Raw genomic sequence first — 110,595 nt, 5'->3', positions numbered from 1 at the left:
GGAGAACGAATTCTCCGGCTTCGCCAACTATGTGCAGCTCTGGGGCGACGCGCAGTTCTGGAATGCCTGGTGGCACACAATGTGGTTCACCTTCGCGTCCACCGCGCTGGAGACGGTGATCGGGCTCGGCATGGCGCTCATCCTGTGCGAGGCTTTTAAAGGCCGCGGGCTCGTCCGCGCGGCCATGCTGGTTCCCTGGGCGATGCCGACCGTCGTCACCTCGAAGATGTTCGGCTGGCTGTTCGACGGCCAGAACGGCATCATCAATTACATCCTCCTGCACGCCGGACTGATCGACCAGAACATCAACTGGTACGGCTCTCCCGACACCGCGATGACCACCATCATCATCGCCGACGTCTGGAAGACCACGCCCTTCATGGCGCTGCTGCTGTTGACCGGCCTGCAGACGGTGCCCAATTCGCTGATCGAGGCGGCGCGCATGGACGGTGCCAAGGGCTGGATCACCTTCTGGTACATCCGCCTGCCGTTGTTGATGCCGACCTTGCTGATCGCCGGCCTGTTCCGTGCGCTCGACGCGTTCCGCGTCTTCGACCTGGTCTATGTGCTGACCGGCGGTGGCCCGGCCGATTCCACCGAGACGCTGTCGACGCTCTCCTACAAGGTGCTCTTCTCGACGCTGCAATTCGGCTATGGCTCGGCCGTTTCGACGGCAATGTTCGTCACCGAAGGCATCATCGCGCTGGCCTTCTGCCTCTATCTCATCAGGCAGATCCGGAGGGCGCAATGAACGACACGCGCTCACCCCTCCAGACCCTCGCTATCTATCTCGGCGCGCTGCTGATCCTCGTCTGGTCGGGCGGCCCCTTCATCTGGCAGTTCTCGACATCGTTCCAGCTCGACAAGGCGCTGACCTCGGGCTCGCCGTCGCTGATCCCCGACCCCTTCACGCTCGAGCACTATTACAACGCCTTCGTCGAGAAGGAACTGCACCGCTATGTCTGGAACTCGCTGGTGGTCTCGCTGGCGACGACGTTCCTGTGCCTCTTCGTCGGCTCGCTGGCCGCCTTTGCCCTGTCCAGGCTCAACGTCAGGGGACGCTTCGGCATACTGATGGTCATCCTTTCGGTGTCGATGTTCCCGCAGATCGCGCTGGTCGGTCCGCTCTATCTGGTCGCCACCAATCTCGGCCTGCTCGATACCTACACCGCGTTGATCATCACCTATCTGGCGCTCGGCCTGCCCCTCGTCACCTGGGTGCTGTTCGGCTATTTCGAAACGCTGCCGCGCGAGATCGACGAGGCGGCGCGCATGGACGGCGTCAGCGTGCCCGGCCTGCTCTGGCACATCATCCTGCCGATGTCGCTGCCGAGCCTGGTCACCACGGGCCTGCTCGCCTTCATCACCGCCTGGAACGAATTCCTGTTCGCCCTCGCCTTCACCTCCAACATCGATCGCCAGACCATCCCAGTCGGTATCGCCAACTTCACCAACCAATATTACGTGCCTTGGGGCGACATCGCCGCAGCGTCGGCGGTCGTCACTGTGCCTTTGATCGTGCTGGTGCTGTTCTTCCAGCGCCACATCATCGAAGGCCTCACCCAGGGTGGAATCAAGGAATGAAAGGATGATCGTGAAAGACCTGAAAGTCGGCTGCCAGACCTTTACCTGGGAAATGCTCGGGGATCGCTTTGCCGGCGGTCCGGACGACCTCATCAAGGCGATCGCCGACGGCGGCTATGCCGGCATCGAGATCACCGACACGATGATCGGCCGCTATGCCGGCAAGCCGGCGGAATTCGCCGCCGCGCTGAAATCGTCCGGGCTGACGCTGGTCGCCTTCGCCTTCGGCTCGAAGAGCGGCTTCACGCTGAAGGATCAGATCGGCGCCGACCTCGAAACGGCGCAGCGCTGGATCGATTTCGCCGCCGCCTTTCCGGGCGCATTGTTGTCGATGGGCTCGGCCACGGTGGTGTCCGACGGCCCGCGCGACGACAAGTTCGCCATCGCGGCGGAAGTCTACAACAAGGCCGGCGAACTCGGCCGCAAGGCAGGCGTCCAGGTCGCGGTGCATCCGAGTTCTCACCACAACACGCTGCTCTTCGACCGTGCCGACTACGACCGCATTTTCGGCCTGCTCGATCCGTCGCTGGTCGGCTGGGTGCCCGACACCGGCCACATCCTGCGCGGCCATAAGGACATGGCCGACACGCTCACCACCTACCGCGACCGTATCCGCTATGTGCATCTCAAGGACGTCGACGCCGGCGGCACCTGGGCGATGCTCGGCAAGGGCGTCTGTGACACGGCAAAGGTGATCGAGATCGCCGGTGCCGCGCCCAACTTCAACGGCTGGCTGGTGCTGGAAGAGGAATCCGAAACCGCCGCCGCCGATCCGGCCGCCGCGGTCAAGACCAATCGCCAGACCATGCGCGGCTATGGGGCGTAGATCATGATCGGCAAGCAAGACCGTCGCCTTCGTGTCGGTGTGCTCGGCTGCGGGCCGATCGCGCAGTTCGCCCATCTGGAATCTTGCGTGAAGGCCGCCAATGCCGATCTCTACGCGATCTGCGATGCCGCGCCCGATCTGCTCGCCCGCATGGGTGCGACCTACGAGCCGGAGAAGATGTATGCCGACTATGACGAGATGCTCGCCGATCCGCAACTGGAGGCAGTGATCGTCGCCACCTCGGACGCCTATCACGTACCGATGTCGATCAGAGCGCTGGAAGCCGGCAAGCATGTGCTGTGCGAAAAGCCGATCGGCGTCTCGGTTGAGGAGGGCCAAAAACTCGCCGATGCGGTCAGGCGCTCCGGCAAGGTGCTGCAGGTCGGCCACATGAAGCGCTTCGATCCGGCGCTGGAGGCGGCGCGCGATTTCGTCCGCGACGAGATGGGCGAGATCCTGGCGCTGAAGGCCTGGTATTGCGATTCCACGCACCGTTACACCAACACCGACGCGGTCCAGCCGCTGCCGGTCACCAGCAAGCTGGCGAGGAAGCCGGCCGGCAACCCGAAGGCTGATCTCAGGCAATACTTCATGCTCGCGCACGGCTCGCATCTCGTCGACACGGCGCGCTTCCTCTGCGGCGAGATCACCGCTGTACGCGCGCGCCTCAATGAGCGCTTCGGCGCCTATTGCTGGTTCGTCGAAACCGAATTCGCCAATGGCGCGCTTGGCCATCTCGACCTCACCGTGGCCGTGCGCATGGACTGGCACGAGGGTTTTCAGCTCTATGGTGAGAACGGCTCGGTGATCGCCAAGACCTTCAACCCCTGGTATTTTCGCGCGAGCGAGGTCGACATCTTCCACGAGAAGGATGCGACCTCGCGCAAGCCGCTTGGCGCTGACGGCCATTTCTTCAGGCGCCAGATCGAAGGCCTCGCCGAGACCGTCCTGGACGGCAAGCCGATGCGCGGCGCCAACGTCGAAGACGGCCTTGCCTCGATCCGCGCCATGGTGGCGATCGCCCGCTCGGTCGAGAGCGGCGAACGGGTCGAGATCGCCAGCGTGACGGGAGCGGTCTGATGCAAATCGGGGTGTTCGCCAAGACCTTCCCGGGCAGCGAACCGGCCGGCGTGCTGGCGGCGGTGCGCGACGCCGGATTTGCCGTCACCCAGTTCAATCTTGCCTGCGCCGGCCTGCCATCGATGCCGGATGCGGTGCCCGACGACGCCATCCGCTCCATCGCGGCCGCATCCGATGCCACCGGCGTCACCCTGGTGGCGCTCTCTGGCACCTACAACATGGCGCACCCCGACAAAACGGTGCGCGACGACGGACTGCGCCGGCTTGCCGTCATCATCGAAGCCGCAGCGGATCTTTCCGTTCCGCTGGTCACGCTGTGCACGGGAACCCGCAACCGCGACGACCAATGGGCGCACCACCCCGACAATGCCGATCCCTCGGCTTGGACCGATATGGCGGCCGAGATGGGAAAGGCGCTTGAGTTGGCTGAACGTCACGGCGTCGACCTCGGCATCGAACCGGAACAAGCCAATATCGTCACCTCGGCCGGGGACGCGATGCGCCTCATCGCCGAAATGGGCTCGAAGCGGCTGCGCATCGTGCTCGATCCGGCGAACCTGTTCGAACAAGCGAGTGCTGCGGACGCTCGCGCCATCATAGCCGACGCTGTCGAGCGCACGGCCGGCCATGTCGCCATGGCGCACGCCAAGGACCGCTCCGCCGACGGCCGCTTTGCCACCGCTGGCCAGGGTGTCGTCGACTTTCCTGATTTCGTCGCCCGGCTGAAAGCGTCAGGCTTTGACGGGCCGCTGGTGACGCACGGACTTTCGGCCGAAGAGGCGCCCGGGGTTGCCCGCTTCCTGAAGGGGCTGGTGTGATGGCACGCCCGACCACCTTGCTCCGTGATGACGCCAAGCTGCGGGTTTCCGACACCGGCGACGGGCTGGCGGTCGTGTTCCAGCACGGATTGGGCGGCAGCGAGGCGCAGGTTGCCCAGGCTTTTCCTGTCGACGCCGGCATTCGGCGCCTTACACTGGAATGCCGTGGACACGGTGCCTCAGGGCTCGGCGGTCGCCGCCCGTTTTCCCTGGGCATGTTCGCCGACGATGTGCTGGCTGCCGCCGATCAGGCCGGACTTGACCGTTTCATCGCCGGCGGCATTTCGATGGGCGCTGCGATCGCCTTGCGCCTCGCCTGCCGCCACCCGGACCGCGTGGCCGGCCTGCTGCTCGTGCGGCCGGCCTGGACTTTCGCTCGTGCGCCGACGAACATGCAACCGATCGCGGAGGTCGCCAGCCTCATCCTCGGCCACGGCCCCGATAAGGCCAGGACGATCTTCGCGCAATCGGGGACCGCCGCGCGGCTCCTGGACGAGGCGCCCGACAATCTCAGTTCGCTCCTCGGCTATTTCGACCGGCCCGATGCAGCCGCTTTCGCGCAAGTTCTTGCCGACATCGCCGCCGATGGCTCCGACATTCCCGAAAGTGACGCCGCCGGCCTTGGCGTTCCCACGCTGGTGGTCGGCAACGCCGTGGATGCGGTGCATCCCTTGTCGGTCGCCCACAAATTGGCTGCCACTATTCCCGGCGCAACCTTTGCCGAAATCCCTGCCAAGGCGCTCGACAGCGCCAGGCATTTCGCCGCGCTGCAGGCCGAGATCAACGATTTCCTTCACGCCCACGCCAATTTCCGGAGCCTTATTCCCTCATGACGACCAAATCCCTGTCCGGTCCCGCCACCATCGCCGCCCTGCCGCGCAACCGGCTGCTTGGCGAGTTTTCCCTGTGGTCGGCGGACCTTGCCAATATGGAGCGCGACCTGAAACGCATCGACGCTTACGTCGACCTGCATCATATCGACGTCGCCGATGCCCGCTTCACCCCCGGCTTCCTGTTCTTTCCCGATCTGGTGGCGCGGATCGCCAGGCTGACGACAAGGCCGATCCATGTGCATCTGATGGTCGAAGCCGAGATCGTCGAGGAGCAGACGCGCCAATTTATTGAGGCCGGCGCCGACCTGATCAGCGTGCACGCCGAAAACGGCGAGGCCGGCCTGCGTGCCGTCCGGCTGGCGCATGCGCTGGGCGCCGAGGCTGGCGTCGTGCTCAGGCTGGAAACGCCCGTCGCGGCGGTCACCCCTTTCCTGTCGCAGGTGGCGTTCGTGACGCTGCTAGGCACCTCGATCGGCGTCAAGGGCCAGAGCCTGTCCGAGCAGGCGTGCGACCGCCTGATCGAGGCGCGCGCGCTGATGAAAAAGGCGGGCCGCGAAGCCGATATCATTCTCGCTGCCGATGGCGGCATCCGCCACGAGACGGTGCCGCGCCTGCGCGCCGCCGGCGCCGAGACGGTGGTGCTGGGCTCGCTGGCTTTCGGCGACCCCGATCTTGCGCAGCGCATGGCCTGGCTGCACGGGCTGAAGGTCGCCGCCTGATGACAAAACTCGCCCTTGCCTTCGATCTCGGTGGCACGGAACTGCGTGGCGCGCTGGTCGAGCGCGACGGCGCCGTTGCCGCGCGCGTTTCGGCGCCGACGATGGCGGGCGCGGGATCGGAAGCGGTGATCGGCCAGATCATTGCCTTGGCCGGAACCCTGCTGGCGGAGCACCCGCAGGCAAAGGTCGCCGGCATCGGCATGTGCGCGCCGGGACCGCTCGATCCCAAAGCCGGGATCGTCATCGGGCCGCCAACGCTGGCCGGCTGGCACGATGTTCCGTTGATCGACATTCTCAACCGGCAATTTGGCCTGCCGGTGCGGCTGGAGAACGACGCCAACGCGGCGGCACTCGGCGAATGGCGCTTCGGCGCCGGCCGTGGCAGCGGCTCGCTGGTGTTCGTCACCGTATCGACCGGCATTGGCGGCGGCGTGGTTGCCGACGGCCATATCTATCACGGCCGGCGCGGGCTGGCGGCCGAGATCGGCCACATGACCATCACCGGCGAAGGCGACCGCTGTTTCTGCGGCGCCGTCGGCTGCTTCGAGGCCGTCGCCTCCGGCACCGCGCTCGGACGCCGCGCCACGCGGCTGACGGCGCCAGGCGACGGCTCGCTGCTCAGGCGCCTTTCCGGCGGCGGCGACGTCTCGGCCAGGCATGTCGTCGAAGCCGCGCGCGCCGGCGATGTCAGCGCGCTCGAACTGGTCGACGCCGAGGCGAAGTGGCTCGGCATCGGCTTCACCAATTTGCTTCATCTCTATTCGCCGGACCTGATCGTCATGGGCGGCGGCCTCGCCAATGGCTTCGATCTCCTCGCGCCGGGGGTCAGGACCACCGTCGGGCAGCGGGCGATGCCGGCCTATCGGGACGTGCCGATCGTGCCGGCGGAGCTTGGCGACCGGGCCGGACTGATCGGCGCGGCAAGTCTGATCCTGTGGGAGGGCGAACCGGGCGCGCCGCTGGCGATCGCGCAGGACGAAGACAATGGCGCTAGCAAGCGTGCCGGTGCCAGGGAGGCAAGCCATGGCTGAACTCAAGCTGCGCGGCGCGCGCAAATCCTACGGATCGGTCGAGATCATCAAGGGGATCGATCTCGACGTCGAGGATCGCGAATTCGTGGTCTTCGTCGGTCCGTCCGGCTGCGGCAAGTCCACCCTGTTGCGCATGATCGCCGGGCTGGAAAGGATCACCGCCGGCGACCTTCTCATCGATGGTGTGCGCGCCAACGACATCGATCCATCCGAGCGTGGGCTGGCCATGGTGTTCCAGTCCTACGCGCTCTATCCGCATATGAGTGTGGCCGAGAATATGGGCTTTGCGCTGAAGATCGCCGGCGTATCCGCCACTGAGAAGGAGCGCAAGGTGAAGGAGGCCGCCGATGTGCTGCAGCTTTCGCATCTCCTCGACCGGCGGCCGAAGGCGCTGTCCGGCGGCCAGCGCCAGCGCGTCGCCATCGGCCGCGCCATCGTGCGCAATCCCAAAGTATTCCTGTTCGACGAGCCGCTGTCCAATCTCGACGCTGCCTTGCGCGTCAGCATGCGGCTCGAACTGATGCGGCTGCACGAGCAGCTCAATGCAACGATGATCTACGTCACCCACGATCAGATCGAGGCCATGACCATGGCCGACAAGATCGTGGTGCTGAACAATGGCTCGATCGAGCAGGTCGGCTCGCCGCTCGAACTCTATAACAAGCCGGCAAACATCTTCGTTGCCGGCTTCATCGGTTCGCCGAAGATGAACCTCTTGAAGCTGAAAGTGGCTTCGACCGGATCCGGAGGCGTCACTGTCACTTTGCCGGGCGGCCAGCCACTGACCGTGCCGGTCCAAGCGGGCACGGTCAAGACCGGCGACGAGCTGCTGCTCGGCATGCGGCCGGAGCATCTGCGAATCTCAGCCGAGGGCCGCTTCAAGGGACAAACTGTGCTGGCCGAGCGGCTGGGCGGCCTGACCATCCTGCATGTCGAGGTCACGCCCGACATCACGCTGGTGGTGCAGGCCGAAGGCGGCGACACCACGCCGTTGCACAGCCCGATCGCGCTCGACATCGCTCCGTCGGTTTGCCATTTGTTTCGCGTGGATGGGCCGGCGCTGGCGCCTTTGCCTTCCGCGTGAGCCGCCGCCGCTGACATCGATGTGCTGCACCGCAGCACATCAAAAGCCACTGCACACCATTTTAAATCTTGACGCGTGTTAAATTTTTCTAAAACATGCGGAAATGCTGGCCTGCATCGGTCGGCACTCTGGGAGGAGAAATGCCTGATACGAAACGTGGCCTGACCCAGGCCCTGAATCTGCAAGCCGTATGGCGATCGACCTTTGGTCGGCAGCCTGCTGCCGCAAGCGCCGGGCCGGCCGTCGCCGCGCTCCGCACAGGCATTCCGGTCGTCGAGAAACGAGCCAGATACAACGCAACCAACAATTAGGAGGAGGACGAAGCATGCGCATGTTCAATTGCCTGACGCTTGGCGCAGGTCTGTTTGCAACCGCACTTTCAATGCCGGCCCATGCCGAAGACGCGGCGAAGGTCGCGGCCATCGTCAAGGGCCTCGACAATCCGTTCTTCCAGACCATGCAGAAGGGCATCGAGGACCAGGCCAAGGCCGACGGCGTCAACGTCACCGTCCAGGCTGCCGCCAACATGGGTGACGCCACCGGCCAGGCCGACCGGCTGACCGCCATGGCGATGCAGGATTTCGACTGCTACCTGGTCAACCCGATCAGCGTGTCCAACCTGGTGCAGGCGCTCGTTCCCGTCGCCCAGAAGAAGAAGCCGATCGTCAACATCGACAGCACCATCGACGCCGAACAGGCCAAGGCCGCGGGTTTTGCCATCTCGACCTATATCGGCACCGACAACGTCGCCGCCGGCGCGCTGGCTGGCGAGGAGATGCTGAAGCTGGTGCCTGCCGGCTCCAAGGTGGCGCTGGTCGCTGGCATCGTCGGCGACGTCGGCTCCAATGCCCGCATCAAGGGCTTCAAGCAGGCCGTCGAAGGCAAGCTCGAGGTGGTGGTGATGGTGAGCGCCGACTGGGACCGTGAGAAGGCACTGACGGCGGCGACCGACATCCTCGCCGCGCACCCCGATCTCGCCGGTTTCTTCGCCGCCAACGACATCATGGCGCTCGGCATCCAGCGTGCCGTGCAGACCTCGGGCAAGGACGTCAAGGTGATCGGCCTCGACGGCATCGTCGACGCGCTGAAGTCGATCGCCGCCGGCGAACTCACCGCCACCGTCGCCCAATATCCCTATGTCGTCGGCGCCATGGGCGTCGAAGCCTGCAAGGTAGCGGCCATGGGCAAGGAGTTGCCCGCCAACGTGCCGGCGCCGGTGCTCTTGATCAACAAGGACAATGCCGAAGCCTCGCTGAAGAACTTTCCGGCCCCCGGCGGCGACTATCCCGATCCCTTCCGCGAGATGTTGAAGTGAGCACTCCTGAACAAAACGCGCCCGTGCAGACCGCGGGCGCGGCGGAGGAGAGCCGTCCCTCCCTGTCGGCTCTCCTCCTGGATCCTTCCTTCTGGGCCGACTGGGCCTCCGTCGTCGGCCTGGTCGGCCTCGTCATCGTTTTCGGCATCGCCCAACCGGTCTTTCTCAGCATCGCCAATCTGCAGGCCCTGCTGCTCGCGGCGGCGATCCTGGTCGTACTGTCGATCGGCCAGACCTTCGTCGTGGCGACCGCCGGCATCGACCTCTCGCTGGCTGCCGCGGTCATGCTAGGCGCCATCATCCTCGGCCTCGTCAACGCCGCCGGCTATGGCATCTTCCTCGCCTGCGTCTTGGCTGTTATCGCCACCAGCGCGGTGGGCTTCCTCAATGGCGTCCTCATCACCGCCGGGAAAATTCCCGACTTCGTGGTGACGCTCGGCACGCTTTCGGGCATCACCGGGCTCGGCCTGATCCTGTCGGGCGGCGAGCCGACGATGGTCGGTTCCACCTTCCTGCTCAAGCTCGCTTCCGGCTCCTTCGGGCCGTTCGGCTATCCCGTGTGGGTGGCGATTGCGGCCGTCATCGTCGCCCATATCGCGCTCTACCACACCCGCTTCGGCGTGCATCTGCTGGCCACCGGCGGCCAGGTCGAAAGCGCCGGCGCGCTCGGCATCCGCACCAACCGGGTCAAGATCGCCGCCTATACGATTTCGGGCTTCTGCGCCGGTATCGCCTCGCTGCTTCTGGTGGCGCGCATCGGCTCGGCCGAGCCGCTGATCAACACCAGCCTTCTCCTCAATTCCGTGGCGGCGGTGGTGCTCGGCGGCGTCAGCCTGTTCGGCGGCCGCGCCAGCATTCTCGGGCCGGCGATCGGCGCGCTGATGCTCACCGCGCTGGTCAATGGACTGACCCTGCTCAGCGTTTCGGCCTTCTACCAACCGCTCGCCGTAGGCGCCATCGTGGTGTTGGCCGCCCTGATCATGCGGTATCAGAAATGAGCGTCGTCCATCACATCCCCTCGTCCGAGGCGATCCTCGCCTGCGAAGGACTGAGCAAACATTTCGGCGGCATCCGCGCCTTCACCGACGTCGCCTTCCAGGCGCGCCGCGGCGAGGTCACCGCGGTCATTGGCGACAACGGCGCCGGCAAGTCGACGCTGATCCGCTGCCTGGTTGGCGTGCATGTGCCGGATGGCGGCGAGATATTCTTCGACGGCCGGCCGCGCCCCTTCGCCAATCCCGACGAGGCGCGCAAGGCCGGCATCGAGACGGTGCACCAGAACCTAGCGTTGATCGACGAACTGACCGTGGCGCAGAACCTGTTCCTCAACCGCGAGATCGTGCGCCGGTTCGGCCCGATCGCCCTGCTCGACCGCAGGGCGATGCGAGAGCAGGCGCGCGCCATGCTGTCGCGCCTGTCGATCAACATGCCTTCGGTCAACCAGCGCGTACGGCGCCTGTCGGGCGGACAGCGGCAGGCGATCTCGATCTGCCGCGCCGCTGGCTCCGGCGCCAAGCTGGTGGTGATGGACGAGCCGACGGCGGCGCTCGGTGTACAGGAAACCGGCAATGTCGAGGCGCTGATACGACGCTTGCGCGAGCAGGCGGTGAGCGTCATCCTGGTCAGCCACAATTTCGATCAGGTGCGGCGCCTGTCCGACCAGATCTGGGTCATGCGCGCGGGACGGATGGTGGCGACCGTGCGTTCGTCGGAAACCACTGGCAACGAACTGGTCGCGCTTGTCACCGGCGCGGCCTAGAAGCTGCCGATCCGGCCAGCCTGTCACGAATTGATTGGTACAAAAAGGAGTTTGCGAGTGGCGGTAATCCGTGTCGGACTTGTGGGTCTTGGCGAGGTCGCGCAATCGATCCATCTGCCTGTCTTGGCCGACCAGCGCGACCGCTGGGTGATAGCGGGCACCCATGACGTCTCGCCGAGCCTGGTGGCGCTCTGCACCCCCGAATATCCAACCGCCAGGGCCTTCGAAACGGCCGAAGCGCTGATCAATTCGCCCGACATCGACGTGGTCTTCGTGCTGTCGTCCGATGACACCCACAGCCGTTTCGTCCGCGCCGCCGTGGCAGCCAACAAGCACATCCTGCTGGAGAAGCCCGCTTGCCTGACGGTGCGCGAGATTGACGAATTGCTGGCGCTGACGACGAATTACGCCAAGACAATCTTCGTCGGCTATATGCGCCGCTATGCGCCGGCCTATCTGGCGGCCAGGGACGAACTGCCGGATGCTGCCGACATCACCCATGTCCGCATCTTCGACCTGATCTCCGAGGGCCGGCATTTCCTGAAGAAGAGCCAGAACATCCTTTACCCTACCGACATCGACCCGGCGCTGCTGGAGAGCGGCGCCAGGGAGCGTGACGCGCTGATCCGCGAAGTGGTAGGCATCGATGCGCCGGCCGATCTCGTGCGCGCCTATCGTGGCCTGACGGCGCTTTCCTCGCATCATATTTCGGCGATGCGCGGGCTCATCGGCGAACCGGTTCGCGTGCTTGCCGCGCACCGCACCAATGGCGGCGCCAACACCTCGGTTACCTTCGACTACGGTCATTTCGCCTGCCAGTATGACGCGGTCGTCGACGATATCGGCCTGTTCGACGCCATGATCGAAGTGCGCTCGAACACCAAACGGATCCGCATCATCTACGACACGCCCTACATCCGCAGCCTGCCGACGCGGCTCGAAGTGACGGAAGCCGGACCGCTCGGCCCAGTGACCAGGACCTTCGGGCCGCTGTATGGCGACGCCTTCTCGAAAGAACTTGAGATTTTCCACCGGCACATCACCGACGGCACCAAGCCGCTGACGGACCTTGCCGATTCACGCCGCGACCTGGCGCTGATGGCGGAGATCATCGAGCGGATGAAGAAAACAAGCGGCAGCTGAGGCTACCCTACTTCCCGCAATGATGATCGTTGATCTTGTTCAGCGCGTTCGCATCCGGTCCTGTGCGATGATAGGAGCAGGCACCGGCGGCCGTGGTGAACAACTGCCGGTCATAGTAGCGCGGGCCGCCGAACAGGATGTCGATGATGTCGCCTTCGGCGGGAACGTAGCGTTCGGATTGAACCCGGTGGTCGCGGTGCCGGTGGTCGCGGTGCTTGTCGCTCGCGAAGGCCGGGGCGGATAGGCTGCAGCCTATCGCGAGAGCGAGCACGCGGATCGCATAGCGTTTGGTCGTCATCGGCAATGTCCTTCTGGCCGTTCGGCTTTACACCATACATCCAAAATCGTTAGCAGAACAAAAGTTCCGCGGGGCGGCTCATTGGAGCCGTCGGGGAATCCGGGAATTATCGTCGACTCCGCTTGTCACAATAGGTTTATCCTGCGGCGATAGGGAGAACGTTCCCGCGTCCGGTGTCCAGCCGGGCCTGTCGCTTTGCACTAACTCAGTCTCTTTGCACCAAGTGGGGTTTTTCCATGCGCAAGATCGTTCTCGCCGCCATGCTGCTGGCCTCCGCCATCGGAGGCGCTTCAGCTGCCGACGGCAAGCTCGTCCTCTACACCAGCCAGCCTAACACCGACGCCCAGCAGACCGTCGATGCCTTCATGGCGAAGAACCCCGGCATCAAGGTCGAATGGGTGCGCGACGGAACGCCGAAGATCCTGGCCAAGCTGCGTGCCGAGATCGAGGCCGGCCAGCCACAGGCCGACGTGCTGTTGATTGCCGATGTCGTGACCATGGAAGGGCTGAAGAAGGAAGGCCGGTTGCTCAGCTTTCCCGAGGCCGATGTCTCCGGCATCGACGCGGCTCTCTATGACAAGGACAAGACCTATTTCTCGACCAAGCTGATTACCACCGGCATCGTCTACAACACCAAGGCGCCCTTCGTGCCGTCGAGCTGGGAAGATCTTACCAAGCCGGAGGCCAAGGGCCTCATCGCGATGCCGAGCCCGCTGACCTCGGGAGCCGCGATGATCCACACCGTGACGCTGACCGGCAATTTGCCGGAGGGCTGGGATTATTACAACGCTCTGGCCAGGAACGGCGCCCAGGCGAGCGGCGGCAATGGCGACGTGCTGAAGGCCGTCAGCGGCGGCGACAAGCTGTTCGGCATGATCGTCGACTACATGCCCATTCGCGAGAAGGCCAAGGGCGCTCCCGTCGAATTCGTTTTCCCCAAGGAGGGCGTCTCCGCCGTCACCGAGCCGGTCGCCATCCTGTCCACGGCCAAGGACACCGAGGCCGCCAAGGCCTTCGTCGATTTCCTGCTGTCCAGGGACGGCCAGGAAGTCGCCGCCAGGATGGGCTACATTCCGGCGCGCGCCGACGTCGCCTTGCCGGCCGGCTATCCCGACCGCTCATCGATCAAGGTGCTGGGTTATGACGCGGCCGCCGCCCTCGCCAACGACGCCGCCAACAAGGAAAAGTTCGGCGCCGTGATGAGCCAGTAGCCAGCCGGCCAGTCAGCGGTGTCGTCCGCTCAGGACATCCTCCCCGGGCAGCGTGTGTCGGCGCGACGCGGGCACATGTGGCGGGCCACACCCGGGTTTCGCGCATCGGCGCTCGCCGTCCTGCTGGTGATCGCCCTGCTCAGCCTGCTGCCGATGGTGCGGCTCGTCATCGCGGCTGTCGCGCCGGGCGGCGAGCTCGACTTCGGCGCATTCGCAGAGCGTCTTGCCAAGCCCGCCGCCTTGCGGGCGATGTGGCACACGTTGGATACGTCCTTTTTTGGCGCCCTGCTGGCGCTCTGCCTCGGTGGCCCCTTCGCCATCGCCGTCACTATGACGGACCTGCCCGGACGAAAGCCGCTCGGCTTCCTGCTGCTGTTGCCGCTGATGATCGCGCCGCAGGTCACGGCCCTGTCGTGGCTGCATCTGTTCGGCCCGTCCAGCACGCTTCTCGGCATGGCCGGCATGGCGCCGCCGCCAGGCACACCCAATCCGATGCTCGGCCGCAACGGCATCATCCTGCTTTACGCCGTCCAGCACGCGCCGATCGTCTTCATCACGCTGCGGGCCGGGCTTTCCCGCATCCCGCGCGATCTCGTCGAAGCGGCCAGGGCCTCCGGCGCCGGGCCGCTCCCCGTACTGTGGACCATCGTCCTGCCGGTCGTGCGTCCGTATATCGTGGCTGCGACCGCGCTCGCCTTCGTCTCGGGCGTCGGCAATTTCGGCATCCCGGCCCTGCTTGGAATGCCGGTCAACTATCTGACGCTGCCGACGCTGATCTATCAAGACCTGTCGAGCTTCGGTCCCGGCGTGCTGCCACAGATCACGGCGCTGTCGGTGCTGGTCGGCGTGCTGGCGCTCGCCGGTGTCGCTTGCCAGTCGCTGGCCCTGCGCGGCGCCGCTCACCGCTTCACATCAGGCACGCCGGCGCGTTTCGAGCTCGGGCGCTACCGCTTGCCGCTGGCCGGCCTCGGCTGGTTGGTGATCGGCTTCATCCTTGTGCTTCCGGCCTGCGCGCTGCTGGCGACGTCGCTGGTCCCGTCCTTTGGCGTGCCGCTTGGCTGGCGGACGATGACCGCGTCCAATTATGCCGAGGTTCTGGTCCAGCAGGCCTCGACGGTGCGCGCCTTCCGCAATTCCATTCTTTTTGCCGGCGGTGCAGCGCTTATCCTCGCCGTCGGCGTCATTCCAGTCACAGCCGTACTGGAACGGCTCGGCCGGCGCTGGCGGCGTCTCCTCGGCGGCATCGTCGACCTGCCCTATGCGGTTCCGGGCGTCGTCCTCGCCATTGCCTGCATACTCCTGTTCCTGCGCCCGCTGCCGCTGATCGGCAGCCTCTATGCAACGGCGTCGATCATCGTGATCGCCTATATGATGCGGTTCTTCACGCTCGCCTTGAAACCGGTGGCGACCGCGGTCGCACAGATTTCGCGCGATCTCGACGAGGCGGCAGCGATATCGGGAGCCGGCGCCCTTCGCCGGCTCATGACGATAACCGCGCCGCTCGCGGCGCCAGCGGCCGTGGCGGGCGGCCTGCTCGTCTTCATGAGCGCCTTCAACGAGCTGACGGTCTCGGCCTTGCTCTGGTCGAGCGGCAACGAGACGCTGGGCGTGGTGCTGTTCAGCCTCGAGGAAGCCGGCCTCGGAACGCAGGCGGCGGCGATCGCCGTTTCCACGATCGCCGTTGTCGTCGTCCTGCTGCTTGTGCTCGACCGGTTCGGACGGCGGCTTCCACCAGGTGTGTTGCCTTGGCGATAGTCGTTCAGACGTCGGGGACCACCCACGCGTCCGAGGCTGCGATGTGCACCTTCTGGCCGACTGCCAAAGTCTCTGTGCTGTCGATCAGCAGTTCCTGCCGTGATCCCTGTTCCGGTACCGATAAGGCCAGCCTCACCTCATGGACCGGGCCGCGATAGATGCTGTCGAGCACTATCGCCGGAATGCCTTCGGGTGAAATCCGCAGCGCTTCCGGCCGCAGCAGGATCTTGGCCGGCCCTGCGGATGTCCCGGCACTTCGCGCCATGAGGCGATACCCTGCTATGTCCACCGTTGCGGTCTTCCCGGCGGAATCGACCACCATCCCTGCAACGATCGACCCGCGCCCGACAAAGCCGGCGATCGTCGCATTGGCCGGCGCGCGGTAGACCTCCTGCGGCGGCGCCGCCTGCAACACCTTGCCCCGGCTCATGATGGCGACACGGTCGGCCAATGCCAGGGCCTCGGCCTGGTCGTGGGTGACGTAGACGATGGTGGCGCCGGTGCGGCGATGGATATCGCGAAACACATCGACCATCGACGCGCGCAAATGCATGTCGAGATTGGCGAGCGGTTCGTCGAACAGGATGATCCTGGCGTCAGCCACCAGGCAGCGCGCCAGCGCCACGCGCTGACGCTGGCCGCCGGACAGTTCCTCGATGCGGCGGCCTTCAAATCCGCTGAGCCCGACGATATCGAGAACAGCACCGACACGGCCGGCGATTGCGCCGCGCTCGACATGCCGGGCCTTCAGCGGATAGGCGACGTTCGCCGCGACATCCATATGTGGCCAAAGCGCATAGGACTGGAAGACGACCCCGACGCCGCGCGCTTCCGGCGGCACCTGCCGTCGCGGATCGGCCATCAATTCCCCACCGAAGAAGACGCTGCCCTCGCTGGGCGCCTCGAAGCCGGCGATCAGCCTCAGCATCGTGGTCTTGCCGCACCCGGACGGGCCGAGCAGCGCCGTGAAGGAGCCCGCCGCGAAGCCAAGCGAAACGGCGTCAAGCGCGGCGGTTTCGTTGAACCGCTTGCTGAGACGCTCCACCCTGATTTCGCTCATGCTTCACCCGTTGGCGTATCACTGCGCCCTGCGTGAATCTCATCAACGCGACGCGCTTCAAGGTGGGCAATACGTTGGAAATCCGGCCATGACAATGACGGCTGCGGCAAGGGCGCCCTTAATGCAGCGCCGTCCAACCGCCATCCATCGGCAAGGTCGTTCCGGTGATCTGCTTGGCTGACGGTGGGATCGTGCATGGCATCGTTGACGGTGTCCGATCGAGTTCGCGCGGCTACAGGCTGTGAACATTCGAAATCGTGATTTGCGTCTTCGCGGCCTGGGTTTGTTGGATAGGCCCCGAGGCAGGTTCCGGGTTCATTGTCATACGGGCAAGCCATTGAAATCCAGTGGTGTTTTGATGTCAAAGCTTCTAACCGTTAACACCAATGGAATAACGGGAACTTCAGATCCACCACGCCGGAAGTCTGGGGACGAAATACGGGGACGATGGCACTGAACGCTGAAGATATTGCTGGCTATCCGGCGTTGCATCGCTGTGTCCAGGCGCAGTCGCTGGCGCTTATCCAGATTTATGAAGCGAGCCCGCGGCTTGCTTCCATATTCGCCACGCAGCAGCGCTGGCTGATGGGCCATGTCGGTCTTGCCTTGCATTTCAGGCGAGACCCGCGCGACCATCGCACGGAATTGACGACGGCCCGTTTCATCGAAGCCATTCGCCAGCATTCGGTGGCCAGCCGCAACACCGCCGAGGCTTTCATCAAGGAGATGCTGCATTATCACGTCGTCGAGTATCTGCCGACGCATGAGGATGGGCGTGCCCGCCCCTTTCGGGTCACGGCGGCCACTGTGAAGACATTTACCGGCTGGGTCACTGCTCATCTGCAAACGCTGGACAGCCTCGACGGCGGAAGCCGGTTGACCACGTACCTCGCGCGACCCGACATGCTTGCCAGATTGCAGCCGCTGGTGGCGGACGGCCTGCTTTCTTCTCAGCCGGTGCGCGAGCCCAAACAAACCTTTTCCCTGTTCATCTGGCTCAACAATGGCGGCATCGTCATGGACCGGCTGATGTCCGGCATCGATCCCGACCACGCGGGTCTCGACCGGATCCCGACCAGCGTGGTGTCGATCGCGGACTTCGCCAACTGGCTCAAGCTTTCCCGGACCCATCTTTCACGCAAATTGCGCGACGCCGAAGATATCGGCAGCGTCGGCTGGCTCGGCCGGCGCGGGCATTCGCTCATGTGGGTTTCGAAGCAGTTCCATCAGGAATACATGGCTGTCCAGGCCGCCAAGCTTGCCATCGTCAATGCGGCCTTCTCGGCGTGCTTTCCGGCCACTTGAGCCTTCCAGGCATCTGCGGCGACTATCCCGCAATCCGCAGCAAGGACGATATCAGCAGCCCGCGTTCGTGGGTCGAAAGGATATCCGAATCGAAGAGGTTCATGCTGCGAAGCCCCTCGATGGCGAGAAAGCAGACCAGCAACGCCCCAAGATCAGGCGTTTCGCCCTTCAGCCGCTCGAAGAGCTGCCGTTTGAACGATTTTATCGGCGTCAGGAAATCGGGATCCTCGGCGATCGCCGAAAAGATCCACGAGGCCGACGGTTGCGGTTCCTCGCAATCACTGGCCGAAAGCTTGATATAGATGGCAAGCAGGCTTTCGCCGCTGGCTCCGGCCGTACGTGCGGCCTCCAGCGCCCGCTCGAACTCGCGCAGGTAATCCTCCACCAGCGCCTGCATCAGCTTTGCCTTGGTCGGAAAATTGTACAGCAAGCCGCCCTTCGAGACGCCCGCACGGCTGGCGACTGCATCCAGCGACAGGCTTCCGGGCCCGGATTCCCGGGCAACATCGGCGGCCGCTGCGAGAATCTTCTCGCGCGAATTTGCCCTGCGAACTTTCATTACGCCTCCCTACATGAGCCTACGCGGAATTGACAAGACCGTCCAGACGGTACAGTAAGGCCGCCGTTATTTGAAATTGGGACCTGCCGTGGATAGTGTCCCGACATCGACCGCCATGCCGGTCGCCGCTTGAGGGGACACTCTTGTTCAGACGCATAATCCAGATCGTCGTCATCGCCTTGGTTTTGCTCGTGCTGGTCGCCGTGGTCGGCGGCATCGTTGGCTTCAACTTCCTGCGCGACAACGGCATCAAACAGTATTTCGCCACGATGAAACCGCCGGCGGCGACCGTGTCGACGACCATCGTCAAGCCGATCAGCTGGACGCCCGGCGTCGAGGCGATCGGCACGGTGAGCGCGGTGCGCGGCGTCGACCTGACTGTCGAAACCGCCGGCATCGTCAAGGAGATCCTTTTTCACGCCAACCAGAAGATCGAGGCCAACGCGGTTCTGCTCCAGCTCGACGATGCCGTCGAACGCGCCGACCTCGAGGCAACCAAGGCGCAAGCCGTATCCGACAAGGCAGCGCTTCAGCGCGCCATCGAACTGCAGAGACGCGGCGTCGGCACCGACGCCACGCTCGATGCGGCGCGCGCAGCGGCGTCGGCCTCCACCTCGCAGGTCAACAAGCTGCAGGCGGTGCTTGACCAGAAGCAATTGAGAGCGCCTTTCGACGGCACGGTGGGCATCCCCAGGATCGACCTCGGCCAGTATCTGGCGCCCGGCACCGCCGTGGTGACCTTGCAGGACCTGGATACGATGCGGGTGGACTTCTCGATTCCCGAACAGCAGCTTCCGCTGTTGAAGATCGGCCAGACGGTTCGGCTGGGCATCGGCGACGGCGACATGCCTTTCGCCGGCGCCATTCGCGGCATCGACCCCAAGATCGACCCGGCAAGCCGGCTGGTGACGATCAGGGCGGAGGTTGCCAACCCCGAAGGCAAGCTGACGCCTGGCCAGTTCGTGCAGGTGCGCGTCGAGCTGCCGGAGGAGAACAACGTACTGGCGCTGCCGCAGACGGCGCTGACCTCCAGCCTCTATGGCGACTTCATCTTCGTCGTGCGCCCAGCCAACAAGACGGAAGCCGCCCCGGCTCCGGCAGCGAAGCCTGGAGAAATGTCCGCCGCTCCCGAGGCCGACAAGCCTGCCGCGGCCGATACTGCCAAGCCGGCGGACGCAACCAAACCAGCGGACACCGAAAAGCCTGCTTCCCCCGCGCCTGCTGCCAAGCCCGACGAGAAGGCCGCCGACGCGGCCAAGCCCGCGGCGGAAGGGCAGAAGCCTGAACTCGTGCTCTCCCAGGTGTTCGTCAAGCCGGGCCGGCGCAACGCCGGTCTTATCGAGATCCTGGAGGGCATCGCGCCCGGCGACGAAGTCGTCACCGCCGGCCAGAATCGGCTTTTCGGCGGCATGTCCGTTGCAGTCGACAACACCATCGATCCGACCAAGCCGGTGAACCAGCAGGCAAGCCAGCAATGAGTTTCTCTGACATCTTCATCCGCCGCCCGGTCCTGTCGACCGTTCTGGCCTGCATGATCCTGCTCTTGGGCTTTCAGGGCATCTTCAATCTTTCGATCCGGCAATATCCAAAGGTCGACGAAACCGCCATCACGATCACGACTGCCTATCCGGGCGCCAGCGCTGACCTGATCCAGGGCTTTATTTCGGCACCGATCGCCCGTGCCGTCGCCTCGACCGAGAACATCGACTACGTTACGTCGTCGAGCCGGCCGTCCTCCAGCACCGTGACGGTGCAGATGAAACTCGGTTCCAATCCGGATGTCGCGCTGACCGAGGTGCTGTCGAAGGTGCAGGGCGTGCGCGGCACCTTGCCGGAAGCATCCAAGGATCCTGTCATCGTCAAGGGCACCGGCCAGCAGTTCGCGATGATGTACATCTCGATGCAGAATCCGAACATGACGAAGGAGCAGTTGACCGAATATATCGAGCGCGTCATCCGCCCGCGCATGTCGACGGTCGAAGGCGTCGCCGACGTCCAGATCTTCGGCGCGCAGGAATATTCGATGCGCGTCTGGATCGATCCGATCAGGCTTGCCGCGCGCGGCGTGACGGCCTCGGAAGTGCTGACGGCGATCAACAATTCCAACTTCCTGTCGGCGCCGGGCAATACCGAGAACGAATATGTCGTCTCCTCGATAACCGTGCGCTCGACGCTCCAGACACCGGAGGCATTCGCCGAACTGCCGCTGCGCTCGACCGACGGCAATGTGGTGCGGCTGCGCGACGTGGCGCGCGTCGAACTCGGCGCCGAGAACACCGACACCAGGGTCAGCTTCAACGGCAAGCCCGGCACCTTCCTCGCCATTTTCCCGACCCCGGCCGCCAATCCGCTGACCACGGCGGCAGCTCTTACCAGGCTCGTGCCGCAGATCCAGGAGACGCTGCCGAAAGGCATGACGATCGAGGTCGTCTACGACGCGACCGGGCAGATCAGCGCCTCGATCGACGAAGTGTTCAAGACCATCGCCGAGGCGGTAGCCATCGTCATCGTCGTCATCCTCCTCTTCCTCGGCTCGTTCCGCTCGGTGATGATGCCGATCGTCACCATTCCGCTGTCGCTGATCGGCGTCTGCTTCCTTTTGTTTGCGGTGGGCTACTCGATCAATCTCCTGTCGCTGCTGGCCATGGTGCTGGCGATCGGCCTCGTCGTCGACGACGCCATCGTGGTGGTGGAAAACATCCACCGCCACATGGAAGAAGATCACATGTCGCCGATGCAGGCAGCGTTCAGCGGCATGCGCGAGATCGCGTCCGCCATCGTCGCCATGACGATGACGCTGGCGGCCGTGTTCGCGCCGCTGGCTTTCACCGGCGGCCTGACCGGCGCGCTGTTTCGCGAGTTCGCGGTCACGCTCGCCGGCTCGGTGGTGCTGTCGGGCGTCATCGCCGTCACCATCACGCCGATGATGTCGGCACGCCTGCTGAAGTCGGGCACGCCAGGCCGTTTCCAGCGTATTGTCGACGGCACTTTCGCGCGGGTCGAACACGTCTACGAGCGGGCCGTCACCGGTTCGCTGAACTATCGCCCGCTGACGCTGATCATTGTGATTGCGCTTGTCGGCGTCACCGGCTTCATGTTCACCAAGACCTCGAGCGAATTGGCGCCGGAAGAAGACCAAGGCTTCCTTCTCTCGCTGGTGACGGCGCCGCGTTATGCGACATCCGATTACACGGAGACATACGTCAACCAGATTCTCGGCCTGGTCAGGGACATTCCGGAGACGCGGGCCCAGTTCTCGGCCGTCGCCTTCGAGGGTACCACAAACAGCGCCTTCGTCGGATTTGCCTTCAAGGATTGGGCGGAGCGCAAGCGCAATTCCAAGGAGTTGCAGGCTGACATTACCGCTCGTATCGCCAAGGTGGCGGGCGTCGAGGCCTTCGTCTTCGCGCCGCCGACGCTGCCGGGCTCCGGTGGCGGCCTGCCCATCGCCATGGTGGTGCGCTCGACCGGCGACGCTTCCGAAGTGTACGACGTGGCCGAGCAGATCAAGAACAAGGCCCAGGCCTCCGGCCGTTTCATCGTCGTGCAGAATTCCATGGCCTACGATGCACCGCAGGTGACAGTGACCATCGACCGCGATCGCGCCGCGGCTCTCAACCTGCCGATTGCCGATATCGGCCAGACTCTGACTCTGCTCGTCGGCGGCGCCGAAGTGGCGCAGTTCGACCGCGACTCCAACAGCTACGACATCATCCCGCAGGTGCCGCAGGAATTCCGCGACAACCCGGACAAGCTTGGCGAATATTTCGTGCGTAGCGTGGACGGCAAGATGGTGCCGCTGTCGGCGGTGGTGAAGATCTCGACCAACGCGTCGCCCGCCGCCATCGAGCAGTTCAACCAGTTGAATTCCGCGACGATTTCCGCACTCCCGCTGCCCGGCGTCACCACCGGCGACGGATTGAAGGCCCTTGAGGATATCGCCAACGAGAACCTGCCCGACACCTTCTTCATCGATTACTCCGGTCAGTCCAGGCAGGAGAAGGAACAGGGCAACACGATTCTGATCGCCTTCGCCGCCGCGGTCGTCGTCATCTACCTGGTGCTGGCGGCGCAGTTCGAAAGCTTCCGCGACCCGCTGATCATCATGATGGCGGTGCCGCTGTCGATCTTCGGCGCCATCGTGCCGCTCAATCTGGGCCTCGGAACATTGAACATCTATACGCAGGTCGGCCTGATCACCCTGATCGGCCTGATCACCAAGCACGGCATCCTTCTCGTCGAGTTCGCCAACCAGCAGCGCGAGCAGCACGGCATGCGGCGGCGTGATGCAATCATCGCCTCGGCCAAGGTGCGGCTGCGGCCGATCCTGATGACGACGGCGGCGATGGCGCTCGGCGTGGTGCCGCTGATCACTTCCAGCGGCGCGGGCGCCGCGGCACGCTATTCGATGGGCCTGGTGATCTTCACCGGCATCCTGGTCGGCACCATGTTCACCCTTTTCGTGGTGCCGATGTTCTACACTTTCATCGCCAGCAAGGATCTGCCGCATCATGCCGAGAAGCCCGACCCGAAGCTGATGCCGGCGCTACAGGATTAGAACTGACGACCAAATAAAAGAGGCCGGAAAATCCGGCCTCTTTGGCTGCTTGACTTTACCGCCGCCTTCGGCGGGAAGCCGGAGCGGTGAAGCCCGATAGCTCAGGCCTTACAACCGCTCCAACGCAGCCTACTTGACGATGACGATGCTGGTGTTAGCCGGGCCGAAGACCTCGACAAGCTGGTAGAAATCGGCGGCGTTGTCCGGATGAAGCCGCACACAGCCATGCGAGGCCGGCTGTCCCAGGCGCTTGACGGCATTGGTCGCATGCACGGCGTAGCCGCCGCTGAAGAAAACCGAATGCGGCATCGGCGCGTTGTCATACTTCTTCGAATACCACATCTGGTGCATGCGGGTCGGCTTGAACGAGCCGGTCGGCGTGACATACCCCCTGGCGCCGGTCGAGACCTTCCAGGCGAAGGTCGGCCGGCCGTCGACCAGGACTTCCATGGTCTGCTGCGAAAGCGAGACCCGCGCCACGATCTTGTTTGCGGCTTGCGCAGCGCCATTGCCGGCGCCGAAGAGAAAGGCCGCGCCCATCAGGGCGGCAGCGGTGATGTGGATAAGCTTGGCGGAAATGGTGGTGTGCATGATGTCCCCCTGTCTGCCGGACATGGCCGGTTCCAATTCGATGACCGGCTTATCCCCGCAGCGTGTTTCGAACCGATTTCGCAGGATATGCGTTTCTGTTTCGAATCTGTTTCCTATGGTTAACGGGAGCAAGCCGCCGGGGCGGATCTCTCGGAGTGGAAACCGGAGGCGCCAGTGCCGGCTGCCACCGAGCCTGACGAGCGGAAGATGCGGCCAATCCCAAGCGAAAGCTCATTTTTCCCTGATATGAAAGAAATTTGACTACGCTCGAAACCAACTTGCAACAAAGCGCGGCATGGGGCGGCATGATGTGGATACAGGCCAGCCGCAGATTTGACCCAACGGAAACAGCCTGCACCAAACGAAAATTGGCGCGAAATCGAAAGCGGTTCTGTTTCCCGCCACGGTCTGGGTCGCTTCCAGCCCTGCGCGTCAACCGGTTCAAGGCCCTCTGGCGGGTCGGTTTTGGGCTGAAGAAGATGCGCGGCCCCTCCGGCAACTTGCAGCCGAGAGGACCGAAGGCCCGCGCCGCGACGGGGGGCTCCGCAGCGGCGCGGGCACTTCGGGAGGTATCCCGAGGCATGACATATATCTGAATTTGGGGAGTGGACACGATGAACACGAAATTCGCAGCTTCTGTGCTCTCCGCACTGCTCTACGCACAAGGCTTGCTCGGCTTTGCCGGCCTTGTCACCGTGCTCCTGAAGGACCGCGCTCAGGCGACAGAATTTGTTGTTGCCGGCGAAATGGCGGCTCGCCAAACCGGGCCTGGCGAAATGCAGTCAGGTCCGTCGCTTCTCGTGGTGCGTTGAGCATTAAGACCTCCTGTGGACAGCAGGTGGCCACCCTGCCCTCAATCGGTGAACTGCATCGGCGGGTCGAACCGATAGCCCGCGCCCCTTATGGTGGTGATGGTTTCGGTGTCGAGTTTGCGGCGCAGCCGCACGATGCGCGAATCGATCGAGCGATCGAAGGCATCGGCATTTTCGGCGGGCGCTCCGGCAATGATGTCGTCTCGCGTCAGCACCTTGCGCGGACTGGCCAGAAACAACTTGAGCAGCGCCACCTGGCCTGGCGACAATTGTTCCTCCGTGCCGGAGCGGTGCATGACCATGGCCGACCTGAGGTCGACCGTCGCGTTCTCCAATACGATCAACTCCCCGGCACTCCTGCCGCGCCGCGTCAGCAATCCACCGATGCGGGCAGCGAGTTCCCTGACATTGAGCGGGCTCTCGACGACATCGGCCGCACCCAGTTCGAGCGCCAGCACCTTGTCGACCAGATCGGCTGGCCGGCAGATCAGGATGAAATCGGGCCCGCCCTCGCCGCCATGGCGCCGGAGCAGGTCGCGCCCTTCCGCCTGGCTGAGGCTGTCGCCGATGACGGCGACATCGATGCCTTTTCCGGCAAGCAGGGATTCAGCCTCCCAGGGTTGGCGCACAGCGCGCACATCATGGCCGCGCCGTTCGAGATGGTCGGCGAGATCGGTCGCGACCGAATCAGCGACGGAAACAAGCGCAATGACGGATCGTGCGGCCATTTTTCCTACCATTCCCTCAGCAACCGAATATGAGCGCTGGACATGATGTTTATACCCAATCTACTTTCCACTGAAAGCGGGAGCGAGAGCATAGTGCGGGCACGAATAATCATCGTCGAGGACGAGCCCGATCTGCGGGACGCGGTTGCCGAGTATCTCGGCGCCAGCGGCTATGATGTAGCGACGGCTGAAAGTGCCGCGGCCGCGCGCAGCTTGCTGGAAACGCAGTCGTTCCATCTGGCCATCCTCGACATCGCCATGCCCGGCGAGGACGGCCTGTCGCTCGGCCGCTGGCTGCGCTCGAAAATGCCGATCGGCGTCATCTATGCCACCGCCGCCGGCACCGCGCTCGACCGCATCGTCGGGCTGGAACTCGGCGCCGACGACTACATCGTCAAGCCCTACGAATTGCGCGAGGTGCTGGCGAGGGTCCGCAGCGTTCTGCGCCGTGTCCCTCAGCCGAGCGAGCCGCAGGGAGTCAGGACCGAAGCAACTGCCGACCGCCGTGCCATGAGCTTCGGCCCCTTCCATGCCGATCTCGACGGCAGGTTCGTCACCGGCGCCAATGGCACGGTCATCGATATGGCCAAGAGCGAGTTCGACGTGCTGGAGGTTTTCCTGACGCGAGCCAACCGGCTGTTGACGCGGGCCGCGATCTCCGAGGCGATCGGTTTCGTCGAGGATCCGGAATCGTCACGCGCCGTCGACATCCGCATCATGCGGCTGAGAAAGAAGATCGAGGCAGATCCGGCCAATCCGAAATTCCTGCGCACCGTGCGCGGCGAAGGCTATATCTTCTCGTTGCCGACCGGTGAAGGCAACTGAACGGGCCACGGGTATTCACTCTGGCCTGGCGCGGCCCTGAAAATGACGGCTGACAATGACTGCTGAAGCAGGACACACCGATGTGCACGGCGCCAGGCAAAGCGCGGCGATGGCGGCTGTCAATGTCGTTCGCCGGCTGCGCGAAGCCGGTGACTGGCAGCGCGAGATGGAAAACATCCTTGCCACGCTCTGCATGGCGCTCGATTGCCAGCGCGGCATCCTGTTTCGTCTGCGCGAACTGCCCGGCCAGGGTTTTGCCCAGTCGGTCGCGGCCTACTGGATCGACCCCCGGTTTGGCGGCGAATTGGCATCGCCGACGGTCATCATGCAGTCGGTCGTCAATTCGGATCCGCTGCTTGAGCGGTTGGGCGAGGATGAACGGCAAGGCAAGGTCTTCGCCGGACACACGCGCGACCTCCAAGGTTTCCTGAGAACCGATTTCGAAAAGCAGCACATCAAGTCGTTCCTGTCGGTGTCGGTCTTTGCGCACGGCCATCTGTGGGGCACGCTGGCAATCAACGATTGTGTGAACGAGCGTCAATGGACCGACGAGGAAGAGGCGGCGCTGCACATCATCGCGCTGGCCATCAGCGACGCCATCGAACGATCGCTTTCCGATGCCCATGCCAGCGAGGTCATCCGCCGGACCATGCTGCAGGCCTCGCTCGATGCCATCATCGTCATCGACGAAACCGGCTCGATCATCGAATTCAACCCGGCCGCCGAAAAAATGTTCGGCTACCAGCGCAGCGACATCCTCGGCAAGGACTTGCTCGACACCGTCGTTCCGGAATATTACCGCAAGGGCTACGTGTCGGGCGCCGATTACATGTCGGGCCGCGGCGCGCCGATGGTCGGCCAGCGGCTCGAGACCGTCACCCAGAACGCGGCTGGCGAAGTCTTTCCGATCGAATTGACGGCAACCGAGATGCGGGTCGCCGACCGCCGACTGATCTTCGGCTCGATCCGCGACCTGCGCGACAAATTGCGCGCCGAAGAGGAGATCGGCCGCCAGCGCGAAAAGCTGCACCAGAACGAGAAAATGGCGGCGATGGGCTCGCTGCTTGCCGGCGTGTCGCATGAGCTCAACAACCCGTTGGCCGTGGTCGTAGCCCAATCGACGCTGCTCCACGAATTCGCCTCCGATCCGCAGACGAAGGTGCGCGCCGAAAAGGTCCGCGCCGCCGCCGAGCGCTGCGGCCGCATCGTCAAGAGTTTTCTGTCGATGGTGCGTCTGCATCCGGCGGCCCAGGCTGAGACCGATCTCAACCAGGTGGTTCGCGCCGCCCTCGAAGTGACCGCCTATGGCGCCAGATCGACCGGCATCATCATCGATACCGATTTTGCCAGCGGTCCGCTGCTGGCCATGGCCGACGCCGACCATGTGACGCAAGTGGCCGCCAACTTCCTCGTCAACAGCCAGCACGCCCTGGCCGGCATCGGCGGCGACCGTCTGATCAAGGTCCGGACTTTTCGCAGCGACCACGGCAATCCCAGTTTCTCCGTCGAGGACAACGGCCCGGGCGTGCCGGAGGCGATACGCGCCCGTATCTTCGAATCCTATTTCACCACCAAGCCGGTCGGCGTCGGCACCGGTATCGGCCTGTCGATCTCGAAGTCGATCATCGAAAGGCACAATGGCAATGTCTGGTTCGAGGAGGTCGTGCCAAGGGGCGCGCGTTTCGTCGTGCAATTGCCTGCGATCGCCGCCAGCGGCGCCGTCGCGGGCGAAAGCCCGACGCGGTCGAGCGGCTTGCGCCATGCGCTGATCATCGATGACGAGCCAGATGTTGCCGCCTCGCTCTCCGATATTCTGGAACTGATGGGCATCAAGTCGCGCATCGTGCCGATCTGGGCATCGACGGCCGCGACCTTGGGCGGCCACATGCCGCCGGACATCGTCTTTTCCGATCTGCGCATGCCCGGCACCAGCGGCATATCGATCTATCGCGAACTGCTCACGGAGCAGCCCGATCTGGCGCGGCGCTTCGTGCTGGTCACCGGCGACCTGATCGGCGCCAAGGCCGAGATCGAAGCCTTGCCGCCGCCGCTGCGGCCGCAGATCCTGGAAAAGCCGTTCAGCACGCTGGATGTGCGCGGCGTGCTGTCGGCCATTGCCGAACAGGCGGCACTGGCAAGCTAGAAGCGTTAAAAAGAAGGCCCCCAACCGACGATGCGGCGGGAGCCTGACTTGAGCGCTGGAGGACGCTCGGGCAAGCATGATCCCTGGAAGGGGGAACCGGTCTTCGAAAAGACCATGCTCGCCAAAAACTCAAAAAACGTTTGGCGTGCCGGCCAGCGGCGCTGCATTCGCGATCATGCGGACGGCGCGGGCTCTGTGCACCCCGGACTGCTGGGCGATGGCGCGCAGGCAGTCAACGTTCTCGGCGCCCCAAGCCTGGCCCTTGCAGGCAAAATCGATCTGCGGCATCGGCAAGCGCCCGGTCCTGGTCGTCGTTGTCGCGCCGTCGATGACGTTGGCGGGTGGGTTCAGCGAGGCGAAGGCGGGGCCAACCGTCGGCGTGAACGCCATGCCGACGAATGCGGCGGCGGCCAGCACCGTGAACAGCCCCATCGGATGATCGCTGGCGCGCTGGCGCAATGCCAGCTTCGGGCGGCGCTCATTGCGCTCCGGGGCCTGGAACTGGTGATCGTGGCCGGCGGTGTGGATCTTGGTAAACATCGTTGTTCCCTGTCGTCGATTTTCTTTTTTCAGTAAAACGAACTTAACCGCGCCTGGTAACGGGCGAATGGTGCGCCCGCTTTCTCGTGTAACGGCTTTGAAACGAGAAATTTCGGCCGTTATTGGCGTGTTTGGCCACAGCCGACCTAGGTTCGTTGCGAAACTCGTTGCCCGACAATGATGCTTGGTAGCGCCTTTCTAGGCCTGAACCGGTCGCTGGACAGTGATCAATCCCACACTAGGAATGGATTTCGGGCAGCGGCAATCTTTCCATGCGAGACGAGGTCATTTCCCGACACGGCAACCCTGAATCCTCATCCGGCGCGCCGGTGTCATAACCCATGTTAACACCCGGAATTTCCGGGATTTTCTGCCGTCGCGCTGACTCTGAAAGCGCCAAAGCCCAACTCAATGGAAGCCACCAAACTCTACAAGCCGTTGCATTTCAATGAAAAATATGTTTTTATTGAATGAGTATTCAACAAATGAAGAGTCGTTTATGAACCCGCACCTCCGTGACGTGGCGATCCCCAATGATTGGGACCGGCGGGGCTTGCCGGGCTGGAGTTATCACTCCAACGCCCTTCTCGAACTCGAGAAAGAATACGTCTTTCGCAATCACTGGCAGATCGCAGGCCATATCTCCGACGTGCCGAATGCCGGCGACTATCTGACCATGGACGTGGTCGGCGAACGGGCGCTGATCGTGCGCGGCAAGGACGGCGTCGTGCGCGCCTTCAACAATATGTGCCGCCACCGCGGCAGCCGCGTGGTCGCCGACAGCCAGGGCACCTGCAAGAATGCGCTGGTCTGCCCCTTCCACGGCTGGGTCTACAATCTCGACGGCACGCTGCGCGGTGCTGCCCGCCCGCGTTCCTTCCCCGACCTCGACAAGACCGAATTCGGCCTGATGCCGCTCGACCTCGAAATCTGGATGGGCTTCATCTTCATCCGCTTCCGCAAAGGCGGCCCGCAGCCGCCGGTGGCCGAATTGCTGAAGCCGATCGAGGCCGAGTTGGCGCATTACGGCGTCGCCGACATGGTGCCGTCCTGGGGCATCTGGACCCAGAAGTCGCCGGTCAACTGGAAATCGGTGCGCGACGTCGACAATGAAGGCTACCATGTCGCCATGGCCCATCCCGCCTTGCAGGACCTCTACGGCGCGACCTATTTCGACGAGCCGTTCATCAACGGCGTGTCGCGCTCCTTTGCCACCTATAATCCGCATGCCGGAAGGCGCTGGAGCGTAGCCCAATACATCAAGCTCGCACCCGCGGCGGCGCACCTGCCGGAACACCTGCGCAAGGCCTGGATCTATTACGGCATCTTCCCCAACAACGCGCTGTCGATCATGCCGGAATCGGTGCAGTTCTATCAGGAGTTCCCGCTGTCGACCGGCGAGACGCTGCTGCGCGGCGCCATCTACCGCTACCCCGACGAGACCAGGGAACAGGCGGCGGCGCGCTACCTCGCCTACCGCATCGACCGCGACACCATGAACGAGGACGTGCAGCTTTCCGTCTGGTCGAACGAATCCATGCTGTCCGAGGCCTTTGGCGGTTTCTACCTGTCGGACCTCGAATACGGCGTGCGCACCCACCATGACCATCTGCGCAAGCAGATCCCCGTGCTCGGACTGGAGACCGCGCCGGAGGAAAAGGACATGTGGAACCTCAACGAGGCCATGCGGTCGCAGGTGTAGGACGGTGCGTTTCTGCCACGCTGGCGATTAGCGAAACAGTCGATGAGAGCGCCCCTCTCCCCGTCCCTATACGGGAGAGGATGCCGGCAGGCAGGTGAGGGGCAGCACCGAACTTGTGAGGTCATCACTTCAGACAGACGCACAGTGCGTGCTGGACACGCCCAATTGCCGACGTTAGCGCCGCCCCTCATCCGCCTACCGGCACCTTCTCCCCGTATAGGGACGGGGAGAAGGGAGCTATCCCTGCCACACACCCTCTTTCCTGAGATCGTCCATGGTCCGCGAAATGCCTTCGCGCAGGATCGCCACCATGTCGTCGATCTGTTCTCGCGAAATGATCAGCGGCGGCGACATCACGCACATGTTGATCAGCGGCCGGACCAAGAGGCCAAGCTCGTGGCAATGCGCGTCGATGCGCTTGCCGACATTCTTGTCGAGCTGCAATGGGTCCTTGCTTTCGCGGTCGGCCACGCATTCGACGCAACCCATCAGCCCGAGGCCGCGCACCTCGCCGACCAGCGGCAGTTCCTCCAGCGTCTTCAGCTGCGCCTGGAAATAGGGCGCGACCTCGCGCGTGTGGGCGAGCACGCTGTCTTCGAGGATGTCGAGGTTCTTCAGCGCCACCGCGCAGCCAATGGGATGGCTGGTGTAGGTCAGCCCATGGCCGAACATGGCGTCGGGATGGTTGGAGCGGCGCAACTGCTCCAGCAGCCGTTGCGAGATGATGACCCCGCCGAGCGGGAAGTAGCCCGATGTCACGCCCTTGGCGAAGGTGATCATGTCGGGGTCGATGCCGAACACGTCGCCGGAAGCAAAGACATGGCCGAGCCTGCCGAAGGCGGTCACCACCTCGTCGGAGATATAGAGGATATCGTTGTCGCGGCAGATCTCGCGGATGCGCTTGAGGTAACCGTCCGGCGGCACGATGACGCCACCCGACGCCTGCACCGGCTCGCCAACGAAAGCGCCGATCCGCTCAGCGCCGATGCGGGCGACGGTATCGCGGAATTCATCGACGAGAGTATCGGTGAAGGCCGCAACGCTCATGCCTTTTGGCCGGCGGAACGGATCGGGCGACGACAATTTGACGACGAGTTCGTCGGCGCCGTCCATCCAGTCGCGATCGCGCGGGCGTCCGTTGAGCGAGGCCGACAGATAGGTCGAGCCGTGATAGGCGCCGCCACGGCTCAGGATCAGCTTTTTTTCCGGGCGGCCGCGCACATTGTTGTAGAACTGCATGAAGCGCAGCGCCGTCTCCACCGCCGAGGAACCGCCCGTGGTGAAGAAGACATGGCTGAGGTCGCCGGGCGCATGGCCGGCGATGCGCATGGCAAGCTCCGCCGACGGCGCGTTCATCGTGTACCATGGCGTGTTGTAGGACAGCGCCATGGCCTGATCGTACATCACCTTGGCGAGCTCCTCGCGGCGATGACCGACATTGATGCACCACATGCCGGCCGGCCCGTCGATCAGCCTTTGGCCGCCGCTGTCGGTGATGTAAATGCCGTCGCCCTCGCCGATCAGTGCGCGCGCCTCGTCGCCGACCGAGCCGGCAAACGGCCAGGGCTGGATAAGATGACGCTTGGCCAGTTCGACGGCATCTTCATCGCCAGGCCCCGCCATTCCGGTCACCCTCAGATCTCTTGCAGCCGCCATCGTCGCCTCGCATTGTTTCGCCGCGAATTTCATCGGACACCAAGTTCGCCGCCAACTGCGGGAAAACTGGCTTTTTTCACTTCATTTTGAATGTCCGTTCAATCAATATTGCAGAAATAGCGCTTGATTTCAATCCGCGGATGCGCTCATGATGAAAGAAAGCCGGCAAGCTCGGAGTGCGATCGGCAAACGCGGTCACCAGTTTCGCGTTCGGTCACGCTCCAGGCATAAAAGTGGGAACAAGCAGCCGGTCTCTAGAATGGGACGCCGCATGGCAGGACAATCCGCGCCAGCAACCGAAATCACGCCCGGGACCCTGCCAGAGGGCTTGCAATGACGGCGGCTGCGGAAGGGTCGCCCGCGTTCGGTATGACGCGGGCCAGACGAAACGCCCTTCTGCAGTCCGAACCCGTCCAGGGCTTTGCCCTGATCAGCCCGACCTTTCTCTACGCGCTCATACTTCTGGTCCTGCCGATCCTGGTGGTCATCGCGCATTCCTTCTGGACGCAGAATTACCTCACCATCGACCGCACCTTCACGTTGGAGAACTACCGCGTCGCGCTGACCGAGCCGATCTATCGCGATCTGCTCTGGCGCTCGCTCTACATCTCGCTGATGGTGAGCTTCTTTACGGTCGTCCTCGCCTACCCGATCGCCTACTTCATCTCTTTCCATGGCGGTCGTCACAAGAGCCTGTGGCTGTTCCTGATCACCATCCCGTTCTGGACCAGCTATCTCCTGCGCGTGATGTCGTGGAAGGTGATCCTCGGCTACAACGGCGTCTTGAATTCCGGCCTGATGGGGCTTGGCGTCATCGACGAGCCGTCGACGGCGCTGCTCTACAATTCGAGCGCCGTCATCATCACGCTGACCCATGCCTGGGCGGCCTTCGCCATCCTGCCGATCTTCGTCTCGCTGGAAAAGGTCGACCGCACGCTGGTCGAGGCGGCCACGGACCTCGGCGACGGTCCCATTCGCTCCTTCCTGCGCGTAACGCTGCCGCTGTCGGCGCCAGGCGTCATCTCGGCGGCGCTGATCGTCATGATCCCGACTGTCGGCGACTATGTCACGCCCAAGCTCGTCGGCGGCAAGGACGGCGTCATGATCGCCAATGCCATCCAGGCTCAATTCGGCAAGGCCTCCAACTGGCCGCTGGGCGCTGCACTTTCGGTCACCACCATGCTGATCGTCACGCTGATCGCCGGCGCCATCGTGCTGATCCTGCGTGCCGCCCAGAGGTTGGCGCGATGAAGCTGGCATGATGAGGTTGGCGCGATGACGGCGATGAGGCGCTTCCTGGCCAGTGGCTGGCTGTCGGCCTATGCGTTTTTCTATGTCGTCTTCCTCTATCTGCCGGTCATCTTCCTGCCGATCTTCTCGGTCAACACGGCCGCGACGCCGAAATTCCCGCTCTCCGGCTTCACGCTCAAATGGTATGAGGATCTGCCGCGCACGCCGGCGCTGCTCGACGCCGCCTGGAACAGCTTGGTCGTCGGAGTGTCGGCGGCCATCCTGTCGACGGTTCTCGGCATCCTCGCCGCCCGTTCGATCACCCGCTACCGCTACCCCGGCCGCCGCGCCATCAATGGCCTGATCATGGCGCCGCTGGTGCTGCCCGAAATCATCGTCGCCATCTCCCTGCTGTTGGTGATACTGCAACTCGGTCTGAGCCTGTCGCTGTTCACCGTCGTGCTCGGACACGTCCTGGTCTGCGTCCCCTATTCGATGACGGTGCTGACCGCCGGCTTCGAGGGTTTTGATCGCAGCCTGGAGGAAGCCTCGGCCGATCTCGGCGAGAGCGCCTTCGGCACTTTCCGGCGCGTGACGCTGCCGATGGTGGCGCCGGCGATCATTTCCAGCCTGCTCGTCTGCTTCACCATTTCGCTCGATGAGTTCCTCATCGCCTTCTTCCTGACCGGCACCGAGGCGACGCTGCCGATCTATATCTGGGGCCAACTGCGCTTTGCCTCGAAACTGCCCGGCGTCCTGGCGCTGGGCACGCTGTTGCTGGCTGCCTCTTTCCTGTTGATGACAATTGCCGAAATCCTGCGCCGCCGCGCCGCCAAACGCACCCAGAACGAAGGAGGCCTCTATGCCTGAGCGGCCCCAGACCGAACGCCCCCAAACTGATCGACCAATGATCGAGATCAAAAGCGTCACCCGCAGCTATGGCGCCTTCAAGGCGCTCGACGATGCTTCGCTGACCATCAAGGAAGGCGAATTCTTCTCGCTGCTCGGTCCGTCCGGCTGCGGCAAGACCACGCTGCTGCGCATGATTGCCGGGTTCGACAATCCGACCAGCGGCTCGATCTCGGTCGACGGTCAGTCGATGGAAGGCATTCCCGCCAACCGCCGGCCGACCAACATGGTGTTCCAGAGCTATGCCATCTTCCCGCATCTCAATGTCGAGCAGAATGTCGCCTACGGCCTGAAGCGGTTGAAGCTCGAAAGAGCGGAGGAAAGGCGCAGGGTCGAAGAGGCGCTGGCACAGGTATCGCTGACCGGCCTTGGCAAGCGCCTCGCCACCGAGCTTTCCGGCGGCCAGCGCCAGCGCGTCGCTCTGGCCCGTGCGCTGGTGATGCGGCCCAAGGTGCTGCTGCTCGACGAGCCGCTGTCGGCGCTGGACAAGAAGCTGCGCGAACAGATGCAGGTCGAACTGCGCCGCCTGCAGCAGGCGGTCGGCATCACCTTCGTGCTGGTCACCCACGACCAGTATGAAGCGCTGGCCATGTCCGATCGTATCGCCGTGATGTTCGGCGGCAGGATCGCGCAAATCGCCTCGCCCAAGGAGATCTACCAGCGCCCCGTCAACCGCCAGGTCGCCGACTTCCTCGGCGGCATGAATTTCGTCAAGGCCGAGATCGTCGAGGAGAATAGCGCGTCGCTGGTTGTCGACACGCTGGGGTTCGGGCGCATCAAGACCGACAAGCCGAAGGCTTTCATCCGCAATGGCGGCGCGGCCACGCTCGGCATAAGGCCCGAGCGCCTGCGCGTGCTGTGGGACAATGCGACGGCGAAGTTCGAGGTGGCGGGCAAGGTGGTCGAGCGCCACTATTTCGGCGAGATCACCCATTTGATCGTTGAGATACCCGGATTGGAAAAACCGCTGTCTGTAACCGAAACCAACGATTTCGGCGCCGATGACATTCCCGTCGGCACCTCGATCCGCCTCGCCTACGACCCCGAGGCCTTGGTGGCGATGGCGGATTGAACATCTGCAATGATCTTTCGCGCCGCGATCCGCCCCGCCACGATGGCGCCCTCGACATAGCCGGGAAATGACGGCGACAGTTCCGAACTGGCGAAATGGACCGGCGGTGCGCCGGCAACGATCGTGCGCTCGGCCTCTCTTGCCGTCACGTCGACGATAAGGTCGCTATAGGCACCACCGCTCCAGCGGTCATCCGTCCAGTCGCGCTGGCTGAAATCGAGAATATCGGCCGCATCCGGACCGAGCGCGTCCGCTAGCTTGGCCGTGATTTCAGCACGCAGCGCTACATCGCCCAGCTTGCGGCAGCGCAGCGCCAACGGCCCGCCGATAAAGACGACCAGCGCGGCATGGTCGTGGTCCTTGCTGGCGTCGCAGGCAAACAGGCCCGGCAGGTCGCGCCACATCACCATGCCGCTCAAACTCCGTTCGCGCCAGAACGGCCTGGCATAGCGGACCAGGATCTTGATCACCGCGCCGCTTTCCCAGACGTCAAGGGCCCTCTTCAAGGCTGCCGGCAAGGCAGGCTGAAAATCGAGCCTGGCGGCAGTGGCCGGCGGCAATGCGATCAGGACTTTGCGCGCTTCGATGACGCCGCTGCCCGAGACGATGCGCATGCCTTGCCGCGCACGCTCGACCCGCATCACCGGCTCGTTCAGCCGCACGCGGTCGCCGAGATCACCCGCCAGGTCTTCGGCCAGCGACTGCATGGTCTCGCGCAAGGAATATTGCAACTCTGGCACCTCGTTGGTGATGCGGCGGTCGTTGTCGATCAGGTGCCAGAGCGGCATCTTTTCCAGTGCCAGGCACCACAGACCCTCGATCATCGAGCGGAAGGCCGCCTTGGCGTCGGCCGCATCCTTCAGGCGGTCGAGCCACGCGGCGACGGTTAATCCGGCTATGGAGGGATCGTCAGGTTCGATCCCATTCATGCGTCCGCGGATCGCCATCGCTGTGACATAGGTCCGCTCGGCCTGTTCGACGGACATCGATGGGTGGGTGGTGAAATCACCATCGACAAAGGTCTCGACAAAGGTCTTGCCGCGCGCTTCAGCCAGCGCCATCATTTCCGGCATGTCCTCGCACAGGAACTGGCCGCCGCTGTCGATGCGCTCGCCAAGCCCATTGCGTCTGGATTCCACGCGTCCGCCAACACGGTCGCGCGCTTCGAGCAGCAGGAAATCGATGCCGGCCTTCTTTAGTTCCAGCGCCGCCGATAGTCCGGTGAAACCGGCGCCGACGATGACGACATCGGCTCTTTCAGTTCCGCGCTTCAATAGCCGGCCTTGATCTTCTCGAATTCGTCGATCATCCGCTGCTTGAGCTCCGGCGCCACCGGTTGCTGGAACAGCGTCTTGTCGAGGAATTTGTCGAGATTGTCGAAGCCCCGCTCGGCCAGCAGCTTGGGTTCGATCGCCGCCATGCCGGCGGCGTTGCCGTGGCCATAGCCGAATGTCGTGACCATATAGTCCGAGACGGCAGATGCGTTGACCGCGTTCAGGAAATCATAGGCCTGGTCGAGATTGCCCGGCGCGTCCTTCATCAGCACATAGCCGCACACCCAGGTCGATATGCCTTCCTTGGTGCCGCGATTCATGGCGATCGGCACGCCCTGGCTCTTGAGAGTGACAAACGTCTCGTTCCAACCCCAGGCGAGGTCGACCTCGTTGCCTGAGAAGGCTTGGTTGATGTCGGTGTCGTCGGTCCAGTAGAAGCGGATGTTCTTGTGCACGTCGCGCAGGAAATCGGAGGCTTCCTTGAACTGAGCGTCCGTCATCTTGGTCCAGTCCTTGAGACCGATGACCAGGCTCGCCAGGGCGTAGGCGTCGTCGACATTGTCGCCGATGGTGACGCGCCCCTTGAATTTCGGGTCTGCAAGGATCCTCAGCGACTGCGCCTCTTCCGCCGTCACATTGTCGGTGCGGTAGAGCAGCGATGTGTTGCCCCAGTCGAAGGGCATGAACCAGACCTTGCCGTCGGTGGTGGTGGCGAGATCCTTCATCGCCATGATGCCTGGATTGAGGTCCTTCCAGCCGGTGATTCTTGACGTGTCGAGCGGCTGCAGCATGCCAGCCTCGCGCCACTTCACCACGCTTTGCGAACAGGGATGCGCAATATCGGCCTTGAAGCCGGCCCGCATCTTCTGAAAGGCTTCGTCCTCGTCGCCAAAGAAGGCGAAGGTCGGTTCAGCGCCATATTTGGTGGTGTAAGCGGGATGGAGCAGCGGATCCTCGTAGCCCGACCAGTCGAACACAATGAGGTCGCCGCCGCCTGCCGCGAATGCGAGGTGGACGCCAGCACCAATCGTGCATGCGGCGGCGATGGCAAGGCTGCGAAGCATGGACTTCATGGCTGGAAATTCCCCGTCGCAAACAATATCCAGCGAGGTTAGGAGAATTCCCAGGCTTTGGCGAGCCCGTCCGCCCACCATATCGGCGCGCGGACGGGTCAACCCAAACAGGGCTCAATAGCCGGCTTTGATCTTCTCGAACTCGGCGATCATCTTGAGCTTGAGCTCGGAGGGCACCGGGGACTGGAACAGCGTCTTGTCGACGAATTTCTGCACGTCGTCGTAGCCCTTCTCCTTCAACACCGCCTGGTCGACACCTTGCATGCCCTTGGCATTGGCCTGGCCGTAGCCCCAGTCCTTGACCAGGACCTTGGCGACTTCCGGATCGTTGATGGCGTTCAGGTAATCATAGGCCTTGTCGGTATTGCCGGGCGCGTCCTTGAACAGCACATAGCCGCAGACCCAGGTCGAAATGCCCTCGTCGGTGTCCTTCTTGGCCTTGATCGGCACCCCGGCAGCGACCGATTGCACTGTCGCGTCATTCCATGCCCAGGCGAGATCGACCTCGCCGCCGCTGAACAGCTGGACGATGTCAGTGGAGTCGGTCCAGTAGGAGCGCACATTCTTGTGCACCTCGCGCAGGAAGTCGGACGCCTGCTTGAACTGATCGTCCGTCATCTTGGTCCAGTCCTTGAGCCCGATGGCAAGGCTGGCCAGCGCATAGGCGTCGTCGACATTGTCGCCGATGGAAACCCTGCCCTTGAACTTGGGATCGGCGAAAGCCTTCAACGACTGCACGTCCTTGGCGTCGATCTTGTCGGAATTGTAGGTGAGCTGCGTATTGCCCCAGTCCCAGGGCATGAACCAGGCCTTGCCGTCGGCGGTGGTGGCGAGATCCTTCATCGCCATGATGCCGGGATTGAGGTCTTTCCAGGCAGCTATCTTCGAGGTGTCGAGCGGTTGCAGCAGGCCGGCTTCGCGCCATTTCACCACGCTCTGCGAGCAGGGATGGCCAAGATCGGCCTTGAAGCCGGATCGGACTTTTTCGAACGCCTCGTCCTCGTCGCCAAAGAAGGTGAAGGTCGGCGAATCGCCATTCTTCTCGACATATTTCTGGTGAAAGCTGGGATCCTCGTAGCCGGACCAATCAAAGACGATCAGGTCCTTGTCCGCGGCGACCGCAAGTGTGGCGGCCGAAGCCGCCAGAGCACCAGTCAGCGCCAATGTCAGTGTAAGGCGTCGGCTCATTGTCTTCATTGCTGTTCCATCCTCTTTTGGTTTTTGCTTCAAGCCTTCTTGGGGCCGCTAGCCCATGGATAGTGTTTCGGAAATGCCGCCGACAGGAACTCATTCGCCGCCTGCAACGCGGTTTCGCGGGTGACGTCCTCAGTGCCCATCATCAGCCGCAGCCACAGACCCTCCAGCATGGCGCTCAGCGCCAGCGCCATCACCTGCGGCTCATAGGCATAGCCGCCGCTCTCTTTGAGCGCCGCGCAAAGGTCGATGAATATCTTCTGGTAGGCGGCGTCGCGCGCGCCGCACAGCGCCTGATAGGTCGGGCGCGACTTGGCTTCGCCCCAGAAGGCGCACCAGGCCGCCAGCTTGCGTTTGTTGCAGATCGAGCGATCGAAATCGGCGGCGACCAGCGCCTGCAACTGGCGGGCGGGATCGTCGCCGGCTCTGGTGAGGGCGGCGCGCCAGTGTGCGGCATACTCGTCGGCCATATATGCCAGCGTGGCGATGAGCAGCTTTTCCTTGCTCTCGAAATGGAAATTGACGATGCCGCGCGAGAGGCCGGCCCCGTCGGCGACATCGGCCATCGTCGTCTCCGAATAGCCGCGCTTGGCCAGCGAATCGATCGTCGCTTCGATCAGTTGAAGCTGCCGGACCTCCTTCGAAGCCTTGCGACCGCGTTTTTCGGTCTCGTTTTTCCGTGCTGATTCAAGCCCGGCTTCCCTGGCCTCTGCTGTCTTCATGGGCGTGATGGTCTCCAGCATCGCCGGCTATCCAACCGGTTTCCGACCGCGAAGATGAGTGGGACGGTGCTCGCCGCTGTCAAGCACCTTCTGCATGGCTTCCCAGGTTCGTATGTTCTTGTCGACATAGGCTGCCCCGACCGCGGCCGCGACCGCCGGGTAGAGCGGACCCTTGAGGCGGGTGAGTTCCTCGCGCGCGACCTCGCGGTACCAGGGATTGCGGTCGCGCACGGCAACGTCGGCAAAGCCGGCGCAGCGCATCGCCTGCGCATAGCGCGCCGGCGACGCCATGGTGAAGGACAGCCCTTCCGCGGCGACATAGGCCTTCATCTCGGGCGATGGTTCGCCGTCATGCGAGATCATCCAGTTCGAAGCGGCAAAGACGCCGCCCGGCTTCAGCACACGAAAGATCTCGGCGAACAGCCCATCCTTGTCGGGCACATGCAGCAGCGCGTCCTTGGAGAAGACGACATCGAAGGAAGCATCCGCGAAAGGTAGTGGTCCAGGCGGCGCCTGTACGAAGCCGGCGTTATCGGAAAGCCCGCGTGCGGCCGCCCTTCGCCTGGCCGTCTCGATCACCGGGCGCTCGACATCGAAACCGGTGGCGTGGGCAGCACCATGGCGCTCGACCAGATGCAGCGTGATGCCACCGGAGCCGCAGCCTATATCGAGGACCGCCTTGCCCCTAAGCGACAGGCCCTCGACCACGCGGTCGACCTCTTCCGGTCCGCCGGGCGACAGATAACCATCGCCCCACAGCGCCTCGAGGAAGCGGATAGCGGTGTCATCATATTCCGGCTCGGCGTCTGCCGTTTCGATCATCAGACCTCGGCCCCAATCCTCGAAAACCCATTCCCGACTATCGGCAAAGCCTAGCGCATGTCAGGGAAAACGCAACATCATTTGTTGAACATTCATTCAGAATGGCTGGACAAAATGCCGACTGCCATGTCAAATTCCGCACATCCGGGAGCGGATCACGCAAAATGAAGGGTCGGACGCCATGAGGGCTCAGCGCATATGAAGGCGTGGGATGCGATCGTCATCGGCGGTGGCCACAATGGCCTGGTCAATGCCTGCTACCTCCAGCGCGCCGGGCTCGACGTGCTGGTCGTCGAGAAGAACGACTGGGTCGGCGGCGCCGCCACCAGCCGCGAATTGACGCCCGGTTTCCTCTATTCCAACTGCTCCTATGTCTGCTCGCTGTTTCGCCCCGAGCTCATGCGCGACCTCGAATTGCCGCGCTTCGGCCTGCAGGTGATTTCCTATGAGGGCGGCGCGGTGTTCACCCGCGACGGTGACTATCTCGCCAACTACCGCGACCACGACGCCCATCGCCGTGAGTTTGCCCGGTTCTCCAGGCGCGATGCCGAAGCCTACGACCGTTACGCCCGCGACGTGACGCGGCAGTGCCGCTTCATCCAGCCGCTGCTGATGCGCACCGCGCCCGACCCGACCAGTTTCCGGCCACGCGACCTTGGCGAGCTTCTCTATCTCGGCAAGAAATTCGCCGGGCTGTCCGCCGAGGAGATGGCGCTGACGCTGCGCTTCTGGACCATGTCGATCTCGGACTTCCTTGACGAATATTTCGAGACCGACGTCATCAAGGCCAACTTCGCTTTGTCCGGCATCATCGGCACCGCGCTCGGGCCAATGTCGCCGGGCACCGCCTACGTGCTGCTGCACCACTATATGGGCGAGGTCGACGGCTCGGTCGGCGCCTGGGGCTATGCGCGCGGCGGCATGGGCGCGGTCACCAGGGCGCTTGCCGCGTCCTTCCAGGCCTCGGGCGGCACCATCCGCACCGGCGCCGAGGTCGACCATGTGCTGGTCCGGCGCGGCAAGGCCAAAGGCGTCATCCTGGCCGACGGCGAGGAGATCCATGGCAAGCTCGTCGTTTCCAACGCCGACGTGAAGCGCACCTTCCTCAAGCTGGTCGAGGAAAAGGAACTGCCCGACATCTTCCTGCGCCGGGTCAGGAACTTCAAGATCCGCGGCTCCTCCGGCAAGGTCAACATCGCGCTCGATTCTCTTCCCGAATTCCCCGCGCTGCCGAAGGATTCGCCGGTCTACCGCGGGGACATGCATTTCACCGATTCCATGGAGCGTATGGAGCGCGCCTATGACGACTGGAAGGCCGGGCGCTGGTCGGCGGACCCTTTCCTCGACATGGTGATCCCGACGACGCTCGACCCGACCATGGCGCCGCCTGGCAAGCACTTCATGAGCTGCTTCGTGCAATACGCTCCGCCGAAGGTGAACGGCCGCGACTGGACCGATGCCGACCGCGATGGTTTTGCCGAAAGCGTGATTTCGCAGATCGCCGAGTACTCGCCGGGCTTTCGCGATCGCATCGTCCATATGGAGGTGCGCACGCCGCGCGAGATCGAAGCCGAGGTCGGTCTCACCGAAGGCAATATCTTCCAGGGCGAACTGACCTTCGACCAGCTTTTGTTCAACCGGCCGGTGCCGGGCTATGCGCAATATCGCTCACCTGTCGGCGGGCTCTATATCTGCGGCTCGTCCACCCATCCCGGTGGTGGCGTCATGGGCGCACCCGGCCGTAATGCCGCGGCCGAGATCCTGCGCGACCTTGCCAAGCCAATTCACCATATGAGCCCGGCCCATGACGTCATTTGATGTTGTTGTCATCGGCGGCGGCCACAACGGCCTCGTCGCCGCCGCGACGCTGGCGAAAGCCAGCCGCAAGGTGCTGGTGCTGGAAGCCGCCGGCGACGTCGGCGGCGCGGCGTGCACCGAGGAGTTCGCGCCCGGTTTTCGCGTCTCCTCAGTCGCCCACCTGCTGAACCGTCTGCATCCCGATGTCGTGAAGACGCTGGAGTTGGAGAAGCATGGGCTGCAATTCGCGCGCGCCGACTTCGTGCCGTCGGTGGCACTGTCAACGGACGGCCCGCCGCTTGTCCTGCACGGCGCCTATGGCGAAGTTCTGACCGGCGCCAACCCGTCAGAGCAATCTGCCTGGAAGGAATTGCGCACTCAGCTGCTGCGCTATGCCGGCATATTGAAGCCGTTTCTCGCGCGCCGCCCACCTGATCTCGGCGGCATGTCGCTGCTCGAGACGGCGGCACTCGGCCAGACCGCGCTGGCGCTGAAGAAACTCGGCAAGGAGGACATGCGCGATTTCCTGCGCGTGCTGCTGATGAACGTCACCGACCTGCTCGACGAGCAGCTCGCCGATATCAGGCTGAAAGGCCTGCTCGCCTTCGACGCGACGCTGGGCAGCCATCTCGGCCCGCGTTCGCCGACATCGCTGCTCGGCCTCTACTACCGGCTGGCAGGAGAAATCGCTGGCACGGCCGGCGCGCAGGCACTGCCGAAGGGCGGCATGGGCGCGATCGTCGCCGCCATCCGCGCGGCGGCGGAAAAGGCCGGCGCGAGGATCCGCACGGGGACACCGGTGGCGAAGATCATCGTCGAGAAGGGCCGCGCCGTTGGCGTCGTGCTCGACAAGGGTGAGGAAGTTCGCGCCAGAACGATCGTTTCGGCCATCAATCCGGCGACCACTTTCCTCGATCTTGTCGGACCGCGCGAGATCGATACCGGTTTCGTCCGCAAGGTGAAAAACATCCGCATGAACGGCGATGCGGCGAAGCTACATCTGGCGCTCGACCGGCAGCCTGAATTCACCGGTGTCGATGCCGCCGGCCACAAGGGCCGGCTTGTCATCGCGCCTTCGCCCGATCATGTCGAGCGCGCCTTCAATCCATCGAAATACGGCGAATTCTCGCCCGAGCCGGTGATGGAGATCACGCTGCCAAGCCTTGCCGATCCCTCGCTCGCTCCCGTGGGCGCCTGCGTGCTGTCAGCCGTGGTGCAATATGCGCCGTATGTGCTGAAGGAAGGCTGGGGCGCGGGCAAGCCGAAATTCATCGAGGCGATCATGGCCCAGCTCGAGACTTATGCACCTGGAATCGGCAAGACCGTGCTCCATGCCGAGCTCTTGACGCCGGCCGACATCGAGGTCCGCTACAGGATGCCGGGCGGCCACTGGCACCACGGCGAATTGCAGGCCGACCAGATGCTGATGTCGCGGCCCGTCTCCGGCTGGTCGGGCTACGACACACCGCTCGAAGGACTGTTCCTCGCGGGCGCCGGATCGCATCCGGGCGGCGGCGTTTCCGGCGCGCCAGGGCTGAATGCCGCAAGACGCATCATCGCGATGAAGGGCTAGACCATGGCACAGGCGATAAAAAGGAAATCCAGCGCGTCAACGAGCCCGGTCATCGCAGCCCGCACAGCGGCGCAATCTCATTTCCGCACGCTGCGGCTCGGCACGCCGTTCCAGCCGCGCATCGATGCGCTGGCCAGGACCAATGACTGGTACAATTGGGCCGGCTATCGCGCTCCGCATTCGCTGTGGGATGAGGAGCTCGAATATTTCGCCATTCGCAGCCAGGCGGCTTTGTTCGACATCTCGCCGATGACGAAATACCGGATCGAGGGAAAGGACGCCGAGGCCTTCCTCAACCGGGTCACCTTGCGCGACGTGACCAAACTGAAAGCAGGCCGCGTCCACTATACCGCCTGGTGCGATGACGAGGGGTTCGTGCTCGATGACGGCACACTGTTCCGGCTTTCGCCGACGCGCTTCCGGCTGTGCTCGCAGGAGCGGCATCTGCCCTGGCTTCTCGACAGCGCTATAGGTTTTGACGTCACCGTTGAACAAGAAACCGAGGCCGTCGCCGGTCTGGCGTTGCAGGGTCCGACGTCCTTTGCCGTGCTGCGCGATGCCGGTTTTGCCGGCGTCGAACGGCTGAAGATTTTCGACCTTGCCGAGTTCCCGCATGATGGCGGCCCCCAGGGAACCAGCCAGGTCACGATCTCGCGCACCGGTTTCACCGGCGACCTCGGCTACGAACTGTTCGTGCCGGCCGAGCAGGCGCTCAGCCTCTGGGACCGGCTGATGACGGCGGGCGAACTGCGCGGCATCCGCGCCATCGGCTATACCGCGCTCAACCGCGCCCGGCTTGAAGCCGGACTGATCGTCGCCAATGCCGATTTCGTCACCTCCGAGCACGCGGTTCGGCCCGACCGCTTGCGCGCGCCGGACGAGATCGGGCTCGGTTTCATGATCGACCTGGAGAAAGGCCATTTCAACGGCCGCCGCGCCATCCTCGAGGCCCAGGCGAAGCGGAAACTGCGGCATGTGCTGGTCGGGCTGGAGATCGATGGTAACATTCCCGCCGAACATGCCATCGTCTATCATCGCATGGGCCAGGAAGTCGGGCTGGTCAGCGCTGCCATGTGGTCGCCAATGGCCAAGCGCAACATCGCCATCGCCTCGCTGGCGCGGCCGTTCGGCGATACGATGGTCGACGACCTCTGGGTCGAAATCTACGCCATGCGCGAGCTGCAGTACCAGAAGCTGATGAAACGGGCGAAGGTCGTTCAGCGACCCTTCATCAAGCTCGACCGCCGCACCGCCAATCCGCCGGCGGATTTCTGACCATGAGGGACGAGACCGACAAGCACGACGCCGACGAGGAAGCCGCCGAGCAGTGGCAACTGGTCAACACGCCGCTCGGCGAAAAATGGTCGGGCCGCACGCGCTATGCCGCGGCGATGTTCTTCTACAAGCGCGGCGAGATGAGCGCCGAGACGCTCGAAGCCTACCGCATCTGCGCGCGGCTGGACTCCACCGATCCGCTACCCATCATCCGCGATCGCGGCGTCGGTCAGGACTGGCTGACGCGGATGGGCCACAAATAGTTCGCCAGCGTATCCAGGGTATGTTGAGATTCAGGTCAAGCCGAGTCGAGAATGGTGGCTTCCGGGAACCGGAGCGGAGCGTACTTTTGGATACGTGAGCACCGGAAGCGCAGGAAACCGCCGTTCGCAGGCCGGCATCACCTGAATATCGGCATACCCTAGCCGATCGTCCTTTCCAGCATGCCGAGCCAGTTGCGGTAGGCGATCTTTTCGATCAGCGCGCGTCCGAAGCCGCGCGCGGCGAACGCATCGATAAGCTTCGGCAATCCGGTAACGTCACCGATTGGGACCGGGATCATGGCGCCATCGAAATCCGAACCCAGGCCGACGCCGTCCTCGCCGAGCGCCTGCAGCAGTGTATCGACATGGCGCACCATGATGTCGAGGCTGGTGTCGGCATTCATCCTGCCGTCCTCGCGCAGGAAGCCGGTGGCGAAGTTCAACCCGACCATGCCGCCCGACTCGCGGATCGCGCCGAGCTGCCATTCGGTGAGGTTGCGGGAGTGGCCGCAGATCGCGTGCACATTGGAATGGGTCGCGACCAGCGGTGCGTCGCTGATTTCGGCGACGTCGCGAAAGCCCTTTTCGTTGAGATGGGATAGGTCGATCATGATCTTGAGCTTGTTGCAGGCCTTGACCAACGCCTTGCCGGAATCTGTCAATCCGGGCCCGGTGTCGGGCGACGAGGGAAAGCGGAACGGCACGCCGTGACCGAAAGCGTTCGGACGGCTCCAGACGATGCCGAGCGAGCGCAGGCCGGCGGCGTGCAGCACGTCCAGCATGGTCAGTTCGGTGTCGATCGCCTCGACCCCCTCGATGTGGAACACCGCGGCGATCGACCCCTGCGCCATTGCGTCTCGCACGTCGCCGGCACTCCGGCACACGGTGAGCGCCGAGGCACGTTCCAGCCTGAACAGGATGGAGGCCATGGCGACAGTGGAAGCCAGCGCATCGGCGTGGGGAACCTCGGGCGGCAAAGGCTCGCTATCGCTGGGTGCCGGCGGAACCGCGCTGCGCCTCGATTTCTCGACCGGCGGCGGGAAGATCGCGAACATGCCGCCGGCAAATCCACCTTTTTTCGCGCGCGGCAGATCGATATGGCCACCTTGCGTTCCCTCGATGAAGAGCTTTTCGACATCCGCGTCTTTCGACTGGTAGAGCCTGAGCAGCGTGTCATTGTGGCCGTCGAAGACGGGAACAAGGTCGATTTCGGTCATCAAGGGATCATTCGATTGGTTGGTCGGTGGGAAGCGGCAGGCCCGTCGGCGGACTACCTACCTACTTAGGCAAGACGGACGATCAGCGCAAATGCCAGGGCGATAATGCTTTTGTGACTGCAGGTCCCGAACAATCGGAACGGCGCACGACAAAGCCGTGCGCCCTTCCCCATCATTCACATCGCGCGTCGTCATTCACATCAGGGGTCGCCTGCTACTGCTTCAGCACATCGGCCCATTCCGGATGACGGCGGAACTGGGCGTTGGCGAAGGGGCAGAGCGGGATGATCTTCTTGCCCGCCGCGCGCGCGTCCTCGACCGCACGGGTGACGAGACGCAGCCCCGCCCCCTGCCCGCGAAACGCATCCGGCACTTCGGTGTGGTCGATGATGAGCTGATGTTCTCCGATCTTGGTGAAGGTCATCTCCGCCTCGGCGCCACCAGGCCCGCGTAGGACATAGCGGCCCTTGGAGCCGCGATCCTCCAGTTCGATGTCAGGCAATTGGTCAGGCATTGCTTAGGCTCCTTCAACCGGCGTTACGGACAGGAACCGCCGCGCCGCCTCGATCTCGTTCGACTGCACCTCGTGGCCGCCGTCGTGCCACTCCACTGTGACATCGGCGCCATCGGCGCGCAAATAGGCTTCGAGCCGCGAGGTCAGGTTCGGCGGGCAGATCGGGTCGCGTCGGCCTGCCGTAACCAGCATGCGGCGGCCGGCGAGGCTGCCCTTCACCTCAGGCTCGAACGGGATCAGCGGATGCATCAGCACCGCGGCATCGAACAGGTCAGGTGCCGCGAACACCACCGAGGCCAGTATGTTGGCGCCGTTGGAATAGCCGAGGCCCAGCACCGATGACGGCTTCGCCGCCTCGACATGCGCCTTGACGAAACCGGCCATCTTGTCGGTGGCCCGCGCCAGGTCGCCCATGTCGTAGACGCCCTCGCCGGTGCGGCGGAAGAAGCGCGCAGCGCCATACTCCGAAACGTCGCCGCGCGGCGAGACGATGGTCGCCTGCGGCGCGAGATCGCGCCCGAGCGACAGAAGCTGGCTCTCGTCGGCTCCGGTGCCGTGGAAGACGAAGAGCAGCGGACCCCCCGGCGAACCGGGCGCCACCTTGTGGATGTAGGAATCCTTGTTCACGAGCTGATCCTCAGTCTTCGAGCTTCTGCAAATGCTGTTCGAGATAGGGCCTGAGATGCTGGTGCTGCGACGGCAGCTTCAGCGCCTCGCCGAGATGGGCGGTATCCTCATCGCGGTCGAACCCCGGTTCGTTGGTCGCGACTTCGAACAGCACACCACCCGGCGTGCGGAAATAGATTGCCCAGAAATAGTCGCGATCGATCACCGGCGTCACCTGGTAGCCAGTGTCCATCAGCGCCTTTCGCACCTCAAGCTGCTTGGCACGGTTCTCGACGGCGAAAGCGACATGGTGGACCGAGCCGGCGCCGAGATCGGCGAAGCCCGCACCCGGCAGCGTTTCGACGTCGACGACGTCGGCGCCGTTGCCGTTCTTCACCGCCAGCCGCCTGACATTGCCAGCCTTGTCGACCTCTTCATAACCCATGAATTTCAGCAGCTCTTCAGTCGCCCCGCCATCCCGCAATCTGAGCGACACGGAGTGAAAACCGCGGATCGCCTCGTCCGAGGGAACGCCGCCCTTCACCCATGGCGCGCGCTTATCGGCCCTGTCCTCGACCAGCGCGAAACCGTCGCCGTCGGGTCCGGCGAAGGCAAGCCGCTTCTCGCCGAATGTCTCGTCGCGCGACAAACCGGCGACGCTCTCATCGGCAAGATGCTTCTCCCAGTAGCCAAGAGTGCCCTCGGGCACTGAATAGACTGTGGTGCCGACCTCACCAACGCCATGGCGGCCCTTGCCAATATTGGGGAACGGGAAATAGGTCATCACCGAACCGGGCGTGCCGACCTCATCGGCATAATAGAGGTGATAGACGTCGGGCGCGTCGAAATTGACGGTTTTCTTGACCCGGCGCAGGCCCAGCTTCTTCGTGAAGAATTCGTTGTTCTGGCGCGCATCGCTGGCCATCGACGTGACGTGATGCAGGCCCTTAATCTGGTCGAGCATTTCTTGCTCCTTCCTTTGTCCCTATGCGGCCCTAGCCGCTGTTCCACGCCAATATGAGGATCCACTCATTAGCCGCAAAGGCCGTAAACACAGAATGGACTGTGCTTTAAAAGTGAACAATGCGAAGATTTTTGTTCACCATTCTGCAAAAGGGCGAGGGTTGCTTCCTGCTCGAATTTCGGCTCCATGAGCGGCAAATGTGGACCGCATGAGGAGGATACAGGATTGGCCGGGGAAGGCACACGCCCGAACATTCTCCTGATCAGTTGCGACCAGTGGCGCGGCGACTGCCTGTCGGCTGCGGGCCACGAGGTGGTGAGGACGCCGAATGCCGACGCGCTGGCGGCCGAGGGCGTGCTGTTTCGCCGGCACTATGGCGGGGCCGCGCCCTGTTCGCCGGCGCGTGCTTGCCTCTATACCGGCCTCTACCAGATGAACAACCGCGTTTGCCGCAACGGCACGCCGCTCGATGCCCGTCACGGCAACATCGCGCGGTCCTTGCGCGGCCTCGGCTATGATCCGACCCTGTTCGGCTACACCGACGTCGCGCCCGATCCGCGCACCCTGGCCCCGGGCGATCCTGCACTGAGAAGCTATGAAGGCGTGCTGCCAGGCTTCACCGTGCGTCAGTTTTTGCCCGAGCACCAGAAGCCATGGCTGTCCTGGCTCAAATTGCGCGGCGTCGATGCCGGCGCCGGCTCCCCCGACATCCATCGTCCGGCGAATGAAGCAGGCAGCATCAGCAGCGCCGTCTCCAACGCTCCCCCAGTCTATTCGAAAGACGAGACGCCCACGGCCTTCCTGACCAGTGAATTCCTCCGCTGGCTCGGCGAGCAGGATGCGCCATGGTTCGCGCATCTTTCCTTCATCAGCCCGCACCCGCCCTTCATCGTGCCGGAACCTTACAACACGATGTACGATCCCGCCGATGGTCCCGTTTTCCGCCGCGCTGAAAACTGGCAGGCCGAGGCAAAAAGCCATCCCTATGTCGCCTACGACATGGACCGGCAGCAGCGCAACAAGTTCCGCCCGGGCGCCGAGGGCGAGGTCCGTGACTGGGGCGACGAGAATTTTCGCCGCATCCGCGCGCTCTACTACGGCATGATCTCGGAAGTCGACGCACAACTTGGCCGCATCTGGCAAGCGGTCAAGGCGGCAGATGCATGGGACGATACCATCATCGTGCTCACCTCCGATCATGCCGAGATGATGGGCGACCACTTCATGCTGGGCAAGGGCGGTTTCTTCGATGGCAGTTACCACATTCCGCTGATCGTCCGCGATCCCCGCCGCGGCGGGGCAGCCGGCACCGGCGTCGATCGCTTCACCGAGGCTGTGGACATACTGCCGACGCTGCTCGACCTGCTCGGAGAGGACCCGCCGCCGCATCTCGACGGACGCTCGCTAAAGCCATTCCTCGATAAGGAGGCGCCTCGGGATTGGCGTGATGCCGCGCATTGGGAGTTCGATTTCCGCTCGATTGCCGAAGGCGAGGCCGAGCGGCATTTCGGCCTCGCATCACGCCAGTGCAACCTCGCCGTCATCCGCACCAAAGAATTCAAATATGTGCATTTCGGCGGCGGACTGCCGCCGCTTCTGTTCGACCTGGGAAATGACGCGGGTGAGTTGAACAATCTTGCCGCCGATCCCGCTTATCTGTCCATTCGGCTGGAGCTTGCAGAACGGCTGCTCGCTTGGCGGGCCGAGCATCTCGACCAGTCGCTTGCGCTGGCGGAACTGACGGAGGACGGCGTTGTTGGATATGTCGCTAAAATAGGAGAATAGGGCAGGGAGTAGGGCAATATGTTTACTGCCCTACTCCCTACTGCCCTACTGCATCATCATCCGCTGTTCATCGCGCTTCTCGGCATAGCTGTTCTTGTCATAGGCAGTCTGAGCCTGAAGCTGCTCCTTGGTGAAGGTCGTATAGAGGTATTTCTTGCCGTCCTTGTCGGTCATGAATTTGAGATTGTCCATGCCGACCGCCACCTCCTTCTCACCCATGCCGAGGAAGCCGCCGACATCGACGATCACCGCATCGGGCTTGCTATCGGGCGCCAGCACGATGTCGCCGATCTCGCCAACCCTGACGTCGTTGGCGCCGTAGACGGTGGTGCCTTTCAGGTCGTCACCGCGAATTTCACCCATAGGCACCTCGGTCAATGTCGACTTGTCGATCGCCGCGGTTTGAGTGGGATCGGTCGTCTTCGCATCGGGTGTCGCCGCAGCCGGAGCCTCAGCCGTCTTTTCCGCCGGGGCCGGAGCGGCGGTCTCGGCAGGCGCGGTCGGAGCGGGGGTCGTCGCGTTGTTGGATGCCGTGGTCGCCGGGGCCGGATCATAGGCCTTGCGGTTGAAGTCGGGCTGCGCCGTCAACTCTTCCTTGGTGGTCTGTGCCACCAGCCAGCGATCGCCGTCCTTCTGCGCCCACGCAGCTTTGTCGAAAGGATAGGCAACACTCTTTTCTCCGACGCCGAGGAATCCGCCAACGCCGATCACGAGCGACTCGGCCTTGCCGTCCTTGGTCAGCACGATATCGTTGACGTCGCCAATATTCTGGGCGTCGTCGCCAGTCCCGTTGTAGACGCTTTCACCGATGATGTTGGTGGCGAGATTGCCCTCGGCGCGCTTCCCCGGTTGAGCATTCATGTCGACGGGCGCCGGCGGTCCGCCTTGCGCACTATCGCCGGAAGCGGAAGGTGCTGCAGGCGCCGCAGAGGCCGCGGGGGCAGGATCGTAAGGCTTGCGGTCGAATTCCGGCTGAGCCGTCAACTCTTCCTTGGTCGTCTGGGCGACCAGCCACCGATCGCCATTCCTTTCGACCCATTGCAGCTTGCCGTAGTCGAAAGCAATGTCCTTGGCGCCGATGCCGAGGAACCCGCCAACTCCAATGATGGCGGATTTCGCCTGGCCGGCTTCGTCGAACACGACATCGCTGACCATGCCGATATTCTGGGCATCATCGCCTGTACCATTGTAGACAGATTCACCGATGATGTTGGTGGCAAGGCTGCCCTCGGCACGCTGCACGATGGGTGCGGCATCCTGGGTGGCGGGTGGCTGTGCCGGCGCAGGCGCCGACTGCGCATAAGCGCCCGTGGCAATCAGCGTGGCGAGCGCCGTCGTGGCAAAAAGTGTACGAACCATGACTATCTCTCCTTGTCCCTATGCGTGATTTCGTGCGCGCCGCGTCACTTGGAACGCTGCCCCGCAGGGACGCGGCGTTTCTACTCGGTCACAACGTCGTGAGCACGCTGTTGTTCCGAAAAATATCGGCCGGGAGAATGTGCTGAACCACGCCTGGAACTGTGCTGAACCGGTAGAATTCGCTCTTGGATTCGTTCAGGGATGGCGGAACCTTTTTCCAGCCACCCCGTTCCAGCCTGTGGCTGGCTCGGCGGGTTGCCTGGCGGTAGCCGGCAGAATGGAGCGGGGCATGCGATTTGCGGCGGTGCTGAACCGGGATGGCGGCACGTTGCGCACGACCGATCTTTCCGCCTTTTCGGACCAGATGCGCCGGACGCTGGAGGCTGCCGGGCATTCCATCGAAGTCGACATCGTTGCTGGCAAAGACATTGTCGCTAGACTGGACAGCATTGCTTCCAGACGTAGCGTCGACATTGTGCTGGCCGGTGGCGGCGACGGCACCATTTCGGCTGCGGCTGCACGGTTGATGGGCGGGAAGAAGGCGCTTGCCATATTGCCCGCTGGCACCATGAACCTGTTTGCGCGCGGGCTCGGCATCCCGCAGACGCTTGACGCAGCCGTGAAATCCTTCGCCGACGGCGAAGTGATCGCGGTCGATGTGGCAACCGCCAACGGCCGGCCCTTCGTGCATCAGTTCTCGATCGGTCTGCACGCCAGAATGGTGCAGCTACGCCGAAACATGGAATTCGGATCTCGGTTGGGAAAGATGCAGGCCTCCGCGCGGGCCGCCTGGGCGACGATCAAGAATCCGTCGCCAATGAAAGTGACGCTGGCTATCGGCGAGGCCGAGATTGTGACACGCACCACTGGCATCGGCGTCACTAACAATCTGTTTGGCGAAGGCCACCTGCCGTATGCCGACAATCCGGCCGGCGGCGTGCTCGGCATCTATATCACTGTGGCGCGGCAGCGCGGCGAGTTGGTCAGGTTCCTCTTCGACATCGCGCGCGGCAGATGGCGCGCCAGTCAGCATGTCGAAATCCACCAGGCCGACCGGGTCGTTCTGAAAATCCATTCGGCGGCCAGGAAATACCCTGCCGTCATGGATGGCGAATTGGTCGGACTTGAGCGCGAAACGACGATCAAAATCCATCCCGGCGCGCTGAATGTTCTCGTTCCGGCGCGATCTGCCCAGGCGAAGGCCGCGTGATGCAGGCCGGCATGGTCAATCGGAGGGCTTCAGCCTTTGGGAAGCTCCCCCTGTTCAGCCGTCGGTGTCTTGTCGATCATCTCGCCGTAAATTTCGGCGATACCCCAAGCGATGAAAGCCAGAAGCAGCGCGGCGATCAAGATACGCAAGGTATGACGACCCCAGCGCCCTTGGCGGGCTTTGTCTTCAGGAATGATCTTGGTCATGTTTGGCCTCCCTCTTGGTTGGCGCCGGCGTCTGGCAAGGCATTGTCGGGTAACGATTCCCTGCTACGAAGGTTCCTGGGACAACAGCGCATGGCGGCGTGGTGGCAATGACGGCAAGCCGGCGAATTCGGGGGCCTGGTGGATAAGCGAGTCCAGAAAATGCCGGTACTGCCGGCCAGCGTCCGTCGCGCCGTCGAGGATGCCGACCGGCTTGCCGTGCTGCATGGTCTCGACGTGCTCGACACGGCTGCGGATCCTGACTTCGACCGGATCAGCAGACTTGCCGCCGCGGTGATGCAAGCGCCTATCGCGTTGGTCACGCTGCTCGATGTCGAGCGGCAATGGTTCAAATCCTGTGTCGGTCTGGATGAGGCGGAGACTGCGGCCGATATTTCCTTCTGCGCACACGCCATCGCTGCGGGCGAGGAACCATTGGTGGTGGCCGATGCGGCCGCCGACCCCCGCTTCTCAGCCAATCCGCTGGTCACCGGCGCACACCATATCCGCTTCTACGCAGGCGCCCCGATGGTGGTGGCCGGCGCCCGGATCGGTACGCTCTGCGTGCTCGATCGCAAGCCGCATGCACTTACGTCCGCTGCCAAGCTCGAACAATTGAAAGCGCTGGCCGGCCTTGCCGCCAGCCTCTTCGCCCTGAAGGACGCGACCCGCAGCGGTGCCATCGCCAAGGCCGCGCTTGCGCGTGAGGAAAAGCGCCGCGCCATTGCCCTTGACGCTGCCTCGCTCGCCAGCTGGGCGTGGGACATCCGCACCGATATCATCGAATGCGACGTCCTCCTCTCCGAGCTGTTCAATCTGCCGCGCTCGAACCGGCTCAGGGCACGCGACATCCTGACCGCCATCGATCCGCGCGACGTCTACCAGACCGAGACGCGCTTTCGCGATGCGCTGACCGGCAGCGACGACTATTTTGGCGAATACCGCGTCAAGGGCTTCGATCCGCCGCGATGGATCGCCACGCGCGGCCGCGTCATCGAACGAGACGGCGACGGCAAGCCGACGTTGATCTTCGGCGTCAATTACGACATCACCGAACGCAAGTTCGGCGAAGAGCGGCAGCGGCTGCTGCTGCGCGAGCTGAACCATCGCGTCAAGAACACGCTGGCGACGGTGCAGGCGCTGGCCACGCAGACCGTTCGCCATGCCCGCCAACCAAGCGAATTCCTCCAGGCGTTCGGCGCCAGGCTGCAGGCGCTCGGCGTCGCGCACAACCTCCTGTCCGACCGCGAATGGCGCGGCATCGGCATTCGCGAGCTCGTGCAGATCGAAGTGAAACCGTTCGACAGCGTCGAGCAGCCGCGCATGACGATCTCGGGCGCCGACCTGCTGCTTTCGCCCGACCAGGCGGTCGGGCTTGGCCTGATACTGCATGAACTGGCCAGCAATGCGCTGCAATACGGATCGCTGTCGGCGCCTTCGGGCAAGGTCGATCTCGGCTGGAAGACCCTGGGCAAGAGAGGCGCGCGGCGCCTTGTGCTGACCTGGCGCGAGAGCGGCGGCCCTGCGGTCGTCACGCCTGAACGCCAGGGCTTCGGCTCGATCCTGATCCGCCGCAGCCTGGCCAAGGTCATCTCCAGCGAAGTGACCCACGAATACCGGCCCGAAGGCGTATTCGCAGAAATATCGATGCCGCTGGAGGATCTGTCGAAGTGACTTATTGCGTGCCAGCATCCGGATCGTCGGGGTCTGGCTTTGTGTTCTCGCGGTAGATGGCGTAGGCGACGAGCGCAATCGCCGGCCCGAGGACCACTCCCAGGCCGCCCTTCCCCTTGAGCAATGTCGGCAGCGCGGCGAGCGCGGCTGCGATGCCGATCGCCTTGATGTCGGCGTTGCGCCTTTGCACCCGACGCCGGGCGCGCGTGCCGGCCGATATCCTATAGACAAGCAAGATGAGTCCCGCGATCAGCAGGAAACCGATCCCGAATCCCAGAGCAGCAGCCATCGAGCCATAGCGGCTCGCAGCCCAGATATAGGCCGCGCCGACGAGGAAGCCGAGGCCGCAAAAGGCGGCAAGTGCCGCCAACCCATAAGCGAACGCAGCCGTGCGCGCGCGGCGCATGGCTGCAACGGTTTCCCCTGAAGCCAGACCCGAGATCAGGGTTGCCAGCATTCCCACGGTCGAGCTAGCGCCGAGCGAGGAGCGCGAAGAGGAAGCCGACCCCAGCCGCGATCGCCAGCGACGTCACCGGCTTTTCGCGCACGCTGGCCGCCATTTGCGCCTCGATGTCCCTGGCGTTGCTGCGCAGGCTGTCAAAGGCGGCTTCGCCCTGCACGCGCAACTGCTCGACGCTCTCGGCCGCGGCACGCCTCGCCGTCCCGTAGCCATGTTCGCCGGTTTTGGCCAATTGCTTGGTGAGCTTTTCAATATCGGCTTTCAATTGTCTGATGTCGGCTTCCAGATCCGAATTCGCCCGGCTTTCGTTAGGGGTCTTTCCTGTGGCAGTCGCCATTGCTTAACTCCTTGCGTTTGCTTGGCTCCAAACGCTTGATAAAGGTCAAGGTTCCGAGATCGGCACAAGCTCCATGAAAGGGTGTTTCCGCGCCCGAGTCCAGCCCGGCGCGAACATTCCGGCTTCGGGGTTCAGATTAGCGGCCGGCGATCCTCGCCCAACCCTTCCCAGCGGGCGAGCTCCTTCAACCTCTCACTGTCGACCACCTCGCAGCCGCCGTCGCGCCAGACGATAAGCTTGCGGTCCATGAGCTTGCGGATCGTCTTGTTGGTATGGACCAGCGACAGGCCGAGCGTGTCGGCGATATGCTGTTGGGTGATCGGGATCCGCACCGGTGTCTTGCCGTCCAGGCCGACAGATCTGGCGCGGCTGGAGATGAAGGCTATAAGATAGGCGGCGCGTTCGAGCGCAGTGCGGCGGCCGACGCTGAGCAGGTTCTCATCCAGCATGCGCTCCTCCCGTGATGCGATCCAGGTGATGTCGTAGGCGAGGCCCGGGTGGTTGCGGTAGAGTTCGTGCAGATATTCGCGCTCGAAGACACAGAGCAGCATCGGCGACAGTGCCTCGACGGAATGCTGCATCTCGCCCATCAGGCTGCCCTGCAAGCCGATGAGATCGCCCGGCATGGAATAGTTCAAGATCTGGCGGCGGCCGTCCGACAGCAATTTGTAGCGGAAAGCCCAGCCGGAAAGCACCGTGTAGAGATGGGCGCTGTGGCTGCCCTCGACCAGGACAGTGGCGCCCTTGTCGACAGCGAGTTCGCCTTTCTTGAACGTGCTGACGAAGACGAGTTCCTGCTTCTCGAACTCGCGAAAGGCCGGCAATGGCCGAAGCGGGCACTTCTCGCATGGATACTGTCGGCTGGAAAACGAACGACCGTTCTGGCCAGGCATTTCGACCCCTCTCGAAAACCCTCTTCGAAAGGGCGCAGTGCCTTGCGAGGATCGTGGTTCCCGCCACCGGTTTACAGCATGTCTTTTTTAAATGACAGCATGCCAAATAGCGCTCATGACTCCTGCCGCTTTGAAGGAGATATTGCCACGTGGCTCCATTGTTAGACGGATTGCGGATCCTTGTCCTGGAAGATGAATTTCTGATCGCCATGGATGTCGAGCAGCTTTGCCGCGACCATGGCGCCGGCGACGTGGTCATCGCCCGCGATCTGGCCGAGATCGACCGGAAAGACGTTGTCTCACGGTTCGACGCGGCCATCGTCGATCTCATGTTGGGCGGCACATCGACGCTTGATTTCGCTTCGGGATTGCACAAATCGGGTGTGCCCTTCGTCTTCGCCTCCGGCTATTCGGACGCGGACGAAATCAAGGCATCCTTCCCCGATATCAGATTGGTCACGAAGCCCTATTCCGGGGAGGATCTCATCGGCGCGGTAGCGGCTGCGTGCGGCCGCGGATCTCTTGATTGAAAAGCGGCTCCAATCGTAGCCATTTCTCAGGCGGCGTTCGAGCCCGTCACCTGCGCCGAGATCGCGTCCGGGCCGAACTCGTCTTCACCCGAAATCTTGAGTATCTCCTGCAGTCGTGCCCGGGCGCGGCTGACGCGGCTCTTGATCGTTCCGACCGCGCAGCCGCAGATCTCGGCGGCTTCCTCATAGGAAAAGCCCGACGCGCCGATCAAGATGATGGCTTCGCGCTGATCCTCGGGCAATTGCTCGAGCGCGCCGCGAAAATCCTTGAGGTCGAGTTGGCCATGCTGGGCCGGATGAACGGCGAGCCGGGCCGTCATGATGCCGTCGCTGTCTTGTACTTCGCGGCCGCGCTTGCGCATTTGCGAGTAGAATTCATTGCGCAGGATAGTGAACAGCCATGCCTTGAGATTGGTGCCGGGCTGAAAGCTCTCATGCTTGTCCCAGGCCTTGACGAGCGTTTCCTGCACCAGATCGTCAGCCTTGTCGGCATTTTGCGTCAGCGACACGGCAAAGGCCCGCAAGCTCGGGATAGAGCCGAGCAGATCGGTCTTGAAGCCTTGGGAGACGGCGGCCATGCCTCAGTCCTTCTTCTGTGCGGGTTCGGCCTGTTCCAATTGGCTGAGCAATTGGGCAAAGCGATCCGGCACATGGTCGGAGACCAGCTCGTCGTAATATTGTTTGAGTTTGCGGCCAATTTCCGAGTTCGGCCCGAGCAGGTCGCCGGAAGCCGCCGGGCGCCCGTCGGCGCCAGCCGTGGTGTTCTTCGTCATGTCCTTGGTTCGCCCTTCATTCCCAGCACCCGAGCCGCACAATATCCAACACAAGCGGCACCCTCGTCTGGGTTGCCCATCCCGGCATCTAACGCCGTCCCCTTATATTAGTTCCGCAACCGTCGGAACTTTTTCGGAAAACCGGCGTTTGTGTTTTCGGGGCTTGCAAACGGCTTGACCTGCAATCTAAGCAATCGCGTCAGAGGGAGACGTCCAAATCATGAGTCTGTCAGCAACCATCGCTCCACATCTGCCATTCCTCCGCCGTTTCTCGCGGGCCGTTTCCGGATCGCAGGAAAGTGGCGATGCGCTGGTCGCCGCGATGCTTGAAGCCATCATCGCCGATGTCGATATCTTTCCCAAGGCATCGAGCGAACGCATCGCGCTCTACAAGGTTTTTGCCAGGCTGTTCACCTCGGTCGCCATACGCGTTCCCCAGGAGCATGCGCAGTCGGCGTGGGAGCAGCGCGCCGCGGCCAATCTGAATGCGATCGCCCCCCGCCCCCGCCAGGCCTTCCTGCTGGTCGCCGTCGAAGGCTTCAGCGAGGATGAGGCGGCGGAGATTCTCGACGCCGACGAGCAGGAATTCTCCGAGCTTCTCTCCCAGGCCAGCAATGAGATTTCCCGTCAGGTCGCGACCGATGTCCTGATCATCGAGGACGAGCCCCTGATCGCCATGGACATCGAGGAAATGGTCGAAAGCCTTGGCCATCGCGTCGTCGGAACGGCGCGCACCCACGCCGAAGCCGTGGCGATGTTCGGCAAGATGCGGCCAAGAATGGTGCTGGCCGACATCCAGCTTGCCGACGGCAGTTCGGGCATTGAGGCGGTGAACGAGATCCTCTCGTCCACGTCGGTACCGGTGATTTTCATCACCGCCTTCCCCGAGCGCCTCCTCACCGGCGAGCGGCCGGAACCGACTTTCCTTGTGACCAAGCCGTTCAATCCGGATATGGTCAAAGCGTTGATCAGCCAGGCGCTGTTCTTCGACCGGCACGCAAAAGCCGCTGCCTGAGGATTGCAGCCCGAAAGCATGGCCGCGGACTCGAATCGAGGCCGCGTAGCGGTTTCGGACACGACATGCATGAACGACCTGAAGCGCGTCGACTGAACCCCTTTCAACTCGACACGCTTTAGCGCTGGGCGGGTCTTGCGTCTCGGCATTTCCGTACGCTTTGCTTGTACCGGCAGGCTTTCGCATCGTTCCTTGCGATAAAAATTTAGGTCGCAAAGACCCTCCATGGATCGTCTTTTTCGGGAATTGGTGGAACAAACGGCAGCGAACCACGTTTTTTCTTACATCAGTCGAAGGAGATGAACCATGCTTTACTGGGCGCTCGTATTTCTCGTCGTGGCGATCATCGCTGGTGCGCTTGGTTTCGGCGGCATCGCCGGTACGTCTGCAGGTATAGCGCAGATACTGTTTTTCATCTTTCTCGCTTTCCTGATCATTTCGCTTATCGCCGGTTTGTTCAAACGGGCGTGAGGCCAAACCTAAACGAACACTGGAGACCGCACCCCTCAAACGGTTTCCAGCCACCGCCGGGCGGAGTTCCCAACGGAGCATCGTCCGGCGGACCGTTTTAGGGAACCCATTTGTCGGTGGACCGTTCAGCGTCAAACCGGGTGGGGAACGGCAACGATGCATTCCAAAGCCGGAGATATGACGAACAGCGGACAAAGTGACGAGATCATCGCTTTGCATCCCGCTGAGAGCGGAATGCAGCTCGGTCGCGCCCTGCTTCACGCGCTTCACAATGCCGGCATTTCAGTTCTCTATCAGGATCGCGAGATGAAAACCGTATGGGCGCGCAACATGCGCGCGCCATGGGCCGTCGGCACCATCGACAGCAACGGCATCTTGCCACCGGCACAGGCCGAACGCATCGCTGCGGCCAAACGCAGCGTTATTGCTTCCGGCAATCCGGAACATCTCGAGCTCAACATTCCCGTCGACGATGGCGTCCGCTGGTTCCAGGTCTGGGTAGACGCCGATTACGGTGAAGGCGGCGCCGTGATCGGCGTCGTCACCACCATGGTCGAAACGACCGAGCAGAAACACCGCGAGCAGACCCTGAGGACGCTGCTGCGCGAGGTCAGCCACCGTTCAAAGAACCTTTTGGCCATCATCCAGAGCATCGCCACCCAGACCGGCCGTTACTCGGACACACTCCCCGATTTCCTGACGCGCTTTCGCGGCAGGTTGCAGTCGCTCGCCTCGTCCCAGGATCTGGTGACATCGTCCAACTGGCGCGGAGCGGCACTGCGCGAACTCGTGTCCGGCCAGGTCAGCCGTTACGGAGCCGATCCGCTGCGCAGCCTGCGTTTTCAGGGCGCGAACCCATACCTCAACCCCAATGCCGCCCTGCATATCGGTCTGGCCATGCATGAGCTCGCCGTCAATTCGGTCAGCTATGGCGCTTTGTCGCGAGCCGACGGCTTCGTCGAGGTGACCGCCGATATGACAGCCGCCCACGCCGACGAGACCGCCCTGTCATTGACATGGGCCGAGGCGGTCGGAGCCAACGAAATCAGGCGCAGCGAAAAACGTTTCGGCAGCGTCGCGCTCGAGCGCGTCGTGCCTTCATCGCTGAACGGCACGGCGACGCTTGAAATCGCGGACGGCCGCCTCGAATACCGCCTTGTCGTTCCCCACGGCAATTTCGAGACGGATTGATCAAACAGATGATGACTGTCTTGGAAAGAGCGCGGAGGATGGCAGCTGAAAGTTAACCGGCTGTTCACCATAAAATCCGATGCTGTTGTTCCCAGATACAGCGGCAACCCACCGATCCAGCAGAAGTTTCGGCAGCGGCTCGTGGAGCAGTATGGGAGGGATGATCTTGACGGTTTCGGATTTGAACAGGCTGGAGCAGGCCGCCCGCGTCTCGATGGGAGGATTTCAGGATCTCGAAGTATCGGCCTCGCCCCACATATCCCGGCATCCGTCGCTTCGCTTTGCAATTATGGTATCGATCGGGACCGTCGTGCTGATAGCTGCTTTGCAGCTGGCCTGATCTCGAATAGACACCTCATTGGGCTGACCGCCGCGCCAGAAAAGGCTCGGCGTCAGTTACCCAGCTGTATCGCGCCCCCAATTATTTCACGGGCCATGATTATTTCACGGCCTCTGTCGCCCGCACAGGAACTTTGGCTGCTGTGGGCCGTTCTTGTGGCGAGAGGATAGCTGTCATGGAACACATCGCCGCCGTGCTGCTGGTTATCGGATGTTCGAACAACATGACCGAATGCCGCGAACTCGACGTACCGGTGAGTGTTTTCGAAACCGCTGCGGAGTGCACTGCCGAGCGTCACTTCGCCATGACCGATGTCCGGGGCAAGGCGGCGCGCATAGTCGCCAAATGCCTTCCCGTCGACCCTGCTCTGGAAGATGACTACGATCAGATCGTCTGGAATGTTCGTCCGGACGGCACGCTCGATGCATCGGTGGAGATTTCCAATCTCGTGGTTGCGTCGAACGGCGCGCGCCCCGAAAAAGACTATCTTAGCCAACAATGAAATCGGGCGGGCAAAGGCCTTTATTTCATGCTAAATGGCGGCTGGAGCTTGTTGAAGTGAGGACGAAGCGAGGAGTGACTCTATGCGGAAGATGATTATTGCCATGGTTGCCGTGGTCGCGGTCAGCGGCTGTACCACCACGGAAGAAAACGTGGGTATCGGCACCGTGGGCGGCGCGCTCATCGGTGGCGCCGTGGGTGGCGGCAAGGGCGCTTTGATCGGCGCTGGCGCCGGTGCGATCGGCGGTTTGCTCGTGCGCCGTTTGCAGAATGGCTACTGCCAGTACAGAGACCGCCACGGCCGAATCTACACAGCTCGCTGCAATTAACTCAAGCGATAGCTGAAAACGTCAAATGCGGAGGCCCTGGCCTCCGCATTTGCGCGCCGGGCCTCTGCTGTCGCTGCGGCAATGCCGTTTCAGCCCGGCAGTGGAATTCTGATTTCCACGGTCAATCCATCATCGCGAAAACGACGATTGATCGTTCCGCCCAGTTCACGCGTGACGTTCAGATCGATCAGCTTGGTGCCAAACCCGGATTTAGCAGGCGCTTCGAGCTTCTTCTGGCCGGCTTCGCGCCAGTTGAGCGTCAGCATCCTGTCGCGCCCGTGGCCTTCAAGCGACCATTCGACCTTCAACCCCGAATCGCCCTTGAGGGTATTGGCTGAATTGCCGGCTTCGCCATATTTCAGCGCGTTCGTCGCCAGTTCGTGAAAGGTCAGGCCGAGCGCCTGCGTCGTCGTCTCGTCGAGCAGCACCTGCGGCCCCGACAGAATGTCGACAGGAAGCTCCTTGCCGAACACCTGGCCAAGCTCGATTCGAAGGAGATCGTTGAGATCGGCCTTCTGCCAACGCGAGCGTGTCAGCATATCCTGGGACGCCGCCATCGCTTGCAGCCGCGCCGAGAAGGAGGACGAGAATTCCTTTACGTCGGCGGCGTGCGAGGCCGTCTGGCGTGCGATCGCCAGCACCCGCGTGATCGAATTCTTGATGCGATGCTTCATCTCCTGCAGCATCAGGTCTTTTTCCAGCAGGCTCTTTTCCGTCGTCTCGTGCAGCAGCGACACCGCGTCATAGGCCCGCTCCTGATAGCGTGCCACCAGCGCTATGGCGCCTGCCAGCAGCAGCCCGAAAAGGCCGAGCATCACCGGGATGGCGCGCGAAGAGGGTTGCGAGAAAGCGCTTGTCGGCCGAAACAAGACGGTCCACTGGCGGCCGGCGACGGTCAGCTTGCGGGAAACCAGCAGCCTGTCGCCGAAGGTCGACACCGGCGGCGTTTCCGACTGGAACAACAGATTGTCGGCCTCCACCTTGCCGTCATAGATTTCGGTGTTGACCGGCAACAGTGGCGTGCGGCTGAGCGCGGTCTGGAACAGGTCGCGAGCGCGGAAGGCGGCATAGAGAAAGCCTGATGTCGAAGACCGGGACGCGTCGATGACGTCCGGCGCGGTTTCGACATTGAGCTGCGCGAACACCAGGAAGCCGGTGAAGGTCTGCGCGGCGCCCGTCTCCTGGCCAAGCTTGACGAGCCCGCTCGCGTGCTGCTGGTCGTCGGCCATTGCCTTTTCGATGGCTTCGCGCCGCACCGGGTCGGTGAACATGTCGTAGCCGATGCTGGATTGATTGGAGGGATCGAGCGGCTCGAAAAGCACGATCGGCGTGCGCCATGGCAGTGTCGTTTCCGGATAGATCGCATGGGCCACGCCATGGTCGTGCAGGATGTCGCGCTCGACCGCTGCCTCGTCACCGGTTTTCGCCAGCCGCAGAAAGCCGATGCCACGCAGGCCGGCGAAATTCTTGTCGATATCGAGCGCGCTGAAGAACGCCTTGAACTCGCCGCGCGAAATGTCGCCATTGCGGGCGTCGAACAACGCCTGGGTCGATCGCAGCAGCGACAGATGCAGGTCGATGCGGCCCTCGATCCGGTTGAGCGCGTCGTCCGCCGTCGCCTCGAACTTGATGCGCGCCGCCTCCTGCGTGGCGAAATAGGCAAATCCCGCCATCGTCAGGCTGATCAGCGCGACGGCAATGAAAGCGACAATCGGAAAGAACTTCTTCAACTGCGGATGCGGCCCATGATCGGTTCGCAATCTTTATGGGCAAGTCCCCGCGTCAACACAATGGCGAGGCCAATTCATCGTGACAGCTGGCCTATCACATGGAAGAAATTTAGCCGACTACCAAACCTGCGCTTCAGGCGGCGATCTTCAGCGCGCCTGGTCCCGGAATAGCCCCCGGCGGGCACTTGCCAAGGATGATCATGCCAAGCACCTCGTCCTGGGTAACGTCGCTGGTGCGTGCGGTGCCGACGACCTGGCCGTTCTTCATCACGCAGACGCGGTCGGCAAGCTCGAACACGTCGTGGATATCGTGGCTGATCAGAAAGATGCCGATACCGTCGGCCTTGAGTTGCCTGACCAGTTCGCCAACCTGCGCCGTCTCCTGCGGACCAAGCGCCGCCGTCGGCTCATCCATGATCAGGATGCGGGCGTTGAACAGGATTGCGCGTGCGATCGCCACCGACTGGCGCTGGCCGCCCGAAAGCTTGATCACCGGCTCCTTGAAACGCTGGAAGCGCGGATTGAGCCGGCCCATCACCTTGCGCGCCTCGGCTTCCATGGCGACATCGTCGAGCGTGCCCCAGCCGGTCATCAGCTCGCGACCGAGGAAGAGGTTGGCGGCGGCGTCGACATTGTCGGCAAGAGCCAGCGTCTGGTAGATCGTCTCGATGCCGTATTTCTTTGCGTCGCGCGGATTGGAGATCGAAGCCTCCTGGCCATTGACGAAGATCTGGCCGGCATCGCGCTTGTAGGCGCCTGACAGGATCTTGATCAGCGTCGACTTGCCGGCGCCATTATGGCCGAGCAGCGCCACGACCTCCCCGGGGAAAAGGTCAATCGACGCATCGTCGACGGCGCGAATGCCGCCAAAGGCGATCGAGATGTTGCGCATGTCGATCAGCGGCGTGCCTGTGGGAGCGGTGTTGTTTGCCATGGCCACTCTCCCCTAGACCCGCTTGCGATAGACGGTGTCGAGCCAGACGGCGACGACCAGTACCGCGCCGACGACGATGCTCTGCAGCGGCGAGTCGATGCCGAGCAGCACCATGCCGGACTGCAGCGATTGCATCAGAAGCGCACCGAGCATGGCGCCGAGCACCGTGCCGGAGCCGCCGGCAAGCGAGGTGCCGCCGATGACGGCTGCGGCGATGACCAGCAATTCGTCCAGCGTGCCCAGCGCATTGGTCGACGCATTGAGGCGGGCGGACGCAATGGCCGCGCTGATCGCCGCCAGCACACCCATGATCATGAACACTTTCATGGTCACCCAGCGCGTGTTGATGCCGGCCAGTTCCGCGGCTTCCGGATTGCCGCCAATGGCAAAGACATAGCGGCCGAAACGGGTGCGCCTGGTGATGAAAGTCATGACGATGCCGACTGTGACCGCCATCAGCACCGGTATCGCGATGCCATGGGCGATGAACAGGCCGCCATCGGGGACGGTGATGCCGTTCCGCTGGGCGTATTGGCGTACGATGCCGATCGGCCAGGGATAGGAATTGGCGACCCAGACCGCGCCGAGGATGGCCGCGCAGGCGACAACACCAAGCAAGCTCTCCGCCCAGACGGGACGCAGTGGAAACTTGAACCGCTTGCGCTGCGAACGGCCGTTGAGCAGCATGAAAGCGACGGCCAAACAGGCGAGGACGCCGACGATCCAGCTTGCGGTTGCCCCGATCGAGCCACGCGGCCCGCCACCCATGAGCTGGAAAGTGGTATCGAGCGGTGCAACCGTACGCCCGCTCGTCATCAGCCACGCCATGCCGCGCCAGATCAGCAAGCCGCCCAGCGTCACGATAAAGGCCGGAACCTCGAGATAGGCGATGATGAAGCCCTGCAGCGCGCCTATCATAAGGCCGAGCACCACACCAGCAGCCAATGCGATAATCCATATCCAGGGATTTCCCACCTGGAGCCCGATGACGCGGACGAGGAATTCGGCTTGCGCCACGCCCATCACCATGCCGATCACGCCTTCGACGGAGCCGACCGAAAGATCGATGTTGCGCATCACGATGACCAGCACCATGCCGGTTGCCATGATCGCGACCGAGGAGGTCTGCACCGACAGGTTCCACAGATTGCGTGGTGTCAGGAAGAGCCCGCCCGACAGGATGTGGATCCCGACCCAGATGACGAGCAGCGCGCCGACCATGCCGAGCATGCGTGTGTCGAGTTCCGTCGCTTTCAGAAAGCGCGCGACGGCGCCAAGTTCAGAGGCGCGCGCGGTATCGGCTGGCTGGCTAGAGGTCGTGTCGGTCATGATGTCCTCCCACCGGTTGGCCGTCTGGCGCGGATACCGGAAAGCAGCCTAGAAGCTATCCGCCCGCGGCGGAAATAAATCTTTTTGAAAAAACGCCGCGGCGTGGCAGCCGCGGCGTTCATGGTCTTGCGAACGGCTTCAGATCAGTTGCAGGCCGCGACGCTGCCAGCCGCCACGCCGGCGCAGACCTCTTCCTTCTTGATCCAGCCGGCGTCGATGACGACGTTGAGATTGTCCTTGGTGATGGCGATCGGCGTCAGGAACAGCGAGGTGACGGTGTTGCCGCCAGGCGTGGTGAAATCCTTGACGCCGGCAATGTCGGTCATCTTCTTGCCGTCGGCCAGCTGCAAGGCGATCTCGGCGGCATTCTTGCCGAGTTCGCGCGCATCCTTCCACACCGACACGATCTGCGTGCCGAGCGCGATGCGGTTGAGCGCGGCATGGTCGCCATCCTGGCCCGAGACCGGAACAGAGCCAGCCAAGCCTTGCGCCGTCAAAGCCGCGACGACGCCGCCGGCGGTGCCGTCATTGGCTGCAACCACCGCATCGACCTTGTTGTCGTTGGCGGTCAGGAACTGTTCCATGTTCTTCTGGGCGTTGGCGGGGAGCCAGCCGTCCGTATAGGCTTCGCCGACATTCTTGATCTTGCCGCTGTCGATTGCGTCCTTCAGCACTTCCATCGAGCCCGCAAACAGGAAATCGGCGTTCGGATCGGCGCCCGAGCCCTTGATGAAGACGTAATTGCCTTCCGGCTTGACCTTGAACACTTCGCGGGCCTGCATGCGGCCGACTTCCTTGTTGTCAAAGGTCAGGTAGAACACGTCCTTGTTCTCGATCAGCCTGTCGTAGCCGACGACCGGAATGCCTTCGTCCAGCGCCTTCTGCACGGCCGGCCCGATGGCCGAGGCATCCTGCGCAAGGATGATCAGCGCGTTGGCGCCCTGGGAGATCAGGCTCTCGACATCGGTGAGCTGCTTGCCGGGGTTGGACTGCGCGTCGGCGGAAATATACTTGTCGCCGGCGGCCTCGATGGCTGCCTTCATCGCGGCTTCATCCGTCTTCCAGCGCTCTTCCTGGAAGTTCGACCACGACACGCCGATGACCTTGTCCTTCGCCTGCGCGACCGACGCAAGCGTCAGCGACATGGCGACACCCGCCAGGATGGCGGCTGCGAATCTCTTCATGATATCCTCCCTGCGCCACGTATGGCGTGACTAGACTGACCCAAAGGCCGGCACAAAGGCTCTATTTTTTCGAGCCTCGAAAAAATACTGATCCAACACCCGGACGCTGTCAACATCGATTCTGATGGATTTTGATGTCGTGTCGAATTTTTTCGAGCCTCGGAATAAATAATGACAGAACCGTGCCCTTCTGACAGTATTTGTCGGACATTGCCGACGACTGCCGATTTTATGAGCGGCCGCGGCAAGGGAGGAGGCAATAGGGAGGAGAAAATGTCGGTCGGAATCCGCCACGACGATTTGCGCCGGCGCAACCGGGCGATGGTCATTTCGGCCGTGCGCCGCGCCGGCCAGCCGTCGCGGACGGAGATCGCCGCGACCACCGGCCTCAGTCATTCGACCATATCGGCGATCTCTTCCGACCTGATCGGGGAAGGCATCCTGAGGGAGAGCAAGGCAAGCGAGGCCGTTTCCTTGAAACGCGGCCGGCCGCAGGTCGGCCTCGCCCTCAATCCGGAAGCGGCGGCGGTGCTGGCTGTCGTGTTGTCGCTGAATTTCCTTTCGGTCGCCGTCATCGACTATGCCGGACAGGTGGTCGCCGAGGAGCAGCGCCGGCTGGACACGCTGACCATGTCGCGCGAGGAGTTGATCGATGAATGCGTCGCCATTGTGCGGCGCCGGCTCGAAGATCCCGACCTCGATGTCCGCAGCGTCGCCCGCATCGCGCTGGCAATCCAGGGCATCACCGATTCCCAGGCCCGCGCCATGCTGTGGTCGCCGATCACGCCGCTGACGAACATCGCCTTCGCCGACATATTGGAAGCCGAGTTCGGCATTCCCGCCACCATGGAGAACGACTGCAACATGATGGCGGTGGCGCTGCGCTGGCGCGACCCGGACCGCTATCGCGACGACTTCGTCGCCATCCTGCTCTCGCACGGCATCGGCATGGGGCTGGTGCTGAAGGGCGAATTGTTCACCGGGACCCATTCCTCGGGCGGCGAATTCGGCCACATGATCCATCGGCCGGGCGGCGCGCTCTGCCGCTGCGGGCGGCGCGGCTGCATCGAGGCCTATGCCGGCAATTACGCCATCTGGCGCAATGCGAAACAGATGGGTGAGGACGCCGAGCCGGTCGCCGATGTCAGCGACGCCGACATGCGGGCACTGGCCGCCCGTGCGCGCGCGGCGGACGGGCCGGAGAGGGAAGCCTACCGTAAGGCCGGCGAAGCGCTCGGCTTCGGCCTCGGCAGCCTGTTCGCGCTGATCGATCCCGCGCCCGTCGCCATGGTCGGCGTCAGCGCCGGGGCCTTCGATCTTATCGAGCCGGCGCTGCGCCAAGCCATCGCCCAGACTGCCGGCGGTCAGCATTCGGGATCGATCTCCTTCGACACCGAGCCGAATGAGTTGCCGCTGATCCGCGAAGGTTGCGCCATGCGGGCGCTGAGTTTCGTCGACCAGGAGATTTTCGCGCCGGGCATCCAGGTGAAGGCCGGAAAGAAGGACGTGGCCTGAACTCGGTAGCGGCGCCCTAATCTTCCCTGATCGCGTAGCCGGCGCCGCGGATGGTGCGGATGACATCGGGCATGCGGCCATTGTTGACCGCCTTGCGCAGCCGGCCGACATGCACGTCGACCGTGCGCTCGTCGATGTAGATCGTCTCGCCCCAGACATTGTCGAGCAGCTGGCTGCGCGAGAAGACGCGACCGGGATGTCGCATCATGAATTCGAGAAGGCGGAATTCGGTCGGTCCGAGCCGGATCTCGCTCTTCTTGCGATAGACCCGGTGCGATTCGCGATCGAGCATGATATCGCCGACCTTGAGCACGCTGGACAGGACTTCCGGCTTGGCGCGGCGCAGCAGCGCCTTGACCCTGGCCATGAATTCCGGCGTGGAGAACGGCTTGACCAGATAGTCGTCGGCGCCGGTGGAAAGGCCGCGCACGCGGTCGCTCTCCTCGCCGCGCGCCGTCAGCATGATGATCGGCAGCCGCTCGGTTTCCGGACGCATCCTGAGCCGCCGGCAGAGCTCGATGCCGGAAACCGCCGGCACCATCCAGTCGAGCACCAGGAGATCGGGCACGTTCTCCTGCAGCCGGATCTCGGCTTCGTCGCCGCGCGTCACCACCTCGACCTGGTAGCCTTCGGATTCGAGGTTGTAGCGGAGCAGTACCCCCAGCGGCTCCTCGTCCTCCACCACCATGATGCGTGGCGCGATCATTAACCGGTCGCCCCTGTCATGCCGCCGGCGCCGACATCGCCGTCTCGTCCTGCTTCGGACGATTGGCAGGCAGTTGCGAGCCGGTCAGCACATAATAGGCGTTCTCGGCGATGTTGGTGACGTGGTCGCCGATGCGCTCGAGGTTCTTGGCGCAGAACAGCAGATGCGTGCAGGCGGTGATGTTGCGCGGATCCTCCATCATGTAGGTCAGGAGTTCGCGGAACACCGAGGTGTATTTGACGTCGATGCGCTCGTCCTCGTTCCTGAGCTTGGCGAGTGCCGGTGCGTCCTTTGCGGCATATTCCTCGATCACGCCTTGCACCTGGATCAGCACCAGTTGCGCCATCGCGTCGATGGAGTGCGACAGGTCGCGCGGCGTGACACTGAGGCCGACGGTGCCGACGCGCTTGGCGATGTTCTTGGCAAGGTCGCCGATGCGCTCGAGATCACCGGCCATGCGGATCGAGCCGACCACCGCGCGCAGATCATTGGCCATCGGCTGGCGCTTGGCGATCAGCGTGATGGCGCGATCGTCCAGCTCGCGCTGGCGCGCATCCATGATGGCATCGTCGGAAACGACGCGCTGCGCCAGCGTGTTGTCCGAGTTCAGCAGTGCCTTGGTCGAGCCGCTGACCATCGAGCGGGCTAGATCGCCCATGTCGCTGATCAGCTTGCTGATCGCTCCGAGATCCTCGTCGAAAGACGCAACCGTATGATGTTCACCCATGATCCTGTCCTTCTATGCGTGGTCGCAACCGCTCAGCCGAAGCGGCCGGTGATGTAGTCCTGGGTGCGCTGGTCGTCGGGATTGGTGAACATCTTGTCGGTCGCGCCCTCTTCGACCAGGTAGCCGAGATGGAACATCGCCGTGCGCTGCGACACGCGCGCTGCCTGCTGCATCGAGTGGGTGACGATGACGATCGTATAGTTTTGGCGCAGCTCATCGATCAACTCCTCGACGCGAGCGGTGGCGATCGGATCGAGCGCCGAGCAGGGCTCGTCCATCAGGATCACCTCCGGCGACACGGCGATGGCGCGCGCGATGCACAGACGCTGCTGCTGGCCGCCGGAAAGACCGGTGCCGGGCTCCTGCAGGCGATCCTTGACCTCGTTCCAGATCGCCGCCTTCTTCAAGCTGGATTCGACGATCTGGTCCATGTCCTGCTTGCGCTTTGCCAGCCCGTGGATGCGCGGGCCATAGGCGACATTCTCGTAGATCGACTTCGGGAACGGGTTGGGCTTCTGGAACACCATGCCGACGCGGGCTCTCAATTCGACGACATCGATGTTCTTGTCGTAGATATCCTCTTCGTCGAGGGTGATCTTGCCGGTTACCCGCGCCGAGTCGATGGTGTCGTTCATGCGGTTGAGGCAGCGCAGGAAGGTGGACTTGCCGCAGCCGGAGGGGCCGATCAGCGCCGTCACCTGGTTCAGGCGCACGTCAAGGTTGACGTCGAACAGCGCCTGTTTCTCGCCATAGAAGACGCCGACCTTGTCGCCGCGCATCTTGATGACTTCGTTCGACTTGGCGCTCATTTTTTCGCCCACTGCATTTTCAAGAGACTGTTCGGTCATGATGTTCATACCAAAATGCCTTTTTTCTACCAGCGCCGCTCGAACCGACGCCGAAGCACGATCGCGGTGATGTTCATGGCCATGAGGAAGACGAGCAGAATGATGATGGCGCCCGACATGCGCTCGACGAAAGCGCGTTCGGCCTCATTCGCCCACATGTAGATCTGCACCGGCAGCGCAGTCGCCGGATCGAAGGGCGTCTTCGGATAGTCAGCGACGAAGGCCACCATGCCGATCAGGAGCAGCGGCGCGGTTTCGCCGAGCGCGCGCGCCAGGCCGATGATCGTGCCTGTGAGGATGCCTGGAGCGGCCAGCGGCAGAATATGTTGGAACACCATCTGCATCTTGGAAGCGCCGAGGCCGAGCGCAGCGGAGCGGATCGACGGCGGCACGGCGGCCAGGGCGGCACGCGTCGCGATGATGATCGTCGGCAGCGTCATCAGCGTCAGCACCAGACCGCCGACGAAAGCCGCGGAACGCGGCATGCCGAGGAAATTGATGAAGACGGCAAGACCGAGCAGGCCGAAGACGATCGACGGCACCGCAGCGAGATTGTTGATGTTGACTTCGATCAGGTCGGTGAAGCGGTTCTTCTTGGCAAACTCCTCCAGATAGATAGAGGCGGCAACGCCGATCGGCAGCGCCAGCAGCAGCACGATTATCATCATGTAGAACGAGCCGATGATCGCCACGCCCATGCCGGAGGTTTCCGGACGGCTGGAGGCGCCATAGGTGAACAGGCCGGTGTTGAAATGCTCGGCCATGGCGCCGTCCGCCTTGAGCTTGTTCATCCAGGCGATCTGCTGGTCCGAGACCTTGCGGCGCGCTTCCTCGACACTGAGGTCGATCTGTCCCTTGAAGGCCGAATCAAGATTGGCGGCGGCGAGGATGTTGACGTCGCGCGTCGTGCCGATCACCGACGGATCGGCGGCGACGATGTCGCGCAACTGGACGCGCGCACCCTCTGACAGAAAGCCCTTGAGCCTCCGGATCATCGGCTTGTCGTCGGGATTGATACCGAGCTTGGCGACCAGCGCGTTTTCGGCGAGCTTTGGATAGTTTGCCCTGACCAGAACGCCCGGGTCGGTCGCGCGCTTGTTGGAGGGATCGATCACCTTCTCGTCGAAATTGATCGGCAGCGTCACCGTGGTCTGCCAGAAGGCGGTGTAGCCCTTCGAGACGATGGTGATGAGCATGATGGCCAGGAACGCCAGACCGACGGAAATCGCCACCACGCCGTAGATGCGGAACCGGCGTTCGGCGGCATAGCGGGCCTTCAATCCGATGTCGCGGCGCGGATGAGCCGCGGCCCGGACCATCGTATCCATGGAGATGTCGGTCATTCGTACTGCTCCCGGTACTTGCGCACGATGTAGAGCGCGACGATGTTCATCACCAGCGTCAGCGCGAACAGCGTCAGGCCGAGCGCGAAGGCGACCAGCGTCTGCGGCGAATTGAACTCAAGGTCGCCGGTCAGCTGATTGACGATCTTGACGGTGATGGTCGTCATCGCCTCGAATGGGTTGACGGTGAGATTGGCGGCGACGCCCGCCGCGAGCACGACGATCATCGTCTCGCCGATGGCGCGCGAGGCCGTCAACAGGATGGCGCCGACAATGCCTGGAAGCGCCGCCGGCAAGATCACCCGCTTGATCGTCTCCGAACGCGTCGCGCCGAGGCCGAGCGAACCGTCGCGCATGGCGCGCGGCACCGCGGTGATGATGTCGTCGGACAGCGACGACACGACAGGGATCAGCATGACGCCCATCACGAGGCCAGCGGTGAAGATGCTCTGGCCCTGGATGAAGGGCGAGCCGCCGGTGAGCGCGGCGGAGAGGTCGCGCAGGAACGGGCCGAGTGTGACCACGGCGAAGATGCCGTAGACGATGGTCGGTATGCCGGCCAGCAGTTCCAGCGCCGGCTTGACCACCGAGCGTACCCTGGGCGTTGCGTATTCGGCCATGTAGACCGCCGACATCAGGCCGACGGGCACCGCGACCAGAAGCGCAACGGCGGCGATGTAGAGCGTGCCGGCGAGAAGCGGGATCAGGCCGAACTGACCTTGGCTGCCACCCGACCCGGCCGCGGCGAAGCGCGGATCCCAGACGGTGCCGAAGAAGAAACTCATCGGCGAGACGCTCTCGAAGAAAGTGATCGTCTGGAACAGCATGGAGAGCACGATGCCGACCGTGGTCAGGATGGCGATGGTGGAGGCGGCGAGCAGCCCCCATAGCATCAGCTTCTCGACATTGTTGCGCGCCCTGGCGCGCGGCGCGATTTGCCTGAGCGCGTAGACGGAGCCGGCAATCGACAGGGCAAGTGTAATGACCGCACCGAACAGGCCGAGCCGGCTCTGCACCGCATTCGCCTCGACGGCGATCGGAATCATGTAGTCCTGTGTATCGCTTGCCAGCGCCACACCTTTGGCGGCGAGCGTCGGCTGCAGTTCGGCGAATGTGGTGGGCAGCGTGGCGTTCGCATCGAGCTGGCGCAGGCCCTTGGCGAGGCTCTTCACCAAGCTGACGTCGAGCGCCTCGCTGGCAACCTTGCTGTCGACGGTACGCTCGGGCAGAGCGGCATGAATGTGCCGGTCGAGGTAGAAGGACGAGCCGATAGTCCAGGCCGCAAGCAGCAAAACGGCAGGCAGGACTGCGAGCAGGAAGGCCCACCAGCCATGATAATGAGCACGCGAATGCGGCTTCACCGAACCATTGTCATGGGCAGCGGCACGCTGCCGGCCGACGAAGAATGCAACGATGCCGATGGCGACGACAATGGCGAGTACGAGCAAAGACGACATGGACCCACCCCAGGGAAATTCCTTGTTTGAGCATGATCTTACCCGAACCGGAGGTCACCGGTTTCCCACTCTCGGGATCATGCTGCAGTCACCACCGCCATTGCGGCTGGCGATAAAACCGGGGCGCAGGCAACCCGCGCCCCGGTGCAGTAGCTTGATTACATCGCCTTTCCGGCGGCGAAAGCGTCGCGCTGGGCCTGACGCTCGGCGTCCGGAGCAGCAACGAGGCCGTATTCGGCGAGCGGGCTTTCCGGACCGACCATCTGGTCGTCAAGGAAGAACTCGACATATTCCTTGAGGCCGGGAACGACGCCGAGATGCGCCTTCTTCACATAGAAGAACAGCGGGCGCGAAACCGGATACTTGCCGCTGGCGATGGTCTCCGTCGACGGCACGACGTCCTCAACGGTGGCGACCTTCAGCTTGTCGGCATTGTTTTCATAGAAGGCGAGGCCGAACACGCCGACGCCGGTCTTGTTGGAGTCGATACGGGCGAGCGTCTCGGTATAGTCGCCATCGATGTCGACGGCCTTGCCGTCCTTGCGGATGGCGATGCAGGTCTTGCCGATTTCCTTGTCGTCGGCAATGCCGGCGGCCTTGAGAGCAGCCTTGTCGCAACCGGCATCGAGAAGCTTGGTCTCGAAGACTTCACGCGTGCCGTGCTTTTCGCCCGGAATGTAGGCGGCGATATCCCAGTCGGGCAGCTTCGGATTGACCTGGCTCCACTTGGTGTTCGGATTGTCGACGAGCTTGCCGTCGACGACGAGCTTGGCGGCGAGCGCCTTGTAGATGTCGGAGGGAACCAGCGCCCAGTCGGGACCCTTGATGTCAGTGGCAAAGACGATGCCGTCATAGCCGATGCGGACTTCCTGGATTTCCTTCACGCCGGCGGCGGCGCAGGACTTGACTTCGTCTTCCTTGATCGCACGCGAGGAGTTGGCGATATCGATCGTGTCTTCGCCGACGCCCTTGCAGAATTCCTTGATGCCAGCGCCGCTGCCGCCGGATTCGACCACCGGGGTCTTGAAGTTGGTGAAGGTTTCGCCGAACTGCTCGGCGACGATCTTGGCATAGGGTAAAACGGTCGACGACCCGGCAACCTGGATCTGGTCGCGCGCGGCGGCGAAGCCGGACGACGCGGCGAGCGCAAGCGCCGCGGCCGACGCCGTAAGGAGGAATTTTTTCATGTGGCCTGCTCCTGTTCGGAAGATGGTCTCTCGGCGCCATTGTGTGTCGGCGCCCGCTGAGGCCAATAGCCTTCGATTATTACAGTTGCATGACAGTTTCGTGTCACCCCGGTAACGCCGCACAGCCATGTCGAAAGGACTGATCGCGAACTCTCGCCGGCAAGGCCACGTTTACCGCTGGAATCAGCGGCTTGCACGATTTCCCGCCGGCCGCGGGCCGAACGGTCTAGTCAGAAAAGAAAATCCGGGCGGGAGCGCGTTGCGTACGGCCAGAGGATGTCATGGCCCGCGCCATCGCCGAAACAGGGTCCGTTGGGGTAGAATTGACGCTGTCTCTTGCCGGCGGTCGCTGCTCCCGCCCGTAACTGGAGGGGCGGAACTCGAATGCGCTCATTGTTCCGGCTGGGCGCGCGCTTTGATATGGTGCGATCGCACCATAGTCTTGTCCGCCAGGCATCACCCGAATCTCGGCGGATTTCGTGACAATCTTCGCGACCTTGCACATGGCCGAACCGAAGGTTCTCTATCCCGCGTTGCGCTGGACCACGCCGCCGGCGTCGAGCCAACGCTCGACCTTTTCGAGCAAGGCCCTCGGGCTTATGGGCTTGGACAGATAATCGTCCATGCCGGCCTCCAGGCATCGCTCGCGATCGTCCTTCAGCGCGTGCGCGGTGACACCGACGATCGGGACATGCCTGCCGCTCTCTTCCTCCAGCCGGCGAATCGCGGCAGTCGCTTCGAGGCCGTTCATCTCAGGCATGGAGACATCCATCAGGATCATGCGTGGATCGAGCCTGTCGGCGGCGTCAAGCGCCTTGCGGCCATTGTCGACGATCTCGAAGCGGTAGCCGGTTTCTCCGAGAATCTGGGTGAAGACCAGCTGGTTCACCTCATTGTCCTCGGCAACCAGGATGTCCAGCCGATGCCCGGCCTCCACGGACGCGCGGAGGCGAACCGGCGGCGGCTCGAGCAGCGCTTGTTCGGACGCGCTCGACGCCGCGGCGGGCGATTGCGTCGGCGATGGCTGCGACATGTCGTTTCCCGAACCGGCCTGCTGCGCGCCGGCGCCGGTCATGATGTGGCGGCGGCGTTGAATGGTGGCGACCAGCGTTTCCAGCAGCACCGAGCTGCGCGCGGGCTTGACGAGTTGGGCGTCGATGCCGACATCATGAAAGCTGGTGTTGGCCAGCGACTGGTCGACGGATGTCAGCATGACGATCGGCGTCTCGGCGAGGCCGGCGGTATTGCGCATGATCCGGGCCACTTCGGCGCCATTCATCTCCGGCATCTGATAGTCGAGCACGACGCAGTCGACCGGCACGCCATAGGCGGCGGCAGTGACGAGCACGTCAAGTCCCAGGTCGCCGCTTTCCGCCGCACACGAATCGAAACCCCATGAAATCATCTGTTCTGTCAGGATCGACCGGTTGACGGCATTGTCGTCGATGATCAGCACCCGCGCGCCGGTCACATCCACCGGCATAATACGCTGCCTGGCCTGGTTCTCGGCGACCGGCAATGTCACCTTGAACCAGAAGGTGGAGCCCTTGCCCTCGGTGCTATCGACGCCGATTTCGCCTCCCATGAGGTCGACGAGCCGCGAAGTGATGGCGAGTCCGAGCCCGGTGCCTTCATGCCGTCTTGTCGACGAGGTATCGACCTGGCTGAATTTCTCGAAGACGACCTTCAGCTTTTCCGTCGGAATGCCAATGCCCGTATCGGTCACCGAGATGGTGAGCCTGGTTCCCGCTGTCGCCCTTTCGCCGGTGACATCGACCAGCACATGGCCTTCGTCGGTGAACTTCACCGCATTGCCGACCAGGTTGGTGACGATCTGCCTGATGCGGCCGGCATCGCCGACGTACAGGCTCTCAAGGCCGGGCTCGACGCGCACGATGAGCTCGAGATCCTTCTCCTTGGCGCGTGCAGACACAAGCGTGGCAACGTCCTCGATCGCCTCGCGAAGGTTGAAGGGCGCCGGGTCGAGCACGAGCTGGCCGGCATCGATCTTGGAGAAATCCAGGATGTCGTTGATGATGGTGAGCAGCGCGTTCCCCGATTTCACGATGATGTCGGTGAAGACCCTCTGCTTCGGGTCGAGATTGGATTTGGCCAGCAATTCGGCCATGCCGAGCACACCATTCATCGGCGTGCGGATCTCGTGGCTCATATTGGCCAGGAATTCCGACTTGGCGCGGTCGGCGAGCACCGCCCGTTGCCTTGCCTCTCGCAGTTCGGCCTCGCGCTGCTTCTGCTCGGTGATGTCGATGGTCGAGCCAATCAGGTAGAGCGAGCCGTCCGACGCGATCAGCGCGCCCTTGCGCGCCAACCGCTGGCGGAGCTGGCCGTCGGCCATGGTGACGGTCTCCTCGATCTCCTGGGTCTCGCCGCTGCGCAGCACCGCGAGATCGACTTTTGCGAAGGCTTCGCCGTCCGCCCCGAAAATCTCGACGTCGGTCTTGCCGATCGCCTCTTCCATCCCGAAGCCGGTGAGATCGCACCAGCGCTTGTTGACGTAGAACAGCCTGAGGTCGGAGCGCTTGGCGTAGATCGACACCGGCACATCGTCGATGAGGCTGCGGAACACCTCATTCTCGCGCATGCTTTGTTCCAGCGCTCGTTCCCGCGCCTTGACGTCGGTGATATCGGTGCTGGAGCCGACCACATGCACTGACCCGTCCAATGCCACCAGACGGTTCTTGCGCGTCATCATCTGCCTTACCGACCCGTCGCGATGGGCGACAGGCTCTTCGATCTCCTTGAAACTGCCGGTGACGGCCACCTCGGTATCGTCGCGATTGTAGTTTTCGGCATCCGCGGCTCCGAAAAGCTGGGAGTCGGTTCGACCGATGACATCCTCCTTGGGAATGCCGGTCATGGCGCACCACGCCTTGTTGACGAACTCGATCCTCAGATCCTCGGCCTTGATGAACGCAGCGACCGGCAGTTCGTCCAGCACGTGCCGGAACAGCTCGATCTGGCGCATGCTGTCATGCAGCGCCTTTTCGCGGTTCTTGATCTCGGAGATGTCGACGCGCAGGCCGATAAACGTGCCGTCATCGGTCCGCATGTCGAGGACCTGAAACCAGCGGCCGTCGGGATTGAGGCGTTCAAAGGACGCGCTGGGCAGATGGTAACGTGCCAGCATTCCATCGAGCCAGCTGTCCGGATCGCTGTCATAGAGCTTGTCGAGGTCGGGATCGCCGCTGAGGCGGAAATAGCCCGTCGAATGACCGAGCGCCAGCGCCTCGCGGAAGGTGCAGCCGGGCTGCCAGGCGGGCTTCAGCAGAGGCAGCGTGTCCCGCAGCGCGCGGTTGGCAAAGACGAACTTGTCGTCTCGGTCATAGATGATGACGGCGGCCGGCAGCGAATCCAGCACCGTTGCGAGTTGCCTGCGCGCGTCTTCGGCCTCGGTCTCGCGCCGCTTCATGTCGGAAATGTCGAAGATGAAGCCTGCAACATAGTTGCGGCCGCTCGTCATCGAGACGCGGTTCTTCCTGACGATGCGGGATCTGCGCATGCCGGAAGAGGCGAAGTCTTCCGTCACCTCGTAGATCTGGCCGCTCGCCAGGACCTGTTTTTCGCTTTCTTCAAAGCCAGCGGCGGCATCCGGCTTGGCGAAGTCGGCCCCTCGCCTGCCGAGCATGGCTGGCGGGCGCTGTCCGTACAGCGCGGCGAACGCCTCGTTGACGAAGACGAAGCGCAGATTGTCGTCCTTGACGAAGATCGGGTCCTTGACGTTGTTGATCACCGCCTCGGCCAGCCGGGACTTTTCCAGCGCCTCGGCAAGTTCGGCCTCGCGGTGCTTGATGTCGGTGACGTCGACATAGGAAATCAGCCGCCTGCCGTCGGCAAGCGACGCTATCGAAGAGACCAGCGTCCGGCCGTCATTGCGCGGCAATTGCCGCGATCCCGCCATGCCCGCCCTGATTTCCGTCTCGCGCCCGGCGATGTGCTTCTGCCAGGCCTCTTCATCGGAACCATTGGGATCGACATTCCGGCTGGCCTCCATGACATCGCGAAACGAACTCCCGACACCGGCGCGCCGGGGATCGACCTTCCAGAGTTCGTAAAAAGCCCGGTTGATCATTTCCACGCGCAGTTCAGCATCGAGGAGGACAATGCCGATCGGCATCGAATCGACCATGATGCGAAGGGTGGCAAAGGGTTCGGCCACCACCTCGCTTTCGGACGTTCCGGAGCCCCCCGGATGAGCTTGCCTGGGGGCGAGCGTATAGGGTCCGTCATCCATGAGCACGGTGGCTACCGTGCGCGCCACGTCGGACAGGATCTGTCCGGTCTCGCCGTCCGTCGACGCAGTGCTTTGCTCTCGCGTCCGCCTCAGCTCCTCAAACGCGGCGGCGAGCGCCGTGGCATTGCGGCCTATGCCGCGATAGCCGGTAAATTTCTTCTCGCTGTCGAAACGTGGAAAGGCGCTGATGCAAACCCAACGGCAATCCGCACGGCCACGCTTCAGCTCAAAGACGAAATCACGAAACGGCCGATGTGCCCGCAAATCCTCCAGGTGGTTCGCTGCATTTCGGTTGCCGACCAGGACCTGTTCGAGGAAGTTGAAGCAGAAGCGGCCGAGAACGCTCGCCGGATCGATGCCGGTGGCCGTCTGAAAGCTTTCTGAAAGCCAGGAAAAGCGCAGCTCGGCGTCAGTCTCCCAGATCCAGTCGGCCTCGACCAGTTCGCGAAGCGCTTTCGCCGAATCCCTATTCTTGTCCGACGAAGGCGCACTGTTGCCACGCGTCGCCGTCTTGCGAGGCTTGCGTTTGCCGCGTACTGGTCCCTCCACTTGCGCCATGCTGTTCCAACCCGAAGATCGAGGCCGAACCTTCCCCCACGGCCCGTCGGCGGAATGTGCCTGAGAAGCATTAACGTTGCGCTAACCTTAAAGGATCGCCGGCCAGCATTAGCCTGCGCTGATCTGCCTGTTGTCGCCACCGCCGAAGCCGCGCTATAAATCCTGCAAGGATGTTACTGATGTTGGGACGGATCTTGCCACTCTTCCTGTGCCCGATGCTGTTGTTCGGGGGCGGTTGCGCGCGCAGTTACGACGGCACCGTGGTCATTCCCAGGCCACTCGATGTCCGGCGCGTTTGGGACAGACCCCCGCCGCATGTGCAAGCCGATCCGTTGCCACTGGAAAGCGACGTCTTTCCAGTGGCGCCGCAAATGCCAAGACAGTCGCTGGCCCGCCGCAGCACCCCCGCAACGCCCGCGAGGCGCGTGACGAGAGCGCCCGGCAATCCGTCCATCCTGTCGACCGGGCCGGCAGAGCCGCTCGCCTGCAGGAATGTCAGCGAGCCGGGCAAGCGCGTGCGTATGGTCTGCGAATAACGCCATATCTGCCGCGCGTTCAACCGCGACGCCGGTACGGCGGCGCTACAACGACGCAGCGCCCTTCCTGGGTTCCTTAGCCCCGAGCTTGTCCAGTGCAATACGGACTTGGCGCAGTTCGTCCTGCCAGCCATCGTCGTCGCCCATCGGGCTTTCCGAAGCCGCGCGCTGCAAGCCCCGCGCTTCGGATTCGATCTCTCTAAGTTTGGCGATTTTCTCTTCGGTGGTCAGCGCTTCGTCTTCGACGATCTCCTGTACCTTCATTTCCCTGAATGTGACCATAGCCACTGCTCCCCGATTTGCTTGGGAGGTAACGCGGCGGCCGGCCAATGCGTTCCAGGCAGCAACCGGGTCAACAGCCGGGTGCAGCCGAAAAGGCGACCGACCGGATACTGGGGTTCTGCCAGTCTTGGCCGTCAATTCTAGGCCCTCAATTCAGCGAAAAGATCAATCTTCGGGAAAGAAAGCCGGCCCGACCACCCTTACCGGTCGTGTGCCGTCCACTTTTTCGATCGACTGATGCTGGGCGGCGCCCTTGGCCTCCGAGACCTTGTCATCGGGGGCACTGGATGCGGGAATCTGCGCAACAGTGCCAAGATCCGGCTTTGCCGTCGGCAGGGGAATGATGGCGTTGGCCATGTTGGCGGGCGTTACCGTCCGTGCCCTGAGTTCGGCGACCCGCTGGTTGTAACGCTTGACGTCACACGCCTTGAAATTCGCATCGTCGCGATATTTGAAAGCGGCCGGAAGCTCCACATAGGGTTGTTTCGTTTCCAGCGCGACCATCTCTTCGGTCTCGCGGCTGGCATCGCTCAGCGTGTAGAGGTCGACGCCGACATCGTCGCAAATGTAACGGCACTGATCGACTGTCTCTTTCAGATCGTCCTTTTTGGCGAATTGTGATTTTGGCGCGGGGAAGAAATATCCGTCCGAAAGGCGCACGCAGAACAGCATCGGGCTGCCGGCGTACGTCATGCCGTCGGATCCGGTTTTGGGTGCCGAGCGTTGCTGCGGCTGCGCTTTCTGCCGTTCCTGGGTCTTTGGTGAGGACGCGCAGCCCAAGGCAACGAACCGCGCCCTCAGGCCGGATGTATCCCTGCCCGCATTCGACGCGCTCGCGATCTGGCGCTGCACCTGCGCCTTGCTCCGGACGAGATCGGCGCAGGGGTTGAAGAAGAACCCGACCATCGAGCTTTTCGCCGAACATCGGCGCTGCTTCTCCAGCCTTTGGATTGCGACAAGCTGCCGCCGCAACTGGGCGACCTGCGGGCTCGACCCGGCGCCGCGGCCGGCCGAGACCATTTGGCTCCTGAGCGCGCTGCAAGTATCCGCATATGAAGAGGAGACGCCGAGCGCAGATGTCGTTGCCAACACCAGCACCAGCGTAGCGTTAGACCAGAAGCGTGTCATTGGAGTGACCCTTGCCTTGTTGCCGCCGAGAGTCCGGATTCGCTTTTCTTGCTGATCTCGAATGAGATTTAACTAAATAAGATCTTCCTAATTCATGTACATTCGCGATTTCAAGAGATTCCAACTCTAATCTATTACAGCTTCTCTCGTAAAATCGATATTACACTTTTGTTTCAAGATTGAGACGAAAGCAGCGGCAGCAACCCCGGTGCGGCGAAACCGGAATTTGGCTCGACCTCGATCACGGCAGCAAGAAAATTACTAGACTTTCGAAAACACCCTAGGGAAATCAGTCCGAACTCATCGGAATATGGATCTCAGAAGCTGACGTCTGCATCGATATTTCTGATAAAGTCCGATTATATGAAAGTTAATCGTAATATCTGTGATGAAAGCGATGTATTTTTACTTGTTGGCAGGGAGATGCATCGCACTGCATATCAATTTTTCATTTCCAATTCCCGCATGCTGGCGCTACAACGGAACCGCACGCCAAATTCATGACGTCGACGCCGGCGCGGCCGTTAAACCCGGCCGGCAGCTTCCCTGGTCAATCCGGCGTTACCGGCGGTTGCGCTGAAACCTTTGCCCTGACTCCGACGTTGATGCGGCAAAGGAGACGCAAGATGTCGATCCATTTCACTGTCTCGGACCTTACCAAGAATCTGTTCCACTCGCTGGGGCTGGACCATGAGCGCGCACCGCGGCCTCTCAACCCTGAGGAAGGTCTGCTGCTCGAATGCTATCTGGCCGGCCAGATTCCGGAATCGGCCTGGAGCGATTATGTCTTCGAGACGCCGGAACTGGCGCGGCATGTCGAGGCGAGACGCAGTCACCATTGAGACGTGTTGAACGGGTTCGCGCATCTGCCCAATTGCAGGTGAAGACATTGCCGGCGATGAAACAAAGCTGAAAACAAAAAGGCCGGCGCTTGGCCGACCTTTTTTCCTCCTCGACATCCGCGCCGGTACATCCGCGGTCGCAGGCATGAGGTGAACTGCTCACCAGTAGACAGCAGTATTGGTAAACGAAACCTTAACCTATGCCGCGCACTTGCCATCAGCCGAATGAACGACGCCGACCTGCTGGCGGTGCGATGCCAGGCGGAGGGTTCGACTGGATGCTCTGCAACAGAAAAGGTGTCAGCGGCTTGCTAAGAAACCAAGCCCCTGATCTCAAGCCGTCCAGCTATGCAACTCAGGCCGTGGCCTGCGACTTCACATAGGCGATATAGCCGCGCACGTCGCCAGCCGGTTCCGCATAGGCCTTGCCAAGCTTCTTCTCCATCGCCGCCATATACTCCTTCGCCCATGCGGGCAACGCGTAGTCGATGACGGCCAGGAATTCGAGCGTCGCCGCGAGCCGAATGTCGGCGATCGACGGCTTCTTGCCGCCGATGAACGGCTTGCCGTTCCTGAAGAAGGAGTGAAAGACCTCCAGCGGCTCGGCAATCGCGGCCGCGGCGGCTTTCTGCGCCTCCGACTTCCTGTCGGGATGGGCGTCGCTGTGCCCGACCTCGCCGGCATATTGCGGGAAGTTCAGCGCGGGATAGGTGGCGCGCGCCACATAGGGATAGAGCGTGCCGATGAGATAAAACATGGCGCTGTCGATCATCGCCCGCTTGGCCGGCGCCTTGGGATAGAATTTCTCCAGCCCGTGCTTGTTGGCGAGATACTGCATGATGGCGCAGCTCTCCCACAGGACGCCCCTCGGCAGGCCTTTGTCCTCGATCATCGGCGTCAGATGCGCCGGGTTTTGCCCCATATATTCGGGCGAGCGCGTAATGCCCCATACGTCGGTCTCGAAATGGTCGAGCCCGGCCGCGCGCGCGAACACCCGCACGCTCATATTGTTGACGCTCGGCTTCAGCATGCTGAGCTTCAGCCCGCCTTTCCCGGCCTTCGCCGGTTTGGCCTTCGGCGCCGACTTCTTGGCCGATGCCTTGGCTGCAGGTTTTGCGGCGGCTTTCATTGCCGGCTTGGCTTTTGCCATCTTGGCCGCAGGCTTTGTCGCGGCCTTGGCCGCTGATTTCGTGGCCGCCTTGGCAGCCGGCTTCTTCGCACTCTTTGTTGTGGTCTTTGCCATTGTGGTCCTCCCTCGGTTGGTTGTCGTCAGTATGGATTTTTCGGCGCCCGGTCCTCCGACAAGGTCGCGCGCGAGCGCTCGACCAGTGCCTGGATAGCGTCGGCGAGATGCACTTCGGCGATGTTGTAATCGCCGCGCGCGACACGCACCTTGTGCGCCTCCATCAGCACGTCGGCATGAGTAAAACCCGCCGGCGGCTCGAAGCGGTAGGAGGCGAGCTCGATCAGCAGGCCGAGCGGATCCTCGAAATAGATCGAATCCATGAAGCCACGATCCTTGACGCCGCTATGCTTGATGGCGCGCTCGTCGAGCCGGGCGACCGCCTGCAGGAAGGTGACGCGCGACACGGCGAAGGCGATGTGATGAACGCAGCCCGTGTCGGTCGGCGTGCGCCGCGCCACTGGCGCACGGCTCTCGTCGGTGAAGATGGTGATCAGCCTTCCGTCGCCAGGATCGAAATAGAGATGGCTCTCGCTGGCCCTGTCGAGATTGGGCTGCTCGAAGACAAAAGGCATGCCGAGCACGCCCTCCCAGAAATCGATCGACGTCTGACGCCTGGCGCCGACCAGCGTGATGTGATGGACGCCCTGCGATTGCAGTTTTTGCATTTGGCCCTCTCCTCCGAGGATTTTCGCCTTTGTGCCGGGCGTGTCCGAATCCGCCGCGCCGATTGGCATGTTGGATATGCGCAGCCAGAGATGTTCCCCTGCGCCTCGTGTTCCGCACACCTTTCTTGGGTTGCGACCGGAGGCTTTGATCATGTGATGCTAATTCAATCCGCAGTCTTGCGCCAGAAGCGATGAAGTCGGCCGCGATCGCTTTGAGGGACGAAACCCTTGCCAGAATCGAGAAATATGGGCCGTCGCTCTCTAGCGAACACAAGAAATGTATCAGTCTATGTTGCCGCTGGTGTGACGGACTACCGCCAGTGTAACGTATAGCCTTCAATTGTTGTTTGGGAGGTGGGCATGGCAAACTCAGCATCGAAGTCACGATCGAAATCTCAAACGAAGCCTGCAAGTACCGCAAATAGACAGACAGGTTCCCTCTTTCCAAAACCCAATGCGGCTGTCGCGCTGGTCTACGATGTTTATGATAGTCGGGGGCGCCTCGTTACGCGACCAAAAGTCTATCGCACTCCTCTGGAGAGGCGGCGGCGCGCGGCTCCCGAGAAGTCGGCAAAGGCCGGTGAAATCAGAGTCACTTCCGACGGCGATTCGTGGGTTAACATCTTGTGGCCGTTGTCGGCTATTGCCGGTTACAGCCAGACATTTTTCGATATTATCGAAGCTGATCCCCGCTACTACGCAACCGGCACGGCCTATCCCGGTGATACGTTCCAACAGATTCGCGTCGAGAAAGACTACCGGCAGAATGTAGCTTCGGAGTCGTTCGACTATTTCATCATGTCGGCAGGCGGAAACGATTTTCTTGGGGGCGGCGCGCTGCGGAACCTGCTCCGGTGGCGCGAGGAAGGAGACGGAATCGATCCGACAAGCCATCTCAACATGCCGTGGCTGCAAATGAGCCTCGAAACGTTGCGCTCCGGCTATCAAGAAATCGCCGATGACGTCCGTTCCATCTCCGGCGCAAAACGGACCAAGATGCTCGTCAACACATACGACTATCCCACACCTCGCCCCGACGGCATTTGGCTTGGGAAACCGTTGATCCAAAAGGGTTACAATCTCAGGACCGACAAGATACTCATTGATAAGATTATGAAACACCTGGTCGATGCGTTCCATCTCACGCTGCAGCGAGTCAGGCACATAACTGTGGTTGATGTCCGCGGTACGGTAAAAGGACGCTGGACGGACGAACTCCACCCCAAGAAAGCAGGGTCAATCGACGTTGCCAAGAAATTCAAGGCCGTCATGGAGGCCTAGCGTGGCTGTAGGGTGACCAGTGATCGACGGCCTGCACTCAGTCGATGCGGTTGTGGACGAGTTGTTGACAAGCGAAGGCGGCGCGGCGTGGCGCGAGAAGCGTACCGCCCCATCGCCCTGTCACTTTAGTGCGCTCCTGTCAGGACTTAAGGAGCGGCGGTAACGTTGGTTCGCGCGAATCAGGAGTCGCCGCGCGACGTCAAACGAATTCGCTTCGTGGGAATGCTCTCCTGTGGATTATACTCGAAAGCTGTGAACAGTGGGCACGAAGGTTTGTTTCGTCCACAATTCCAAAAAAGGTGTCGTCAGCGAGTCGTTAGGGAGAGTATTTGGGAGTCATCTTCAACAAAGGATTCGCTCCAGATGACTTCCCTCCAGATTGCCTACATGATGATCGCCCTGTCGTATCTTCTCGCGGTAGTGGCGCTCGGAACGATGCATTAGCCGAGGTCAGGGAGCATTACTCGACCTCCTCGCTTGAAATCCTTGATGACATGACGATACGGCAGACCCGCAACGTCTAGATCGTCGGCGGTGAGCGCAATCAGTTTCAGACAGTGTTTCTTCCTGTGAATCATGATCGAAGGAATTGCCTGCCATCCCGTTCGTTGGAAATTGCCCGCGAGAGAACGCCGCACAGCGTTGGTCAAAATATCGATTGCTTCAAGCCCATACTCCGGCTCTGAGGAGTATCGGAAATTCTGGGTCATTACCGGCTTTAGATCAAACGACTGCGCAGAGTCACTGGGCGTCATGAACTGCTTTTTATATTGGCTGACTTCAACTTTGAATTTGTTCAGCGCGCTGTAGTCACCACCTTTGACCGCCATTATCGGGGATCTCATGGAGTGTGATTCAAGCATTGGAAGGATAGTTGTCCGCCACCATTGCTCCCACTTGGTTTCGCCCAAGGGTTCTTTAGCATCGAGTGTCCAATGGTACGCTCCAAGCTCTTTGGGATATCGAAAGGCGAAATACGTCTGGCAATGATTCAGGACATCGTAGACGAGCTCAGACATTGCGACAGATTGCACGTAAAGCTGGACCGACGTGCCCTCCAGCGTGCGACGGAGGTTCCACACAAACTTGGTAATCTCCTCGTTATGGTCTGGTGTCAGGAATTTGGTGATCGCATCCTCTTGGCGAGCCTTGTGGTAAGCGAGCGCCTCATCTGTATGCAAACCCAAATCTACTACAATGGACTCGAACAGCGCACCCGATCTGCGCAGTAGGCCGACGACCGCCGCTACTTGTTCCTCGCTTAGCTTTTTACCTTTGACCTCACCCTTCTCGGTGGGGAAGTCGCGCCGAATGCGATCATACAGCTTGGTGAAGTAAGGCATCTTCCGGTCGGGAATAATGAGTGCACCGACCGCCGACACGCTGGTTGGCAGCTTTGTCGGATTGGAGAATGTGCCAGACTCATCGATAAAGATATGCATCGCTCATATAACAGCAGACTAGGTATTTTCTTCGATTAGTTCCTCTGCCCTAGCAGCTGGATTCTTTCCAAAAGCAGTGGACCAGTAACCACCGCCTTGCGGTGCAAAAATGGCTTCTGCAAAATCGCTCAACAGCTCCTGCAGTATCGGTGATCCGGGCTGGATCGGAACTCCTCTCCTTTGAAGCTCGTCAATGGTCTGCTTCAAATGCGTGGCGTGTTCCGATGTCACCTTCTTAGACAGATTTCGTTGCTTCACCAGCACCGTGACGCCTCCCAGCAAACCGATTGAGACGCGGAAATGTTCGTCATCCAGTAGAACGCGATCAAGCATCTGCTTCCCCCTTTCTGCGTTGCAACCCTGCGCCGCCCACATACTTGGGGCGGCGCGCATGGCTCTGCGGATTCTCAGTGAAGGTATGCGAGAAGGAACTCCCGAAGCGTCTCCGGACCAGAGGGGATCACGTAAGACACCTCTCCTTCAATCTCACCGGGGATTTCGTAGTCGGCGTACTCGTTCAACTCGTCTGAAAATTGGTACATGGCGTGGACGTCTTCCCAAAGCATGGAATAGATTTCTTCTTTGATCGACTGCCCCTGCATTTCGGTATTCAAATCAGTCGCCATAGGACTCTCCTTTTGCTGGCGACCGCAGCACTGGCGCTGCCCGGTTCTTAGTGGGGATCAATGTACGGACCCCGGAGTGTGTCTCATTGCCGCGCTCTTGGGACTGAAAATATCGAGGTGAATTGAAACGTCAAATTTGGCGCAGCGTAGAATCACTGTCCACCCACGTGTATTTCCCAAAAGTTCCACAAATTTGACGTGTCGGCCGGCAGCCTTGTGTAAGTTATTGAAATTGCTGGAGTCGATTCCGGGAATTTGGTACGCCCAAGGGGAATCGAACCCCTGTTCCCGCCGTGAGAGGGCGGTGTCCTGACCGCTAGACGATGGGCGCGTTCAAGAACCGGCGATATAGGCTGACGGCTGGGAAAAAGCAACTGGGCTTGCGACACTCGGGCCGGCGAGCCTATCGTTTTGGCTGGATCAGGTCCCACAGATTGCCGTGGAGATCGGCGAAAACCGCCACTGTGCCATAGGGCTCGACGCGCGGCGCCTCGCGGAATTCGACGCCCTTTTCCAGCATCGTCGCGTGGTCGCGAGCAAAATCGTCGGTCTCGAGGAACAGGGAGACACGGCCGCCGGTCTGGTTGCCGATGCGGCTCGCCTGCGTCTCGTCCGCCGCCTCGGCCAACAGCAGCCGCGCGCCCTGGCCGTTCGCCGGCGCGACCGTGACCCAGCGCTTGCCGCCGCCGAGATCGACGTCATCGGTGAGGGCAAAGCCAAGCTTGCCAACGTACCAGGATATCGCCTCGTCATAGTCTCGAACCACGAGCGCGACTGTCGCGACGCGGCGACGTTCAGCAAAGCCTGTCATTGTTGCGCGCCCAACTTCATTGCGGCGAAGTCATCTGTTGCGGATTGCGAAGCGCCCGATGATGCGGCGCTCAGCAATGTCGTAGACAAAGATTGCGCGGCTGCCATCGGCAAGCTCTGCATCGATGGAGACGCGATTGCCGGAGAGCGACTGGCTGACGATCTTGGCGCCGACCGGCAGCACGATGTCGCCGGTCAGCGGCTCGCCTGCCGGCACCTGGATGTCGCCCGCCGGCAGCGGGCTGGCGGGCGGTGCATTGCGCGCTTTGTAGACAAGCGCTGCGATCACCACCATAAGGGCGAGAAAGAGCAGGCCGAGATTGATGGCCATGAAGCGCACGAGTTTCCTCCGCACGCTTTCGACTTCGGGGTCGAGCGGCTTTTCTTCTTCTTCCTCGGCGAGCGGCCTGGCCATGCAAGAATTCCGGAACAATTTTCGATGAGCGCTCATAACGAACAGGTTCCAGAATTGATAGAGGACCAATTCACGGGCGGATCGACGCTGCTGGAGGCCGGCCCCGACGCGGCCGGCCAGCGCCTCGACCAGTGGCTGGCGGGCAAGCTCGGTCCGGACATGTCGCGCAGCCGCGTGCAGATGCTGATAAGGCAAGGCGCGGTCAGCATCGGCGGCAAGCCGGTCGACGAGGCCAAGCGCAAGCTGGCCGCCGGCGACCGCGTTTTGGTCGACATGCCGGAGCCGGAGCCGGCCGAGCCGCAAGGCGAGGCGATCGCACTGGACGTCCTTTATGAAGACAGCGAACTGATCGTCATCAACAAGCCGGCGGGGCTGGTCGTGCATCCGGGCGCCGGCAACTGGACCGGCACGCTGGTCAACGCGCTGATCCACCATTGCGGCGACAGTCTTTCCGGCATCGGCGGCGTGCGTCGACCGGGCATCGTCCATCGCCTCGACAAGGAAACCAGCGGCGTCATGGTGGTGGCCAAGACCGATCGCGCCCACAAGGCCCTGTCGGAGGCGTTTGCCGACCACGGCCTGACCGGCGATCTCAAACGCGCCTATCTGGCGCTGGTCTGGGGCATACCGCCAAGGCCGACCGGAACGATCGACGCACCACTTGGCCGCGCCGCCGACCGCGTGCGCCGCGCCGTGGTGCCGCAAGGCCGTGACGACGCCCGCCACGCCATCACCCATTTCACCGTGGTCGAGCGCTTTGGCGAACAGCAGCGGGAATTTGCCACGGCAAGCCTGGTCGAATGCCGGCTGGAGACCGGCCGCACCCACCAGATCCGCGTCCACATGGCCCATATCGGCCATCCCGTCGTCGGCGATCCCGATTACGGCCAGGCCTTCCGCACCAAGGCAAACCGGCTGCCCGAGCCGCTCAAGGGGCGGGTGAAGGCATTTTCACGACAGGCTTTGCATGCCCGCCTTCTTGAATTCCGCCACCCGACCACCCATTTAACGATGAGGTTCGAGGCGCCGATGCCGCGGGACATGGAGGAACTCGTCGGCGGCTTCCGCAAGCTCTGGACCTGACCTCAACAAGCCTCAAGCTAGAAACCTGACTGGCGTTGTTCACTTTGGCGTGACACACTGTTTCGTGTTGAACAAATGCTGTCTTTTCTGGTTTTGTTCCTATATATACCGGTTGTCGCGAGCGAGCCTTTTGGTGCTCGCGTCACATGCCCGCCGCGTTTCGGGGGCATCACTCCAATAGAGAGGGGGCGCTATCATGGCCCAGTCACTACCCAGTATCGTTTCCGGCGAAGGCGGCCTCAGCCGCTACCTGGAAGAAATCCGCCGCTTTCCGATGCTTCAGCCGCAGGAAGAGTACATGCTCGCCAAGCGTTATGCCGAGCATGAGGACACCACGGCTGCGCACAAGCTCGTCACCAGCCACCTTCGGCTCGTCGCCAAGATCGCCATGGGCTATCGCGGCTACGGCCTGCCGATCGGCGAGGTGATCTCGGAAGGCAATGTCGGCCTGATGCAGGCCGTCAAGAAATTCGAACCCGAGCGTGGCTTCCGCCTCGCCACCTACGCCATGTGGTGGATCAAGGCCTCGATCCAGGAATACATCCTGCGCTCGTGGAGCCTGGTCAAGATGGGAACGACCGCCAACCAGAAGCGTCTGTTCTTCAACCTGCGCAAGGTGAAGGGCAAGATCCAGGCGCTCGACGACGGCGATTTGAAGCCCGACCAGATCACCGAGATCGCCACAAGGCTGAACGTCTCGGAAGCCGAAGTCGTGTCGATGAACCGCCGCCTGTCCGGCGACGCCTCGCTCAACGCCCCGATCCGGGCGAGCGAAGGTGAATCGGGCGAATGGCAGGACTGGCTGGTCGACGACCACGAAAGCCAGGAAGAGATGCTGATCGAGCAGGACGAGCTGGAAAACCGGCGCGGCATGCTGTCCGGCGCTCTTGCCGTGCTCAACGATCGTGAGCGGCGCATCTTCGAGGCGCGTCGCCTCGCCGAGGAGCCGCTGACGCTTGAGGAACTGTCGGCCGAGTTCGACATCAGCCGCGAGCGCGTGCGCCAGATCGAGGTGCGCGCCTTCGAGAAGGTGCAGGACGCGGTCAAGGCTGCGGCCAAGCGCCAGATGCAGGCCCTGCGCACCATCGAGGCGCAGCCGGCGGCTTAAGCCGGCATCGGCAATGAAACAGAAAGGCGGCGTCAGGAAACTGGCGCCGCTTTTTTTGTCACCTCAGCCCGTCCAGCGGAAACTTCAGATACCGCCGGCCATTGGCTTCCGGTTCCGGTAACCGGCCGCCGTTCATGTTGACCTGCAATGCGTGCAGGATCAGCCGGGGCATCGGCAGTGTCTTGTCGCGCGCCTCACGCAAGGCGACGAAATCGGCTTCCGTCCGACAGGCAGCAATATGGATGTTGGCGGCTTTCTGTTCCGCGACCGTGCTTTCCCATCGTGCTTCGCGGCCATCGGCCTGGTAGTCATGGCCGACGAACAGGCGCGTATCGTCCGGCAGCGCCAGAATATCCTGGATCGAGCGCCACAGCCGCGCGGCGCTGCCGCCGGGAAAGTCGGCTCTCGCCGAGCCGCTGTCCGGCATGAACAGCGTGTCGTGGATAAAGGCGGCATCGCCGATCACATAGGTGATCGAGGCCAGTGTGTGGCCAGGCGAGAACAGCACCCTGACGGGAAGGGTTCCGATCCGGAAGGTCTCACCATCGGCAAACAGCCTGTCCCATTGCGAACCGTCGGCGGGAAAATCCGGCCAGTTGTAGATCGCCTTCCACAATGCCTGGACGTCGACGATCCTGTCGCCGATCGCCGTTGGCGCTCCGGTCTTCTGTTTGAGATAGTGCGCCGCCGAGAAATGGTCGGCATGCGGATGGGTGTCGAGGATCCATTCGACGCCCAGCCCCTGCTCCCTGACGAAGTCGAGCAAGGCGTCGGCGCTCTTCGTGCCGGTTGCCCCGGACTTCTCGTCGAAATCGAGGATCGGGTCGATGATGGCGCATCGCTTCGTCGTCGGGTCGGCGACGACATATTGGATGGCTCCCGTCGGCTCGTCATAGAAGCCGCTGACCTGTGGCCTGGCCAAAGCTACGTCCAATTTCGGCTTCCTCAAACCAACGCCCGGCAGGAATGATTTTCTCTGCCGGCACCCGAGAGGAGCATGGTTCTCCACTCGGGTGGGCCAGTCAAGCACAACTTGGCTCGCAAGAGCGAGAAAGCCAAAAACTGTTCCGAAGCGCCTTATCAGCTTGAAGGCTGCTTGGTCTTCCTGAGATAGGGCAGGATCGTCTCGTAAGCGCCGAAACGTTTGATGGCGTCCTCATTCGAAACGGCGGCGGTGATGATGACATCCTCGCCCTGCTTCCAGTTCGCCGGTGTCGCCACCTGGTGCTTGGCGGTCAATTGCATGGAATCGATGGCGCGCAATATTTCATCGAAGTTGCGGCCGGTCGTCATCGGATAGGTGAGGACCAGCTTGATCTTCTTGTCGGGACCGATGACGTAGACCGAACGCACCGTCGCGTTGTCGGCGGGCGTGCGGCCTTCCGAGGTCTCGCCGGCACCCGCCGGCAGCATGTCGTAGAGCTTGGCGACCTTGAGATCCTTGTCGCCGATCAGCGGATACTGCACCAAATGGCCGGTCGCCGTCTTGATGTCTTCCTGCCATTTGGCGTGGTTCGCGACCGGATCGACGGAAATGCCGATGATCTTGACGTTGCGTTTCTTGAACTCGCCTTCCAGCCCGGCCATCATGCCAAGCTCCGTGGTGCAGACCGGTGTAAAGTTCTTCGGATGGCTGAAAAGCACCGCCCAGCCGTCGCCGATCCATTCATGGAAGCTGACCGGCCCGTGCGTGGTCTCGGCGGTGAAATCCGGTGCGATGTCGTTGATACGAAGACTCATGGCGTTTCCCTACCCCTAAATTGCTGCTGGCCCCGATCACGGGCGCCGCTCCGCCTTTCTACCACTCTGGCGCCATCCTTCAAACGCCAGTTGCCGCCGGCATCGCTGTCGGTGGCGAATAATTTTCGTCCGTTCTCGGCAAATGCAGAAGGAATTCCTGCCGCGAAGTTTAAAGTGCCGGGGCGATGTACCTTGGAAGGAGACAGGCCGCTCTATTGAGAATGCCCGGGCTCAGGCCTCTTCGTCGCCAGCGTCGTCGCCAGATCCTCCATGCGCTGGGCCAGCGCGCCAAGCGCGCCGGTCAGCACGCTGTCGTTCTTGTCGGCCTTGGTCAGCGCGTCGTCGCGCGTCTTGCGCAGCGTCAGCACTTCAGTCTCCATGCCCTTGACGCGCTTTTGCAGTTCGGAAAGCTCGTCCATGACCATGATGCCGGCCATCACGGTCAGCCGCTGGTCGCCGATTTCGCCGAACGAATCCTTCAGATGCGAGACATAGCGGTCGAAGCGCTCGGCGAGGTCGATCAGGTGCTCTTCCTGACCCTCGTCGCAGGCCATGCGATATTGTTTGCCGTCTATGGAAACCGTGACTTGTGCCATTGGGCCAGCCCCTATCTGTCCAGCACGGCGCGGATGGTTTCCATGGCGGTCACCAGCCGGCGCGAGACTTCCTTGTTGGCATCCTCCAGCCGTTCGGCGCGCGCTTCGGAATTGTCGAGTTCCTGCGCCAGCCGCGAGCGGTCAGCGTTCATGCGCTGCACCTCGGCCTCGGCCTCCGAATAGTCCCGCTCGTTCTCGAGCTTGGCCGCCACGGCGTTTTCCAGCCCTTCGATGGCTCTACCCAGCCTGGCGATAACTTCCTTAAGCGTCGTTTCCCCGGTCATGGCTTTCGTCCTGCGCCCTGCCCATCACCGAATCATTCACGTTCAGAACGCGTTATGTCGGAAACATTACCCACCGTGTGAAGGCGACGTCAATAAAGCTCTCGCGACTGTCCCCCGCTAACGCTAATGTAGCGGGGTTACGGCATCACAAGGCCGGCAAAAACGCACCGATTTGTTGACTCAAGGGCCGCGCCTGCTATGTGTCGCGCACCCTTTTCCAAGGGCTTTTCCAACGCCCTAACCCCCACCCCGGAGGAACCATGACGTCGCGTGAACAACATGACCGGATGGCCAATGCGATCCGTTTTCTCTCCATGGACGCCGTCGAGAAGGCGAACTCCGGCCACCCCGGCCTGCCCATGGGCTGCGCCGACATCGCCACGGTGCTGTTCACGCGCTTCCTGAAATATGATCCGAAGAACCCCCATTGGCCCGACCGCGACCGTTTCATCCTGTCGGCCGGCCATGGTTCGATGCTGCTCTATTCGCTGCTTCATTTGACCGGCTACGAGGACATGACCCTCGACCAGATCAAGCACTTCCGCCAGTTGGGATCGAAGACCGCGGGCCATCCCGAATACGGCCATGCCACGGGCATCGAGACGACGACCGGGCCGCTCGGCCAGGGCCTTGCCAATTCGGTCGGCTTCGCGCTCGGCGAGCGCATCATGAACGCCGCCTTCGGCAACGACCTCGTCGACCACTTCACCTATGTGCTGGCTGGCGACGGCTGCCTGATGGAAGGTGTTTCCCAGGAAGCCATCGCGCTTGCCGGGCACCTCAAGCTCAACAAGCTGATCGTCTTCTGGGACAACAACAACATCTCGATCGACGGTCCGGTATCGCTTGCCGACAACACCGACCAGGTCGCCCGCTTCCAGGCCTCCGGCTGGAACGCCAGCCACATTGACGGCCAGGACCCCGAAGCGATCGCCTATGCCATTGAGGCTGCCCGCCACTCCGACAAGCCGACGATGATCGCCTGCAAGACGACGATCGGCTTCGGCGCGCCGACCAAGGCCGGCACCAACAAGGCGCACGGCTCGCCGCTCGGCGCCGAGGAAATTGCCGGCGCGCGGAAGTTCTTCGGCTGGGACTATCCTCCCTTCGAGATTCCGGCCGACATCCTCGATGCCTGGCGCACCGCCGGCAAGGCTGGCGCCAAGCCCCGCACCGAATGGGAAGGCCGGCTCGCCAAGGCCGAGCCCGAGCTGAAGGCTGAGTTCGAGCGCCGCATCGCCGGCAAGCTGCCAGCCAATTTCGATGCCGTCATCGCCGACTACAAGAAGAAGCTGTCGGCCGACAAGCCGAAGGTCGCCACCCGCAAATCGTCGGAGATGGCGCTGGAAGTCATCAACGGCGCCGTGCCGGAAACCATCGGCGGCTCGGCCGACCTGACCGGTTCCAACAACACCAAGACCAGCCAGACCAAGAATATCACCCCGGACGACTACGGCCAGCGCTACGTCCATTACGGCATCCGCGAGCATGGCATGGCCGCCGCGATCAATGGTTTGACGCTGCATGGCGGCCTCATCGCCTATGGCGGCACCTTCATGTGCTTCTCCGACTATGCCCGCCCGTCGATGCGCCTAGCCTGCCTGATGGGCATCCGCTCGATTTTCGTCATGACCCATGATTCCATCGGTCTCGGCGAAGACGGCCCGACCCACCAGCCGGTCGAGCATCTGGCAGCACTGCGCGCCATTCCGAACCACAACGTCTTCCGCCCGGCCGACGCGGTCGAGACCGCCGAATGCTGGCAGCTGGCCCTGGAGACGGAAAAGACGCCGTCGACGTTGGCGCTGACCCGCCAGAACCTGCCGACGGTGCGCACCGAATTCTCGCCCAAGAACCTCAGCAGTCAAGGAGCCTATGAACTGGCCGCTGCCAGCGGCGAGGCGGCGGTGACGATCTTCGCCACCGGTTCCGAGGTCGAGATCGCGCTTGGCGCCCGCGAATTGCTGGAGAAGCACGGTAACCCGACCCGCGTCGTCTCGGTTCCCTGCTTCGAACTGTTCGACAAGCAGAGCGACGACTACCGCAGGAAGACCATCGGCGATGCGCCGGTAAAGATGGCGATCGAAGCCGGCATCCGCCAGGGCTGGGATCATCTCATCGGCGTCGACGGCATCTTCATCGGCATGTCCGGCTTCGGCGCTTCGGGCTCGATCGAACAGCTCTATCCGCATTTCGGCATCACCGCCGAAGCCGCGGCAAAGGCGGCGGAAACCCGTCTGCACGGGAAGTAAGGTTGAGGAGAAGCCCACCGCTCCGCGTGCAGCGGTTTGGCGGGCTGGCCCAACCTAATCGATTTAAATCCAAGCCGTGTATGGCTGGATTCTTTGCCCGTCCGCCGCTATGAAGCTGCGGACTAATCGTCTGCCTTTCAGCTCTCAGGGAGAGAAAAATGACCGTCAGAGTTGCCATCAACGGATTCGGCCGCATCGGCCGCAACATCCTGCGCGCCATCCATGAATCCGGCCGCAAGGACATCGACGTCGTCGCCGTCAACGACCTCGGCCCGGTCGAGACCAATGCGCATCTGTTGCGCTACGACAGCGTCCATGGCCGCTTCCCGCATGAAGTGACGGTCTCCGGCGACAAGATCACCGTCGGCAAGGAGACGTTCAAGGTCACCGCGATCAAGGATCCGACGCAGCTGCCGTGGAAGCAACTCGGCATCGACATCGCGCTCGAATGCACCGGCATCTTCACCGCGCGCGACAAGGCCGCCGCGCACCTGACCGCCGGCGCCAAGCGCGTCATCGTCTCGGCGCCGGCCGAAGGCGCCGACCTCACCGTCGTCTATGGCATCAACCACGACAAGCTCACCAAGGACCACATCGTCATCTCCAACGCGTCCTGCACCACCAACTGCCTGGCGCCGCTGGCAGCCGTGCTGCACGAAGCCGTCGGCATCGAGAAGGGCATGATGACGACGATCCACTCCTACACCGGCGACCAGCCGACGCTGGACACCATGCACAAGGATCTCTACCGCGCCCGCGCCGCGGCGCTGTCGCAGATCCCGACCTCGACGGGTGCGGCCAAGGCGATCGGCCTCGTGCTGCCCGACCTCAAGGGCAAGCTCGACGGCATCTCGATCCGCGTGCCGACCCCCAACGTCTCGGTCGTCGACTTCAAGTTCATCGCCAAACGTTCGACCACCGTGCAGGAAATCAACGAGGCGGTGATCGCCGCATCCGACGGCAAGCTGAAGGGCATCCTCGGCGTCACCCATCATCCGAATGTCTCGATCGACTTCAACCACGATCCGCGCTCCTCGGTCATGGCGCTCGACCAGACCAAGGTCATGGACGGCAACTTCGTTTCGGTGCTGTCCTGGTACGACAATGAATGGGGCTTCTCCAACCGCATGGGCGACACATCGGTCGCCTTCGGCAAGACCATCGCCTGATCGCTTCTCCTCGCGACCTGAAACGCCCGGCTTCGTCCGGGCGTTTTTGTTGGAACAGGACTGTCCCACGCTTTGGCCGGCGCGATTGTGCTCCGAGCGCCAAAACCTGCGAAAATCAGCGGCATAGGCCAAAAAGCCGCCCTCCCGCCTTGCACTGGTCACGTCTTCGCCTCACTCTCCCGTAATTCGAGAGGAACACGAATGTGAGGGGCAAATTCGGATGGAGCATGCGATCTATCTCGTAACGCTGGTCGGCACCGCGCTCGTCGTTGCCGCCGCGTTTTCGAGCCTGATCGCCTTTCGCTTCGGCGCCCCTCTCCTGCTGCTGTTTCTATGCATCGGCCTTGCCACCGGAACCGACGGCCTCGGCATCGAGTTTGACAATGCGCGGCTGGCTTATTTTGCCGGCTCACTGGCGCTGGCCGTCATCCTGTTCGATTCAGGCTTCGGTACGCCGCTCAACGCCTTGCGGCAGGCGGCAGGACCGGCTTTGTCGCTGGCAACCTTCGGCGTGTTGCTGACCACCGGCCTGTTCGGCGCCGCGGCTCACTATTTTCTCGATCTCACCTGGCTGGAATCCTTCCTGCTGGGTGCGGCCGTTGCCTCGACCGACGCGGCGGCGGTCTTCTTCTTGCTGCGTGCCGGCGAGATCAACCTGCGCGAGCGTGTGCGCTCCACACTCGAGGTGGAGTCCGGCACCAATGATCCGATCGCCATTTTCCTGACCATCACCCTGGTCGAGATCATCGCGGCTCACGCCAACCCTGAAGCCAAGATGCTGGTCACCGACCTTTTCCTCGGCTTCCTCTTCAATATGGGACTTGGCGCCGTCGTCGGCGTCCTCGGCGGCCTCGCCATCGTGCGCCTTGTGGACCGGCTCAATCTCGATCACGGCCTGCTGCCGATCTTCGTGCTGACCTTGTCGCTGATGGTGTTCGCGGCCGCTGGCGCCATTGGCGGCTCCGGCTTCCTGGCGGTCTATCTCGCCGGCCTGGTTGCCGGCAATTCCGACATCCGCGCCGTCACCATTCTCAAGCGCTTCCAGGACGGCATGTCGTGGCTGGCGCAGATCATCATGTTCCTTATCCTCGGCCTGTTCGCCACGCCCTCGCAATTTCCGGCGATCATGGTGCCGGCGGTCCTGCTTGGCCTGTTCCTGATCTTCGTGGCGCGGCCGATCGCCGTCTGGCTCTGCCTGATCCCGTTTCGCCTGCCGCGTCCCGAGATCGCCTTCATCTCCTGGGTCGGCCTGCGCGGCGCCGTGTCGATCCTGCTCGCCATCACCCCGTTGCTAGGCGGCCTGGAGAACGGCCGCTTCATCTTCAACATCGCCTTCATCGTCGTGTTGGTGTCGCTTGTCGTGCAAGGATGGACCGTCGGCCCGCTGGCGCGTCGGCTAGGCCTGATCGTGCCGGCCCGCCTCGGGCCGCTGGACAAGGTCGAGCTCGAACTGCCGGGTTCCGCCCATCACGAACTGCTCGCCTACCGCGTGGCGCCCGGCAGCCCGGTGGCGCGCGGCGAACGCATTCCACGCTGGGCGCGGCCCTCGCTGGTGCTGCGCGACGGGCGCTCGATGCGCTTCCAGGACATGGGCAGGCTGACCGCCGGCGACCACGTCTATATTTTCGTTCCGGACCGCTATCCGCGCCTGCTCGACAAGCTGTTCGCCAGCCGCGCCGTGGTCGATCCCGAGGATGCGGATTTCTTCGGCGCCTTCGCCGTCGACCCGGCGCGCTCCGCCGCGGAACTGGAAGCAGCCTATTCGACCGGCCTGACCGAGGAGGAAAGCAAGCTGACCGTCGGCGCCCTGGTAACGGCGCGGCTCGGCGGCCATGCCGAATATGCCGACCGCGTGCTGCTTGGCCCGATCGAATTGATCGTCCGCGACGTCGACGACAAGGGCAGGATTACCGGCCTCGGCCTTTCCTTTGAACCGACAGCGCCTGTGGCGCGGGTGCCGGTGTTCCTCAGCGCCGGCGAGATTGGCGACCGCATCGCCGCCTTCGTCCGCAACTGGCGCAAGCGGCCCCAAGCGCAAGTTGCGGCAGAGGCGCGAGCGGGCGATAACCCGACCCCGGAGCCAGCGGCTGAAAAAGCAACAACCGAGACCTTGTAATTTCGATCGTTTGCGCTGCCCCTCATCCGCCTGTCGGCGCCCACCCTCAAAATTTCTCTCCGACCTTGCCGTAAGCCTTGCATCATCGTTGGCGCGGGGTATGGTCCCGGCGATTTTTCGTGAAAGGGATCAGCATGGCCGGCTTCAAGACACTGGACGACATCGGCAACATCGGCGGCAAGCGCGTGCTGGTGCGCGTCGACCTCAATGTTCCCGTTGCCGACGGCAAAGTCACCGACGCCACCCGTATCGAGCGCATTGCGCCGACCATCGCCGAATTGTCCGGCAAGGGCGCCAAGGTCATCCTGCTTGCCCATTTCGGCCGCCCCAAGGATGGCCCGACTCCTGAATTCTCGCTCGAGCCGATCGCCCGGGCGACAGCGGAGGTGCTTGGCCGCCCCGTCGGCTTTGCGTCCGACTGTATCGGCGACAAGGCTGCAAGCGCTGTCGCCGCCATGAACAAGGGCGACGTGCTGCTGCTCGAAAACACCCGTTTCTACAAGGCCGAGGAGAAGAACGACCCGGCCTTCACGGAAAAGCTCGCCGCCAATGGCGACATCTTCGTCAACGACGCCTTTTCCGCCGCGCACCGCGCCCATTCGTCGACGGAAGGTCTGGCCCAGCTTCTGCCGGCCTTTGCCGGCCGCACCATGCAGGCCGAGCTCGACGCGCTGGAAAAGGGCCTCGGCAATCCGGCCCGCCCGGTCGTCGCCATCGTCGGCGGCGCCAAGGTCTCGACCAAGATCGACCTCTTGATGAATCTGGTGAAGAAGGTCGACGCGCTGGTCATCGGCGGCGGCATGGCCAACACCTTCCTTGCCGCGCGCGGCACCGATGTCGGGAAATCGCTCTGCGAGCACGACCTCGCCAAGACCGCCAAGCAGATCATGATCGAGGCGGCGGAGGCCGGCTGCGCCATCGTCCTGCCGGTCGACGGCGTCGTCGCCAAGGAATTCAAGGCGGGCGCGGCCAGCCAGACCGTCGCCATATCGGAGGTGCCGGCCGACGCGATGATCCTCGATGTCGGCGAAAAGACCGTGAAGACCATTGCCGAATGGATCGACCGCGCCGCGACGCTGGTCTGGAACGGCCCGCTCGGCGCCTTCGAGATCGAGCCGTTCGACCATGCGACGGTCGCGGCAGCCAGGCACGCGGCGGCGCGCACCAAGGCCGGCAAACTGGTCTCCGTCGCCGGTGGCGGCGACACGGTGGCGGCGCTCAACCATGCCGGCGTCGCCGACGAGTTCACCTATGTCTCGACCGCTGGCGGCGCTTTTCTGGAATGGATGGAAGGCAAGCCTTTGCCCGGCGTCGAGGTCTTGAAGCACTGAAGCGAGAAAGCGAAGCGGGACGCTCGCGACTTTCAATCGATTTGCGCTTGCCGCGGTTGAATGGTTCGACTTGAACCTCCTTCACGCTGGTGATCTGCTAGGCGCGGACCAATTCAGGGAGAACCATAATGAGCGAACGTCTCGAGGATATTGCCGCCGCGATCGTGGCCGGTGGCAAGGGGCTGCTGGCCGCCGACGAAAGTTCCGGCACCATCAAGAAGCGCTTCGACGTCATCGGTGTGGAATCCACCGCCGACAGCCGCCGCGACTATCGCGAGATGATGTTCCGCGCCTCCGACGCGATGACCAAATACATTTCCGGCGTCATCCTCTATGACGAGACCATCCGCCAGAAGGCAGCCGATGGCACGCCGCTGGTCGACATCATCAAGGCCGCGGGCGCCATCCCCGGCATCAAGGTCGACGCCGGCGCCAAGCCTCTGGCCGGCTTCCCCGGCGACACCGTCACCGAAGGGCTCGACGGCCTGCGCGAGCGCCTCGCCGACTACTACAAGATGGGCGCCCGCTTCGCCAAATGGCGCGCGGTGATCGATATCGATGTTGCCAGGGGCGTGCCTTCCGCCACCTCGATCGGCTCCAACGCCCATGCGCTGGCCCGCTATGCGGCACTTTGCCAGGAGGCCGGCATCGTGCCGATCGTCGAGCCGGAGGTGCTGATGGACGGCGCCCACAACATCGCCACCTGCTACGACATCAGCAAGGCGACGCTGATAAAACTCTACACCGAACTCCATGCCGCGCGTGTCGTTCTCGAAGGCACCATCCTGAAGCCGAACATGGTGCTGGCCGGCAGGAAATCCGGCAAAGTGAGCAGCCCCGAGGAGGTCGCCGAGAAGACCATAAAACTGTTCCGCGAAACGGTGCCGTCGGCGGTTCCGGGGATCGCCTTCCTCTCCGGCGGCCAGGAGGACGAGGAAGCGACCGCCAACCTCAACGCCATCAACGCCATCGGCCCGCACCCGTGGAAGCTGACCTTCTCCTATGGCCGCGCCTTGCAGGCAGCCCCGCAGAAAGCATGGAGCGGCAAGGCGGCGAATGTCGCCGCCGGCCAGGCCGCCTTCGCCCACCGCGCCCACATGAACCATCTGGCGGCTCTTGGAAAATGGCAACCGGCGCTGGAAAAGGCCGCCTGACGAAACTTTCCGCATTTGTTGAACCCGGGCCAGCGCCCGGGTTTTGTTTGGACGGAGTCACCACAATCCTGCGTGAGAAAAAAGCGCCAGCCCTGTCGGCTTGCGCCGCTGCCGAACGTCCTCTGGTGTAAAAGAGGAGCAGGCTCATGCCAAACAACAAGGCCGTTTCACGCGAAGACTGGTTCCAGGCGCACAGGGCGCATCTGGCGCGCGAGAAGGAATTGACGCGGTTTCGCGATCGCATCGCTGCCGAACGCCGGCAATTGCCGTGGCTGAAGATCCGCAAGGACTATGTCTTCGAGACCGAACAGGGACCGAAGAAACTGGCCGACCTGTTCGCCGGCAAGAGCCAGCTGATCGTCTATCACTTCATGTTCGGGCCGGGCGCCGACTACCGCTGCGAAGGCTGTTCCTTCCTCGCCGATCACATCGACGGCGCCAACCAGCACCTGAGGCATCACGACGTGTCGCTGGTCGTGGTCTCGCGCGCGCCGCTGGCCGAGTTGCTGCCTTACAAGCAGCGCATGAGCTGGAAGTTCGACTGGGTGTCGTCCTACGCCTCGGATTTCAACTTCGACATGCAGGTTTCCTTCACCGACAAGCAGATCGCGGCAGGCGATACCACCTACAATTTCGAGCAGCGTGCGCGCAAATCGAAGGATCTTCCAGGCGCCAGCGTGTTCTACCGGGATGAGGCCGGCGACATCTTCCTGACCTTCATGACACGCGCCCGCGGCGGCGACCCGCTGATCGGCGCCTACCATTATCTCGACATGACGCCGAAGGGCCGCAACGAAACCGGCCCCTATAACGGGCTGATGGACTGGGTGCGGCTGCATGACGAATATCAGGACAGATCGGAGACAGGGCACGAATGTTGCGGTTGATCCGTCATCGACCGGCAATTCACCTGCGGCGCCACATGCGCTAAGGCTGGTCGTAATCCGCTCTATGGTATCGCAATGCGTTTTCCGGCCCTCCTCACCTGGCTCGCCTATCCGGTCTATATCTGGCAGGGGCTCGGCGTGCGTCGCCGCACCACCCGAATGCTGCCGGCGCAGGGACCGGTCATGCACGAGATATCGGGCAAAGCGCCGGCAATCTCGCTTTTGGTGCTGGGCGATTCCTCGGCAGCTTCGGTCGGCATCGGCCATTCCGAGAACGGGCTCGCCGCGCAATTGGCTGTTCTGATCTCACAACGCACCGGTCAGGCCGTGCGCTGGCGGGCAGCCGGCTTCAATTCAGCGACATCAGGCCAGATCCGCGACCATGTGCTGCCCAACCTGTCGGCCGATCCGTGGACGCATATCGTGCTTGCCATCGGCACCAACGACACCAAGAACTTCCACTCGGTGCCACGCTTCAAGAAGGAATTCGGCGGCCTGCTCTACGCGCTGCGCGCCAAATGGCCGGAGGCGCGTGTGGTGTGGTCGCCGGTGCTCGAATTCACACGCGCACCGGCAATGCCGCCACTGCTCGGCAAGATCCTTGAAATCCGCGCTGCCGAGATGAACCGGATGGGCGAGCGCCTTTGCTTCGAACGCGGCGCGGTCCCGGCGCCGCGCCTGCCGATCACCGACCCGGAAGCCGGCTTTGCCTCCGACGGATTCCATGCCTCGGAAGCCGGCTACCGGGCTTGGGCCGAGCATCTCGTCGGCCTGGTGCTGAACGCGTGACGGTGACAGGGCCAGGTTATTCGGCCTATGTCCAATGCCCCAGCACCGCCGTTATCGAGATCGCCGCCATCGCCAGCAGCGCCAGCTTCCAGAAATCGCTGCGCCGCTTCAGCCCCGGCCAGCCGAGCGGCTTGATGAGCTGGATGACCATCATGGCAATGATGACGAGCGCGAGGAGTTTCGACATGCCGCCTTTGACTAGCGCATCGGCCCGCAAACCGAAATCTATTTTCGGAAAGCACGATGCGTAGACTCAAAGCTGCTGGAGCGTCCAAAGGACGCGCGGCGCTCCAGTATCGCGGCCAGCTGCGAAGGCCCTCACAAAGCAAATCGCCGACACCGACACCCTCCTGACAGACTGCTGTCAGTAGGGGTGTGCGATGATGCTTCCATCGAAACAGAGGAGGCTAGTCATGAACGGTTTTACGATTTTGCGCAGCGTGCAGCGTTATGTCGGCAAGATCCGGACAATGCGCAACGAGATCCGCACCCAGCGGTTCATGGACGGGTTGCCGGCGGACCTCCGCAAGGACATCGGCTGGCCTGACATGTATGCCAGCACCCGCAGGAACGACAACTGAGGTTTTGCAAGGATTGATACCAGCGCCGCCGTTCCCAGATGTAGGTGGCAGAGCTGGTGAAGGCTCCTGACACTATGTTGTCAGGAGCGGCGTGCAATAAGGCAGCAAGTTCAGGAGAGACACATGGCCTTCATCCCCGCAAAAGCCTCAGCCTGGTTCGAGATTCCTGTCACCGATATGGCGCGCGCCCGCGCCTTCTATGCATCGGTGCTCGGGAATGATCTGGCGCTCGAGGAAAGCGGCCCGAACCCCATCGCCATGTTCACGGCACAGGATCGGACGGCATCGGGCCATGTCTACCCCGGCAAACCGGCAGCACCCGGAACCGGTCCGACCATTCATTTGTCGGTGGCCGCGCCGATCGAGGACGCCATGGAGCGGGTGACGCAAAATGGCGGCCAGGTCGTCTCGCCGGCGATCTCCATTCCGGCCGGCACGTTCGCCTATTGCCTCGACCCGGACGGCAACAGTTTCGGTCTTTTCGTCTAGGGTCCGCGATGGTGAAGAGCTGGACCGACAGGCTGAACACACCGGGCATCAACGGTATCAAGCCGTCGCCACGCACGGTGGCGGACGTCGTCGAGGGCCAGCCGATGCTGGTGCCGACAGCACGCCAGGTCGATGATTTCATCCGTTCGATCCCCGAAGGCGTGGAGATGGATATCAGAGCATTGCGCACCGCGCTCGCCATCGAGCACGGTGCCGAAGTGACATGTCCAGTCACCATCGGCTATCATCTGCGCACCGTGGCCGAGGCTGCCAATGAGGATCTCGAGCGCGGCATGTCGCTGAGCGAGGTGGCACCCTTCTGGCGGGTGATCGACGCAAAGACGCCGACAACGAGGAAATTGTCCTTCGGCGCGGAGTTCGTCGCCGCGCAGCGTAAGCGTGAAGGGCTGAAGCCATGATGCATGTCGCCCAAAAGTGGGAACCGGTTTTGAGACCACGACATGCATAGAGACAATGCCATGTCGCCCAGAAGTGGGGAACCGGTTTTGGGGCAACGACATGCATAGAGACAACGCCGAGGGACCATACGATGCGACGCGCCGACAGGCTCTTCCAGATTGTGCAGCATCTGCGCGGCGGCCGTCTGGTCACCGCCCAGAAGCTGGGCACGTGGCTCGAAGTTTCCGAGCGAACCATCTACCGCGACATCGCCGACCTGCAGTCGACCGGGGTGCCGATCGACGGCGAGGCCGGCGTTGGCTACATGATGAGGGAGGGTTTCGACCTTCCGCCGCTGATGTTCACGCGTGACGAGATCGTCGCGCTCGTCGCCGGCGCCCGCATGGTGCGTGCCTTCGGCGGCGCCGCTATGGCGCGGGCCGCCGACGAGGCGCTGGTCAAGATCGGCGCGGTGCTGCCCGACGCAGAAAAGGACCGCATCGCCCGCACCGAGATCCACACGCCGATGTGGGTGGTGAGCGATGCAGCTAGAGAAGCAATCGACCTGATCGAGCGCGCCGTGGAAAAACGCCAGGTGCTGACCATCGACTATTCCGACGAGGCCGGCCGCGGCACCGCGCGCGACATCAGGCCTTTGGGCCTGTGGTTCTGGGGCAAGGTGTGGACACTGGTCGCCTGGTGCGAGATGCGCGACGATTTCCGCGCCTTCCGCATCGACCGTATTGCCTCTGTGGTGATTGCCGGCCGCGTCTTCAAGCCGGAGCGCGGCAAGCAGCTCGCAGATTTCTATCGCGCGGTGGAGCGCAGCGAGGATTACGGCATGTCGCGCGACCGCGCCGGCCGAACCTGACGCGGATCGCAAAAAAGCCCGCGCGAAGCGGGCTTTTATCTTGAGAGCCGCGGGTCGTTAACCCGCGACGGCTTATTCTTCGCCCGTGCCCTCGTCCTTGTCCTTCGACTTCAGCGCCGAAAGCTTGGCGAAAACGGCGCTGGCATCGAGTTCGGCATCCTCATCCTTCGGCTTCTCCGGCGCCGGCACCAGCCGCTCGGTCAATGCCGCCGGCAGCAGCGTGTCGCCGGCCGGCTGCGCCTGTTCGCGGCCACGCGAAGCGCGGTTGACTTCCATGTCGAGGTCGATCTGCGAGGCCAGCCCCAGCGTCACCGGATCCATCGGTTGCAGATTGGCCGAGTTCCAGTGCTTGCGATCGCGGATCTGGTCGATCGTCGATTTGGTCGTGCCGACGAGACGAGCGATCTGCGCATCCTTCAGCTCGGGATGGTTGCGCACCAGCCAGAGGATGGCGTTGGGCCGGTCCTGGCGCTTCGACAGCGGCGTGTAGCGCGGACCTTTGCGCTTGGATTCCGGCACCCGCACCTTGGGGTCCGACAGCTTCAGCCGATGGTTCGCATCCTTCTCGGCGCGCGCGATCTCGTCGCGGGTCAACTGGCCGGTCATGATCGGGTCCATGCCCTTGATGCCTTGCGCCGATTCGCCGTCGGCGATCGCCTTGACCTCGAGCGGATGCAGCCCGCAGAACTGCGCGATCTGCTCGAAGGAGAGCGCGGTGTTGTCGACCAGCCAGACGGCGGTCGCCTTGGGCATCAGCAGCGTATTGGCCATTATGAAAAATCCTTCTCGTTCGCCCGCGTTCCCGCGCGGGCGGTGGTTTTAGAGCCACCAAAATGGGAAATTCGCGGCCTGTATAACCGCTCTCTTGCCATTTCGCAACGTTTTTGGGCAGCATTCAATTCCTGGCGCCGCCATGGGCAACCCGGTTTTTAAAAAAATCTCCGACAGTCGGCATTTGCCGATTGTTGGAGCCAGGCCTTTCGTCCAGATTTTCAGCTTCGATTGCGGTGGCCTGCACTTAAAAGAGTGGGCCGCTGATGATGCGGGGCCAATCGATGATCGAGACCGGACACGCCGTCGCGGCGGAGTTGCTTCCGTTCGCCGTTTCCTATGCGCTGGTGGCAATGCTGCCGGGCGCCAATTTTGCTGTCGTCACGCAGGCCGGGCTAACCGCTTCGCGCACGATCGCCTTGTCGGCTGCCGCCGGCACCGCCGTTGGGGCGAGCTTGCTGGCCGCCGTCGTCGCGACCGGAGCAGGCATGTTGCCGTCAGGGGGCGTCGCGCACCAGGCGGCCGCCAGCCTCTACGGGGCGATGCTGGTGTTCATCGGCTGGAACTCGATGAGACGTGCGCTGGCGACCAGGACCGCGGGGATCAATCCGCCGAAGCCATCTCGGATCACTCGCCACTTCCGGCTGGCATTTGTCACAGCTGCCGCCAATCCCGCCACCGCGCTGTTCTTCGCGTCCTCTACGCTGAATTTGGATGTCCACACATCCGCGATCGCCGTCGCCATGGTGTTTGTAGTTGCGGTCACCTGGTTTGGCCTTATCGGCCTTTCCATTTCCCGGCCAGCCTCGCAGCGATTCTACCGTCGTTTCCGAAAACCTGCGGACATCGTACTGGGCGGAGCTTTGGTGGCGCTGGGCTTTGCCGCACTTGGCTCTTGAAGCGAAGCATGCGAGTGAGCCGTTGCGATCGCAGGGCACCCCAAAAAACAAAACCCGCCGGACTTGCGTCCCGCGGGCTCGGAACCGGCGACGAAAAACTGTCAGCGGCGGCTCTGGCTTTTCGGCGGATCGGCCTTTCGGACCGAACCTGCCCGAAATCAACGCGCCTGACGGGCGATTCTCTCGATATCGCCGCGATTGATGCCGAGATCGTTGAGCTGACGGGCGTTGAGCTTGTTCAGCTCGCGCACGGTTTCGTTGTACATGCGCCAGTTACGGAAAGCGCGGAGCGGGTTCATGGTGGTCCTCCATTTGTTGGATAATTCGTTTCGATGACGCGTAAATAGGCATCGCTGCCCAGGAATTGAACAGACGCTTTTGCATGGCCGCAATGCAATTGTGCATTGCAGCATTAAGCTTTTGTTCAGGTTCTTAGGGCGCGCGTCTCGGACGATACGTCCTAGCCGACGTCGAGCACGATCTTGCCGATATGCTCGCCGTCCTCCATCCGCTCATGCGCCCGCCATGCCTCCTTGAGCGGGAAGATCATGTCCATGACGGGCGCCACCTTGCGCGTGCTGAGCAACGGCCACACCTGCGCCTCGAGTGCCGCGGCGATTTCCGCCTTGAATTCGACGGTGCGCGGCCTGAGCGTCGAGCCGGTATGGACGAGCCGCTTGACCATGATCTTCGAAAAATCGGCGCTGGCCACCGCCCCGCCTTGCGTGGCGATCTGGACGATGCGGCCTTCCAGCGCCGCGGCCTCGTAGTTGCGCGCCACATAGTCGCCGCCGACCATGTCGAGGATAACGTTGGCGCCCTTGCCTCCGGTCGCCTCCTTGACTGCCGCGACGAAATCCTCCTCGCGGTAGTTGATCGCCCGGTCCGCGCCAATCTTCAGGCAGGCGTCGCATTTCTCCTTGCTGCCGGCGGTGGTGACGACATGGGCGCCGAAGGCCGATGCAAGCTGGATCGCGGTGGTGCCGATGCCCGACGAGCCGCCATGCACAAGCAGCGTCTCGCCGCTCTTCAGGCCGCCGCGCTCGAACACATTGTGCCAGACGGTGAAGTAGTTTTCAGGCACCGCCGCCGCTTCGGTGTGGGTGAAGCCGGCCGGCAGCGGCAGCACGCTGCCGGCGTGGACCTTGACATATTCGGCATAGCCGCCGCCCGGCGTCAGCGCGCAGACCCGGTCGCCGACGCGCCAGCGCGATATCTCGTCGCCAAGGGCCGCCACTTCGCCTGACGCCTCCAGACCGGGCAGGTCGGACGCGCCGGGTGGCGGCGGATAGGCGCCCTTGCGCTGCTGCACATCCGGCCGGTTGACGCCGGCGGCGCGCACCCGGATCAGGATTTCGCCGGGCCCGGGTATCGGAACATCGCGTGTTTCGGGCTTCAGCACCCGCGGCCCGCCGGGTTCGGATATTGCAATGGCCGTCATTTTCGCCGGAATTTTCTGCGCGCTCGTCATGAACTGTCCCGTGCCGGTCTGATTGCCGGCTGTTTGCATCAGCACCCCTGCCCTATGTATGCTGATTGCCAAATCAGGCAAATGGCCAAACTGATGTAGCGAACCCGCAATTCACCCCACCAGGGAGGAGCGACGATGGCGATCTTCGACGACGAACCCAAGAAGAAAGCGCGCCCGCACGAGATCGGCCAGGACCTGGCGCTGCTTTCGGTCGACGAACTGTCCGAGCGGATCGGCATCCTGCGCGACGAGATCGCGCGGCTGGAGGCTGAACTCAAGGCCAAGAGCACCACCAAGTCGGCGGCCGAGGCGCTGTTTCGCCGCGGATAGTTCCCGCGCACCGTTTCCGGTGTTGAAGCGCCGCCGCCGAAAAGCCCGAAAGCAATTGTCTTCCGCTCCCGCACCCCAAGCTCCAGCCCGGATCAGCCAATGTTCGCAACATACCGACCGATCCTCTCGCTGCTTCGCGGCACTGCTTTCCTGCTGGCGGCGTCCGGGCTGCACGGGCTGCTGCTGCCGTTGCGCGGCCAGTTGGAAGGGTTTTCGACCGCGTCGCTCGGCCTGATGGGCACGGCCTGGGCCGGCGGCTTCGTCACCGGCTGCTTCCTTGCCCCGCGCATCGTGCGCCGCGCCGGCCATGTCAGGGCCTTCGGCGCCTTTGCCGCGTCGGGAGCGATCGTGGCGCTGCTGACCGGCCTGATCATCGATGAATACACCTGGATCCTGCTGCGCGCCTTCACCGGCTTCACCATGGCCGGCGCCTTCATGGTCATCGAAAGCTGGCTGAACGAGAAGGCCACCAACGAGAACCGCGGCACCGTCTTCGGCCTCTACATGATGGTCACCTATGCTTCGATCATGGGCGGCCAGATGATCGTTGCCGGCGGCGACGTGAAATCGGCCTCGCTGTTCATGATCACCGGCATCCTGTTTTGCCTGTCGCTGATCCCGACCGCCGTCTCGACACAGTCGCACCCCAAGCCGCTGCAGGACGTCAAGCTCGACGTCAAGGGCCTCTATGCCAATTCGCCGGTGTCGGCGATCGCCTGCCTTCTGATTGGTATCGCCAATGGCGCCTGGGGCACGCTTGGCGCCGTCTATGGCGCCCGCATCGGCATTTCCACGGCTGAGATCGCGCTGATGATGAGCCTGGTGGTCGTTGCCGGCGCCGCCATGCAGCTTCCGGCCGGGCGCCTCTCCGACAAGACGGACCGCCGCTTCGTGCTTGCGGGTGCAGCTTTCGGCGCGGCGCTGTTCGCCATCGCCATCTTCCTGTTCGAACCTCGCGCCGGCGTTTTCGTCCTTGTCTGCACCGCCGCCTACGGAGCCTTCGCCTACACGCTCTATTCGATCGCCGTGGCGCATGCCAACGACCATGCGCGCTCGGAGGATTTCGTCAAAGTGTCGGGCGGCCTGCTGCTGCTTTATGGCTTCGGCACGATGATCGGGCCCTTGCTGGCCGCCGTCCTGATGGGCTGGATGCGCCCCGAAGGCCTGTTCCTGGCGACGGCGCTCGCACATCTTTGCCTGGCTGGTTACACGCTGCTGCGCATCAGCCGCCGCGCGCCGGTACCGATCGAAAATCGCGACGCCTTCACGACGCAACCGGCCGAGCGTTCGCTGACGCCGGAGGCGCTGCGGCTCGACCCGCGCAGAAAAGATGTAACCGACGGTTGAGATTCGAAAGGCTTTGCCTCACAAATAAGGCATGAACTTTTCTGACGCCTTCATGGCGATTGCCGATCCCAACCGGCGCTATCTCTTGGAAGAGCTCCGGCGCGGCCCGAAGACCGTCAACGAACTGGCCGCCGGCTTGCCGGTTTCGCGCCCGGCTGTTTCGCAGCATCTGAAGGTGCTGCTCGAGGCCGGATTGGTCAACGCCAAGGCCGAAGGCACCAGGCGCATCTATACCGTCAGCAATGCCGGCTTCCTCCGGCTCAACCTGTGGCTCGACCAGTTCTGGGATGCGGGAGAGCTTGGCTCGCCCGGGAGCTGATGCTGTCGGCCTAAAGCGCGTCGCGTTCGACCGGCCTTATGCGACGCGCTTGTCTTATGACATTGTTCGCCGGAGAGGCGAGAATGAACCGCTGGGAGAGAGTAGCAGCTCTCTC

General features: G+C 62.8%; 112 protein-coding genes and 1 tRNA gene (1 of these 113 only partly in view). 61 read left to right on the top strand and 52 right to left on the bottom strand.

Features of this window, described 5'->3' with window-relative positions; all coding sequences use genetic code 11:
* The 13 genes from AC0L2H_RS28065 to AC0L2H_RS28005 all read left to right on the top strand — a co-directional run.
* Positions 1-751, top strand: partial view of a carbohydrate ABC transporter permease gene (locus AC0L2H_RS28065; RefSeq protein ID WP_473593269.1) — the 3' portion only. Its footprint begins 179 nt before the window's first position; the window shows 751 of its 930 coding nt (coding positions 180-930); its start codon lies off the left edge, out of view; its stop codon occupies positions 749-751.
* Entirely contained in the window at positions 748-1,584 is an 837-nt protein-coding gene (locus AC0L2H_RS28060) for a carbohydrate ABC transporter permease (RefSeq protein ID WP_473593268.1), read from the top strand. The genes AC0L2H_RS28065 and AC0L2H_RS28060 overlap by 4 nt, the downstream gene beginning before the upstream one ends.
* Before the next feature lie 4 nt (positions 1,585-1,588).
* Entirely contained in the window at positions 1,589-2,410 is an 822-nt protein-coding gene (locus AC0L2H_RS28055; RefSeq protein WP_473593267.1) for a sugar phosphate isomerase/epimerase family protein, read from the top strand.
* A gap of 3 nt (positions 2,411-2,413) precedes the next feature.
* Positions 2,414-3,490, top strand: coding sequence for a Gfo/Idh/MocA family protein (locus tag AC0L2H_RS28050; protein WP_473593266.1), 1,077 nt, complete (start codon positions 2,414-2,416; stop codon positions 3,488-3,490).
* The gene (locus AC0L2H_RS28045; RefSeq protein ID WP_473593265.1) at positions 3,490-4,308 is read left to right on the top strand and encodes a sugar phosphate isomerase/epimerase family protein; all 819 of its coding nucleotides are present in this window, start codon (positions 3,490-3,492) and stop codon (positions 4,306-4,308) included. The genes AC0L2H_RS28050 and AC0L2H_RS28045 overlap by 1 nt, the downstream gene beginning before the upstream one ends.
* On the top strand, positions 4,308-5,141 hold the full coding sequence (locus AC0L2H_RS28040; RefSeq protein WP_473593264.1) for an alpha/beta fold hydrolase: 834 nt from the start codon (positions 4,308-4,310) through the stop codon (positions 5,139-5,141). Before AC0L2H_RS28045 ends, AC0L2H_RS28040 begins: the two co-directional genes overlap by 1 nt.
* Positions 5,138-5,860: a ribulose-phosphate 3-epimerase gene (locus AC0L2H_RS28035; protein WP_473593263.1), complete on the top strand. Its 723-nt coding sequence runs from the start codon at positions 5,138-5,140 to the stop codon at positions 5,858-5,860. Before AC0L2H_RS28040 ends, AC0L2H_RS28035 begins: the two co-directional genes overlap by 4 nt.
* Positions 5,860-6,891 (top strand): ROK family protein, encoded by a 1,032-nt coding sequence (locus AC0L2H_RS28030; RefSeq protein WP_473593262.1) that lies wholly within the window; start codon positions 5,860-5,862, stop codon positions 6,889-6,891. The genes AC0L2H_RS28035 and AC0L2H_RS28030 overlap by 1 nt, the downstream gene beginning before the upstream one ends.
* Positions 6,884-7,975, top strand: a complete 1,092-nt coding sequence (locus tag AC0L2H_RS28025) for an ABC transporter ATP-binding protein (RefSeq protein ID WP_473593261.1) — start codon at positions 6,884-6,886, stop codon at positions 7,973-7,975. The genes AC0L2H_RS28030 and AC0L2H_RS28025 overlap by 8 nt, the downstream gene beginning before the upstream one ends.
* 325 nt (positions 7,976-8,300) lie before the next feature.
* Complete coding sequence (locus tag AC0L2H_RS28020; RefSeq protein WP_107650651.1) at positions 8,301-9,290, top strand: sugar ABC transporter substrate-binding protein; 990 nt, start codon at positions 8,301-8,303, stop codon at positions 9,288-9,290.
* Positions 9,287-10,288, top strand: coding sequence for an ABC transporter permease (locus AC0L2H_RS28015; protein ID WP_107650650.1), 1,002 nt, complete (start codon positions 9,287-9,289; stop codon positions 10,286-10,288). Before AC0L2H_RS28020 ends, AC0L2H_RS28015 begins: the two co-directional genes overlap by 4 nt.
* A complete protein-coding gene (locus AC0L2H_RS28010) occupies positions 10,285-11,049 on the top strand; it encodes an ATP-binding cassette domain-containing protein (RefSeq protein WP_473593260.1) in 765 nt (254 codons plus the stop codon). Before AC0L2H_RS28015 ends, AC0L2H_RS28010 begins: the two co-directional genes overlap by 4 nt.
* A gap of 57 nt (positions 11,050-11,106) precedes the next feature.
* Positions 11,107-12,192, top strand: a complete 1,086-nt coding sequence (locus AC0L2H_RS28005; RefSeq protein WP_473593259.1) for a Gfo/Idh/MocA family protein — start codon at positions 11,107-11,109, stop codon at positions 12,190-12,192.
* A 7-nt stretch (positions 12,193-12,199) separates the two neighbouring features.
* Here AC0L2H_RS28005 and AC0L2H_RS28000 read toward each other — a convergent pair whose 3' ends face one another.
* Positions 12,200-12,490 carry a hypothetical protein gene (locus AC0L2H_RS28000; RefSeq protein WP_473593258.1) on the bottom strand — a complete coding sequence of 97 codons (291 nt, stop codon included), beginning with the start codon at positions 12,488-12,490 and terminating at the stop codon, positions 12,200-12,202.
* Positions 12,491-12,726: 236 nt separating this feature from the next.
* Between AC0L2H_RS28000 and AC0L2H_RS27995 the strand changes: the two genes are divergently transcribed.
* Together AC0L2H_RS27995 and AC0L2H_RS27990 are read left to right on the top strand one after the other, a co-directional pair.
* Positions 12,727-13,701 (top strand): ABC transporter substrate-binding protein, encoded by a 975-nt coding sequence (locus AC0L2H_RS27995; RefSeq protein WP_473593257.1) that lies wholly within the window; start codon positions 12,727-12,729, stop codon positions 13,699-13,701.
* 75 nt (positions 13,702-13,776) lie between these two features.
* Positions 13,777-15,456: an ABC transporter permease gene (locus tag AC0L2H_RS27990; protein WP_473593256.1), complete on the top strand. Its 1,680-nt coding sequence runs from the start codon at positions 13,777-13,779 to the stop codon at positions 15,454-15,456.
* A 4-nt stretch (positions 15,457-15,460) separates the two neighbouring features.
* Here the strand turns inward: AC0L2H_RS27990 and AC0L2H_RS27985 are convergent, their stop codons facing one another.
* Positions 15,461-16,516, bottom strand: coding sequence for an ABC transporter ATP-binding protein (locus tag AC0L2H_RS27985; protein WP_473593255.1), 1,056 nt, complete (start codon positions 16,514-16,516; stop codon positions 15,461-15,463).
* 447 nt (positions 16,517-16,963) lie between these two features.
* On the opposite strand from AC0L2H_RS27985, the gene AC0L2H_RS27980 reads away from it, so the two are divergent.
* Positions 16,964-17,821, top strand: a complete 858-nt coding sequence (locus AC0L2H_RS27980) for a hypothetical protein (protein ID WP_473593254.1) — start codon at positions 16,964-16,966, stop codon at positions 17,819-17,821.
* Positions 17,822-17,843: 22 nt separating this feature from the next.
* Here AC0L2H_RS27980 and AC0L2H_RS27975 read toward each other — a convergent pair whose 3' ends face one another.
* Positions 17,844-18,380 carry a TetR/AcrR family transcriptional regulator gene (locus AC0L2H_RS27975; RefSeq protein ID WP_473593253.1) on the bottom strand — a complete coding sequence of 179 codons (537 nt, stop codon included), beginning with the start codon at positions 18,378-18,380 and terminating at the stop codon, positions 17,844-17,846.
* Between the two features lie 143 nt (positions 18,381-18,523).
* On the opposite strand from AC0L2H_RS27975, the gene AC0L2H_RS27970 reads away from it, so the two are divergent.
* Both AC0L2H_RS27970 and AC0L2H_RS27965 read left to right on the top strand, forming a co-directional pair.
* On the top strand, positions 18,524-19,858 hold the full coding sequence (locus AC0L2H_RS27970; protein WP_473593252.1) for an efflux RND transporter periplasmic adaptor subunit: 1,335 nt from the start codon (positions 18,524-18,526) through the stop codon (positions 19,856-19,858).
* A complete protein-coding gene (locus AC0L2H_RS27965) occupies positions 19,855-22,938 on the top strand; it encodes an efflux RND transporter permease subunit (RefSeq protein ID WP_473593251.1) in 3,084 nt (1,027 codons plus the stop codon). The genes AC0L2H_RS27970 and AC0L2H_RS27965 overlap by 4 nt, the downstream gene beginning before the upstream one ends.
* Positions 22,939-23,067: 129 nt before the next feature.
* Here AC0L2H_RS27965 and AC0L2H_RS27960 read toward each other — a convergent pair whose 3' ends face one another.
* A complete protein-coding gene (locus tag AC0L2H_RS27960; RefSeq protein WP_473593323.1) occupies positions 23,068-23,529 on the bottom strand; it encodes a L,D-transpeptidase in 462 nt (153 codons plus the stop codon).
* Positions 23,530-24,143: 614 nt separating this feature from the next.
* Here AC0L2H_RS27960 and AC0L2H_RS27955 point away from each other — a divergent pair.
* Positions 24,144-24,341 carry a hypothetical protein gene (locus AC0L2H_RS27955; protein ID WP_473593250.1) on the top strand — a complete coding sequence of 66 codons (198 nt, stop codon included), beginning with the start codon at positions 24,144-24,146 and terminating at the stop codon, positions 24,339-24,341.
* Positions 24,342-24,382: 41 nt separating this feature from the next.
* On the opposite strand, the gene AC0L2H_RS27950 is transcribed toward AC0L2H_RS27955, so the two are convergent.
* Positions 24,383-25,069: a winged helix-turn-helix domain-containing protein gene (locus AC0L2H_RS27950; protein WP_473593249.1), complete on the bottom strand. Its 687-nt coding sequence runs from the start codon at positions 25,067-25,069 to the stop codon at positions 24,383-24,385.
* A gap of 45 nt (positions 25,070-25,114) precedes the next feature.
* On the opposite strand from AC0L2H_RS27950, the gene AC0L2H_RS27945 reads away from it, so the two are divergent.
* Both AC0L2H_RS27945 and AC0L2H_RS27940 read left to right on the top strand, forming a co-directional pair.
* The gene (locus AC0L2H_RS27945; protein WP_473593322.1) at positions 25,115-25,894 is read left to right on the top strand and encodes a response regulator; all 780 of its coding nucleotides are present in this window, start codon (positions 25,115-25,117) and stop codon (positions 25,892-25,894) included.
* Positions 25,895-25,949: 55 nt separating this feature from the next.
* On the top strand, positions 25,950-28,037 hold the full coding sequence (locus tag AC0L2H_RS27940; protein ID WP_473593248.1) for a PAS domain S-box protein: 2,088 nt from the start codon (positions 25,950-25,952) through the stop codon (positions 28,035-28,037).
* 129 nt (positions 28,038-28,166) lie between these two features.
* Here the strand turns inward: AC0L2H_RS27940 and AC0L2H_RS27935 are convergent, their stop codons facing one another.
* Positions 28,167-28,577 carry a hypothetical protein gene (locus AC0L2H_RS27935; RefSeq protein ID WP_473593247.1) on the bottom strand — a complete coding sequence of 137 codons (411 nt, stop codon included), beginning with the start codon at positions 28,575-28,577 and terminating at the stop codon, positions 28,167-28,169.
* A gap of 499 nt (positions 28,578-29,076) precedes the next feature.
* Here AC0L2H_RS27935 and AC0L2H_RS27930 point away from each other — a divergent pair, with 499 nt between their 5' ends.
* Positions 29,077-30,279: an aromatic ring-hydroxylating oxygenase subunit alpha gene (locus AC0L2H_RS27930; protein WP_473593246.1), complete on the top strand. Its 1,203-nt coding sequence runs from the start codon at positions 29,077-29,079 to the stop codon at positions 30,277-30,279.
* A 237-nt stretch (positions 30,280-30,516) separates the two neighbouring features.
* On the opposite strand, the gene AC0L2H_RS27925 is transcribed toward AC0L2H_RS27930, so the two are convergent.
* Positions 30,517-31,935, bottom strand: a complete 1,419-nt coding sequence (locus AC0L2H_RS27925; RefSeq protein WP_473593245.1) for an aminotransferase — start codon at positions 31,933-31,935, stop codon at positions 30,517-30,519.
* Between the two features lie 333 nt (positions 31,936-32,268).
* On the opposite strand from AC0L2H_RS27925, the gene AC0L2H_RS27920 reads away from it, so the two are divergent.
* Genes AC0L2H_RS27920 through AC0L2H_RS27910 form a run of 3 tightly spaced genes read left to right on the top strand, consistent with a single transcriptional unit; the run spans position 32,269 to position 35,146 of the window.
* Positions 32,269-33,186 (top strand): ABC transporter permease, encoded by a 918-nt coding sequence (locus tag AC0L2H_RS27920; RefSeq protein ID WP_473593244.1) that lies wholly within the window; start codon positions 32,269-32,271, stop codon positions 33,184-33,186.
* Positions 33,187-33,210: 24 nt separating this feature from the next.
* Positions 33,211-34,035: an ABC transporter permease gene (locus AC0L2H_RS27915; protein WP_473593243.1), complete on the top strand. Its 825-nt coding sequence runs from the start codon at positions 33,211-33,213 to the stop codon at positions 34,033-34,035.
* Between the two features lie 37 nt (positions 34,036-34,072).
* The gene (locus tag AC0L2H_RS27910) at positions 34,073-35,146 is read left to right on the top strand and encodes an ABC transporter ATP-binding protein (protein ID WP_473593242.1); all 1,074 of its coding nucleotides are present in this window, start codon (positions 34,073-34,075) and stop codon (positions 35,144-35,146) included.
* Here AC0L2H_RS27910 and AC0L2H_RS27905 read toward each other — a convergent pair.
* From AC0L2H_RS27905 to AC0L2H_RS27885, 5 genes are all read right to left on the bottom strand, one after another.
* Entirely contained in the window at positions 35,110-36,420 is a 1,311-nt protein-coding gene (locus AC0L2H_RS27905) for a flavin monoamine oxidase family protein (RefSeq protein WP_473593241.1), read from the bottom strand. The genes AC0L2H_RS27910 and AC0L2H_RS27905 overlap by 37 nt on opposite strands.
* A complete protein-coding gene (locus tag AC0L2H_RS27900) occupies positions 36,417-37,493 on the bottom strand; it encodes an extracellular solute-binding protein (protein WP_473593240.1) in 1,077 nt (358 codons plus the stop codon). The genes AC0L2H_RS27905 and AC0L2H_RS27900 overlap by 4 nt, the downstream gene beginning before the upstream one ends.
* A gap of 114 nt (positions 37,494-37,607) precedes the next feature.
* On the bottom strand, positions 37,608-38,690 hold the full coding sequence (locus AC0L2H_RS27895) for an ABC transporter substrate-binding protein (protein WP_473593239.1): 1,083 nt from the start codon (positions 38,688-38,690) through the stop codon (positions 37,608-37,610).
* 29 nt (positions 38,691-38,719) lie between these two features.
* Positions 38,720-39,430 (bottom strand): transcriptional regulator BetI, encoded by a 711-nt coding sequence (gene betI, locus AC0L2H_RS27890; RefSeq protein ID WP_473593238.1) that lies wholly within the window; start codon positions 39,428-39,430, stop codon positions 38,720-38,722.
* 6 nt (positions 39,431-39,436) lie between these two features.
* On the bottom strand, positions 39,437-40,231 hold the full coding sequence (locus AC0L2H_RS27885; RefSeq protein ID WP_473593237.1) for a methyltransferase domain-containing protein: 795 nt from the start codon (positions 40,229-40,231) through the stop codon (positions 39,437-39,439).
* 198 nt (positions 40,232-40,429) lie between these two features.
* On the opposite strand from AC0L2H_RS27885, the gene AC0L2H_RS27880 reads away from it, so the two are divergent.
* The 4 genes from AC0L2H_RS27880 to AC0L2H_RS27865 are packed head-to-tail and all read left to right on the top strand — an operon-like array spanning position 40,430 to position 45,139.
* Positions 40,430-42,049, top strand: a complete 1,620-nt coding sequence (locus AC0L2H_RS27880; RefSeq protein ID WP_473593236.1) for a phytoene desaturase family protein — start codon at positions 40,430-40,432, stop codon at positions 42,047-42,049.
* On the top strand, positions 42,036-43,601 hold the full coding sequence (locus AC0L2H_RS27875) for a phytoene desaturase family protein (RefSeq protein ID WP_473593235.1): 1,566 nt from the start codon (positions 42,036-42,038) through the stop codon (positions 43,599-43,601). Before AC0L2H_RS27880 ends, AC0L2H_RS27875 begins: the two co-directional genes overlap by 14 nt.
* 3 nt (positions 43,602-43,604) lie before the next feature.
* Positions 43,605-44,876: an aminomethyl transferase family protein gene (locus AC0L2H_RS27870; protein WP_473593234.1), complete on the top strand. Its 1,272-nt coding sequence runs from the start codon at positions 43,605-43,607 to the stop codon at positions 44,874-44,876.
* 2 nt (positions 44,877-44,878) lie between these two features.
* Positions 44,879-45,139 carry a hypothetical protein gene (locus tag AC0L2H_RS27865; protein ID WP_473593233.1) on the top strand — a complete coding sequence of 87 codons (261 nt, stop codon included), beginning with the start codon at positions 44,879-44,881 and terminating at the stop codon, positions 45,137-45,139.
* A gap of 158 nt (positions 45,140-45,297) precedes the next feature.
* On the opposite strand, the gene AC0L2H_RS27860 is transcribed toward AC0L2H_RS27865, so the two are convergent.
* The 4 genes from AC0L2H_RS27860 to AC0L2H_RS27845 form a co-directional block, all read right to left on the bottom strand.
* Entirely contained in the window at positions 45,298-46,356 is a 1,059-nt protein-coding gene (locus tag AC0L2H_RS27860) for a dipeptidase (RefSeq protein ID WP_473593232.1), read from the bottom strand.
* Between the two features lie 214 nt (positions 46,357-46,570).
* Complete coding sequence (locus AC0L2H_RS27855) at positions 46,571-46,870, bottom strand: GNAT family N-acetyltransferase (protein ID WP_473593231.1); 300 nt, start codon at positions 46,868-46,870, stop codon at positions 46,571-46,573.
* A gap of 3 nt (positions 46,871-46,873) precedes the next feature.
* Positions 46,874-47,497 (bottom strand): alpha/beta hydrolase, encoded by a 624-nt coding sequence (locus AC0L2H_RS27850; protein WP_473593230.1) that lies wholly within the window; start codon positions 47,495-47,497, stop codon positions 46,874-46,876.
* 10 nt (positions 47,498-47,507) lie between these two features.
* Positions 47,508-48,440 (bottom strand): VOC family protein, encoded by a 933-nt coding sequence (locus tag AC0L2H_RS27845; protein WP_473593229.1) that lies wholly within the window; start codon positions 48,438-48,440, stop codon positions 47,508-47,510.
* Between the two features lie 225 nt (positions 48,441-48,665).
* Here AC0L2H_RS27845 and AC0L2H_RS27840 point away from each other — a divergent pair, with 225 nt between their 5' ends.
* Positions 48,666-50,225: an alkaline phosphatase family protein gene (locus tag AC0L2H_RS27840; protein ID WP_473593228.1), complete on the top strand. Its 1,560-nt coding sequence runs from the start codon at positions 48,666-48,668 to the stop codon at positions 50,223-50,225.
* A 45-nt stretch (positions 50,226-50,270) separates the two neighbouring features.
* On the opposite strand, the gene AC0L2H_RS27835 is transcribed toward AC0L2H_RS27840, so the two are convergent.
* Complete coding sequence (locus tag AC0L2H_RS27835; protein WP_473593227.1) at positions 50,271-51,584, bottom strand: PRC-barrel domain-containing protein; 1,314 nt, start codon at positions 51,582-51,584, stop codon at positions 50,271-50,273.
* A 289-nt stretch (positions 51,585-51,873) separates the two neighbouring features.
* Between AC0L2H_RS27835 and AC0L2H_RS27830 the strand changes: the two genes are divergently transcribed.
* Complete coding sequence (locus AC0L2H_RS27830; RefSeq protein WP_473593226.1) at positions 51,874-52,794, top strand: diacylglycerol/lipid kinase family protein; 921 nt, start codon at positions 51,874-51,876, stop codon at positions 52,792-52,794.
* Positions 52,795-52,823: 29 nt separating this feature from the next.
* On the opposite strand, the gene AC0L2H_RS27825 is transcribed toward AC0L2H_RS27830, so the two are convergent.
* Positions 52,824-53,000 (bottom strand): hypothetical protein, encoded by a 177-nt coding sequence (locus AC0L2H_RS27825; RefSeq protein ID WP_473593225.1) that lies wholly within the window; start codon positions 52,998-53,000, stop codon positions 52,824-52,826.
* 159 nt (positions 53,001-53,159) lie between these two features.
* On the opposite strand from AC0L2H_RS27825, the gene AC0L2H_RS27820 reads away from it, so the two are divergent.
* Positions 53,160-54,671, top strand: a complete 1,512-nt coding sequence (locus tag AC0L2H_RS27820; RefSeq protein WP_473593224.1) for a sensor histidine kinase — start codon at positions 53,160-53,162, stop codon at positions 54,669-54,671.
* Between the two features lies 1 nt (position 54,672).
* Here the strand turns inward: AC0L2H_RS27820 and AC0L2H_RS27815 are convergent, their stop codons facing one another.
* The 3 genes from AC0L2H_RS27815 to AC0L2H_RS27805 all read right to left on the bottom strand — a co-directional run bounded on the left by AC0L2H_RS27815 (position 54,673) and on the right by AC0L2H_RS27805 (position 56,361).
* Positions 54,673-55,134: a hypothetical protein gene (locus tag AC0L2H_RS27815; RefSeq protein WP_473593223.1), complete on the bottom strand. Its 462-nt coding sequence runs from the start codon at positions 55,132-55,134 to the stop codon at positions 54,673-54,675.
* 7 nt (positions 55,135-55,141) lie between these two features.
* Positions 55,142-55,468, bottom strand: a complete 327-nt coding sequence (locus AC0L2H_RS27810) for an ElaB/YgaM/YqjD family protein (protein ID WP_473593222.1) — start codon at positions 55,466-55,468, stop codon at positions 55,142-55,144.
* Between the two features lie 131 nt (positions 55,469-55,599).
* Positions 55,600-56,361 carry a Crp/Fnr family transcriptional regulator gene (locus tag AC0L2H_RS27805; RefSeq protein ID WP_473593221.1) on the bottom strand — a complete coding sequence of 254 codons (762 nt, stop codon included), beginning with the start codon at positions 56,359-56,361 and terminating at the stop codon, positions 55,600-55,602.
* A 209-nt stretch (positions 56,362-56,570) separates the two neighbouring features.
* Between AC0L2H_RS27805 and AC0L2H_RS27800 the strand changes: the two genes are divergently transcribed.
* Positions 56,571-56,891, top strand: a complete 321-nt coding sequence (locus tag AC0L2H_RS27800; RefSeq protein ID WP_473593321.1) for a response regulator — start codon at positions 56,571-56,573, stop codon at positions 56,889-56,891.
* A 26-nt stretch (positions 56,892-56,917) separates the two neighbouring features.
* Here the strand turns inward: AC0L2H_RS27800 and AC0L2H_RS27795 are convergent, their stop codons facing one another.
* A complete protein-coding gene (locus AC0L2H_RS27795) occupies positions 56,918-57,469 on the bottom strand; it encodes a sigma-70 family RNA polymerase sigma factor (RefSeq protein ID WP_008873939.1) in 552 nt (183 codons plus the stop codon).
* A gap of 3 nt (positions 57,470-57,472) precedes the next feature.
* Positions 57,473-57,664: a NepR family anti-sigma factor gene (locus tag AC0L2H_RS27790; RefSeq protein ID WP_473593220.1), complete on the bottom strand. Its 192-nt coding sequence runs from the start codon at positions 57,662-57,664 to the stop codon at positions 57,473-57,475.
* A 220-nt stretch (positions 57,665-57,884) separates the two neighbouring features.
* Between AC0L2H_RS27790 and AC0L2H_RS27785 the strand changes: the two genes are divergently transcribed.
* The 6 genes from AC0L2H_RS27785 to AC0L2H_RS27760 all read left to right on the top strand — a co-directional run bounded on the left by AC0L2H_RS27785 (position 57,885) and on the right by AC0L2H_RS27760 (position 61,511).
* On the top strand, positions 57,885-58,679 hold the full coding sequence (locus tag AC0L2H_RS27785) for a response regulator (protein WP_473593219.1): 795 nt from the start codon (positions 57,885-57,887) through the stop codon (positions 58,677-58,679).
* 306 nt (positions 58,680-58,985) lie between these two features.
* Positions 58,986-59,150: a DUF1328 domain-containing protein gene (locus AC0L2H_RS27780; protein WP_036240811.1), complete on the top strand. Its 165-nt coding sequence runs from the start codon at positions 58,986-58,988 to the stop codon at positions 59,148-59,150.
* A gap of 156 nt (positions 59,151-59,306) precedes the next feature.
* Positions 59,307-60,341: a sensor histidine kinase gene (locus AC0L2H_RS27775; protein WP_473593218.1), complete on the top strand. Its 1,035-nt coding sequence runs from the start codon at positions 59,307-59,309 to the stop codon at positions 60,339-60,341.
* A gap of 160 nt (positions 60,342-60,501) precedes the next feature.
* Entirely contained in the window at positions 60,502-60,681 is a 180-nt protein-coding gene (locus AC0L2H_RS27770) for a hypothetical protein (RefSeq protein WP_473593217.1), read from the top strand.
* 175 nt (positions 60,682-60,856) lie between these two features.
* Positions 60,857-61,183 (top strand): hypothetical protein, encoded by a 327-nt coding sequence (locus AC0L2H_RS27765; protein WP_473593216.1) that lies wholly within the window; start codon positions 60,857-60,859, stop codon positions 61,181-61,183.
* An 82-nt stretch (positions 61,184-61,265) separates the two neighbouring features.
* A complete protein-coding gene (locus tag AC0L2H_RS27760; RefSeq protein ID WP_006328050.1) occupies positions 61,266-61,511 on the top strand; it encodes a YMGG-like glycine zipper-containing protein in 246 nt (81 codons plus the stop codon).
* 89 nt (positions 61,512-61,600) lie between these two features.
* On the opposite strand, the gene AC0L2H_RS27755 is transcribed toward AC0L2H_RS27760, so the two are convergent.
* From AC0L2H_RS27755 to xylF, 4 genes are all read right to left on the bottom strand, one after another.
* Positions 61,601-63,241: a CHASE domain-containing protein gene (locus tag AC0L2H_RS27755; RefSeq protein WP_473593215.1), complete on the bottom strand. Its 1,641-nt coding sequence runs from the start codon at positions 63,239-63,241 to the stop codon at positions 61,601-61,603.
* Between the two features lie 133 nt (positions 63,242-63,374).
* Entirely contained in the window at positions 63,375-64,175 is an 801-nt protein-coding gene (locus AC0L2H_RS27750) for an ATP-binding cassette domain-containing protein (protein WP_473593214.1), read from the bottom strand.
* A gap of 12 nt (positions 64,176-64,187) precedes the next feature.
* On the bottom strand, positions 64,188-65,504 hold the full coding sequence (locus AC0L2H_RS27745; RefSeq protein ID WP_473593213.1) for a sugar ABC transporter permease: 1,317 nt from the start codon (positions 65,502-65,504) through the stop codon (positions 64,188-64,190).
* A gap of 143 nt (positions 65,505-65,647) precedes the next feature.
* The gene (gene xylF / locus AC0L2H_RS27740) at positions 65,648-66,688 is read right to left on the bottom strand and encodes a D-xylose ABC transporter substrate-binding protein (protein WP_473593212.1); all 1,041 of its coding nucleotides are present in this window, start codon (positions 66,686-66,688) and stop codon (positions 65,648-65,650) included.
* A gap of 273 nt (positions 66,689-66,961) precedes the next feature.
* On the opposite strand from xylF, the gene AC0L2H_RS27735 reads away from it, so the two are divergent.
* Complete coding sequence (locus AC0L2H_RS27735) at positions 66,962-68,203, top strand: ROK family protein (protein ID WP_473593211.1); 1,242 nt, start codon at positions 66,962-66,964, stop codon at positions 68,201-68,203.
* 16 nt (positions 68,204-68,219) lie between these two features.
* On the opposite strand, the gene phoB is transcribed toward AC0L2H_RS27735, so the two are convergent.
* The 7 genes from phoB to AC0L2H_RS27700 all read right to left on the bottom strand — a co-directional run bounded on the left by phoB (position 68,220) and on the right by AC0L2H_RS27700 (position 79,281).
* Complete coding sequence (phoB, locus tag AC0L2H_RS27730) at positions 68,220-68,909, bottom strand: phosphate regulon transcriptional regulator PhoB (protein ID WP_008873924.1); 690 nt, start codon at positions 68,907-68,909, stop codon at positions 68,220-68,222.
* 16 nt (positions 68,910-68,925) lie between these two features.
* The gene (gene phoU, locus AC0L2H_RS27725) at positions 68,926-69,636 is read right to left on the bottom strand and encodes a phosphate signaling complex protein PhoU (RefSeq protein ID WP_473593210.1); all 711 of its coding nucleotides are present in this window, start codon (positions 69,634-69,636) and stop codon (positions 68,926-68,928) included.
* A gap of 32 nt (positions 69,637-69,668) precedes the next feature.
* Positions 69,669-70,493 (bottom strand): phosphate ABC transporter ATP-binding protein PstB, encoded by an 825-nt coding sequence (gene pstB / locus AC0L2H_RS27720; RefSeq protein ID WP_473593209.1) that lies wholly within the window; start codon positions 70,491-70,493, stop codon positions 69,669-69,671.
* A 17-nt stretch (positions 70,494-70,510) separates the two neighbouring features.
* The gene (gene pstA / locus AC0L2H_RS27715; protein WP_473593208.1) at positions 70,511-71,827 is read right to left on the bottom strand and encodes a phosphate ABC transporter permease PstA; all 1,317 of its coding nucleotides are present in this window, start codon (positions 71,825-71,827) and stop codon (positions 70,511-70,513) included.
* Entirely contained in the window at positions 71,824-73,284 is a 1,461-nt protein-coding gene (gene pstC, locus AC0L2H_RS27710) for a phosphate ABC transporter permease subunit PstC (protein WP_473593207.1), read from the bottom strand. Before pstC ends, pstA begins: the two co-directional genes overlap by 4 nt.
* Before the next feature lie 158 nt (positions 73,285-73,442).
* Complete coding sequence (locus AC0L2H_RS27705) at positions 73,443-74,471, bottom strand: PstS family phosphate ABC transporter substrate-binding protein (protein WP_473593206.1); 1,029 nt, start codon at positions 74,469-74,471, stop codon at positions 73,443-73,445.
* Between the two features lie 523 nt (positions 74,472-74,994).
* Positions 74,995-79,281 (bottom strand): PAS domain-containing protein, encoded by a 4,287-nt coding sequence (locus AC0L2H_RS27700; protein WP_473593205.1) that lies wholly within the window; start codon positions 79,279-79,281, stop codon positions 74,995-74,997.
* 179 nt (positions 79,282-79,460) lie between these two features.
* Between AC0L2H_RS27700 and AC0L2H_RS27695 the strand changes: the two genes are divergently transcribed.
* Complete coding sequence (locus AC0L2H_RS27695) at positions 79,461-79,817, top strand: hypothetical protein (protein ID WP_473593204.1); 357 nt, start codon at positions 79,461-79,463, stop codon at positions 79,815-79,817.
* Between the two features lie 45 nt (positions 79,818-79,862).
* On the opposite strand, the gene AC0L2H_RS27690 is transcribed toward AC0L2H_RS27695, so the two are convergent.
* Both AC0L2H_RS27690 and AC0L2H_RS27685 read right to left on the bottom strand, forming a co-directional pair.
* Entirely contained in the window at positions 79,863-80,099 is a 237-nt protein-coding gene (locus AC0L2H_RS27690; protein ID WP_473593203.1) for a hypothetical protein, read from the bottom strand.
* 165 nt (positions 80,100-80,264) lie between these two features.
* Entirely contained in the window at positions 80,265-80,792 is a 528-nt protein-coding gene (locus AC0L2H_RS27685) for a DUF2865 domain-containing protein (protein WP_473593202.1), read from the bottom strand.
* Between AC0L2H_RS27685 and AC0L2H_RS27680 the strand changes: the two genes are divergently transcribed.
* The gene (locus AC0L2H_RS27680) at positions 80,791-81,282 is read left to right on the top strand and encodes a hypothetical protein (protein WP_473593201.1); all 492 of its coding nucleotides are present in this window, start codon (positions 80,791-80,793) and stop codon (positions 81,280-81,282) included. The two genes, AC0L2H_RS27685 and AC0L2H_RS27680, sit on opposite strands and share 2 nt — an antisense overlap.
* Positions 81,283-81,853: 571 nt before the next feature.
* Positions 81,854-82,069, top strand: coding sequence for a hypothetical protein (locus AC0L2H_RS27675; RefSeq protein ID WP_107650603.1), 216 nt, complete (start codon positions 81,854-81,856; stop codon positions 82,067-82,069).
* 355 nt (positions 82,070-82,424) lie between these two features.
* Here AC0L2H_RS27675 and AC0L2H_RS27670 read toward each other — a convergent pair whose 3' ends face one another.
* On the bottom strand, positions 82,425-83,312 hold the full coding sequence (locus tag AC0L2H_RS27670; protein ID WP_473593200.1) for a glutathione S-transferase family protein: 888 nt from the start codon (positions 83,310-83,312) through the stop codon (positions 82,425-82,427).
* Between the two features lie 26 nt (positions 83,313-83,338).
* Positions 83,339-83,920, bottom strand: coding sequence for a VOC family protein (locus AC0L2H_RS27665; RefSeq protein WP_473593199.1), 582 nt, complete (start codon positions 83,918-83,920; stop codon positions 83,339-83,341).
* Positions 83,921-84,280: 360 nt separating this feature from the next.
* On the opposite strand from AC0L2H_RS27665, the gene AC0L2H_RS27660 reads away from it, so the two are divergent.
* On the top strand, positions 84,281-85,201 hold the full coding sequence (locus AC0L2H_RS27660; RefSeq protein WP_473593198.1) for a hypothetical protein: 921 nt from the start codon (positions 84,281-84,283) through the stop codon (positions 85,199-85,201).
* Between the two features lie 440 nt (positions 85,202-85,641).
* Here AC0L2H_RS27660 and AC0L2H_RS27655 read toward each other — a convergent pair whose 3' ends face one another.
* The 6 genes from AC0L2H_RS27655 to AC0L2H_RS27630 all read right to left on the bottom strand — a co-directional run bounded on the left by AC0L2H_RS27655 (position 85,642) and on the right by AC0L2H_RS27630 (position 88,494).
* The gene (locus tag AC0L2H_RS27655; protein WP_473593197.1) at positions 85,642-86,643 is read right to left on the bottom strand and encodes a hypothetical protein; all 1,002 of its coding nucleotides are present in this window, start codon (positions 86,641-86,643) and stop codon (positions 85,642-85,644) included.
* 18 nt (positions 86,644-86,661) lie between these two features.
* Positions 86,662-86,976, bottom strand: coding sequence for a hypothetical protein (locus AC0L2H_RS27650; RefSeq protein ID WP_473593196.1), 315 nt, complete (start codon positions 86,974-86,976; stop codon positions 86,662-86,664).
* Positions 86,977-87,050: 74 nt separating this feature from the next.
* A complete protein-coding gene (locus AC0L2H_RS27645; protein WP_473593195.1) occupies positions 87,051-87,269 on the bottom strand; it encodes a hypothetical protein in 219 nt (72 codons plus the stop codon).
* A 256-nt stretch (positions 87,270-87,525) separates the two neighbouring features.
* Positions 87,526-87,600: transfer RNA gene (locus AC0L2H_RS27640), tRNA-Glu, on the bottom strand.
* Positions 87,601-87,672: 72 nt separating this feature from the next.
* Positions 87,673-88,080 (bottom strand): VOC family protein, encoded by a 408-nt coding sequence (locus AC0L2H_RS27635; protein ID WP_473593194.1) that lies wholly within the window; start codon positions 88,078-88,080, stop codon positions 87,673-87,675.
* Positions 88,081-88,110: 30 nt separating this feature from the next.
* Positions 88,111-88,494, bottom strand: coding sequence for a fimbrial protein (locus tag AC0L2H_RS27630; protein WP_473593193.1), 384 nt, complete (start codon positions 88,492-88,494; stop codon positions 88,111-88,113).
* A 24-nt stretch (positions 88,495-88,518) separates the two neighbouring features.
* Here AC0L2H_RS27630 and AC0L2H_RS27625 point away from each other — a divergent pair, with 24 nt between their 5' ends.
* On the top strand, positions 88,519-89,577 hold the full coding sequence (locus AC0L2H_RS27625) for an RluA family pseudouridine synthase (protein WP_473593192.1): 1,059 nt from the start codon (positions 88,519-88,521) through the stop codon (positions 89,575-89,577).
* 196 nt (positions 89,578-89,773) lie between these two features.
* The gene (gene rpoH / locus AC0L2H_RS27620; RefSeq protein ID WP_473593191.1) at positions 89,774-90,685 is read left to right on the top strand and encodes an RNA polymerase sigma factor RpoH; all 912 of its coding nucleotides are present in this window, start codon (positions 89,774-89,776) and stop codon (positions 90,683-90,685) included.
* Between the two features lie 58 nt (positions 90,686-90,743).
* Here the strand turns inward: rpoH and AC0L2H_RS27615 are convergent, their stop codons facing one another.
* The 4 genes from AC0L2H_RS27615 to AC0L2H_RS27600 all read right to left on the bottom strand — a co-directional run bounded on the left by AC0L2H_RS27615 (position 90,744) and on the right by AC0L2H_RS27600 (position 93,305).
* Positions 90,744-91,619: an MBL fold metallo-hydrolase gene (locus AC0L2H_RS27615; RefSeq protein WP_473593190.1), complete on the bottom strand. Its 876-nt coding sequence runs from the start codon at positions 91,617-91,619 to the stop codon at positions 90,744-90,746.
* Positions 91,620-91,765: 146 nt separating this feature from the next.
* Positions 91,766-92,425 (bottom strand): peroxiredoxin, encoded by a 660-nt coding sequence (locus AC0L2H_RS27610; RefSeq protein WP_473593189.1) that lies wholly within the window; start codon positions 92,423-92,425, stop codon positions 91,766-91,768.
* 212 nt (positions 92,426-92,637) lie between these two features.
* Positions 92,638-93,021, bottom strand: a complete 384-nt coding sequence (locus AC0L2H_RS27605; protein WP_107650570.1) for a cell division protein ZapA — start codon at positions 93,019-93,021, stop codon at positions 92,638-92,640.
* 11 nt (positions 93,022-93,032) lie between these two features.
* Positions 93,033-93,305, bottom strand: coding sequence for a DUF4164 domain-containing protein (locus AC0L2H_RS27600; protein ID WP_473593188.1), 273 nt, complete (start codon positions 93,303-93,305; stop codon positions 93,033-93,035).
* Between the two features lie 260 nt (positions 93,306-93,565).
* On the opposite strand from AC0L2H_RS27600, the gene tkt reads away from it, so the two are divergent.
* The 7 genes from tkt to AC0L2H_RS27565 all read left to right on the top strand — a co-directional run bounded on the left by tkt (position 93,566) and on the right by AC0L2H_RS27565 (position 103,003).
* Positions 93,566-95,557 (top strand): transketolase, encoded by a 1,992-nt coding sequence (gene tkt, locus AC0L2H_RS27595; protein WP_473593187.1) that lies wholly within the window; start codon positions 93,566-93,568, stop codon positions 95,555-95,557.
* A 158-nt stretch (positions 95,558-95,715) separates the two neighbouring features.
* On the top strand, positions 95,716-96,726 hold the full coding sequence (gap, locus tag AC0L2H_RS27590) for a type I glyceraldehyde-3-phosphate dehydrogenase (protein WP_473593186.1): 1,011 nt from the start codon (positions 95,716-95,718) through the stop codon (positions 96,724-96,726).
* A gap of 220 nt (positions 96,727-96,946) precedes the next feature.
* Positions 96,947-98,842 carry a potassium/proton antiporter gene (locus AC0L2H_RS27585; protein ID WP_473593185.1) on the top strand — a complete coding sequence of 632 codons (1,896 nt, stop codon included), beginning with the start codon at positions 96,947-96,949 and terminating at the stop codon, positions 98,840-98,842.
* A gap of 134 nt (positions 98,843-98,976) precedes the next feature.
* Complete coding sequence (locus AC0L2H_RS27580; RefSeq protein ID WP_473593320.1) at positions 98,977-100,173, top strand: phosphoglycerate kinase; 1,197 nt, start codon at positions 98,977-98,979, stop codon at positions 100,171-100,173.
* Between the two features lie 128 nt (positions 100,174-100,301).
* Entirely contained in the window at positions 100,302-101,327 is a 1,026-nt protein-coding gene (locus AC0L2H_RS27575) for a class I fructose-bisphosphate aldolase (protein ID WP_473593184.1), read from the top strand.
* A 146-nt stretch (positions 101,328-101,473) separates the two neighbouring features.
* On the top strand, positions 101,474-102,214 hold the full coding sequence (locus tag AC0L2H_RS27570; protein WP_473593183.1) for a DUF899 domain-containing protein: 741 nt from the start codon (positions 101,474-101,476) through the stop codon (positions 102,212-102,214).
* Positions 102,215-102,289: 75 nt separating this feature from the next.
* Positions 102,290-103,003 (top strand): SGNH/GDSL hydrolase family protein, encoded by a 714-nt coding sequence (locus AC0L2H_RS27565; protein WP_473593182.1) that lies wholly within the window; start codon positions 102,290-102,292, stop codon positions 103,001-103,003.
* A gap of 25 nt (positions 103,004-103,028) precedes the next feature.
* On the opposite strand, the gene AC0L2H_RS27560 is transcribed toward AC0L2H_RS27565, so the two are convergent.
* The gene (locus tag AC0L2H_RS27560; protein ID WP_008873884.1) at positions 103,029-103,190 is read right to left on the bottom strand and encodes a hypothetical protein; all 162 of its coding nucleotides are present in this window, start codon (positions 103,188-103,190) and stop codon (positions 103,029-103,031) included.
* A 226-nt stretch (positions 103,191-103,416) separates the two neighbouring features.
* On the opposite strand from AC0L2H_RS27560, the gene AC0L2H_RS27555 reads away from it, so the two are divergent.
* From AC0L2H_RS27555 to AC0L2H_RS27540, 4 genes are all read left to right on the top strand, one after another.
* Positions 103,417-103,584, top strand: a complete 168-nt coding sequence (locus AC0L2H_RS27555; RefSeq protein WP_473593181.1) for a hypothetical protein — start codon at positions 103,417-103,419, stop codon at positions 103,582-103,584.
* 123 nt (positions 103,585-103,707) lie between these two features.
* Positions 103,708-104,073, top strand: coding sequence for a VOC family protein (locus AC0L2H_RS27550; RefSeq protein WP_107650562.1), 366 nt, complete (start codon positions 103,708-103,710; stop codon positions 104,071-104,073).
* 8 nt (positions 104,074-104,081) lie between these two features.
* Positions 104,082-104,492, top strand: a complete 411-nt coding sequence (locus AC0L2H_RS27545; protein WP_473593180.1) for a hypothetical protein — start codon at positions 104,082-104,084, stop codon at positions 104,490-104,492.
* Positions 104,493-104,623: 131 nt separating this feature from the next.
* A complete protein-coding gene (locus AC0L2H_RS27540; RefSeq protein WP_006327961.1) occupies positions 104,624-105,343 on the top strand; it encodes a helix-turn-helix transcriptional regulator in 720 nt (239 codons plus the stop codon).
* Between the two features lie 72 nt (positions 105,344-105,415).
* Here the strand turns inward: AC0L2H_RS27540 and AC0L2H_RS27535 are convergent, their stop codons facing one another.
* Positions 105,416-106,114: a DUF1013 domain-containing protein gene (locus AC0L2H_RS27535; RefSeq protein WP_473593179.1), complete on the bottom strand. Its 699-nt coding sequence runs from the start codon at positions 106,112-106,114 to the stop codon at positions 105,416-105,418.
* Positions 106,115-106,398: 284 nt separating this feature from the next.
* Between AC0L2H_RS27535 and AC0L2H_RS27530 the strand changes: the two genes are divergently transcribed.
* Entirely contained in the window at positions 106,399-107,013 is a 615-nt protein-coding gene (locus AC0L2H_RS27530; RefSeq protein ID WP_473593178.1) for a LysE family transporter, read from the top strand.
* A 158-nt stretch (positions 107,014-107,171) separates the two neighbouring features.
* Here AC0L2H_RS27530 and AC0L2H_RS27525 read toward each other — a convergent pair whose 3' ends face one another.
* Together AC0L2H_RS27525 and AC0L2H_RS27520 are read right to left on the bottom strand one after the other, a co-directional pair.
* A complete protein-coding gene (locus AC0L2H_RS27525) occupies positions 107,172-107,312 on the bottom strand; it encodes a DUF1127 domain-containing protein (protein WP_473593177.1) in 141 nt (46 codons plus the stop codon).
* 161 nt (positions 107,313-107,473) lie between these two features.
* On the bottom strand, positions 107,474-108,484 hold the full coding sequence (locus tag AC0L2H_RS27520) for an NAD(P)H-quinone oxidoreductase (protein WP_473593319.1): 1,011 nt from the start codon (positions 108,482-108,484) through the stop codon (positions 107,474-107,476).
* A 135-nt stretch (positions 108,485-108,619) separates the two neighbouring features.
* On the opposite strand from AC0L2H_RS27520, the gene AC0L2H_RS27515 reads away from it, so the two are divergent.
* The 3 genes from AC0L2H_RS27515 (at position 108,620) to AC0L2H_RS27505 (ending at position 110,480) form a co-directional block, all read left to right on the top strand.
* On the top strand, positions 108,620-108,814 hold the full coding sequence (locus AC0L2H_RS27515) for a DUF1192 domain-containing protein (RefSeq protein ID WP_097572019.1): 195 nt from the start codon (positions 108,620-108,622) through the stop codon (positions 108,812-108,814).
* A gap of 99 nt (positions 108,815-108,913) precedes the next feature.
* Positions 108,914-110,161: an MFS transporter gene (locus AC0L2H_RS27510; protein WP_473593176.1), complete on the top strand. Its 1,248-nt coding sequence runs from the start codon at positions 108,914-108,916 to the stop codon at positions 110,159-110,161.
* Positions 110,162-110,192: 31 nt separating this feature from the next.
* Entirely contained in the window at positions 110,193-110,480 is a 288-nt protein-coding gene (locus AC0L2H_RS27505; RefSeq protein WP_097572017.1) for an ArsR/SmtB family transcription factor, read from the top strand.
* Positions 110,481-110,595: the final 115 nt, after the last annotated feature.

This window comes from Mesorhizobium sp. WSM4871 (genome assembly GCF_055811295.1).
The sequence above is the reverse complement of the archived record's forward strand: the minus strand, read 5'-3'. Positions and strand labels throughout refer to the sequence as shown.

Coding starts and splice junctions, on each gene's coding strand:
- AC0L2H_RS28060 (WP_473593268.1), top strand. CDS start 748: ATGAACGACACGCGCTCACCCCTCCAGACCCTCGCTATCTATCTCGGC.
- AC0L2H_RS28055 (WP_473593267.1), top strand. CDS start 1,589: ATGATCGTGAAAGACCTGAAAGTCGGCTGCCAGACCTTTACCTGGGAA.
- AC0L2H_RS28050 (WP_473593266.1), top strand. CDS start 2,414: ATGATCGGCAAGCAAGACCGTCGCCTTCGTGTCGGTGTGCTCGGCTGC.
- AC0L2H_RS28045 (WP_473593265.1), top strand. CDS start 3,490: ATGCAAATCGGGGTGTTCGCCAAGACCTTCCCGGGCAGCGAACCGGCC.
- AC0L2H_RS28040 (WP_473593264.1), top strand. CDS start 4,308: ATGGCACGCCCGACCACCTTGCTCCGTGATGACGCCAAGCTGCGGGTT.
- AC0L2H_RS28035 (WP_473593263.1), top strand. CDS start 5,138: ATGACGACCAAATCCCTGTCCGGTCCCGCCACCATCGCCGCCCTGCCG.
- AC0L2H_RS28030 (WP_473593262.1), top strand. CDS start 5,860: ATGACAAAACTCGCCCTTGCCTTCGATCTCGGTGGCACGGAACTGCGT.
- AC0L2H_RS28025 (WP_473593261.1), top strand. CDS start 6,884: ATGGCTGAACTCAAGCTGCGCGGCGCGCGCAAATCCTACGGATCGGTC.
- AC0L2H_RS28020 (WP_107650651.1), top strand. CDS start 8,301: ATGCGCATGTTCAATTGCCTGACGCTTGGCGCAGGTCTGTTTGCAACC.
- AC0L2H_RS28010 (WP_473593260.1), top strand. CDS start 10,285: ATGAGCGTCGTCCATCACATCCCCTCGTCCGAGGCGATCCTCGCCTGC.
- AC0L2H_RS28000 (WP_473593258.1), bottom strand. CDS start 12,490: ATGACGACCAAACGCTATGCGATCCGCGTGCTCGCTCTCGCGATAGGC.
- AC0L2H_RS27995 (WP_473593257.1), top strand. CDS start 12,727: ATGCGCAAGATCGTTCTCGCCGCCATGCTGCTGGCCTCCGCCATCGGA.
- AC0L2H_RS27990 (WP_473593256.1), top strand. CDS start 13,777: ATGTGGCGGGCCACACCCGGGTTTCGCGCATCGGCGCTCGCCGTCCTG.
- AC0L2H_RS27985 (WP_473593255.1), bottom strand. CDS start 16,516: ATGAGCGAAATCAGGGTGGAGCGTCTCAGCAAGCGGTTCAACGAAACC.
- AC0L2H_RS27980 (WP_473593254.1), top strand. CDS start 16,964: ATGGCACTGAACGCTGAAGATATTGCTGGCTATCCGGCGTTGCATCGC.
- AC0L2H_RS27975 (WP_473593253.1), bottom strand. CDS start 18,380: ATGAAAGTTCGCAGGGCAAATTCGCGCGAGAAGATTCTCGCAGCGGCC.
- AC0L2H_RS27965 (WP_473593251.1), top strand. CDS start 19,855: ATGAGTTTCTCTGACATCTTCATCCGCCGCCCGGTCCTGTCGACCGTT.
- AC0L2H_RS27960 (WP_473593323.1), bottom strand. CDS start 23,529: ATGCACACCACCATTTCCGCCAAGCTTATCCACATCACCGCTGCCGCC.
- AC0L2H_RS27955 (WP_473593250.1), top strand. CDS start 24,144: ATGAACACGAAATTCGCAGCTTCTGTGCTCTCCGCACTGCTCTACGCA.
- AC0L2H_RS27950 (WP_473593249.1), bottom strand. CDS start 25,069: ATGGCCGCACGATCCGTCATTGCGCTTGTTTCCGTCGCTGATTCGGTC.
- AC0L2H_RS27945 (WP_473593322.1), top strand. CDS start 25,115: ATGTTTATACCCAATCTACTTTCCACTGAAAGCGGGAGCGAGAGCATA.
- AC0L2H_RS27940 (WP_473593248.1), top strand. CDS start 25,950: ATGACTGCTGAAGCAGGACACACCGATGTGCACGGCGCCAGGCAAAGC.
- AC0L2H_RS27935 (WP_473593247.1), bottom strand. CDS start 28,577: ATGTTTACCAAGATCCACACCGCCGGCCACGATCACCAGTTCCAGGCC.
- AC0L2H_RS27930 (WP_473593246.1), top strand. CDS start 29,077: ATGAACCCGCACCTCCGTGACGTGGCGATCCCCAATGATTGGGACCGG.
- AC0L2H_RS27925 (WP_473593245.1), bottom strand. CDS start 31,935: ATGGCGGCTGCAAGAGATCTGAGGGTGACCGGAATGGCGGGGCCTGGC.
- AC0L2H_RS27920 (WP_473593244.1), top strand. CDS start 32,269: ATGACGGCGGCTGCGGAAGGGTCGCCCGCGTTCGGTATGACGCGGGCC.
- AC0L2H_RS27915 (WP_473593243.1), top strand. CDS start 33,211: ATGACGGCGATGAGGCGCTTCCTGGCCAGTGGCTGGCTGTCGGCCTAT.
- AC0L2H_RS27910 (WP_473593242.1), top strand. CDS start 34,073: ATGATCGAGATCAAAAGCGTCACCCGCAGCTATGGCGCCTTCAAGGCG.
- AC0L2H_RS27900 (WP_473593240.1), bottom strand. CDS start 37,493: ATGAAGTCCATGCTTCGCAGCCTTGCCATCGCCGCCGCATGCACGATT.
- AC0L2H_RS27895 (WP_473593239.1), bottom strand. CDS start 38,690: ATGAAGACAATGAGCCGACGCCTTACACTGACATTGGCGCTGACTGGT.
- betI (WP_473593238.1), bottom strand. CDS start 39,430: ATGCTGGAGACCATCACGCCCATGAAGACAGCAGAGGCCAGGGAAGCC.
- AC0L2H_RS27885 (WP_473593237.1), bottom strand. CDS start 40,231: ATGATCGAAACGGCAGACGCCGAGCCGGAATATGATGACACCGCTATC.
- AC0L2H_RS27880 (WP_473593236.1), top strand. CDS start 40,430: ATGAAGGCGTGGGATGCGATCGTCATCGGCGGTGGCCACAATGGCCTG.
- AC0L2H_RS27875 (WP_473593235.1), top strand. CDS start 42,036: ATGACGTCATTTGATGTTGTTGTCATCGGCGGCGGCCACAACGGCCTC.
- AC0L2H_RS27870 (WP_473593234.1), top strand. CDS start 43,605: ATGGCACAGGCGATAAAAAGGAAATCCAGCGCGTCAACGAGCCCGGTC.
- AC0L2H_RS27865 (WP_473593233.1), top strand. CDS start 44,879: ATGAGGGACGAGACCGACAAGCACGACGCCGACGAGGAAGCCGCCGAG.
- AC0L2H_RS27860 (WP_473593232.1), bottom strand. CDS start 46,356: ATGACCGAAATCGACCTTGTTCCCGTCTTCGACGGCCACAATGACACG.
- AC0L2H_RS27855 (WP_473593231.1), bottom strand. CDS start 46,870: ATGCCTGACCAATTGCCTGACATCGAACTGGAGGATCGCGGCTCCAAG.
- AC0L2H_RS27845 (WP_473593229.1), bottom strand. CDS start 48,440: ATGCTCGACCAGATTAAGGGCCTGCATCACGTCACGTCGATGGCCAGC.
- AC0L2H_RS27835 (WP_473593227.1), bottom strand. CDS start 51,584: ATGGTTCGTACACTTTTTGCCACGACGGCGCTCGCCACGCTGATTGCC.
- AC0L2H_RS27830 (WP_473593226.1), top strand. CDS start 51,874: ATGCGATTTGCGGCGGTGCTGAACCGGGATGGCGGCACGTTGCGCACG.
- AC0L2H_RS27825 (WP_473593225.1), bottom strand. CDS start 53,000: ATGACCAAGATCATTCCTGAAGACAAAGCCCGCCAAGGGCGCTGGGGT.
- AC0L2H_RS27820 (WP_473593224.1), top strand. CDS start 53,160: ATGCCGGTACTGCCGGCCAGCGTCCGTCGCGCCGTCGAGGATGCCGAC.
- AC0L2H_RS27810 (WP_473593222.1), bottom strand. CDS start 55,468: ATGGCGACTGCCACAGGAAAGACCCCTAACGAAAGCCGGGCGAATTCG.
- AC0L2H_RS27805 (WP_473593221.1), bottom strand. CDS start 56,361: ATGCCTGGCCAGAACGGTCGTTCGTTTTCCAGCCGACAGTATCCATGC.
- AC0L2H_RS27800 (WP_473593321.1), top strand. CDS start 56,571: ATGGATGTCGAGCAGCTTTGCCGCGACCATGGCGCCGGCGACGTGGTC.
- AC0L2H_RS27795 (WP_008873939.1), bottom strand. CDS start 57,469: ATGGCCGCCGTCTCCCAAGGCTTCAAGACCGATCTGCTCGGCTCTATC.
- AC0L2H_RS27790 (WP_473593220.1), bottom strand. CDS start 57,664: ATGACGAAGAACACCACGGCTGGCGCCGACGGGCGCCCGGCGGCTTCC.
- AC0L2H_RS27785 (WP_473593219.1), top strand. CDS start 57,885: ATGAGTCTGTCAGCAACCATCGCTCCACATCTGCCATTCCTCCGCCGT.
- AC0L2H_RS27780 (WP_036240811.1), top strand. CDS start 58,986: ATGCTTTACTGGGCGCTCGTATTTCTCGTCGTGGCGATCATCGCTGGT.
- AC0L2H_RS27775 (WP_473593218.1), top strand. CDS start 59,307: ATGCATTCCAAAGCCGGAGATATGACGAACAGCGGACAAAGTGACGAG.
- AC0L2H_RS27770 (WP_473593217.1), top strand. CDS start 60,502: ATGATCTTGACGGTTTCGGATTTGAACAGGCTGGAGCAGGCCGCCCGC.
- AC0L2H_RS27765 (WP_473593216.1), top strand. CDS start 60,857: ATGGAACACATCGCCGCCGTGCTGCTGGTTATCGGATGTTCGAACAAC.
- AC0L2H_RS27760 (WP_006328050.1), top strand. CDS start 61,266: ATGCGGAAGATGATTATTGCCATGGTTGCCGTGGTCGCGGTCAGCGGC.
- AC0L2H_RS27750 (WP_473593214.1), bottom strand. CDS start 64,175: ATGGCAAACAACACCGCTCCCACAGGCACGCCGCTGATCGACATGCGC.
- AC0L2H_RS27745 (WP_473593213.1), bottom strand. CDS start 65,504: ATGACCGACACGACCTCTAGCCAGCCAGCCGATACCGCGCGCGCCTCT.
- xylF (WP_473593212.1), bottom strand. CDS start 66,688: ATGAAGAGATTCGCAGCCGCCATCCTGGCGGGTGTCGCCATGTCGCTG.
- AC0L2H_RS27735 (WP_473593211.1), top strand. CDS start 66,962: ATGTCGGTCGGAATCCGCCACGACGATTTGCGCCGGCGCAACCGGGCG.
- phoB (WP_008873924.1), bottom strand. CDS start 68,909: ATGATCGCGCCACGCATCATGGTGGTGGAGGACGAGGAGCCGCTGGGG.
- phoU (WP_473593210.1), bottom strand. CDS start 69,636: ATGGGTGAACATCATACGGTTGCGTCTTTCGACGAGGATCTCGGAGCG.
- pstB (WP_473593209.1), bottom strand. CDS start 70,493: ATGAACATCATGACCGAACAGTCTCTTGAAAATGCAGTGGGCGAAAAA.
- pstA (WP_473593208.1), bottom strand. CDS start 71,827: ATGACCGACATCTCCATGGATACGATGGTCCGGGCCGCGGCTCATCCG.
- pstC (WP_473593207.1), bottom strand. CDS start 73,284: ATGTCGTCTTTGCTCGTACTCGCCATTGTCGTCGCCATCGGCATCGTT.
- AC0L2H_RS27705 (WP_473593206.1), bottom strand. CDS start 74,471: ATGAAAAAATTCCTCCTTACGGCGTCGGCCGCGGCGCTTGCGCTCGCC.
- AC0L2H_RS27700 (WP_473593205.1), bottom strand. CDS start 79,281: ATGGCGCAAGTGGAGGGACCAGTACGCGGCAAACGCAAGCCTCGCAAG.
- AC0L2H_RS27695 (WP_473593204.1), top strand. CDS start 79,461: ATGTTGGGACGGATCTTGCCACTCTTCCTGTGCCCGATGCTGTTGTTC.
- AC0L2H_RS27690 (WP_473593203.1), bottom strand. CDS start 80,099: ATGGTCACATTCAGGGAAATGAAGGTACAGGAGATCGTCGAAGACGAA.
- AC0L2H_RS27680 (WP_473593201.1), top strand. CDS start 80,791: ATGCCGTCGGATCCGGTTTTGGGTGCCGAGCGTTGCTGCGGCTGCGCT.
- AC0L2H_RS27685 (WP_473593202.1), bottom strand. CDS start 80,792: ATGACGTACGCCGGCAGCCCGATGCTGTTCTGCGTGCGCCTTTCGGAC.
- AC0L2H_RS27675 (WP_107650603.1), top strand. CDS start 81,854: ATGTCGATCCATTTCACTGTCTCGGACCTTACCAAGAATCTGTTCCAC.
- AC0L2H_RS27670 (WP_473593200.1), bottom strand. CDS start 83,312: ATGGCAAAGACCACAACAAAGAGTGCGAAGAAGCCGGCTGCCAAGGCG.
- AC0L2H_RS27665 (WP_473593199.1), bottom strand. CDS start 83,920: ATGCAAAAACTGCAATCGCAGGGCGTCCATCACATCACGCTGGTCGGC.
- AC0L2H_RS27660 (WP_473593198.1), top strand. CDS start 84,281: ATGGCAAACTCAGCATCGAAGTCACGATCGAAATCTCAAACGAAGCCT.
- AC0L2H_RS27655 (WP_473593197.1), bottom strand. CDS start 86,643: ATGCATATCTTTATCGATGAGTCTGGCACATTCTCCAATCCGACAAAG.
- AC0L2H_RS27650 (WP_473593196.1), bottom strand. CDS start 86,976: ATGCTTGATCGCGTTCTACTGGATGACGAACATTTCCGCGTCTCAATC.
- AC0L2H_RS27645 (WP_473593195.1), bottom strand. CDS start 87,269: ATGGCGACTGATTTGAATACCGAAATGCAGGGGCAGTCGATCAAAGAA.
- AC0L2H_RS27635 (WP_473593194.1), bottom strand. CDS start 88,080: ATGACAGGCTTTGCTGAACGTCGCCGCGTCGCGACAGTCGCGCTCGTG.
- AC0L2H_RS27630 (WP_473593193.1), bottom strand. CDS start 88,494: ATGGCCAGGCCGCTCGCCGAGGAAGAAGAAGAAAAGCCGCTCGACCCC.
- AC0L2H_RS27625 (WP_473593192.1), top strand. CDS start 88,519: ATGAGCGCTCATAACGAACAGGTTCCAGAATTGATAGAGGACCAATTC.
- rpoH (WP_473593191.1), top strand. CDS start 89,774: ATGGCCCAGTCACTACCCAGTATCGTTTCCGGCGAAGGCGGCCTCAGC.
- AC0L2H_RS27610 (WP_473593189.1), bottom strand. CDS start 92,425: ATGAGTCTTCGTATCAACGACATCGCACCGGATTTCACCGCCGAGACC.
- AC0L2H_RS27605 (WP_107650570.1), bottom strand. CDS start 93,021: ATGGCACAAGTCACGGTTTCCATAGACGGCAAACAATATCGCATGGCC.
- AC0L2H_RS27600 (WP_473593188.1), bottom strand. CDS start 93,305: ATGACCGGGGAAACGACGCTTAAGGAAGTTATCGCCAGGCTGGGTAGA.
- tkt (WP_473593187.1), top strand. CDS start 93,566: ATGACGTCGCGTGAACAACATGACCGGATGGCCAATGCGATCCGTTTT.
- gap (WP_473593186.1), top strand. CDS start 95,716: ATGACCGTCAGAGTTGCCATCAACGGATTCGGCCGCATCGGCCGCAAC.
- AC0L2H_RS27585 (WP_473593185.1), top strand. CDS start 96,947: ATGGAGCATGCGATCTATCTCGTAACGCTGGTCGGCACCGCGCTCGTC.
- AC0L2H_RS27580 (WP_473593320.1), top strand. CDS start 98,977: ATGGCCGGCTTCAAGACACTGGACGACATCGGCAACATCGGCGGCAAG.
- AC0L2H_RS27575 (WP_473593184.1), top strand. CDS start 100,302: ATGAGCGAACGTCTCGAGGATATTGCCGCCGCGATCGTGGCCGGTGGC.
- AC0L2H_RS27570 (WP_473593183.1), top strand. CDS start 101,474: ATGCCAAACAACAAGGCCGTTTCACGCGAAGACTGGTTCCAGGCGCAC.
- AC0L2H_RS27565 (WP_473593182.1), top strand. CDS start 102,290: ATGCGTTTTCCGGCCCTCCTCACCTGGCTCGCCTATCCGGTCTATATC.
- AC0L2H_RS27560 (WP_008873884.1), bottom strand. CDS start 103,190: ATGTCGAAACTCCTCGCGCTCGTCATCATTGCCATGATGGTCATCCAG.
- AC0L2H_RS27555 (WP_473593181.1), top strand. CDS start 103,417: ATGAACGGTTTTACGATTTTGCGCAGCGTGCAGCGTTATGTCGGCAAG.
- AC0L2H_RS27550 (WP_107650562.1), top strand. CDS start 103,708: ATGGCCTTCATCCCCGCAAAAGCCTCAGCCTGGTTCGAGATTCCTGTC.
- AC0L2H_RS27545 (WP_473593180.1), top strand. CDS start 104,082: ATGGTGAAGAGCTGGACCGACAGGCTGAACACACCGGGCATCAACGGT.
- AC0L2H_RS27540 (WP_006327961.1), top strand. CDS start 104,624: ATGCGACGCGCCGACAGGCTCTTCCAGATTGTGCAGCATCTGCGCGGC.
- AC0L2H_RS27535 (WP_473593179.1), bottom strand. CDS start 106,114: ATGGCCAATACGCTGCTGATGCCCAAGGCGACCGCCGTCTGGCTGGTC.
- AC0L2H_RS27530 (WP_473593178.1), top strand. CDS start 106,399: ATGATCGAGACCGGACACGCCGTCGCGGCGGAGTTGCTTCCGTTCGCC.
- AC0L2H_RS27525 (WP_473593177.1), bottom strand. CDS start 107,312: ATGAACCCGCTCCGCGCTTTCCGTAACTGGCGCATGTACAACGAAACC.
- AC0L2H_RS27520 (WP_473593319.1), bottom strand. CDS start 108,484: ATGACGAGCGCGCAGAAAATTCCGGCGAAAATGACGGCCATTGCAATA.
- AC0L2H_RS27515 (WP_097572019.1), top strand. CDS start 108,620: ATGGCGATCTTCGACGACGAACCCAAGAAGAAAGCGCGCCCGCACGAG.
- AC0L2H_RS27510 (WP_473593176.1), top strand. CDS start 108,914: ATGTTCGCAACATACCGACCGATCCTCTCGCTGCTTCGCGGCACTGCT.
- AC0L2H_RS27505 (WP_097572017.1), top strand. CDS start 110,193: ATGAACTTTTCTGACGCCTTCATGGCGATTGCCGATCCCAACCGGCGC.